We start from the raw sequence: 115,343 nt of genomic DNA on the forward strand, positions 1-115,343 counted from the left end.
CTCAGAACCGCACGCCCAGTTTTGCCAGCGTGCGCACCGGTGTCGACGCCCGCGCGCTGTTCGAGCGTGACTTCGCCGATGCACTGCCGTTGATCCCGAAGCTGGAGCACGACTTCGAGCACAATCCGACCGGCCTGCTCGCCACGCTCTACCTCGACCGCTGGCACCTGGACGACCATGCGGTGCTGCTCGGCGACGCTGCGCACGCGATGGTGCCGTTCCACGGCCAGGGCATGAACTGCGCGTTCGAGGACTGCGTGGCGCTGGCCGAACATCTCGACGCACAGCATGACCGCGCCGCCGCCTTTGCCGCATTCCAGGCCGAGCGCCTGCCCAACGCCCGCGCGATCCAGGCGATGGCACTGGAGAACTACCTGGAGATGCGCGACCGCGTCGACGATGATGATTACCTGCTGCAGCGCGCCCTCGAACACAGCTTGGCCGAGCGCCATCCCGAACGCTTCATGCCGCGTTACGCGATGGTGACCTTCCACCGCATGCCGTACGCGCTGGCGTTCGAGCGTGGCCGCATCCAGCGCGAACTGCTGGTCGAACTGACCCGCGGCCACAGCTCACTCGACTCGCTCGACTGGGATGTCGTGGACGCCACAGTGCGGCAACGATTGTCGCCCCTGCCTGCGGACGATTGAACACGATGGCTGCGAGCTTCCTGTTCTACGATCTGGAAACCTTCGGCGCCGACCCGCGCACTTCGCGCATCGCCCAGTTCGCGGCGATCCGCACCGATACCGATCTCAACCCGATCGACGATCCGATCAACATCTTCGTCAAGCCGGCCGACGACCTGCTGCCCTCGCCGATCGCCACCCTGATCACGGGCATCGCACCCCAGCAGGCGCTGCGCGATGGCATGAACGAGGCCGACGCGTTTGCCTTGATCTTCGATGAGATGGCGCGGCCGGAGACCTGCAGCCTGGGCTACAACTCGCTGCGCTTCGACGACGAGTTCGTTCGCTACGGCCTGTTCCGTAACTTCTACGACGCCTACGAGCGTGAGTGGCGTGGCGGCAACTCGCGCTGGGACCTGCTCGACGTGTTGCGCCTGGCGCATGCGCTGCGTCCGGAGGGCTTGGCCTGGCCGAAACGCGAAGACGGCGCGACCTCGTTCAAGCTCGAGCATCTGGCCGAAGCCAACGGCGTGCGCGAAGGCGATGCCCACGAAGCCCTGTCCGACGTGCGGGCCCTGATTGGCCTGGCCCGCAAGCTCAAGGCGGCACAACCGAAGCTGTGGGACTACGCACTGCGCCTGCGCGACAAGCGCTACGCCGCCAGCCTGCTCGACATCGTCGCGATGACGCCGGTGCTGCACGTCTCGCAGCGGTTCCCGGCCAGCCGGCTGTGCTCAGCGGCGGTGCTGCCGATCGCGCGCAACCCACGTATCGACAGTCGGGTGATCGTGTTCGACCTCGACCAGGATCCGGAGGCGCTGCTGCGGCTGGAGGCCGACGAGATCGCTGACCGGCTCTATACGCCGACCGCTGACCTGCCCGAGGGCGAAGCACGCATTGCGCTCAAGGAAATCCACCTCAACCGGTGTCCGGCGCTGATCGTCTGGGATCACCTGCGAGCAGCGGACTTCGAGCGACTGCGCATCGACCCAAACGAAGTCGAGCGCCGTGCCGCACGCATCCGTGATGCGGGCCCGGCCCTGGTCGAAAAAGTGCGCCGTGTCTTTTCCGGGCAACGCGAACGCACACCTTCCGATGCGGATGCCTCGCTTTACGACGGCTTCATCGCTGACGGCGACATGCGCTTGTTCACGCAGGTGCGCACGACACCGCCGCAGGCGCTGGGCGAGCGCGCCTTCGGCTTCCGGGATGCGCGCATGCCCGAGCTGCTGTTCCGCTACCGGGCGCGCAACTGGCCACAGATGCTGTCGAGCGACGAACATTCGCGCTGGAACGACTACCGTCGCCAGCGTTTGTGCAGCGAGTCCGGCCTGTCCGAATACAGTTTCGAGCACTTCCATGGCGAGATCGCAGCGTTGCGCATGGCCCATGCCGAAGCCGGCGACAAGCAGGCGCTGCTCGATCAGTTGGAAGCCTGGGGCCGTGACCTCGACGCCAGCCTGACTTAACCAGAAGATGTCAAAAACAATAAAACTGACATTCATCATTTCCGCGTAGGCGGGCTTTTGGGCCGCCGCATGGCGCACTATCCAAAGCCAATGCTTTGTGAGGCAACGCCCATAGATTCGCACCCACGCGGGAATGACGAGGCAGACAGCAGTCCGGGACTCCCATGAGCAGCTATTTCAGCGACGCCAGCTTCAAGTTCCTGCGCGGCTTGGCGCGCAACAACAACCGCGAGTGGTTCCACGCGCACAAGGCCGACTACGACACGCACGTGCGCGAGCCGTTCCAGCGCCTGCTGACCGATCTGCAACCGGTGCTGGCCGGCGTCAGCGAACACTACCGCGCCGAACCGAAGACTGTCGGCGGTTCGTTGTTCCGCATCCACCGCGACACCCGCTTCGCCAACGACAAAACGCCGTACAAGAACTGGCAGGGCGCACGGTTGTTCCACGAGCGTGGACGCCAGGTCGAGGCACCGTCGTTCTATCTGCACCTGCAACCGGGCAACTGTTTTATCGGCGCGGGGCTGTGGCACCCGCAGGCTGACACGCTGCGGCGCGTGCGCCATTTCATCATCGACAATCCCGGCAGCTGGAAGGCCGCCGCGTACGACGGCAAGTTCCGTCGTCGCTTCGATCTCGACGACAGCGAGACGCTGACGCGCATGCCGCGCGGATTTCCGGACGACTTCGCGTTCGCCGACGACCTCAAGCGCAAGAACTTCGTCGCGCTGCGTGCGATCGACGACGACACGATGACCGGACCGCGTCTGCTCAAGACACTGGAAACCGATCTGAAGGGGCTGGCACGGTTTACCGATTACCTGTGTGCGGCGCTGGACCTGGAGTTCTGACCACCTGAGCTGTACTTCGCTCACCGGCCTCATAATCGGCGCTCCTCGCCCCGGGTCGTCCCACTTGTCCCCTGCCGACTTCCGTCGCTACGCGCTGTTCTACCTCGGCTACTACGGCGCGCTCGGCGCCTACACGCCTTACATCGGCCGCTGGGTGGTCGCCAACGGCCACGGCGGTTACGCGGTCGGGGCCATGCTGGCGCTGTGGTACGGCGGGCGCATCGTCGCACCACCGACCTGGGCGCGATTCAGTGCCCGCAGTGTGCGGCCCGGGCACTGGCTGGTGGCTGGCTGCTCCTTGGCGATGCTCGGCTTCGTCGCTTTCGCCGGGTTCGACACAGGCGTGATGCTGTTCGTCACCATGGCCTGGTTCGGCGTGTTCTTCAACGCGGTGATGCCGCAGTTCGAGGCGATGACGCTGTCGGCGTTGGGCCCTCGCAATCACTACTACGGCCGCATCCGCATGTGGGGCTCGGTCGGCTTCCTGGTCGTGGCCGGCAGCTACGGTTGGCTGCTCGATCGGCTCGGCAACGACGTCTTCGTCTGGCTGACACTGCCGTGGCTGCTGCTGACGGTAGTCGCAGCCTGGCTGCATCGCGGCGATCGCCCCACCGCACTGCCCACGGCCGGCACGCCGCGCGAAGTGCTGTGGCGCCGTCCCGGCGCGCGTCGCCTGTTGCTGGTGGCCTTGCTGGTGCAACTGGGCTTCGGCCCGTTCTATGTGTTCTTTACCCTGCACCTGCAGGCACAGGGGCACGACGGCTTCGCGGTTGGCGTGCTGTGGGCGATTGGCGTGCTGTGCGAGATCGTGATGTTCTGGCAGGCGCCGAGGCTGGTGCAGCGCTTTGGCGCGCAACGGCTGATGAGCGCCTGCATCGTTGCCACCGTGCTGCGCTGGACGCTGGTCGCCCTGCTGGGCGGATCGTTTGCCTGGATGGCGCTGGCCCAGACCGGCCATGCCCTGAGCTTTGCCGCATTTCATGCCGGCTGCATGCGACGCATGGCAGAACTGTTTCCGCAGCGACGCGACATGGCTGCTGCACAAGGCCTGCTGTATGGATTCAGCGGCGGCATCGGCGGCGTGGCCGGGGCCGGGCTGGCGGCGGTGGCCTGGCAGTACGGCGGTGGTCGGCTGGCGTTCCTGTGCGGCGCCGTTGTCGGGCTGGTCGCGCTGACGGCGCACCTGCTGCCAGTGCGCGTGCTGCGCCCGCAACCTGCCGCCTGACTGTCGGCGCCGCACCTGTGCCGTCCCCGTCTGCTCAGCCGGAGCGCGCACGCGAATCGTCAGCGACATCGCATCACCGCCTATGCTGTGCCGGGACCCCGGAGAATCACCGCATGAAAAAGTGGCTCGTGCTACCACTGATCGCCCTGCTGGCCTTGCTGGGCTGGGTCGCAGCCGGCCCGTTCCTCACCGTCAACGCGATCCGCAACGCGGTCAAGGCGCAGGACACGGCCGAGTTGTCCCGGCACGTCGACTTCCCGGCCGTGCGTGCCAGCCTCAAGGCCCAGTTCGACGATTACCTGATGCACCAGGCCGGCGCGCAGATGCAGGCCGACCCGCTTGGCGCCCTCGCCTTGCGCCTTGCCAGTGGCGTGAGCGGGAGTGCAGTGGATGCGATCGCGACACCGGCCGGCCTGGGCGCGGTGCTGGAAGGCCGCAACCTGATGCACCGGATCGGCGGCGGCGGTCGCAGCGACGATACCTACGCACCCTCAACACCGCCGGCCCCCTTGCAGGGCGCGAAATACGGCTTTGAATCGCCTTCGCGCTTCGTCGCCACCGTGCGCAACGACGACGGCGAGCCAGTGGCCTTCGTGTTGCACCGCGACGGCCTGCGCTGGCGACTCGGCGAGATCCGACTGCCCCTGGACCCCGCGACCTCCACGCCTGAATAGCGCCGAGCCTCCCTCGGGAGTGGCACGTTCGGTGTGCCGGATCGCGGCTTCACTCCTCGCTAACCGGTCCGGGCGCAGCGTGCCGCTCGGACGCGTCGAGCGTCCGTTCGCATCCACAGGTGATGACATGAAATGCACCGCCATGTTGGTCATGGCCGCGCTGCTCCCGCTCACCGCGGCACAGGCCGAGAACAAGGAGTTCAGGGCCGTGCTGGTCGGGGACCAGGAAGTACCGGCCGTATCGACCGTCGCCAGCGGCGGCTTCCGCGCCCGCCTTAGCAAGGACGGCGCCGCACTGCAATACGAGTTGGCCTATGCCGATCTCGAAGGCAGCGTGACCCAGGCGCACATCCACTTCGGACAGAAAGACGCCAACGGCGGCATCGCCGTGTGGCTGTGCTCCAACCTCGCCAGCCCGCCGACACCGCCTGGCGTACAGGCCTGCCCCGCGCCGCCAGCGCAGATCAGCGGCATGATCACCGCCGCCGACGTGGTCGGACCGGGTGGCCAGGGCATCGCCGCCGGCGAGTTCGCCGAGTTCATCGAGGCGCTGCGCTCGGGCCTGGCCTACGCCAACGTGCATTCGACCAAGTTCCCGCCGGGCGAGGTGCGCAGCCAGATCGGACGCGGCCGCGACGACTGAGCGGACTGCACGGCATCCGGACTCCGTTCGGGGCGTGCGAGATGAGTCAGCGGTTGGCGACGCCGTGCGGTACGTGGCCGGCGGCGACGTGATCGCGTGCCGAGACGATGTTGTGCTCGGAGTCGTCGAAGAAGATGTCGGCGCCGAACGCTTCCAGGAACGGACCTTTCGAGCGTCCGCCGAGGAACAACGCCTCATCCAGGCGGATGCCCCATTCGCGCAGGGTGCGGATCACGCGCTCGTGCGCCGGTACCGAGCGCGCGGTGACCAGCGCGGTGCGGATCGGCGCCGCCTGCCCGGTCGGGAATGCCTGCTGCAGGCGATGCAGCGCATCGAGGAAACCGCGGAACGGGCCGCCCGACAACGGTTCGCCGGCATGGCTGCGCTCGTGTTCGGCGAAGGCGGCCAGGCCGCCCTCGCGTGAGACCCGCTCGCCTTCGTCATCGAAGATCACCGCATCGCCGTCGAAGGCGATGCGCAACTGGTCGTGGCGTTGCAGCGCCGCCTTCGACGGCAACAGCGTGGCCGCGGCGATGCCGGCCGCCAAGGCGTTGCGCACGTCCTCGGCATTGGCCGACAGGAACAGGTCGGCACCGAATGGGCGGATGTACGGAAACGGCGGCGCGCCGTTGCTGAAAGCCGCGCGCTTGATCGCCAAACCATGGTGGGCGATCGAATTGAAGATGCGCAGTCCGCTGTCGGCCGAGTTGCGCGAGATCAGGATCACCTCGACCCGCGGCGCCTCCGGCGATGCGCCTTCGTTCAAGGCCAGCAGCTTGCGCACCAGCGGAAACGCGATGCCGGGCGTCAGCAGATCGTCCTCGTGCTCGCGCTGGAACGCGGCATAGGCGTCGATGCCGTCGCGCTCGAACAGCGCGTGGCTCTCTTCCATGTCGAACAAGGTGCGCGATGAGATCGCGACGATCAGGGGGTCGGCATCACGGTCGGGCATGGCGCTATTGTGCCCGTTCCGGCGGCAGGCCGGCAGGCGTCCCGCATCGCGCATGAGACTGTCCGGGATGGCGGCAGCCCACCGTTCACAAGCAGCATGTTCGCCCGGAACATCATGCGGCGAGCCTGCGGCGCCGACGCCACCCGCAGCATCCAGGAGGAACCATGCCTGCCACCCAGTCCGTCATGACCACGCGCCGCGGCCAGTTCCGCGACATCTATCGCAAGCTCAAGCGCAAGGGTTTTCTCGAACACACGCCAGTCATCTTCTGCGAAGGTGACTCCTGGTTCTCGACGCCATTGTCCATGAACCTGCTGGACTGGCTGGTCTTTCCGACGCCCGAGGACGAGGCGCGCGGCGTTCCACTCTTGGGTGCCGGTGGTTTGTTCTTCCGCGCCGAAGAAAGCGGCGACACGGCAAAGAATATCTTCACGACCGGCAACATCCGCGACCTGCGCGACTGGTACGACGGTTTCGAGTTCGACCTGGTGCTGTTGAGCGCCGGCGGCAACGATTTCGTCGGCGACTTCCTCAAGAGGCTGTTCGCCGGCAAGGGGCCGATGTCGGTCGCGCAGGCGTTCAGGCTGGTGAGCGATTCGGGCCGTTTCGAGCAGGTCGTGGCTGGGTATCGACGGTTCATCACCGCGTTCCGCAAGGTCCGTCCGCAGGTGCCGATCCTCGGCCACACCTACGACTATTCGGTGCTGATGGGACAACCGGCCAACCTCACGTTGGCCAACATCGGCGCGGTCGCGATCTTGAAGAAGGATGTGGGGCCGTGGATCGGGCCGCATATCCAGACGGCACTGCCCAGGCGTGAGGATCAGTGTGCGTTCGCACGCTTGCTGATCGACGGTTTCGAGGCGCGCGTGCTTCGCACCTTGAAGAACGACCCGGCGCTAGGCGGCGCTTTCGATTACGTCGACCTGCGCGGCACGCTGGCGGCGATGGACCAGTGGTTCGACGAAATGCACCCGACCGGTGCCAGCTTCCACACGCTTTCGGCCAGGTTCGGCGCCGCGATCCATGAGCGCCTGCCAGCCGCAAAGCGCAGACCACCACCCGGCTAGGCTTGCACAGCCAGCCAACGCGAGGACCGCGCGCTCAGCCGCTGATGAACTGCTCGGCGAGCATCCGCTCCTCGAGGTTGTGCTCGGGATCGAACAACAACGTGACAGTGCGGTCGTGCGACTCGCGGATCGTCACCTCGACCACGTCGCGGACCTCGTGCGAATCGGCGGTGGCGCTGACCGGGCGTTTGTACGGGTCGAGCACGCGGAAGCGCACCTCGGTGTCGGCCTTGAGCACGGCGCCGCGCCAACGACGCGGGCGGAAGGCGGCGATCGGGGTCAGCGCTATGACATTCGCGCCCAGCGGCAATATCGGGCCGTGCGCGGAGAAGTTGTAGGCGGTGCTGCCAGCCGGCGTGGCCACCAGCACACCGTCGCAGATCAGTTCGTCCAGGCGGGTCTGGCCGTTGAGGTCGATGCGCAGGTGCGCCGCCTGCCGGGTCTGGCGCAGCAACGAGACCTCGTTGTACGCCAGCGAGCCGACCGTGGCGCCGGACTCGGTCTGCACGACCATTTCCAGCGGTCGTAACACCGCCGGCTCGGCCGCGTGCAGGCGCTCGTGCAGGCCGTCGCCGCCGTGGTGGTTCATCAGGAATCCGACCGTGCCCAGCTTCATGCCGTACACCGGTTTGCCCAGGCCGCCATAGCGATGCAGGGTCTGCAGCATGAAGCCGTCACCGCCCAGTGCAACCAGCACGTCGGCGGACTCGGGCTCGTGCTGGCCGTGATGCGCGGACAGCTCGGCGAGCGCGCGTTGCGCTTCGTCCGAGGGATTGGCGAGGAAGGCGATGCGTGGCGTCACGGTCATCGGCAGCTCCGGTGGGGTGCGATCAGCATAACCCGGGGACCGTGCGGTTCCGTGGTGCGCAGGGCCGGAAACGACGAGCCCGGCGCGGGGCCGGGCTCGTGCATTGCCTCAGGCGATGCGCGTCATGCGCCAGCCGACGCGACCTGCGCCAGGCGACGCACCGCCACCGACAGGGTCGGATAGTCGAGCGTCTTCTGGTTGAGCAGGTCGGCCAGCATGGCCAGGGTGAAGCGCAGCGACGAATCGTCGCGCTTCAGCCAGGCGTCGACCTTGACCTCGGCCGGCTTCTTGCCGCCTTCGGCGAGTATCTGCGAAACCAGCGTGCGGGCCTGGGTGGCCAGTTCGTCGCGCAGTGCGCCGCGTGCCAGCGCCTGCCAGCGGCCGTCGACCGGCAACTGCTCGACCTGCTCGTACAGCCACGGCAAGTGCAGCGCCGCGCCGAGCGCGAAGTAGCCACGCGCCACCTCGACCGGCGACAGCTTGCGCGCCAGCGAAATCTCGACGATGTCGCAACCGAACTCGAGCAGCGGCAACGCGGCCAGTTGTTCAGCCAGCGTCGCCGGCAGGCCCTTGCCCTTCCACTCGGCCACGCGTGCGCCATAGGCTTCACGGCGCACGCCCGAGAGCACGTCGGGAAGCGCGTTGCGAACGGCGTTGAGGCCATCGCCGTAACGCGCCATGGCCGCGGTGATCTCCGGCATCTTGCCCGGACGCGACAGCAGCCAGCGCGACATCGAACGCAGCAGGTGCCAGATGACCTGCAACGCGTCGACCTGCACCGCCTCGGGCACCTTGCCGTCGAGCGCGTCGATCTGCGCCCACAGGCTGCGCGCATCGACCGCCTCGCGGGCGATGGTGTAGGCCTCGGCGACCTCGGCCGGGGTGCGGCCGGTGTCCTCGGTCATGCGCAGGGTGAAGGTCGCACCCATGCGGTTGACCATCGAGTTGGTCACCGCGGTGGCGATGATCTCGCGCTTCAGGCGGTGGTGCTCCATCGCCTTGGCGTACTTGGCCTGCAGCGGCTGCGGGAAGTAACGCACCAGTTCCTTGGACAGGTACGGGTCTTCCGGCACGTCAGAATCGAGCAACTGCTGGAACAGCACGATCTTGGAGTACGACAGCAGCACCGCCAGTTCCGGGCGGGTCAGGCCCTGGCCGCGCGACTTGCGCTCGGCGATATCGGCATCGGACGGCAGGAACTCGATCTGGCGATCGAGCAGGCCCTGCGACTCCAGCGTGCGGATGAAGTGCTGCTTGGAGCCGAGGCGATGCACGCTCATCCGCTCCATCAGGCTGATCGCCTGATTCTGGCGGTAGTTGTCGGTAAGCACCAGCTGGCCGACTTCATCGGTCATCGCCGCCAGCAGCTTGTTGCGCTCCGGCAGCGTCAGCTTCTTCTTCTGCACCTCGCCGTTGAGCAGGATCTTGATGTTGACCTCGTGGTCCGAGGTGTCCACGCCTGCCGAGTTGTCGATAAAGTCGGTATTGAGCAGCACGCCGTGGTGCGCGGCCTCGATGCGACCGAGCTGGGTCATGCCGAGGTTGCCGCCCTCGCCCACCACCTTGCAACGCAGCTCGCGGCCGTTGACGCGCAGGGCGTTGTTGGCGCGGTCGCCGACGTCGCCGTGGGTTTCGCTGCTGGCCTTGACGTAGGTACCGATGCCGCCGTTCCACAACAGGTCAACCGGTGCCTTGAGGATCGCGCTGAGCAGCTCGACCGGGCTCATCGCCGCGATGCCGCTGTCGATGCCGAGCGCGGCCTTGATTTCCGGTGACAGCGGGATCGACTTGGCCGAGCGCGGGTAGATGCCACCGCCCTTGCTGATCAGCTTGGCGTCGTAATCGGCCCAGCTCGAGCGTGGCAGCTTGAACATGCGCTGGCGCTCCTTGAACGTCACCGCGGCATCCGGGTTCGGGTCCAGGAAGATGTGGCGGTGGTCGAACGCGGCCAGCAGGCGGATGTGCTTGCTCAACAGCATGCCGTTGCCGAACACGTCGCCGGACATGTCGCCGACGCCGACCACGGTGAAGTCCTGCTTCTGGCTGTCGCGACCCATCGCGCGGAAGTGGCGCTTGACCGATTCCCAGGCGCCGCGCGCGGTGATGCCCATGCCCTTGTGGTCGTAACCGACCGAACCACCGGAGGCGAATGCGTCGTCGAGCCAGAAGCCATGCGCGCGGGCGATGCCGTTGGCGATGTCGGAGAAGGTCGCGGTGCCCTTGTCGGCGGCCACGACCAGGTACGGGTCGTCGCCGTCGTGGCGCACCACGTTGATCGGCGGCACGATCTTGCCGTCGACGATGTTGTCGGTGATGTCGAGCAGACCGTTGATGAAGCGCTGGTAGCAGGCCACGCCCTCGTTGAACCAGGCATCGCGATCAACCGTCGGGTCGGGCAGCTGCTTGGCGAAGAAGCCGCCCTTGGAGCCGACCGGCACGATCACCGTGTTCTTCACCATCTGCGCCTTGACCAGGCCCAGCACCTCGGTGCGGAAGTCCTCACGGCGGTCCGACCAGCGCAGGCCGCCGCGGGCGACCGGGCCGAAGCGCAGGTGCACGCCTTCGACACGCGGGCCGTAGACAAAGATCTCGCGGTACGGACGCGGCTTGGGCAGGTCCGGCACCTTGCTGGAGTCGAACTTGAAGCTGATGTAGTCGGCCGGGCCGCCGTCGGCGCGTACGCCGCCCTTGCGCTGCATGAAGTAGCTGGTGCGCAAGGTGGCGTCGATCACGCCGATGAAGCTGCGCAGGATGCGGTCCTCGTCGAGGCTGGCGACGCGATCGAGCAGGCCCTTGAGCGTGCTGCGCGCTGCATCGACCTGCTGCTCGCGCTTGTCGGCACGCGCATCGATCAACGGCTTCAGCGCAGCCAGTGCAGCTTCGTCACCGTTGGCCAGCGCCTGCAGCTGCTGGCTGAAGCGCTCCATGCCAGCCTTGATCTCGGCCTTGCTTTCCTTGCCGGTGACCGGATCGAACTTGGCCTCGAACAATTCGACCAGCAGGCGCGCCAGCAACGGGTAGCGATTGAAGGTCGCTTCGACATACGCCTGCGAAAACGGCACGCCAACCTGCAGCAGGTACTTGCAGTAGGCGCGCAGCATGGCGACCTGGCGCCAGGACAGGTTGGCGGCCAGAATCAAGCGGTTGAACCCGTCGTTCTCGGCATTGCCGCGCCAGATCTGGGCGAAGGCCTCCTCGAAATTCGCATCGAGGTTGGCGATGTCCAGGTTCTCGTCGGTCGTCTCGACCTCGAAGTCCTGGATGTACAGCGGCACCTCGTTGGTCACCAGACGGTACGGGTGCTCGGTGATCACCCGCAGGCCCATGTTCTCCATCATCGGCAAGGCGTCCGACAAGGCGATGTCGTTGTACTGGCGGTAGAACTTGAAGCGCAGGCCGCCTTCGCCGCGGTGGGTGCGGTACAGACTCAGGCGCAGGTCGTCGGCGCCGGTCAGCGCGGCCAGGTGCTCGACGTCATCGGCCGCGATACCGGCACTGACCTCTTCGATGTAGCCTGCCGGCAGTGCCCGGCCATAGCCGTTGACCAGGGCCAGGCCACGCTCTTCGCCATGGCGCGCAACGAGTTGCTCGCGCAGGTCGTCGGTCCAGTTGCGGACGATGCCGGCCAGCTCCGCCTCGATCCTGGTGCTGTCGACGTCGATGGTTTCGCCCGACGTCGGCCGCACGATCATGTGCAGTTGCGCCAGCGGCGATTCGCCCAGCATCACCGAGGAGTCGATGTGCTCGCCGTGCAGCTCGCGCTTGAGCATCGCCTCGATGCGCAGGCGCACATCGGTGTTGAAGCGCTCGCGCGGGATGTAGGCCAGCACCGAGAAGAAGCGCCCGTAACGGTCACGGCGCAGGAACAGCTTGCTGCGCACGCGCTCCTGCAAACCAAGGATCGCGGCACTGGCCTGCAGCAGTTCCTGCTCGCTCGACTGGAACAGCTCATCGCGCGGCAGGCTCTCGATGATGTGGCGCAGCGCCTTGCCGCTGTGGCTGTCCGCCGCCAGCCCCGACTTCTCCATCACGTAGTTGTGGCGCTGGCGCACCAGCGGGATGTCCCAGGGGCGACGGTTGTAGGCGCTGGAGGTGTACAGGCCGAGGAAGCGCTCCTCGCGCACCGGCTTGCCCTTGTCGTCGAAGCTGAGCACGCCGATGTAATCCATGTAACCCGGACGGTGCACGGTGGCGCGCGCATTGGTCTTGGTCAGGATCAGCGCGTCGACCGAACCGGACTGCGGCATGTAGTGCGCCGCCAGCGAGGTCAGCAGGCGCGGCTTGCCGACCTCCTGGTCGCGCAGCAGGCCCAGGCCGCTGGCCTTGTTGGCGCGCAACGCATCCTCGCCGCCCTGCTTGACGACGTCGTACTCGCGGTAGCCGAGGAAGGTGAAGTGGTTGTCGGCAGCCCAGCGCAGGAACTCCTGTGCCTCGTGCTTGCCCTCTTTGTTCACCGGCAACTTGCGAGAGGCCAGGTCGTCGGCGACCTCGAGCATCTTGGCGCGCATCTGCGGCCAGTCGCGCACGCTGGCGCGCACGTCGGCCAGAACGGCCTCCAGCGCCTTCTTGATCTTCGGCATCGCCTCGAGCGGCTGGCGGTCGATCTCCAGGTGCATCAGCGATTCAGCCACGCCACCGCCGACCGCCAGCAGTTTGCCAGCCTTGTCGCGCTGGAACGTCACCACCGGATGCCCCAGCACGTGCACGCCAATGCCCTGCTCGGCCAGTGCCATGGTCACCGAGTCGACCAGGAACGGCATGTCGTCGTTGGCGATCTGCACGACGGTGTGGGTCGACTCCCAGCCTTGGCTCTTGAAGGTCGGGTTGAACAGGCGCACCAGCGCGGCGCCCGGCTTGCGCGCGCGGGCGAAATCGAGGAAGTCGGTGGCCAGCTCGGCCCAGCCCTGCGCGTTGTGCTGCGGCAGCTCGTCGCTGCTCATGCGCTTGTAGAAGGCATTGATGAAGGCCTCGGCCTCGGCGTGGCGCGCCTTCGGCAGGTGCTTGCGCATCGCGGCGACGATCGGCTCGAGGGAGACAGTGTCGTTCTGGACGGCATTCTTTTCCGGCGCAGCTTTCTTCGACGTGGCCTTGGCGACGGGTTTGGCTGCAGCGTTACGTTTGGTGCTCATGGGAACGAGGGGTCCGATGGAATGAGGCCCGCGCTTTCGCGCGGGCCAGGGAGATACGATTCAGTACGGAGAACTTGCGGACACGATTGGATGCGGCCCCGCGAGCGATTGACGCACGGCGTCAGGGACCGCTTCGCGTGCGGCGATCTTGGGTGCGCGGGAGCTGGTCTGGAAGAGACAGCTACCGCGCTCCACAGGGCAGGCTGTGGGACGTGACGATCCGAAACGTTTCATGACGTACTCGTCGCGAGCCTGTGCTAGCGCAGGCCCGTCTCGTTGCGGGCGATCACCAGACGCTGGATCTCGCTGGTGCCCTCGTAGATTTCGGTGATCTTGGCGTCGCGGAAGTAACGCTCCAGCGGCATTTCCTTGGAATAGCCCATGCCGCCGTGGATCTGCACGGCTTGGTGGGTAATCCACATCGCCGCTTCGGAGGCGGTGAGCTTGGCGATCGCGGCCTCGTTGGTGAAACGCTGGTCCTGGCCCTTGACCCAAGCCGCGCGCAAGGTCAGCAGCAGCGCCGCGTCGAGCTTGCACTTCATGTCGGCAATCTTGGCCTGGGTCATCTGGAACGCGCCGATCGGCTGGCCAAAGGCCTTGCGCTCGCGCACGTAAGCCAGCGTCGCCTCGTAGGCCGCACGGGCGATGCCGATGGCCTGGCTGGCGATGCCGATGCGGCCGGCGTCGAGCACACCCATGGCGATCTTGAAGCCGTGGCCTTCATCGCCGAGCACTTCATCGGGCTGGGCAACGTAGTCGGCGAACTCGATCTCGCAGGTCGCCGAGGCGCGGATGCCGAGCTTGGGCTCGGTCTTGCCGCGGTGGAAGCCGGCACGGTCTCCGTCAACGAGGAACGCGGTGATGCCGCGTGCGCCCTTCTCCGGTTCGGTCATTGCGAACAGCACGAAGTACTTGGCAACGGGACCGGAGGTGATCCAGCTCTTCTTGCCGTTGATCAGGAACGTGCCGTCGGCCTGCTTGATCGCCTTGCAGCGCATCGCAGTGGCATCGGAGCCGGACTGCGGCTCGGTCAGTGCAAACGCACCGATCTCGCGCCCCTCGGCAATCGCACGCACGTACAACTGTTTCTGCGCCTCGGTGCCGAACTTGAGGATGCCGTTGCAGAACAGCGAATTATTGACCGACACGATGGTCGAATGCGCGGCATCGCCGGCAGCGATCTCCACCATCGCCAGCACGTAGCTGATCGGGTCCATGCCGGCGCCGCCATACTCGGCCGGCACCTCGATGCCCATCAGGCCGTTTTCGCCGAGGGTGCGGATATTGGCGAGCGGAAACTCGCCCGTCTGGTCGTGGTGCTCGGCGCTGGGAGCAATTTTTTCCTGGGCGATGCGGCGCGCCACATCCTGGATCATCAACTGCTCTTCAGTGAAGCGAAAATCCACGTCGGCACCTCGGGCTGCAAGTATTGGGTAATTTGACCGCTACAGACAGAGAATTGTAGCTGGCTCGTGCCGGATTCGCAGGCCCGAGGTATGTTGCGCAGCGCCATACCCGCCCTTTTCCGCCTGCGGCGGAAACCGCCCCTAACTAAGGGGCTAGGGTAAAGACTCACTACTACATCCCCACTACGCACTTCGATCTTCTGCCTTGACCCTCGCGCCCTTGCGCATCAAACTTATCGCTATATCGCGATAGGTTGATGAAGCATGGATCTGGAAGGCTGGTCGTCCCGACTCAAGGTGTTTGCCGACGCCACGCGCGTGCGGTTGCTGGCGCTGCTTGAGCGCGAGGAGCTCACCGTCGCCGAGCTCTCGGCCATCACCCGCCTCGCCCAGCCGCGCGTTTCGACGCATCTGGCAAAACTGAAGGAGGCCAGCCTGGTGCGCGACCGCCGCTCCGGCGTGTCGGCCTACTACCGCTTCGACGAGGCAGCGCTGGATTCGGCGCAACGCGCCCTGTGGCAGACCCTGCGCGAGGGCAGCGATGACCCGTTGCTGCGCCAGGATGGCGAACGTGTCGGCGCCGTGCTGGCCATGCGCGCGGCCGATCAGAACTGGGCCGACTCGGTCGCCGGCGACATGGAGCGGCACTACTCGCCCGGCCGCACCTGGGAGGCACTGGCGCGCTCGGCGTTGCCGCTGCTCGAGCCGGGCGACGTGCTCGATATCGCCTCCGGCGACGGCGTGCTGGCCGAATTGCTGGCCCCGCACTCGCATCGCTACGTCTGCCTCGACTCCAGCACCAAGGTGGTTCTGGCCGCCTCGGAGCGCCTGCGCCGGCTGAAGAACGTCGAGGTGCGCGAGGGCGACATGCACGCGCTGCCGTTCGCCGACGCGCACTTCGATCTGGTCGTGTTGATGCACGCGCTGACCTATGCCGACCATCCGGGCCAGGCCGTGACCGAGGCCGCACGCGTGCTGCGTCCAGGCGGCCGCCTGCTGCTGACCAGCCTGGCCCGGCACGAGCACCGCGGCGCGGTCGAGGCGTATGGCCACGTCAATCTCGGTTTCAGCGAGAAGGATCTGACGAAGTTCGTCGGCAAGGCCGGCTTCGACATCGTCAGCTGCGAAACCGTGACCCGCGAACGCCGCCCTCCGCATTTCGAAGTGATTGCCCTGATCGCTCGCAAGCCTGTCGATGACAGCGCGCCTGCCCGCAAGCCGTCCAAGAAGGCCTGACCATGCACACCCTGCCATGGCTCCACCCAGAACGCGCAAACGCCCTGCAGCAACGCCTGCGCGAGCGCATCCTGATCATCGACGGCGCAATGGGCACGATGATCCAGCGCCACGAGCTCGACGAAGCCGCTTACCGCGGCGAACGTTTTTCGCAGGGCTACGACCGCCTGTACGCGCCGGCCGAACACGCCCACGGCGATGGTTGCGGCTGCAGTCGCGACCAACGCGGCAACAACGACCTGCTCAGCCTGACCCAACCGGCGATCATCGGCGACATCCACGCGCAGTACCTCGATGCCGGCGCCGACCTGATCGAAACCAACACCTTCAATTCGACCACGATCTCGCTGTCCGATTACGGCCTGGCGCACCTCGCCCGCGAGCTCAACGAAACCGGCGCCCGTCTCGCCCGCGCCGCCTGCGACGCCGCCGAGGCCCGCGACCCGAGCCGGCCGCGTTTCGTCATCGGCGTGCTCGGCCCGACCAGTCGCACCGCTTCACTCAGCCCGGACGTCAACCGTCCCGGCTTCCGCGCAATCAGCTTCGACGAACTGCGTGTGGCCTACCGCGAGGCCACCGACGGCCTGATCGACGGCGGCGCCGATGTGCTGATGGTCGAGACCGTGTTCGACACGCTCAATGCCAAGGCCGCGCTGTTTGCGATCGAGGAGGCGTTCGAGGCGCGCGGCGCGCGCCTGCCGGTGATGATCTCGGGCACGATCACTGACGCTTCCGGCCGCACCCTCTCGGGCCAGACTGCCGAGGCGTTCTGGTACTCGCTGCGGCACTCGCAGCCAATGGCCATTGGCCTGAACTGCGCGCTCGGTGCCAAGGACCTGCGCGTGCACGTCGACGTACTGGCGCAGGTCGCCGACGCCTATGTCAGCACTCATCCGAATGCCGGCCTGCCGAATGCATTCGGCGGTTACGACGAGACCCCGGAGGACATGGCCGCGGTGCTGGGCGAGTTCGCCGAGGCGGGCCTGCTCAACCTGGTCGGGGGCTGTTGCGGCACCACGCCGGCGCATATCGCTGCGATTGCGCAGGCCGTGCAAGCGCATCCACCGCGCACGCTCCCGGCGCTTGAGCGCGCTGACCAGGACCTGGCCGCATGAGTGCACTGCCACGTCAGACCCGGCTGAGCGGCCTGGAGCCGCTGCAGATCACTCCGCAGAGCAACTTCGTCAACGTCGGCGAGCGCACCAACGTCACCGGTTCGGCCCAGTTCAAGAAGCTGATCCTCGAAGACCGTTATGACGAGGCCGTGGTGGTCGCTCGGCAGCAGGTGGAAAGCGGCGCCCAGGTCATCGACGTCAACATGGACGAGGGCCTGCTCGATTCCGAGCAGGCGATGGTCACCTACCTCAACCTGATCGCCGCCGAGCCCGACATCGCGCGCGTGCCGGTGATGGTCGACAGCTCCAAGTGGAGCGTGATCGAGGCCGGCCTGAAGTGCCTGCAAGGCAAGGGCATCGTCAACTCGATCTCGATGAAGGAAGGCGAGACCGAGTTCCTGCGCCAGGCACGGCTGGTGCGCCGCTATGGCGCCGCCGTGGTGGTCATGGCCTTCGACGAGGTCGGCCAGGCCGACAGCATCGAGCGCAAGGTCGAGATCTGCTCGCGTGCCTACCAGCTGCTCACGCAGCAGATCGGCTTCCCGCCCGAGGACATCATCTTCGACCCCAACGTGTTCGCGATCGCCACCGGCATCGAGGAGCACAACAACTACGCGGTCGATTTCATCGAAGCCACGCGCGAGCTCAAGCGCCGCTTCCCGTACAGCCACATCTCCGGCGGCGTGTCCAACGTCAGCTTCTCGTTCCGCGGCAACGAACCGGTGCGCCAGGCGATCCACGCGGTGTTCCTGTACCACGCGATCAAGGCCGGCATGGACATGGGCATCGTCAACGCCGGTGCGCTGCCGCTGTACGACGATCTCGACGCCGACCTGCGCGAGCGCGTCGAGGACGTGGTACTCAACCGTCGCCCCGACGGCACCGAGCGACTGCTCGAGATTGCGGACAGGTTCAAGGGCAAGAAGGGCGAGAAGAAGGTCGAGGACCTGGCTTGGCGCGAGAAGCCAGTGCGCGATCGTCTCTCGCATTCGCTGGTGCACGGCATCGACCAGTACATCGAGACCGACACCGAAGAAGCGCGCGCACAATCCACGCGCCCGCTCGACGTGATCGAAGGACCGCTGATGGACGGCATGAACGTGGTCGGCGACCTGTTCGGCGCCGGCAAGATGTTCCTGCCGCAGGTGGTGAAGTCGGCACGGGTGATGAAAAAAGCCGTGGCCTACCTGCTGCCCTACATCGAGGCGGAAAAGCTGCGTACCGGCGATGTCGGCAAGTCCAATGGCAAGATCGTCATGGCCACGGTCAAGGGCGACGTGCACGACATCGGCAAGAACATCGTCGGCGTGGTACTGGCCTGCAACAACTTCGACGTCATCGACCTGGGCGTGATGGTGCCGGCACAGACCATCCTCGACCGCGCACGCGCCGAGAACGCCGACCTGATCGGCCTGTCCGGCCTGATCACGCCGTCACTGGAAGAGATGAGCCACGTCGCCAAGGAGATGCAGCGCCAGGGCTTCACGATGCCGCTGCTGATCGGTGGCGCGACCACCTCGCGCGCGCACACGGCGCTCAAGATCGACCCGCACTACAAGTCGCCGACGGTGTGGGTGAAGGACGCCTCGCGTGCGGTCGGCGTGGCGCAGTCGCTGATCAGCATCGAGCTGCGTGAGCCGTTCGTCGCTGCCAATTCCGCCGATTACGCCGAAATCCGCGAGCGCCACAAGACCCGTGGCGATGGCAAGCGCCTGGTGCCACTGGCCAAGGCGCGTGGCCAGCGCTTCAACGGCAGCTGGGCCGATTACACCCCGCCAGCGCCGAAGCAGCCGGGACTGCACGTGCTCGACGATTACTCCTTGGCCGAGCTGGTCGAGTACATCGACTGGACGCCGTTCTTCAACACCTGGGAGCTGGCCGGTCGCTATCCGGCCATCCTCAGCGACGAGATTGTCGGTGCCCAAGCCAACGAGTTGTATCGCGACGCGCGCGCGATGCTGAAGCAGATCGTCGACGAGAAGTGGCTGACCGCGAAAGCCGTGTTCGCGCTGTGGTCGGCCAATGCAATCGGTGACGATGTGGTCGTGGAGACTGCTGCCCTTCTCCCCTCGGGAGAAGGTGTCCGAAGGGCGGATGAGGGTACGGCAAAGCAATCGACGACCGAGTCACCATCATCTCCCCGAACCCTCACCCCAACCCCTCTCCCGGAGGGAGAGGGGTTTCACACCACCCTGCACTTCCTGCGCCAGCAGGCCGACAAGCCCATCGATCGCCCCGACTTCTGCCTGGCCGACTTCATCGCGCCCAAGGACTCGGGCAAACAGGACTGGATCGGCGCGTTCGCCGTCACCGCCGGCATCGGCATCGAGGCGCACGTGGCCCGCTTCGAGGCCGCGTTCGACGACTACAACGCCATCATGCTCAAGGCACTGGCCGACCGCTTCGCCGAGGCGCTGGCCGAACGCCTGCATCAACGCGTGCGCAAGGAATTCTGGGGCTACGCGGCCGACGAAGCGCTCGACAACGACGCGTTGATCGGCGAAGGCTATCGCGGCATCCGCCCGGCCCCGGGCTACCCCGCCTGCCCCGAGCACAGCGAGAAAGCCACGCTGTTCCGCTTGCTCGATGCCGAGAGCAACGCCGGTATCCGCCTGACCGAAAGCTTCGCCATGTACCCGGCCGCGGCCGTGTCCGGCTATTACTTCAGCCACCCCGACAGCCAGTACTTCGTCGTCGGCCGCGTGTCGAAGGAGCAGGTCGAGGACTATGCCCGACGCAAGGGAGTGCCTGTTTTGCAGGCCGAGCGCTGGTTGGCCTCCAATCTCGACTATGACCCCGAGTAGCGGCAACGGCGCGCGGCGGCACGGATCCGTCTTCGCCACCGTATGCGGAGGCGGCGCGGCGTCAAACCTGGATTACACGCGGAACAATTCCCCGTCCCCCAGGAGCCCTGGGGGATGTAGGAGCGGCTTCAGCCGCGAGCTTTGGCTCTAGCTGGTCGGATAACGCAAACGGCACAAGCTCGCGGCTGAAGCCGCTCCTACAAAGCCGCGGTCACCAGACCAGGTCGTCGGGTACCTGGTACTTCGGGTCGGCGTAGGGATCGCCTTCGGCCGGCGCATCGGGGTCGATCTTGAGCGCGACGCTTGGGGCGAAGACGGCTTCGGCCTGCGCCAGCAGTTCCGCGCTGACCAGCAGGTAGCGACCGTCCATCTGCAACACGCCCAATTCGCCGGCGTTGAGCGCCTTGAGCTGCGCCTGCGTGACGTAGATGCGCTTGATCTTGCCGCCGTACGGGAAGTGTCGGGCGATCTCGGCATCGGCGGCATTCAATACCTTGTCCTTGACCAGTTCGGCGAGCTTGGCGCGCGCCTCACGGCGCAGGCGCGCCTCTTCCTGCTTGGCGGCCTCGGCGGCGATGCGCTCGTCCTTCTCGCGCTGGGCGCGAATCGCATAGGCCTTGGCGAGGTCGATGTCCTCACGCGTGCGCGGCTTGCCCTGCCCCGGCCGCTGCTGCGGTCCGGGTTTGCGCGAGTCGGATTTGCGCAGGTCGTGCTTGGCACCCGGCCGGTTGGCCGGCTTGCCGGCCACGTGGCCGCGACGATCTCCGCCGGGCTTTGGGCCGGACTTGGCGGGGGGCGTGCGCTCGGGCTTGGGAGCGGGCTTGAACCCCAGGCCCAGCAATTGGTCTCGAAGAGTGTCGCTCATGGCGTCGGATCAGTAGTGCGGCGGTGGCGGTTCTTGGGTGGGGTCGGCCGAGAACGGGCTGGCCGACAGCGCGGTGCGCAATTGCCGGAGCTCTTCGAGCGCGCGGTGCAGCAGCAAGGCGGTGCGCGCCTCTTCGTTGCGGGCCGCGGCCAGCGCATCGCTGAGCTCGGCCAGCGCGTGCTCCTGGAAGGCAAGCCGCGTCTCCAGGTCGATCAGGCGCTGTGCAATATCACTGCTCATCACTTAGTCCAGCAGGTCAGTTCAACAAAATCGAGCGACCGCGGCCGATGCCGTAATAAGCCAGCCCGGCGGCCTCGACCTCGTCGGGGTGATAGAGGTTGCGTCCGTCGAAGATCACGCCGTCGGCCAGCGACTGGCGCAAGCGCTGGAAATCGGGGCTGCGGAACTGCTTCCATTCGGTCACCACGACCAGCGCATCGGCGTCGACCAGGGCAGCGCGCGCGGAGTCGCACAGCACCAGGTCCTCGCGCTCGCCGAAGATGCGCTGCGCCTCGTGGCTGGCCTCGGGGTCGTAGGCGCGCACCTTGGCGCCGGCCTGCCACAGCAGTTCCAGCAAGCGTCGGCTCGAGGCCTCACGCATGTCATCGGTATTGGGCTTGAACGCCAGGCCCCACACGGCGAAGGTCTTGCCGGCGATGTCGGTACCGTAATGACGCTGGACCAGCTCGAACAGATGGCCCTTCTGGCTGTCGTTGACCGCCTCGACCGCATCGAGCAGGCGCGCGCCGTAGCCGTGCTGCTGGGCCGTCTTCGCCAGCGCCTGCACGTCCTTGGGAAAGCACGAGCCGCCGTAACCGGCACCCGGGTAGATGAAGTGCCAGCCGATGCGCGGGTCCGAACCGATGCCCTGGCGCACCATCTCGACGTCGGCACCGACCTTCTCGGCGATGTTGGCGATCTCGTTCATGAAGCTGATCTTGGTCGCCAGCATCGCGTTGGCGGCGTACTTGGTCAGCTCGGCCGAGCGCACGTCCATCACCACGATGCGCTCGTGATTGCGGTTGAACGGCGCGTACAGGCGCTTGAGTTTCTCGACCGCCGCCGGATTGCTGGCGCCGATCACGATGCGGTCCGGGCGCATGCAGTCGTTGACCGCATCGCCTTCCTTGAGGAATTCCGGGTTGGAGGCGACGTCGAACGCGACCCCGGCCCCGCGCGCCGACAACTCGGCCGCAATGGTCGAGCGCACCTTGTCGGCGGTGCCGACGGGTACGGTCGACTTGTTGACCACCACCACCGGCCGCTCGATGTGCTGGCCGATGGTCTGGGCCACCGCCAGCACGTACTTGAGGTCGGCGCTGCCGTCCTCGTCGGGCGGCGTGCCGACGGCAATGAAGATCACGTCGCCGTGGCCGACCGCCGTGGCGGCATCGGTGGTGAAATGCAGGCGGCCGGCGGCGTGGTTGGCCTTGACCATCGGCTCCAGGCCCGGCTCGTAGATCGGGATCACGCCGCGGTTGAGGCCATCGACCTTGGCCGCATCGATGTCGACGCAGACCACGTCATGGCCGACATCGGCCAGGCAGGTGCCGGTGACCAGGCCGACATAACCGGTACCGAAGATGGTGACGCGCATGCAGAGCCCTTCACTGTGAAGCAATCACACCGGCGGCACTCCCTGCCGCCGGTGTTCGGTGCGGACGGCGCTTACTTGGCGCCGGGTTTCACGATGTCGAGCAGTTCGACCTCGAACACCAGGGTCGAGTTCGGCCCGATCGGACCGGCGCCCTTCTCGCCGTAAGCCAGATTGGCCGGAATCCAGAAGCGGTACTTGCTGCCGGCCGGCATCAGCGCGATGCCCTCCTGCCAGCCCGGCACGAGCTGGTTCAGCACGAACGTCGCCGGCTGGCCACGGTCGTAGGAGCTGTCGAAGGTCTTGCCGTCGAGCAACGCGCCCTTGTAGTGCGCGCTGACCGCATCGGTCACCTTCGGCTTGGCGCCCTTGCCTTCGGTTAGCACCTGGTATTGCAGGCCCGAGGCGGTGGTGACCACACCCGGCTTCTTGCCGTTCTCCGCCAGGAATTTCTGGCCTTCTTCCAGGTTCTTCTTGGCGTCGGCCATCATCTTGGCGATCTGCTGGGCCTGCACCTTCTGCGCGAAGGCCTCGCGGATCTCACCGGCCTGCTTCTCGTCCAGCAGCGGCTTCTCGCCGGCCAGCGAGCTCTTGAGCGCCTTGTGCAGGGTGTCGAGATCGATCTCGTCCTTGACCTGCTCCAGCGAGCGGGCCATGTCCATGCCGATCATGTAGCTGACCTGCTCCTTCTCGGTCGCCAGGCCCGGGATCGCCTTGGCGCCGTCGGTCTTGGCCGCGTCCTTGGCGGTCTCGGCGGTGGTGGCGTCCGCCTTGTCGGCGGGCTTGTTGCAGGCGGCGGCGAGCACGGCCAGCGAGGCCACGGTCAGGGCAAGCGCGGTGTGGCGCAGGCGGGGCTTCATCGACATCGAATCGAACTCCTAGGGGGACGGGACCACCGGCGTCAAGCCGGCGGTCGGGGCAGACAAACTGCCTGCGGCGAGCTGAACAGTACGCGTATCTGCGGTCAGAGGATCGCCATCAGCTCGACGTCGAACACCAGCGTCGCGTTGGGACCGATCGGGCCGCCCGGGGTGCCCTTGCCGCCATAAGCCAGATCGCCGGGGATCCAGAAGCGGAACTTGCTGCCGACCGGCATCATCGCCACGCCCTCGGTCCAGCCCGCGATCACCTGGTTCAGGGCGAATTCGGCCGGCTGGCCACGCTCGTAGGAGCTGTCGAACACGGTGCCGTCGAGCAAGGTGCCGTGGTAATTGACGCGAACGCGGTCGGTCGTCGCCGGGCGCGCGCCCGCGCCCTGGCGCAGCACCATGTACTGCAGGCCCGAGCCGGTGGTGAACACGCCCTTGACGGCCTTGTTCTCGGTCAGGAACTTGGCGCCGTCGGCCTTGTTCTTGTCGCCGACGGCGGAGGCCTGGGCCTGCATCTTGGTCTGGATCTTCTGCTGGAAAGCCTCGCGGACCGGGCCGACCTCGGCCTCGCTCAGCAACGGCTTGCCCTTGGCGAACGAGGTGCGGATCGCCTGCACCAGCACCGGCAACTCCAGCTCGTCCTTGATCGGTGCCAGTGAGCGGCCGACGTCGGCGCCGACCAGGTAGGCGACCTTGTCCTTGGCCACGTCCGGCACCTTGCCACCGGCCGGGGCCTGGCCGGAACGCGAGGCGATGCGCTGCATCAGCGCCGGGCCGACAGCCTGCGCCTCGGTCTCGCTGAGCAGCGGCTTGCCGCCGTCGAAGGCATTCTTGATGGCGCGCTCAAAGGCAGCCAGATCGATGTCCGGCGCCACCGGGGCGATGGATTGGGCGATGTCGCTACCGACCATGTAACTGGCCTTCTCGCGTTCGGTGTTCAGCACGGTCTTGTCCTGGGCAAATGCTGCCGCGCTGATCAGCGTGGCCGCGGTGGTGAGCAACACGGCGGCGCCGCGCACAAAAGCCTTCATCGAGTCCCTACTCCGTTGTTTGAGACGCCCGGACACGCAGGACCGGGCTGGCAGAAGGATCTGCCTGACGCCGCGCAGGGCGACGCAAGCCGTTCATTGTCGCGGGCCGCGCGCGCAACGGCAATCGCCGGCAATCAATGCGTCCCCGCCGCCGGGGCCTGCAATGCCTTTTCGATCGCGGCGACCACGGTGGGATCGTCCGGCGTGACCTTGCTGCCGTAGCTGGCGATGAGGCGGCCGTCGCGGCCGATCAGGTACTTGTGGAAGTTCCACTTCGGCGCCTCGCCGGCCGACTTGGCCAGATCCTTGTACAGCGGCGTGGCCTGGTCGCCGATCACATGAACCTTCTCGAACATCGGGAACTTGACGCCGTAGGTGAGCGTGCAGAACTGCTGGATCTGCGCTTCGTCCTCGAACTCCTGCGCCTTGAAATCGCCGGACGGGAAGCCGAGTACGGCAAATCCCCTGCCCTTGTACTTGGCGTGCAAGGCCTCGAGCGCTTCGAACTGTGGAGTGAAGCCGCACTTGCTGGCGGTGTTGACCACCAGCAGCACATCGCCGCCGTAAGTGGTCGTGAGGTTGACCGGTGTCTTGCCGGCCAGCGGCCGGTAACTGCGGTCGAGCAGACCGCCGGTGGCCGCGGCCAAAGTCGACACCAGCAGCAAAGACAGGACGGGAACGCCGGCGAGATGCTTGCGGAGGCTCGGGGACAGGCGCATGGCGGGCTCAGGAGTCAGGAATAAGGGGCTGGGCCGATTATGACTTTAGTTGGGTAGAACGGGCTTGACGGGACATATTTAGGTGTTATAGTTGACTACAACACCGGTTGACCAACGAGCAGGACGTTCATCATGAACCGCAAGCTCCACAACGCGTTTACCGCCCTGATGGTCTCCGGCGCCGCACTGGCGCTGGGCCTGACCTTCGCGCTTCCCGTTCCGCAACCCGTCCAGCCCGAGGCCATCGCGTTGCAACTGGGGGCACTCGATGCCAGCTTCACACCGACCGACCCGGCTTCGGATAACACCGTCCAGGGGCACGCCGCCCAGGCCGAGGCGCTGGCCCGCAGCATCGGGCGCCGCAGCGCCAAGGTCGAAACCCTGGCCGACGCCGCCGCCCTGACGGCCGAGATCGCCACCATCGTCGCCCTCGCCGGTCGCCTCGAAGCCTCCGAGCAGGCCGCCATCGAAATCGAAAAGAAGCAGGCACGGACAGCCTCCCGGCGCAGCCGGCAAACCCTCGTCATGCCTTATTTCTCATTCGCACCGCGGGGCTGAACCCATGACCGCAATCCAATGGAGCGATGGCGCTCCGATCTATCGCCAGCTGAAGGAGCGCGTCGTCGCGATGATGCTCGACGGGGTCCTCAAGCCCGGTGATGCCCTGCCCTCCGTCCGGCAGGTCGCCGCCGAGTATCAGCTCAATCCAATCACTGTCTCGCGCGCCTACCAGGAGTTGGCGGACGAGGCACTCGTCGAGAAGCGCAGGGGGCTGGGCATGTACGTGACCGAAGAGGCCGCAAAAAAACTGCTCGTCAACGAGCGCGAACGCTTCCTGCGCGAGGAGTGGCCGCTGGTGCTCGAGCGCATCCAGCGCCTGGGCCTGAGCACGCAGGAACTGCTCGCCGCCGGCACGACCGGCAAGGCAGGTACTGTATGAACGCCGCTGCCATCCGCCCCGCCACCGACAGCGTCGTCAGCGCCCATGGCCTGCGCAAGGCCTACAAGAACAAGCTGGCACTGGACGACACCGCGTTCGAGATCCCGGCCGGCCGCATCGTCGGCCTGATAGGCCCCAACGGCGCCGGCAAGACCACCGCGCTCAAGGCCATCCTCGGCCTGATCCCGTTCGAAGGCACGCTGCGCGTGCTCGGCCGCGACCCGCGCACGCAGCGCGACGAGTTGATGCGCGACGTCTGCTTCATCGCCGACGTGGCCGTGCTGCCGCGCTGGATCAAGGTCCGCGAGGCCATCGAGTTCGTCGCCGGCGTGCACCCGCGTTTCGATCGCGCCCGCTGTGAACGCTTCCTCGCCCACACCCAGCTCAAGCCGCAGATGCGCGTGCGCGAGCTGTCCAAGGGCATGATCGTGCAGTTGCACCTGGCCCTGGTGATGGCCATCGACGCCAAGCTGCTGGTGCTGGACGAGCCCACCCTGGGGCTCGACATCCTCTACCGCAAGCAGTTCTACCAGCGCCTGCTCGAAGACTATTTCGACGAGGAAAAGACCATCCTCGTCACCACCCACCAGGTCGAGGAGATCGAACACATCCTCACCGACGTGATGTTCATCCGCGACGGCAAAGTCGTGCTCGACAACGACATGGAGACGCTTGGCGAACGCTTCGTCGAAGTGCTGGTCGATGCCGGCAAGGCCGAGCAGGCCCGCAGCCTCAAGCCGCTGGACGAGCGCGCCCTGCCGTTCGGCAAGACCGTGATGCTGTTCGACGGCGTGCCGCAGGAGCGTCTGGCCGCCTTCGGCGAGACCCGCACGCCGGGCCTGGCCGACCTGTTCGTCGCCACCATGAAGGGGACCTACGCATGAACACGACCCTTGGCGCCACCGTCGCCGACAGCCGCACGCCTGTCGCCGCCCCCCACCCCACCCACACCTTCAAGATGCTGCTCAAGCGCGAGTTCTGGGAGCACCGTGGCGGCTTCCTGTGGGCGCCGCTGGTCGCCGGCGGCATCTTCCTGCTGCTGAGCGTGATGGGCATCGGCCTGGGCGAAATCACCGCGCGCCGCGCCGTCGGTGACGGCAAGATCGAGATCGACGGCGGCAGCTTCGAGATCAACGGCCTCAACCTGGGCCGCCTGACCGAGAAGATGTCACCCGAGGACATGCGCCAGCTCGGTGGCGCGATCGACCTGAGCCTGTACATGGCGGCGAGCTGGCCCTTCATCGTGCTCGCCTTCGTGGTGTTCTTCTACTGCCTGGGCAGCCTCTACGACGAGCGCAAGGATCGCAGCGTGCTGTTCTGGAAATCGCTGCCGGTGTCCGATGGCCAGACCGTGCTGTCCAAGGTCGCCAGCGCCGCGGTGATTGCGCCGGTGCTGGCCGTGGTCGCCTCGATCGTCACCATGTTCGCCTTTCTGGTCATCTCCAGCGGCGTGGTGATGCTGCACGGCGGCAACCCGTACGAACTGCTGTGGGGCCCGGGCAGTCCGCTCACGGTCGCCACGCACTTGGCCGCCAGCCTCCCGATATACGCCTTGTGGGCGCTGCCGACGATCGGCTGGCTGATGCTGTGCTCGGCCTGGGCCAGGAGCAAGCCGTTCCTGTGGGCGATCATGATCCCGCTGTTCGCCGGCATCTTCGTCAGCTGGTTCGACCTGATGAAGCTGTTCGATCTGGAGGCGCTCTGGTTCTGGAAGAACGTCGTCGCCCGCGCCCTGGTCAGCGTCGCCCCGGCCAGCTGGATGGACGCCGCCAGCATCCAGGTCGGTGACGTCGACGGCCCGGCCGCGGTCAGCCAGCTGGTGAACCTGCGCACGATGTACTCGGTGCTGCTGAGCCCGCAGCTGTGGGCTGGCGCGGTCGCAGGCGCCGCCATGATCTTCGGCGCGGTGCGCCTGCGCCGCTGGCGCGACGAGGGGTGAGCCGCGCTGCTTGCGGACCACTGGTTCGCAGCGCGGCGAACGCCCGGCCATGGATGACCGGGCCGGACCATCCGAAGCCCGCAGGGCCACGCCATGGACGGCAGCCGGCGTGCGCCCGTCAGTCGACCTGACACCAAGCAACCGCCGACGCCGCACACGTATCCAGTAGGGCCCGATCACGGAGAGATTCACCCATGCGCATCTTGCTTCCCGCTCTCGCCTTCGCTTCCCTCACCCTGTTCTCCGGACACGCACTCGCCGACGAGTGCCGGCATTCCCAACCGCACAACCTGCAGTTGGATCTCACCGGCGTGAAGGCCGTGATGTTCGAGATCGGCCCGCACGAGCTCATCGTCAACGCCGCTCGGGGTGCCAAGGCCTCCCTGCAGGGCAAGGCCTGTGCGTCCAAGCCCGAACGCCTCAAGGAACTCTCGCTGACGCAGAAGCGCGTGGGCGACAAACTCGTCGTCACCGCCGACCGCGAGGACACTATCAACTTCAGTTTCGGCAGCGCGAACTACGCCTACCTCGTGCTCAACGCGACCCTGCCGGACAACATCCTCGTGCAGCTGGATGTCGGCTCGGGTGACGCCCGCGTCACCGGCGCGGCCGCACTCAGCGCCGATGTCGGCTCCGGCGATGTCGAGGCCCGCAACATCCGTGGCCAGGTCACCGCCGATCTCAACTCCGGCGACATCGCGCTGGACACCATCGGTTCACTGCACGTGCTCTCGGTCGGCTCCGGCGACCTCAAGGCACGCCGCATCGCTGGCGGTGCCGTGATCGGCAGCATCGGCTCGGGCGACGTCGAATTGCGTGGCGTCGGCGGCGATGTCAGCGCCGACAAGATCGGCTCCGGCGATCTGGACGTGCACGACGTCCGCGGCGGACTCAGCGTGCGCCGCGTCGGCAGCGGATCGGTCGACCACAGCGGCGTGAGCGGCCGGATCGATGTCCCGCGCGAAGACTGATGCCCCGTTTTTCCAAGGACCCCGCACCATGATCGCCACCACGCGCACCCTCGCCCTCCTCGCCAGCCTGTCCGGCCTCGCGCTACTCGCGGGCTGCGGCGGACATGATTCTGCAGGCGGCACCGCCGCCAAGCAGGAGATGCCCACGATTTCGGCGACGGTGCAGAAGGCCATCGCCGAGGCGAAGCAGAAAATCGCCGAAGGCAACATCAACATCCAGGACGGCAAGAGCAGCCCGCAGGTCGAGCTGTCACCGAAGGGCGACCTGATCATCGACGGCAAGCCGGTGCCGGTCACGGCCGAGCAGCGTGCGTTGCTGGTCGACTACCGCGGCCGCATCGCCGCCGTCGCCAGCGCCGGTGTGGATATCGGTCTGCAGGGGGCCGACCTGGCGACCAGGGCCGTGACGCAGTCGCTCAAAGGCGTGTTCACCGGCAACACCGACGAGATCGATAAGCAGGTAGAGGCCGAGGCGGACAAGGTGCGCGTGGCCGCGATAAAGCTGTGCGACCTGCTGCCGGCGATGAAGGTGTCGCAGGACAAGGTCGCCGCGTCGGTACCCGAGTTCAGGCCCTACGCCAACCTCGACCAGTCCGACATCGACGAATGCCGCGATGACGTGAACGCAAACGCGAAGGGCAAGAAGAACACGGCCACGGCGGCAGCCGAGGCGGTCGAAGCCGCTGCGGCGGCGGCGGAAGCCGTGAAGCAATAACGCGATCGGCACGGGCGTTGCGGGCAACGAGCCCACGCGCCCGCACTACGCCTGGCGGAAACGACGGGCCTCAGCCGCCCCCGCCTGCCCCTTCGTGGATCCCGCCGCGCGTCAGTGCGGTCGGGTCGAGCAGGCGGCGCAGTTCTTTCTCACCCATGCCCGTCACGGCGATCGCGACCTCCAGCACCGGGCGGCTTTCCTTGTAGGCCTGCTTGGCGATCGCTGCGGCCTTCTCGTAACCGATGATCGGGTTGAGCGCGGTGACCAGGATCGGGTTGCGATCCAGCGCTTCGCGTACATGGTCGGGCCGCGCCTGGATGCCGGCGACCGCGTCATCGGCCAGCAGGCGCATCACGTTGCCGAGCAGGCCGATCGAATCGAGCAGGTCGTAGGCGATCAGCGGCAGCATCACGTTGAGCTGGAAGTTGCCGCTCTGCCCGGCCACGGTAATCGCGGTGTGGTGGCCGATCACCTGCGCGCAGACCATGCAGGTCGCTTCCGGGATCACCGGATTGACCTTGCCCGGCATGATCGAGCTGCCCGGCTGCAGCGCCGGCAGTTCGATCTCGCCCAAACCGGCTAAAGGCCCGGAGTTCATCCAGCGCAGGTCGTTGGCGATCTTCATCAGCGTCACGGCAAGCGCATTGAGCTGGCCGGACAGCTCGACCGCGTCGTCCTGCGAGGCGATGCCCTCGAACTTGTCGGCAGCCGATCCAAACCGGGTGCCGGTCAGCGCCGACAGTGACCTCGCCACGGCCTTGCCAAAACGCGGATCGGCATTGATGCCGGTGCCGATCGCGGTACCGCCGATCGGCAGCCGTCGCAACCGCTTGAGCGCATCCTCGATCCGCGCCTGCGCCGACGCGAGCTGCGCCGACCACGCGCCGAACTCCTGGGCGAAGGTCAGCGGCATCGCGTCCATCAGATGGGTGCGGCCGGTCTTGGTGAGCTTGCCCAGCGCCTTGCCACGGCGATCGATGGTCTTGCGCAGGTGCTTGAGCGCCGGCAGCAGCGTTTCGACCGTGGCCAGCTGCGCCGAGACCCGGATCGCGGTCGGGATCACGTCATTGGAGCTCTGGCCGAGGTTGACGTGGTCGTTGGGGTGCACGGCACGCTTGCCCTTGGCGCCGGTCTTGCCTGCGCGCGAAGCCAGCGTGGCGATGACCTCGTTGGCGTTCATGTTGCTGGAGGTACCCGAGCCGGTCTGGAACACATCGATCGGGAACTGCGCATCAAAGCCGCCCTCGGCCACCGCCAGCGCGGCACTGCGGATAGCCTGCGCCGCGCCCTTGCCAAGCAGGCCGAAGCCGCCGTTGACCTGAGCCGCGGCGGCCTTGATCAGGCCGAGCGCACGGATGAACTCGCGCGGCATCGGCCGGCCCGAGATCGGGAAGTTCTGCACCGCACGTTGGGTCTGCGCGCCCCACAACGCTTCAGCCGGCACCCGCAACTCGCCCATGCTGTCGCGTTCGATGCGGAAATCGGTCTGGATCGACGTGGGCGCCTTCTGCTTGCCCCGGTTTGCCACGGTGTTTGCCACGGTCCACTCCTGTGATCGCTGTGCCCGAGGATACGCCCGGCCGCCGTGCGGACCGGTGACGGCGGGCTTCACAGCGGGCTTCACGGCGGTCTTCATGATCGGGGGGTATGGCGCTGCCCTGTAGAATGTCGGGCTCGCTTCCCTGCCCCTGCGTGCCATGTCCGCCAACGTCGAATCCCAGCTGCTCGCCCTGTCCCCGCTCGATGGCCGCTATGCCGGCAAGGTCGATGCGCTGCGCCCGATCTTCTCCGAGTTCGGCCTGATCAAGGCGCGGGTCAAGGTCGAGGTCGAATGGCTGCTGGCGCTGGCCAGCGAGCCGGGCATCGTCGAGCTGAAGGCCTTTTCGGCCGACGCGACCGCGCGCCTGCGTGCGCTGGCCGACAACCTCTCGGTCGCCGACGCGGCCCGGGTCAAGGAAATCGAGCGCACCACCAACCACGACGTCAAGGCGGTCGAGTATCTGATCAAGGAACGCCTCAAGGACGATACCGAGCTCGGCCCGGCGCTGGAGTTCGTCCACTTCGCCTGTACCAGCGAGGACATCAACAACCTCAGCTACGCGTTGATGCTCAACGAAGCGCGGCAGGAAGTGTTGCTGCCCAAGCTCGACGAGCTGATCCAGAAACTGCGGGCGATGGCGCACGAGCACGCCGGCCTGCCGATGCTGTCGCGTACCCACGGCCAGACCGCTTCGCCGAGCACGGTCGGCAAGGAACTGGCCAACGTCGTCGCCCGCCTGCAGCGCCAGGGCGAGGTGCTGGCCGGCCTGCCGATGCCGGGCAAGATCAACGGCGCGGTCGGCAACTACAACGCCCACGTCGCCGCCTACCCCGACATCGACTGGACCACGTTCTCGCGCCGATTCGTCGAGTCGCTCGACCTCAACTGGCAGCCCTACACCACCCAGATCGAGCCGCACGACGGCATCGCCGAGCTGTGCGACGCGCAAAAGCGCATCGACACCATCGCCGTCGACCTGTGCCGCGACGTCTGGGGCTACATCTCGCTGGGTTACTTCAAGCAGGCGGTCAAGGCCGGCGAAGTCGGCAGCTCGACCATGCCGCACAAGGTCAACCCGATCGACTTCGAGAACGCCGAGGGCAACTTCGGCATCGCCAACGCCCTGCTCGAACACTTCGCCGCCAAGCTGCCGATCAGCCGCTGGCAGCGCGACCTCACCGACTCGACCGTGCTGCGCGCCCTGGGCACCGCCTTCGGCCATGCGCTGATCGGCTATGACGCGTTGCTGCGCGGCCTGGGCAAGCTCAGCGCCAACCCGGAGCGCCTGGCCGCCGACCTCGACGCATCGTGGGAGGTGCTGGCCGAGGCCGTGCAGACCGTGATGCGCCGCCACGGCCTGCCCAACCCGTACGAGCAACTCAAGGCCCTGACCCGCGGCCAGGGCATCAACGAGGCCTCTATGCGCGCGTTCATCGCCACGCTGGAACTGCCGGCCGACGCCAAGCAACGCCTGCTCGAGATGACGCCGGGCAGCTACACCGGCCTGGCCGAGCGCCTCGCCCGCGAGATCTGACCCGACGACGATGCAGCTGCTGGTCAACATCGATGTCGCGGACCTCGCCTCGGCGCAGGCGTTCTATACCGCGGCGTTCGGGTTGACCGCCGGCCGCCGCTTCGGCGACAGCGGCGTCGAGCTGCTCGGCGCGCAAGCTCCCATCTACCTGCTGCAGAAGCCGCAAGGCAGCACCGGTACGGCCCAGTCAGCGCGTGACTACGCGCGGCACTGGACACCGATCCATTGCGACGTCGTGGTCGACGACCTCGACGCCGCGCTCACCCAGGCCCTTGCGGCAGGCGCCGTGCAGGAAGGCGACGTGCGTACGGCGAACTGGGGCCGCATCGTCCACCTGGCCGACCCATTCGGCCACGGCTGGTGCCTGCTGCAGTTCCTCGGCCGCGGTTACGACGAGATCACCACATGAGCAAGAACAAGCCCGCCCCCGCGAAGAAGGCCGTTAAAAAGGTCGCCACGAATGCGATCACGAAGCCGGTCGACCCGGCACTGCCGATCGAAGTCGACGCCAGCACGCTGCCGCCACTGGGCATGCCTGCCGCCCAGTTCCTGCGCGACTACTGGCAAAAGCGGCCGCTGCTGATCCGCAACGCTTACCCGGGCTTTGTCTCCCCAATCCAGCCCGAGGACCTGGCCGGCCTGGCCTGCGAGGAAGCGGCGCTGTCGCGGATCGTGGTCCACGACCGCGCCAACGACCGCTGGACGCTGCGCCACGGCCCGTTCGACGAAGCCGAGTTCCCCGGCATGCCGCACCAGGACTGGACCCTGCTGGTACAGGACGTCGACAAGTGGGACGTCGACATCGCCGCATTGCTGGAACCGTTCGACTTCCTGCCGCGCTGGCGTATCGACGACGTCATGGTTTCGTTCGCCGCGCCGGGCGGTTCGGTCGGCGCGCACGTCGACCAGTACGACGTGTTCCTGCTGCAGGCGCACGGCCATCGGCGCTGGCAGATCGATGCCGGACTGAGCTTGAACGGTGTGGCTCCACCACTGGATTTCCGCAACGACGTCGAGCTCAAGCAACTGCGCGAGTTCACCCCGACCCACGACTGGGTGCTCGGCCCGGGCGACATGCTCTACCTGCCGCCGGGCGTGCCGCACAACGGCGTGGCCGAGGACGCCTGCCTGACCTTCTCGGTCGGCATGCGCGCGCCGTCGGCGGCCGAATTGCTCGGCGACTTCGTCGACACGCTCGCCAGCGATGCCGACGAGGCGCTGCGTTACCGCGACCCCGACCTGTCGCCCCCGGCCGACGCCAGCGAGATCGACACGGCCGCGATGAACCGCGCGGTCGAGGCCTTGAACATGCTGCGCATGAACGACCCCGACCGCCTCGGCGACTGGTTCGGGCGCTTCATCACGGTCTACCGCGCCGCCGGCGAGGTGCAGGCGGGCGACGACGCCCGCTCGCGCATCGAGATCGAATGGGACCTGCAGCACGGTGCGGCGCTGCATCGCCACCCGTGGTCGCGCATGGCCTGGCGCCGCGCGCACCGCAGCGGCGAGGCCGCGCGCCTGTACGTCAGCGGCCAGGATCATCCGCTACCGGCCGCCGATGCACAGCGCATCGCCAATGCCGTCGTGTTCGACGGCCCGGCCTACGCCGCGCTGTCGGAAACCGGTCGCGATTGCCTGTATGCCCTGTTGCAAGCCGGCCACTACCGGCTGGCGCTCGCCGACGAAGAAGAATGACCCCTGCCGCGCGCCCGTTCCGGGTCGAAGCCGTCGCCTTCGAGGACGGCCTGCCTGCACTGCGCGCGGTTCGCGATACCGTGTTCGTGCAGGAACAAGGCGTCCCGGTCGAACTGGAACACGACGCGCTGGACCCGCTGTGCCGGCATGTGATCGCCCGCGATGCCGACGGCCAGCCGATCGGCACCGGCCGTCTGACCCCGGAGCGCCGTATCGGCCGCATGGCGGTGCTGGCGCAGTGGCGCGGCCGTGGCGTCGGCGAAGCGATGCTGCAAGCGTTGATCGACGAGGCCCGCGGGCTCGGCTGGCGCGAACTGTCGCTGCATGCCCAGGCCTCGGCGATCGCGTTCTATGCCCGCCACGGCTTCCTGCCGTTCGGCAGCCGTTTCGTGGAGGCCGGCCTCGAGCATCAGTCGATGCGGTGCCTGCTCGATGCGGTCAATCCGGTCGAGGACCACGAAGCGGCCCTGGCCGCCCTGCTCGGCGTGATCGCCGGGGCGCGCCGCCATCTGTGGGCCTACAGCCGCGAACTCGACCCCGGCCTGCTCGACCGGCCCGAGGCAGTCGCGGCGCTGCGTCGCTTTGCCGTGGATGGGGGCGAAACCCGGTTGCTGTTGCAGGACCCGGCCGCGCCGCAGCGCGCCATTGCCCCATTGCTGGGCCTGGCGCAGCGCCTGCCGACCGCGTTTGCGTTCCGCGCGATCGAGGAACCGGTCGACCGCTCCTACCCGTCGGCCTACATCGCCAACGACCGCGGTGGCTGGTATTTCCGCGCACTGGGCCACCGTTTCGAAGGCGAAAGCCGGCTCGATGCACCAGCGCGGGCCCGGCAACTACGGGCATTGTTCGAGCCCGTCTGGGAGCGCGCCCGCCCCTGCAGCGAGTACCGCGCCCTCGGTCTTTGAGCACAGCCGCACTTGAAGCGCTCGCAACCGGCCCAACGCTAACTGACCAGTGCTTGGCCGCTGTGGGTCTTTCGACGTAAGTGTTAGCCGTTTGCCCTCGGCCTGCCGCTATAATTCCGATTCTTGAGCGCCTGAATAGCCGCCAGCGTGCGTAATTCGGGTGTCACCGACCTCTCCCATCGAGTTTCCCGATAGCCATCGTGGACAGTCTCCTGAAGCAGTTCTCCCAGTCCTCCCAGCTCGGCGCCAACGCCGCCTACATCGAGGACCTGTACGAGCAGTACCTGGTCTCCCCCGACAGCGTCGAACCCAAGTGGAAAGCCTATTTCGACGGCTTCAAGGGCCGCGAGGCCGGCGATGTGCCGCACTCGGCGGTCATCGACGCGATCGCCGTCGCCGGCAAGGCCGCCGCGCGCGGCCTGGTCAGCGTCGCCAGCGGTGCCGGTGACGAGCGCGAGCGCCAGGTCGGCAAGCTGATCACCGCCTACCGTTCGCGCGGTCACCTCGGTGCCAACATCGATCCGCTGGGCCTGCTCGACAAGCCCGACGCGCCGGACCTGCAGTTGGGCTTCCATCGCCTGTCCGAAAGCGATCTGGGCGGCGAGTTCAGCACCGGCGGCGTCGCCGGCCACGATCGAATGAAGCTGGGTGACCTGTTCGCCCTGCTCAAGGCCACCTACACCGGCCCGATCGGCGCCGAGTTCATGCACATCGCCGACGCCGAACAGCGCCGCTGGGTGTACGAGCGCCTGGAGAAGGCCGGCGGCCGCTACGGCCGCAGTGCCGATGACAAGAAGCGCATCCTCGAGCGGCTCACCGCCGCCGACGGCCTGGAGCGTTATCTCGGCACCAAGTACGTCGGCCAGAAGCGCTTCTCGCTGGAAGGCGGCGACGCGCTGATCCCGTTGATGGACACCACCATCCGCCGTGCCGGCGAGCACGGCACCAAGGACGTGGTGATCGGCATGGCTCACCGCGGCCGTCTCAACGTGCTGGTCAACACCCTCGGCAAGCCGCCGCGCAAGCTGTTCGACGAGTTCGAAGGCAAGTTCGAGCACCACGAGCTCGCCAACGCCGGCGACGTCAAGTACCACATGGGCTTCAGCGCCGACGTCGGCACCCCCGGCGGCCCGGTCCACCTGGCGCTGGCGTTCAACCCGTCGCACCTGGAGATCGTCGACCCGGTGGTCGCCGGCAGCGTGCGCTCGCGCCAGACCCGCCGCGGCGACAAGGGCCGCGAGCAGGTGCTGCCGGTGCTGATCCACGGCGACGCCGCATTCGCCGGCCAGGGCGTGGTGATGGAACTGCTGCAGATGTCGCAGGCGCGCGGTTTCGCGGTCGGCGGCACCATCCACATCGTCATCAACAACCAGGTCGGCTTCACCACCAGCGCGGTGCAGGACGCGCGTTCCACGCTGTACTGCACCGACGTGGCCAAGATGGTCGGTGCACCGGTGCTGCACGTGAACGGCGACGACCCGGAAGCGGTGGTGTTCTGCGCCGAACTCGCGCTGGACTTCCGCAACCGTTTCGGCAAGGACGTGGTCATCGACCTGGTCTGCTACCGCCGTCACGGCCACAACGAGGCCGACGAGCCGGCAGCCACGCAGCCGGTGATGTACCAGGCCATCCGCAAGCACAAGACGCCGCGCGAGCTGTACGCCGCGCGCCTGGTCGCCGAGGGCACGCTCAAGGCCGAAGACGCCCAGGCCCTGGTCGATGCCTACCGCGACAAGCTCGACGCCGGCCTGGTGACCACCGAACTGGTCGCGGTCAAACCCGACGAATTCACCATCGACTGGTCGAAGTACCTGTCGGGCAAGCTCAGCGACCCGGTCGACACCCGCTTCGACCGCAAGAAGCTCGACCAGCTCGCCAGCGCGATCAACACCATCCCGGACGCGATCAAGTTGCACGCGCGCGTCGCCAAGATCTACGACGACCGCCGCAAGATGGCCGCCGGCGAGCTCGCCGGTGACTGGGGCTTCGCCGAGAACTTGGCCTACGCCACCCTGCTCAACGAAGGCTACAAGCTGCGCCTGGTCGGCCAGGACTGCGGCCGCGGCACGTTCTTCCACCGCCACGCGATCCTGCACGAGCAGAGCAACGACGAGTACTACCTGCCGCTGCGCCAGCTGGTGAAGAACCCGGTCGATGTCACCATCATCGACTCGCTGCTCAGCGAGGAGGCGGTGATGGGCTTCGAGTACGGCTACTCCACCGCCGACCCGATGACCCTGGACATCTGGGAAGCGCAGTTCGGCGACTTCGCCAACGGCGCGCAGGTGGTGATCGACCAGTTCCTGTCGTCGGGCGAGGCCAAGTGGGGCCGCCTGTGCGGCCTGGCGTTGTTCCTGCCGCACGGCTACGAAGGCCAGGGCCCGGAGCACAGCTCCGCACGCCTGGAGCGCTTCCTGCAGCTGTGCGCGCTGGAGAACATGATCGTCTGCACGCCGACCACGCCGGCGCAGGCCTACCACATGATCCGCCGGCAGATGCGCATGACCACGCGCAAGCCGCTGGTGGTGATGACGCCCAAGTCGCTCCTGCGCCACAAGCTGGCGGTGTCGACGCTGGACGAGCTGGCCCAGGGCGAATTCCAGCACCTGATTCCGGACCCCACTGCCAACACCAAGAAGGTCAAGCGCGTGGTCGTCTGCGGTGGCAAGGTCTACTACGACCTGCTCGAGGAGCAGCAGAAGCAGGGCCTGGACAGCGTCGCCGTCCTGCGCGTGGAGCAGTTGTATCCGTTCCCGCGTCCGCAGCTGGCGGCGGAGCTCAAACGCTTCTCCGGTGCCACCGACGTGGTCTGGTGCCAGGAGGAGCCGCAGAACCAGGGTGCGTGGTACCAGATCCGCCACCACCTGGCCGCCTGCCTGCAGTCGGGCCAGACCCTGCATTACGCCGGTCGTGCACGTTCGCCGTCGCCGGCCGTGGGTCACCTCGCCGACCACATCGCCGAGCAGGCCAAGCTGGTCGCCGACGCGCTGCTCAACCCGCTGCGCGGCGAGATCACTGCCGAATAAAAGCCGCCGCCGAACTTAAGCTTGCCCCCTCACGCTTCTCACGCCACATACCGTTATCCAGGATGCCCGCCCCATGAGCACCGAGATCAAAGTTCCCGTCCTGCCCGAGTCCGTCTCCGACGCCACCATCGCCACCTGGCACAAGAAAGCCGGTGACGCGGTCAAGCGCGACGAGAACATCGTCGACCTCGAGACCGACAAGGTCGTGCTGGAAGTGCCCTCGCCGGTCGATGGCGTGATCAAGGAAATCAAGTTCGCCGAAGGCGCGACGGTCACCAGCCAGCAGCTGATCGCGATCGTCGAGGAAGGCGCCGCCGCACCGGCGTCCGAAACCAAGGCCGACAAGGCCGTCGACGCCAAGAACGATGCTGCTGCCAAGGACGTCGCCGCGCCGGTGCAGCCCAAGGCCGAGGCTGCGAAGGCCACCGCCGGCGCCGACCAGCTGCCGCCGGGCGCACGCTTCACCGCCGTTACCCAGGGCATCGACCCGTCGCAGGTCGAAGGCACCGGCCGCCGTGGCGCGGTGACCAAGGAAGACCTGGTCAACTACGCCGCGGGCAAGACCGCCGGCGTCGCCGGTGGCGCGCGTCCGGAAGAGCGCGTGCCGATGACCCGCATGCGCGCCCGCATCGCCGAGCGCCTGATGCAGTCGAAGAACTCGATCGCGATGCTGACCTCGTTCAACGAGGTCAACCTCGGCAAGGTCATGGCGATGCGCAAGGAACTGGGCGAATCGTTCGAGAAGGCCAACGGCATCAAGCTTGGCTTCATGAGCTTCTTCGCCAAGGCCGCCGCCAACGCGCTGCAGAAGTACCCGGTGGTCAACGCCTCGGTCGACGGCAACGACGTGATCTATCACGGCTACACCGACATCTCGATCGCCGTGTCCACCGACAAGGGCCTGGTCACGCCGGTGCTGCGCAACGTCGAGCGCATGGGCTTTGCCGATGTCGAGCAGCAGATCGCCGAGTACGCCAAGAAGGCGCGCGACGGCAAGCTGGCGCTGGAGGACCTGCAGGGCGGCACCTTCACCATCACCAACGGCGGCACCTTCGGCTCGCTGATGTCGACGCCGATCGTCAATCCGCCGCAGTCGGCGATCCTGGGCATGCACGCCATCAAGGAGCGCCCGATCGCCGAGGGCGGTCAAGTCGTGATTGCGCCGATGATGTACATCGCGCTGTCGTACGACCACCGCATCATCGATGGCAAGGACGCGGTGCTGTTCCTGGTCGACATCAAGAACCAGCTCGAAAACCCGCATCGCATGCTGCTGGGGATGTGATGCCTGCAAGCCCCTCTCCCTCTGGGAGAGGGGTTGGGGTGAGGGTCGGCGAAGCGACGGTTCCCTCAGTCCCCAATTTCAGCAAACAGTTCGATTTCCACGCTTCGCCGAACCCTCATCCGGCGCTACGCGCCACCTTCTCCCGAGGGGAGAAGGGAAAGGCAAAGGATCCAGATCAATGAGCGAACAGCAGAATTTCGACGTCGTCGTCATCGGTGCCGGCCCGGCCGGCTACCACGCCGCCATCCGCGCCGCCCAGCTCGGCCTGAAGACCGCGTGCATCGACGCCGCGCTCGGCAAGGACGGCAAGCCGGCCCTCGGCGGCACCTGCCTGCGCGTGGGTTGCATCCCGTCGAAGGCGCTGCTCGACAGTTCGCGCCAGTTCTACAACCTGCAGCACCTGTTCGGCGAGCACGGCATCACCACCAAGGACGCCAAGATCGATGTCGGCACGATGATTGCCCGCAAGGACAAGATCGTGAAGCAGTTCACCGGCGGCATCGCGATACTGTTCAAGGCCAACAAGGTCACGCCGTTCTACGGCTTTGGCCAGTTGCAGCCGGGCAACGTGGTCAAGGTCAAGCAGCACGACGGTTCCGAGGTCGAGCTCAAGGCCACCAACGTGATCATTGCCGCCGGCTCGGATTCGATCGAGCTGCCGTTCGCCAAGTTCGACAACGACACCATCGTCGACAACGTCGGCGCGCTCGACTTCACCGCCGTGCCCAAGCGCCTGGGCGTGATCGGCGCCGGCGTGATCGGCCTGGAGCTGGGCAGCGTGTGGAAGCGCCTCGGCGCCGAGGTCACCATCCTCGAAGCCCTGCCCGACTTCCTCGCCGCCGCCGATGCCGAGGTCGCCAAGACCGCGGCCAAGGAACTCAAGAAGCAGGGCCTGGACATCAAGCTCGGCGCGAAGGTCAGCAAGGCCGAGATCAAGACCAAGGGCAAGAACAAGGAAGTCGAGGTCACCTACGCCGATGCCGAAGGCGAGAAGACCATCGTCGTCGACAAGCTGCTGGTCTCGGTCGGTCGTCGCGCCGCCACCCGTGGCCTGCTGGCCGAAGGCACCGGCGTCAAGCTCGATGCGCGCGGCATGATCGAGGTCGACGCGCACTGCCACGCCGGCGTCGACGGCGTCTGGGCCGCGGGCGACTGCGTGCGCGGCCCGATGCTGGCGCACAAGGGCTTCGAGGAAGGCATCGCCGTGGCCGAGCTGATCGCCGGCCTGCCGGGCCACGTCAACCTCGACACCATTCCGTGGGTCATCTACACCGAGCCGGAAATCGCCTGGGTCGGCAAGACCGAGCAGCAGCTCAAGGCAGAGGGCGTACCGTACAAGACCGGCAGCTTCCCGTTCGCGGCCAACGGCCGTGCGGTGGCGATGGCCGAACCGGCCGGCTTCGTCAAGGTCATCGCGCATGCCGAAACCGACCTTGTCCTGGGCCTGCACCTGGTCGGCGTCGGTGTGTCGGAACTGGTGCACGAGGGCGTGTTGACGATGGAGTTCAAGGGCTCGGCCGACGACCTGGCCCGGATCTGCCACGCCCATCCGACCTTGTCGGAAACGATCCACGACGCCGCCATGGCGGTGGGCAAGCGCGCGATCCACAAGGCCAACTGAGTACGTGATTGGTGATTCGTGATCGGTGATTCGTGCAAAACGAACACCTACGCGCCACCATCCGCCATTACGCAACGCCGGGCATGCCCGGCGTTTGCTTTTTCAGATCACTAATCACGAATCGCCAATCACGGCTCCTATGAAAACCATCTGCGTCTACTGCGGCTCCAACTCCGGCTCCAAGCCCCTCTACACCGAACGCGCGATCGCGCTCGGCACGCGCATGGCGAAGGACGGCCTGGCCCTGGTCTACGGCGGTGGCAACGTCGGCCTGATGGGCGTGCTGGCCGATGCGGTGCTCGAGGCCGGTGGCGAAGTGATAGGCGTGATCCCGGAGCAACTGGTCAACTGGGAAGTCGCGCACAAGGGCGTGACCCGGCTGGAAGTCGTCGGTTCGATGCACGAGCGCAAGGCGCGCATGTTCGACCTGTCCGATGGTTTCATCGCTCTGCCCGGCGGCTTCGGCACGCTCGACGAGATGTTCGAGATGCTGACCTGGCGCCAGCTCGGCATCGGCGACAAGCCATGCGCGTTCCTCGACGTCGACGGCTTCTACTCGCCGCTGATCGCCATGATGGATCGCATGGTGGCCGAGCGTTTCGTCCACCCCGACCAGCGCGACGACCTGTGGCATGGCGACGACATCGACGTCATGCTGGCCTGGATGCAACGCTACCAGCCCGCTGCGGCATCGAAATGGCTGGACGAGAAGCGCCGCAAGGCGTTGCGCTGACTCGCCCGCAACATGGCCTGGACTATCCTGCCGCTTACATCGTCGTAACGGAGTTCGCCGCCCCATGAGCACGCCTGCAGCTTTCGATGCCTTCCGCATCCACAACGACGACGCCGGTTACCGCAGCGCTATCGAGCGGGTTTCGCTCGACGAGCTCGCGCCCGGTGAAGTCGTCATCAAGACGGCGTACTCGTCGGTCAATTTCAAGGATGCCCTCGCCGGCACCGGCCAGGGCAAGATCCTGCGACGTTTTCCGCTTGTCGGCGGTATCGACGCCGCCGGTCACGTGGTCGCCTCGACCGATCCCAGGTACCGCGAGGGCGACGAGGTGCTCGTCACCGGTTGCAGCCTCAGCGAGACCCGCGACGGTGGTTACAGCGAGTACGCGCGATTGCAAGCGCAGTGGGTGATCCCGCTGCCGAAAGGCCTGAGCCTGCGCGAAAGCATGATCCTCGGCACCGCCGGCTTCACCGCCGCCCTCGCGCTGCTGCGCATGGTCGAGAACCGGCAGACGCCCGAGCTCGGCCCGCTCGCCGTGACCGGCGCCAGCGGCGGTGTCGGCTCGCTCGCGGTCGACATCTTCAGCCGCGCCGGTTTCGAGGTGCATGCGATCAGCGGCAAGGCGGAACAGACCGGGTACCTCAAGGCGATCGGCGCCAGCGAAGTGCTCGGCCGTGACGCGCTTGCCACCACGCGACCAATGGAGTCGGCGCGCTTCGGCGGCGGCCTCGACAACGTTGGCGGACCGATGCTGGTCAGCCTGCTGGCGCAGACCGCGCCCTATGGCAACGTCGCCAGCGCCGGGCTTGCTGCATCACCGGAACTCGACGCCACGGTGATGCCGTTCATCATCCGCGGCGTGTCGCTGCTCGGCGTGGCCTCGGCCGGTACCGCGCGCGACATCCGCGAGACGGTCTGGCAGCACCTGGCCAGCGACTGGAAACCGCGTCACCTCGATCGCATCTGCACGCGCGAAGTCGGCCTGACGCAGCTGCCGCAGGTGTTTGCCTCGATGCTGGCCGGCGGCTCGCTGGGGCGCACGCTGGTCGCGATGCAGGCCGCGCCGTAGCCCGTGACCCAGGTCGTCTTGCGGCGCGTTCACCGCCGGCTACAATCGCGACACGTTCTGGGGGAAACATATGGCGCGTATTCTGATCGTTGACGATTCACCGTCACAGTTGATGGGCATCCGCCGCATCGTCGAGAAACTCGGCCACGAGCCCTTGACCGCCGAAGACGGCGCCGCCGGCGTCGAGGCCGCCAAGCGCGAGCTGCCGGACCTGATCCTGATGGACGTGGTGATGCCGAACCTCAACGGCTTCCAGGCGACGCGCTCGATCTGCCGCGACCCTGCAACTGCACACATCCCGATCGTGCTGGTAACCACCAAGGACCAGGACACCGATCGCGTGTGGGGCATGCGCCAGGGCGCCAAGGCCTACATCACCAAGCCGTTCACCGAGAGCGATCTGTCCGAAGTCATCGGCCAGGTGATGACGGCGTGACCTGACGCGCGGCGTGCCCGGCTTCGGACGGACGCGCGGCGCAATCACATCCAGCCCGCATCAGGCGCGACGCCAGTCGTCGCCGAACGCCTCGCGCATGCGCTCGTAGGCCTGATGCTGCTCATCGCTGTGCGGGCGCGGGGCCAGCACTTCCAGTTCGACGATCTGATCACCCGATGGATCTCCGGGCAGACCGCGTCCGCGCAGGCGCAGTTTGCGTCCGGCTTCGGAGTTGGCCGGGATCTTCAGCTCCACTGGCCCGCCCAGCGTCGGCACGCTGATCGTCGCGCCCAGCGCGGCTTCCCACGGCGCGATCGGCAGCATGTGGATCACGTTGCGGCCATCGACCTCGAACTGCGGGTGCGCGGCGTATTCGATCTCGAGCAACAGGTCACCGTGCGCGCCGGCGTGTCCATCAGGGCGGCCAAGGCCGCCCTGCCCCGCCAGACGGATCATCTGGCCGGGGCGGATGCCCTTGGGCACGCGCAGGTCGAAGGTCTTGTTGTTGACCGATATCCGCACGCTGCCACCTTCGTAGATGGTTTCCAGCGACACAGCCAGCTTGGCGCGGGTGTCGCCGCGTGGTTGCGCACGCGGTCCCTGCGCGCCGCCGAAACCGCCGCCGCGTCCGCGCCCGAACAGGCTTTCGAAGAAATCACTGAAACCGCCGCCCGCGCCGCCGCCGGCGAAGATCTCCTCGAAATCGACACCACCGGGGCCACCCCCGCCGAAACCGCCCGGTGGCGGCTGCACCTCGTCACCGGGCCGGTAACCGCGTGCTCGCAGCTGGTCGTAGGCCTGGCGCTTCTGCGGATCGCGCAGCGCCTCGTAGGCCTCGTTGACGGCCTTGAACGTCTCCTCGGCACCCGCCTCCTTGCTGACGTCGGGGTGGTACTTGCGCGCCAGCCGGCGGTAGGCCGTCTTGATCTCGGCTTCGCCGGCGCTGGGCTCGACACCCAGGGTTTCGTAATAGTCCTTGAACTGCATCGACAGCCTCCGTAAGCGTGCGCGGCGCTCACGCGGCTCCCGCGCAAGACCCGCACAGGATGGCAGCAGGCACGTCGATTTCAAGTCATCTTGACATCGCTTTTCGCAGCGCGGGACTAGACTGCCGCTTCCCACAGGAGAACCCCATGAGCATCCAGGTCGGCGACCGCCTGCCCGAAGTCCCGCTACAGCGCATCCGCGAGGGCGTCGAGACCATCGACACCAACGCATTGTTCGATGGCCGCAAGGTCGTTCTGTTCGCCGTACCGGGCGCCTTCACGCCGACCTGCTCGGAAAAGCACCTGCCCGGTTTCGTGCAGCATTTCGACGAATTTCGCCGCAAGGGCATCGAAGTCGCCTGCATGGCGGTCAACGACCCGTTCGTGATGCAGGCCTGGGGCCAAAGCCAGCACGTGCCCGACGGCCTGATGATGCTGGCCGACGGCAACGGCGACTTCACCCGTGCGCTCGGCCTGGAGCTCGATGCCAGCGCCTACGGCATGGGCACGCGCGCCAAACGTTTCGCCCTCTACGCCGAGGATGGCGTGGTCAAGCAACTCAATATCGAAGCGCCGGGCGAGTTCCGCGTGTCCTCGGCCGAACACATGCTCACCCTGGTTTGAGTACGGCGCTCTCGCCGACACCCCCATCATCCCGATTGCATGGCTGGGAACCCTTCTCCCGGCCCCTCAGCGCAACACTCGAAAGCGCAGCCGCGACCAGGCACCGCTGTCGGCGAGTACTGTCAAAGTGTGTTCGCCGGGCTCGCCAAAGTCGTGCACGAAGGGATCGCCGCCCGTTGACTCACCGATCAGGCGCCCGTCCAGCAGCCAGCGGTTGTGCTTATCCGTGCCGATCGCACGCAACGACAGTCGCACCGGATGCACGCTGCCCGGCGCCCGCGCCAGCGTGGCGTTGTCGGCCACGCCTTCGATGCGCAGCTCTTCGCTGGCATCGCGTCCATCGGCCACGCAATCGGTTGCCAACGGCGGCAGGCGCGAGGCCTGTCGTGTCTGCGCCGACAGCCACGGCGAGGCCAGCGCCGGCCAGCGGGCGATCTGCATGCGACGGCGTTCGTGCGGCAAGGTGCATTCACCGGACAGGCGCAGGCCGCTGAGCGCGTCGGCCTCGAAGCGCTCGACACCGGCGTTCCACAGGCGCGCGTCGCGTTCGGCGAACGTCGGCGGCACCGCGCCGTCGAGGGTCCAGGCCCGCAGCCGTTTCTGGCACAGCTGCGGTACCTGCGGATCCGGCGGCAATCCCAACGGCCAGCACACTTCGATCTGCTCGACATTGCGCGGCGGCGGTCGCGACGCGCCATCCCCGCGCTGCTGCGGCAGGCTGTCGATCACTTCAAACAACAACGGCAACGCAGTGACAGCGCCGTATTGGCCCGGCAGCGGTGTGCCGTCGGGACGCCCGACCCAGACGCCAACCGTGTGCCGGCGCGTGCTGCCCAACGCCCAGGCGTCGCGGAAACCGTAGCTGGTGCCGGTCTTCCAGGCCACGCGTGCATCGGCGCGTGGGTCGAAGGTATCGGCGACGCTGCCGGGCCGTGGATTGGCTTCGAGCATCTCCCGCACGATCCAGCTCGCTCCCGGTGACAGCAGGCGCCGATCCACGCGCGGCGCGTCGGCGGTGTAGCGCACGCGCCCGGCGACGCCGTTGCGATTGAGTGCGGCATAGGCGCCGACCAGATCCTCCAGCCGTGCACCGGTGCCGCCCAGGATCATGGCCAGGTTCGGTGTCGCCCCGCGCGGCCACTGCAGGCGGATGCCGGCATGGGCAAGGCGTGCCGAAAACCGTACCGGCCCGACGCGGTCGAGCAGGTCAACCGCCGGCACGTTGAGCGACAGACGCAGCGCCTCGGCGGCAGCGACCGGACCATTGAACGCGGCATCGAAATTGCCGGGGCGGTAATCACCGAAGGCTTGCGGTGCGTCGACCAGCAGGCTCTCGGAATGGATCAGGCCGTCATCCAGCGCGAGTCCGTACAGGAACGGCTTCAGTGTCGAGCCCGGCGAACGCCAGGCCTTGACCATGTCGACATGGCCGAGCCGCGCGGCATCGGCGAACGCCACCGAACCGACGTAGGCACGCGCCTCCAGCGTGGCGTTGTCGATCACCAGCAAGGCGGCCGAGGTGCGCTCCGGCAAACCGGAAAAATACGCGGCGACGCGATCCTCGAGCGTGCGTTGCAGCTCCAGGTCGATCGTCGAAACCACCCGCAGGGCATTCGGGTTCTCGAAACGCAGGCGCTGCGCCAACAACGGGGCATGCCGCGGTGGTTGCAGAGCGCGCGCCACCACCGGCTCGATGCGGGCATCATCCACCTGCGCCGATGACCACACGCCCATACTGGCCATGCGCATCAGCACTTTGTCGCGGGCAAGGCGGGCGCGTTCTGGCTCACGGTCCGGGCGCAATCGACTTGGTGATTGCGGCAACACCGCCAACAACGCCGCCTCGGCATGTGACAGGCGCGATGATGGCTTGCCCAGGTAGGCCCAGCTCGCCGCTTCGACGCCTTCGACGGTGCCTCCGAACGGCGCACGATTGAGGTAGAGCGCAAGGATCTCGCGCTTGGACAGATGCACCTCCAGTTGCACCGCGCGCAGCAGCTGCTTGAGCTTGCTCCAGGGCGTGCGGGCATGCCCGCGGGGCGGCATGTCGAGGATGCGTGCCACCTGCATGGTCAAGGTCGACCCACCCGAGACGACACGACCGCTGCGCGCCCATTGCCCGGCGGCCCGCAACAGCGCGAACGGATTGATGCCCGGATGTCGCCAGAACCAGCGGTCCTCGTAATTGAGCAGGGCCTGCAGGTACAGCGGCGAGACCTGCTCGACCTGCACGGGGTACCGCCAGATGCCGCCGCGATCGGCAAACGCGCGCAGCGGCGAACCGTCGGCGGCCACGACCACGGCGCCGGCATCGCGCGGTTTCGGCAGCGGCAGCGGGAAGGCCAGGTCGAGCAGCATCGCGACGATGGCGAGCGACAGTGTCGCCAGCAACGCTTTCAAGCCGAGCTTGGCCCTTCTCCTTCTCCCGCTTGCGGGGTGAGGCGGCACTGCACGCGCCGCTTGCGCGGGCCGGGGCGCACAGCGGGGCTGGGGAGAGGGCAACACATCTGCGGAATTCTTCATTACTTCATCCGAGATTGCCGGCAGCGGCACGCCCCATCCCAACCTTCCCCCGCAAGCGGGGGAAGGAGACACTCAACCGCCGCCCGGTTGTTTCACCGTCAACACCGCCGGCATCGCCTTGCCAACGCCGCGCAAGTCTGGACGGTACATGTCCTCGACCAGCGACGGCGGCACGGTGTAGGTGCCCGGCGTGACCGCGCGCACCAGGTAGAACACGCGCGCGGTGTCGCCGGTGTCGAGCTTGAGCGCGGCGACGTAGCGGTCGTCGCGGAACTCTTCGTGACGGACCTCGGCCGCGTCCTCGCGGTCGCTGATCTCGATGCCGTCGACGACCACCCCGGCCCATTGCTTGGCGTCGCCGAGGTTGAAGTTCTCGATCTCCAGGCCCGCCGGCAACAGGTCGGTGAGCAGCGCATCTGGCATCGCGCGGCTGGCGGTGATGCTGACCTGCACGATCAGCGCATCACCCTCCTCCAGTGTGCCGCCTTCCCACTCCTTGCCTTGCATCGTGTAGTACTTGCGCGTCACCTTGATCAGCGAGGCATCCGGCTCCGGCGCGCGGCGCGGCACGCCGGCGACTTCCAGGCTGGCGTACAGCGGCGGCTGGCCCTTGGGGTTGAAACTGACGCCACGGCTCAGTGCGGCATGGTCGAACAGGCGGCCGATGAACTTGGCCGGATCGGCGTCGGACATCGCATCGCCGACCTTCCACTGCCCCGATATCGTCTTGGCTTGATCGGCCATCAACGCCTTGCCCAACCGCGCCAGCGCGACCTGCTCCTGCGTGCTCAGCCACAGCCAGCCGCTGTTGCGGCGTGCGTCGAGTTCCTTGCCCAGCGTCACGGCACGCGCGTCGTAGTCCGGTGTCGCCAGCTTGTGCTCGTGCACCAGCGCGATCATCAGGGCATCGTCGCGCAGGCGGCTGCCGTAGTCGCCCAGGTACTCGGGGCGATCGTTGGAGTCACGGCCAAAGCCATCTGCAATCGCCTTCCTGCCACGCGCCTTGTCGCCCTGCAACGACAACGCCAGGCCCAGGTGTACCAATGGCAGGCCAGTCAGACTGTTCTTGCGCTCGTTGTCGTAGAGCGCACGCAGCGTACCCAGCGGGGCGCGGTTGACGCGTGCGAGCGCGTAACCGGCGTAGGCCTGGTAGGCGAACTTGAGGTGCTCGCGACGGTCGTAGCCGAAGAACGACGCTCCGCCCGAGAGCAGGTCCTCGTTGAGCACCTTCAGCGCCTTCTGCAACATGGCCTCAGGCACGGCGAAACCGGCCTCGCGCGCATCCAGCAGGAACTCGACCACGTACGGGGTGATCAGCGGATTGACGTAGTCGCCGTCACCCCACATCGAGAAGTGGCCGGAACCGATCTGCATCGCCGCCAACCGGCCGAACGCGCCTTCCATGCGTGCGCGCCGGGTCTTGGCATCCAGACCCTTGGCACCGAGCAACTTGGCGGTCGCCTCGTCGAGCTCGAGCGCGGCGAAGCCTTTGCTGGTGGTTTGCTCGGCACAGCCATACGGATACTCAAGCGCGCCCTGCAATGCGCTGGCGAACGGGATCGGCGGCAATGCACTGACCGACAGACGTGCATTGACCGAATCCGGCATCAGTCCATCAGCAAAATCCGCGCCTAATGTCACGGCGGCCAGCGAGTCGAGTACCTGCGTACGTGCACGCATCACCGACGGCCAAGCCGGTCGCACCAGCACTTCATAGCGACGGTCGACCTGGTAGCCGTTGCCTTCGACGCGCACGCGCACCTGCGCGGTGGTGTAGCCCTCCTTGGCGACGAGCGGGAAGGTGTAGGTGGTCTTGCCTTCGACGCCGAGTTTGGCTATACGCGCGCCGTCGCTTAGCGACAGCGGGCCTTCGCCCGTGACCTGCACCTTGAACTCGCCGGCCTTGCCGGTGAAGTTCTGCACATCCAGCGTCACGTTGCTGTGGTCGCCCGGCGCCAGCACGCGCGGCAGGCTGGCTTCGGCCAGCACCGGTGCGCGCACCACGGTTTCGCGGTCGCGGCTGCCGTACTTGTTACCGGAATAGACCAGCGCCGACACGCGCAGGCTGCCGTTGAAATCGGGCACGGTCAGCGTGACGTGCGCGTTTCCCTTGGCGTCGAGCTTCACCGGCCCGGCGAACAGGTCCACGGTCTGCACCTTCACCGTCGGCCGCCGCGCCTGCGGGAGCGCGGCCAACGCCATGTCGCCGCCGAAGCGGAGCTTGGCGATGCCGCCCTCGAAGCTCTCGATCACACGGCCGTAGACGTCGTAGGCGTCGACACCGAGGCGACGCTGGGCAAAGAAATGCGCCGCCGCGTCCGGCACCGGGAAACGGGTGATGTTTAGGATGCCGACATCGACCGCCGACACGGTGACATAGGCCTCCTGCCCGGCCAACTGCGGCGCGCTGACCGTGACCGGAAAATCACGCTCCGGTCGCATCAGCTTGGGCACGACCAGGCCAACGGCGACCTTGCGCCCGCGCCGGTCCATCGGCACGTGCGCGACGCCGACCGCGCGCGCCGGGGTGATCTTGCTCGGCGCACTGCCACCGCGGAACACCAGCGCGGTGACGTAGACGTCGTGGCGCTCCCAGTCCTTGGTCACCGGGATCTCGTAGCTGCTGCCGGCCTTGGCGTCGATCGTCTGCACGAACAGCATGCGATCGCTCTCGACCATCAGCAGCCCCTTGCCGGCATGCGGCGGGGTCAGCGTGACCTTGAGCGTGTCGCCGGCCTTGTAGGCGGTCTTGTCGAGCGCGAGCTTGACCTTGTCGGGGCGTGCGTCGAGGCCGCGGTTCTGGTCGTCCCAGCTCCAGCCGGCGGTGAACGGATAGCGCGCGGTCAGCTTGGTCGCCGGGTCGAACACGTCGACGCGGTAGTCGCCCCATTCGACCGGAAAATCGATCCGCGTCGGCGCGCTGCCGGCATCGATCACGCGCGTCTCGATGTCCTGGTAACGGCGGGTGAAGTCGTAATCCCAGCCGCCTTCGTCGTCATGGTTCCAGTGGTAATCGCGGTGCTCGCGCACCAGGGTCACGCGCAGGCCCTTGCCCGGACGCGGCTTGCCGTCGCTGCCATAGCGGCCCAGTTCGAAGCCGGCCGTCGCGTTGGCGTCGGTGCCCTCCTTGTCGTCGAACAACGGCCGCACGCCGACCAGTGCATCGGCCGGCCACAGCACGCGCTTGAGGCTGCGGTTGACGCTGCGGCCGCCGGTCTCGAAGACGCTGCCGGTGACGATCGTTGCGATCGGACTGGTTGGCTTGGCCTCACTGGGCAGCGCGATGTCCTGTTGCAGTTTGCCCTGCGCATCGAGCTTGGCATCGATGACGTCCTTGGCCTCCTTCGGCAGCGCGATGGTCGGATCACCGAAGAACCAACCGGGCAGTTGTTCCAAAGGATGCTGCTCGACCGCGACTGCGAGCTTGGCGGTGAAGCGATTGCCGGCCGCAGGTGCACCGTAAAGATAGGCACCGTCGACACTGAGCTTGAACGGCTCGCCAGGCTTGAGCACTGTCTGGGCATCGAGGTCGAGCTTGAGGCGCTCCGGCAGGAACTCCTCGATGCGCAAGGTCATGCCCTGCACCGCCTCCTTGCTGCCCGGGTCGGTGCGGAACTCGGCGCGCCAGCGCCCGGTGGCGGCATCGACCGGGATCAACTGGGCATGGCGCACATGGCCTTGCGCATCGGGTTGCAGGCGGGTTTCGAGGAACGTCTTGCCATCAGGCTGCACGTAGCGCAGGAACAACGGCTGCAGCGCCTTGCCCTTCGCAGCTCCATTTTGTGCAGTGATAGGTTGCCCATCCTGGTCGCGCAACAGCGCCGACAGGCGCACGGTCTCGCCAGGACGGTACAGGTCGCGACCGGACCAGGCGAACACGTCGAACCAGGCCTGCTCGCGGCCGCTGACGGCGAACTCCGACAGGTCCAGTGCTGGCTGGTTGAACGGCAGCATCGACACGTCGCTGCCCCGTTGTGCAATCACTACGTGCGCCGCATCGAGCTTGTAGTCGAGCAGGGCATTGCCGTTGCGATCGGTCTCGCCCTTCAGCAGCGGCTCGCCCTGGGCGTCAAGAACTTTCAGCTCGACGCCACCGACGGCACTGCCGTTCTGCAAAGACGCCGTGTGGACGAACAGCTTGTCCTTGTACGCGCGCGTGTGCAGGCCAAGGTCACTCACCGTGAAGAATGCGGTTTCGAACTCGTCCTTGAACTGCCCGGTCCGTTTCATCACCGCGAAGTACAACCCCGGCTGCTGCAGCTCCTTGATGTCCTGCAGCGGCAGGTAGGTCAGCACGCGCTCATTGGGTTTACCGCCAAGCACGAAGCGGTTGACATAGACCGGCTCGGCCAACTGCGACAGCGGCGTCTTCTCGTCGTAGTCGCTGCTCAGTTCCCAGCTGCCGCGGCGACCGCCGCGCTGGTACTCGGCGAAGAACTTCGGCAGTTCCTTTTCCTTGACGCGCAGGAACTCGACGTCGACCTCGGGCACGTTGACCGACACCACCGGCAGGCCACGGCTTTCGCGTGCCGGCAAAACACTGCCCTGCGAGGCGAAACCGACCACCGGATCAAGCGGGCCGGTGTAGACCTCCTTCCTGATCTCGCCGCCGAGACGGTCGCCTGCGGCGGCGGTCATCCCGGCCTTGATCGTGACGACGTAATCCTTGCTGGCCTCGACATGCGGAAAGCGCAGGATTCTGGCGTCGTCGGACAGCACCCAGCTGCCCTTGACCGGCGCACCGTTCTTGTCGGTGACGGCGACCAGTTCGTCGAACGCCTGCGTGCCGACCAGCGGTCGGCTGAACTCCAGAGCGATCGCCAGCTGCTCGTCGGCCTTCTGATCGGGGTAGACCGCAACCAGGGCGAAACCCTGCACGGTCTCGCGTTTGGCCTGGACCGCCTCGCCGCTGACGGCGGGCAATTGGCCGTCGCTGTCGCGCTGGCAGGCAGCCAGCAGCGCGGCGGCGGCGATGAGGGCGATGCCGACTCCGCGCCGCAGGCGGGACGGGACGGTTCCTTCCGCAAACGACACGCGCAGCATGCCTTTCTCCTCTTGAGATTGGCCGAGTATAGCCCTGCCCCTCCCGCAGTCATCACCGGATCAGCCTAAAAAAACGCCGCCCTAAGGCGGCGTTTTTCAGCGACCCAGCAGGCGCCGTCAAGGTGTCGAAGGCGCCTCTGGAGTGTCGTCGGCCAGCGACTCCACCATCGGTTCAGCCGGCGCCTCGCCCTCGTCGTCGTCATCGAGCGAGGCATCGACGCGCTCGATCGCCTGCAGGGTTTCGTCGGCGGCCAGGCGCATCAGGGTCACGCCCTGGGTGTTACGGCCGACCTGGGCAATTTCCGCCGCACGCGTGCGCACCAGGGTGCCACCGTCGGAAATCAACAGCACTTCGTGGTGGTCGCTGAGCTGGATCGCACCGACCAGGGAGCCGTTACGCTCACTGGTCTTGATCGCCAGCACGCCCTGGGTACCGCGGCCCTTGCGCGGGTACTCAGCCACGGGGGTGCGCTTGCCATAGCCGCGGGCACTGGCCGTGAGGATGTCGCCGTCGCCGTCGACCACGATCAGGCTGACCACCTCGGCCGTGCCCTCGCCCTCCTCGCTTTCGGCAAGGCGGATGCCGCGCACACCGGTGGCGGTGCGACCCATCGAGCGCACTTCGTTCTCGGCGAAACGCACGGCCTTGCCGTTGCTGGCGAACAACATCACGTCGCACTTGCCGTCGGTCAGCGCCACGCCGACCAGGGCATCGCCCTCGTCGAGGTTGATGGCGATCTTGCCGCGCGCCAGGCGGAACGCGAACTCGGTGAGCGGGGTCTTCTTGACCGTGCCGTTGCGCGTGGCGAAGAACACGTAACGGTTGTCGACGTACTCGCGCACCGGCAACACCGCCTGCACCTGCTCGCCTTCCTCCAACGGGATCCAGTTGATGATCGGACGACCGCGCGCGTTGGGGCCGGCATCGGGCAACTGGTACACGGACAACCAGAACACGCGGCCGGTGCTGGTGAAGGTCAGCAGGGTGTCGTGGGTGTTGACCAGCCACAGCTGATCAATGAAGTCCTCGTCCTTGGTCGCTGCGGCATTCCGGCCCTTGCCACCGCGCTTCTGCGCGCGGTAACTGCTGACCGGCTGGCGCTTGGCGTAGCCGGCATGCGACAGCGTGACGACCACGTCTTCCGGCGCGATCAGGTCGAGGATGTCGAGGTCTTCCTCGCTGGCACGGATCTCGCTGCGACGGTCGTCGCCGAATTCCTCGCGAAGGTTGATCAGCTCGGTGCGGATCACGTCGAGCAGCACGTTCGGGTTCTCGAGGATCTCGATCAGACCGCGGATGGTCTCCAGCAGCTGCTTGTACTCGTCGGTCAGCCTGTCCTGCTCCAGCCCGGTGAGGCGGTGCAGGCGCATTTCGAGGATCTGCTGGGCCTGCACTTCGGTGAGCTGGTAGCGCCCATCGATCAGGCCGACACCCTGCGGCAGGTCTTCCGGGCGCGAGGCTTCGCTGCCGGAGGACGCAAGCAGCGCGCCAACCAGGCCCGGCTCCCAGGTGCGGGCGAGCATGCGATCGCGCGCCTCGTTCGGGTTGGCCGAGGTCTTGATCAGCTCGATCATCTCGTCGATGTTGGCGAGCGCGACCGTCAGGCCTTCCAGGATGTGCGCGCGGGCACGCGCCTTGCGCAGGTCGAAGATAGTGCGACGGGTCACCACCTCGCGACGATGACGGACGAAAGCCTCGAGGATCTGCTTGAGATTCAGCAGTTGCGGGCGGCCGTCGACCAGCGCCACCATGTTGATGCCGAACACCGACTCCATCTGCGTCTGCTGATAGAGGTTGTTGAGCACCACCTCAGCCGAGTCGCCGCGCTTGATCTCGATGTAGATGCGCATGCCGTCCTTGTCGGACTCGTCGCGCAGCTCGCTGATACCTTCGAGCTTCTTCTCCTTGACCAGTTCGGCGATCTTTTCGATCAGCCGCGCCTTGTTGACCTGGTACGGGATCTCGGTGACGACGATCGCCTCGCGGCCGGTGCTGTCGTTGACCTCGACATCGGCACGTGCACGCATGCGCACGCGGCCGCGGCCGGTGCGGTAGGCCGCCATGATGCCGGCGGTGCCGTTGATGATGCCGGCGGTCGGGAAATCCGGGCCCGGGATGTAGGCCATCAAGCCGTCGATGTCGACCTCGGGCTGGTCGATCAGCGCGATGGTCGCGTTGATGACTTCGGTGAGGTTGTGCGGCGGAATGTTGGTCGCCATGCCCACCGCGATGCCGGCCGAACCGTTGACCAGCAACTGCGGCACCCGCGTCGGCATGACCGTGGGTTCGAGTTCCTTCTCGTCGTAGTTGGGCTGGAAATCGACAGTGTCCTTGTCGATATCGGCCATCAGCTCGTGGGTGAGCCTGGCCATGCGCGACTCGGTGTAACGCATCGCAGCGGCCGAGTCGCCATCGACCGAGCCGAAGTTACCCTGGCCATCGACCAGCAGGTAGCGCAGCGAGAACGGCTGCGCCATGCGCACCAGCGTGTCGTACACCGACTGGTCGCCGTGCGGGTGGTACTTACCGATCACGTCACCGACGATACGCGCCGACTTGAAGTGCGGCTTGTTGCTGTGCGCGCCCAACTCGCTCATCGCGTAAAGCACGCGACGGTGGACTGGCTTCAAACCGTCTCGAACGTCCGGGAGGGCGCGGCCAACGATCACGCTCATGGCGTAATCGAGGTAGCTGCGACGCATCTCGTCTTCGAGATTGATCTGGATGATTTCCTTGGCGAGTTCGGCCATCGAGATTCCGTGCTGGTTGAACATCCGCGCCCGCAGCAGCGGGCTGCCGCGAGGGACTCGCGACTAGCCTTCCGGCACCGGCTTCGAGCTGCCAAAAACCGCCCGTGCGGGCCTGTTTTTCAGCTCGCGCGGAGCGGCATCAAAAGGACAGGAAATGATACCACGTCGAGGCACCTCACGGCACCCCGATTCCTACGCAGAAACAAGTACTTGCGGCGAATTTACGCAGCATTTGCGCGCACTTTCGCCTCAGTCGCCGAACGCCGCCCGCATCGCCGTCGCGTCGGGCCGCTCGATCACGCCGCGCTCGGTCACGATCGCATCGATCAGCTCGTGCGGGGTGACGTCGAACACCGGGTTCCACGCGCCCACGTCCTGCGCCGCCGTGCGCACACCACCGACACCGAACAGCTCGCCGGGGTCGCGCTCCTCGATGTGGATCTGGTCACCGGAGGCGGTCGCCATGTCGACCGTCGACGACGGCGCGGCGACCATGAACTTGACGCCGTGGTGGCGCGCCGCGATCGCCAGCTGGTAGGTGCCGATCTTGTTGGCGACATCGCCATTGGCGCAGATGCGGTCGGCGCCCACCACCACCCACTGCACCTTGCCGGTCTTCATCAGGTGCGAGGCGGCCGCGTCGGCAATCAGGGTCGGGGCGATACCGTCCTGCTGCAGCTCCCACACGGTCAGGCGCGCCCCCTGCAACCACGGCCGGGTCTCACCGGCGAAAACCTGGTCGATGCGCCCCTCGGCGACGCCGGCACGGATCACGCCGAGCGCAGTGCCGAACCCGGCGGTGGCCAGCGAACCGGTGTTGCAGTGGGTCAGCACGCCGCTACCGGGCACGATCAAAGCCGCGCCGAGCGCCCCCATGCGGCGGTTGGCCGCGAGGTCTTCGTCGGCAATGGCCTGCGCCTCGCGCTCGAGCACATTGCGCCAGTCGTGGCCGGCGACGGCCAGCACGCGACGCATGCGCGCCAGCGCCCAGGCCAGGTTGACCGCGGTCGGACGTGCCGCATTGAGGCGCTGCATGGCTGGATCAAGACGCGCCGCGGCCTCGGCGCCGTCAGCGGCTTCGATCGCCCGTGCCGCCAGCACTACGCCCCAGGCCGCGGCGATGCCGATCGCCGGCGCGCCGCGCACGGTCAAGGCGTGGATGGCGGCGGCGACGGCATCGCTGTCGTCGCAGCGCACGTACTCGACGGTGAATGGCAACTTGCGCTGGTCGAGCAGCTCCAGGGCTTCGCCGGTCCAGCGGATCGGGCGGACGCGGTCGTAGCGGTCGAAATCGATCGAAGTCGTCATGCCATCCAGTTTAACGAGATGACCGCATCCGCGCGTGTCCCCGGCACCGGCGTCAGGTCGGGCAAGCCCGGCTCAATTGACTCGGAAATCGCCGCGGCAACCGTTGACCACCCAGATGCCGTTGCGGTCCCAGCCCCAACTCTGGCCTTCGATGCAGGGCGCCTTCGATGCCTGGCGGATCAGGCGTGCGTCGCGGCGGATGGAAACGTTACAGCGGCGCTGGCGGCGATCTTCGGAACCGCAGTACAGGGTCTGCGCCTGGTCCCAGCCGCCGCCCTGGCCGTGGTCCCAGCCACCACCACCGCCGCTGTTGCGGCTGCTGAACTGCGCACGACAGCCGCCGGAGACCCAGACAAAACCACGCTGGTATCCCCAGGTGCGGCCTTCGATGCAGGGCGACTTCGAGTACTGGCGTTGCAGGTACACGCGCCGGCCATCGATCGGGCATTGCCGGTAGCGGTTGTCATTGGAGTCGCAGCGCACGCTGTCGCCACCGGAACCCTCGCCGTTCCAACCGCCGCCTCCACCGCCACGGCCGACAGCGAATTCGGCGCGACAGCCGCCGCTGACCCAGACTGCGCCGCGTTGACTGCCCCAGGTGCGCCCTTCGATGCAGGGCGACTTCGAATACTGCCGGATCAGGCTCACGCCGTAGCGCGTATCGGCCTGGCATTCGCGGTAGCGGCTGTCGTTGGAATCGCAACGCACCGTCTGGCCGTCACCGCCATGTCCATAGTCGCTGTACTGCGCCGCAGCCGGCGCGGCGAACGCGGCCAGAAACACGGCCGCCAGCAGTCCGGCGCCGGAGAAAACATAAGCAATCATGAGAAGAATCCCGAGTCCTTGTCGCGCATAACTGTAACCAAGCAGGCTTAATGCGGGCCGGACACAGGCGCCCCAGCCATCGCGTGATTCAGCCGTCGCTCGGCTTGTCCCGGCGGAGGATCTCGAACTCGGCACGGCAACCGCCTTCCACCCAGATCCCTTCGCGGTCAACACCCCAGTTGCGGCCTTCGACGCAGGCCGCGCGCGACAGCTGACGGAACAGGCGCACGCCGCCGCTGGTATCGGCCGGACAATGGCGGGGGCGCTTGCTGTTGGAGTCGCAGCGCACGATCTGTGCGCGCGCCTGGTCGGTCTGGACATCGGCCATCATCCGGAACTCCGCCCGGCAGCCGCCGGAGACCCAGACGCCACGGCTGTCCGCACCCCAGCTTTGCCCCTTGATGCAGGCGTTCCTGGACAGCTGGCGCACCAGCTCCACGCCACCGCGGCTCTCGGCATCGCAATGCTGCCAGCGGCTGCCGCGCGACTCGCAACGGAACACGCGACTGCCGTAGCCGCTGCCGACGCTGCCGCCGTAGCCAAGGACGAATTCGGCGCGGCAGCCATGCCTGACCCAGATGCCGGAATCGCTCACGCCCCAGCTGCGCCCTTCATCGCAGTCGGTACGCGACAAGGTGCGCAGCAGACGCACGCCGCCGCGGACATCGGCCGGGCACAAATGGGCCTGGCTGCCCTTGGCTTCGCAACGCACGACGCGATCGCCATGGAAGCGTTCGCCGGATTGTGCAGCCACCTCGGGCACGGCAGCCAGGGCAGCAAGTCCCAACAAGAAGGTCGAAGTGGTCCAACCGCGCATCAGCTGCCCCTGAATTCCACGTGACCACTCTACCCTGTCTATCGGCCCCATGAATCAAGAATTCGCAAAGAATCCAGTGTCACGCCCGTGCAAAATCGAACGCCAGCACATCGGCGATACGGGCAGTGCCCAGCATCGCCATCAGCAGACGATCGACGCCCAGCGCGACGCCGGCACAGTGCGGAAAGCCCGACGCCAGGCCGGCCAGCAGACGTTCGTCGCGCGGTGGTGCGATGTCGCCGCGCTGCGCGCGGATCTCGCGGTCACGCGCGAAACGCTGGCCCTGTTCGGTTGCGTCGGCCAGCTCGTGGTAGCCGTTGGCCAGTTCCAGCGGACCGAGGTACAGCTCGAAACGCTCGGCCACCGGTGGGTCGTCATCGCGCAATCGCGCCAAGGCGCACTGCGACGCCGGATAGTCATAGACGGCGAGCAGTTGGTCGGCCGCGAACGAAGGCTGCAGACGGTGGGTCATCAGCAGGTCGAGCCAGTCGTCGCGCGTGAGTCCGGTCGGGTCGATCACGACATCGCCCAAGGCAGCCCGCAGACTGGCCTGGCTGGCGGTGTGCGGGTCGATGCCGAGCCGCTGCCGGTACAGCGCGTGATAACTGATTTCGGACAGCTGCGCCGTGCGCCCGACCAGGGTCAGCGCCGCCTGCACCAATGCCGCCGTTTCACCGATCAGGCGACGGTGGTCCCAACCGAGTCGATACCACTCGAGCATGGTGAACTCGGGGTTGTGGCGGCCGCCGGCTTCGCCGTCACGGAACACGCGCCCCAGCTCGTAGCAATCGCCAAAGCCGGCCGCGAGCAGGCGCTTGAGCGGGTACTCGGGCGAAGTCCGCAGCCAGCGTGTCCGCGACGCGCCGTCGGTGCGGCCACTGAACTGCAGCGAAAACGAGGCGATATTGGGGTCGGTGTTGCCCGCCAGCGACATCACCGGCGTCTCGACCTCGATGACCTCGCGCTCAGCGAAGAAAGCACGCACCAACGTGTTCAGACGCGCTCGCAATCGCAGCGTGTCGAACGTAGCAGAGGGCTGCCAATCACTCATGCTGTGCTGCAGTCCACGTAGGAGCGGCTTCAGCCGCAAGCTGTTGCCGCACCTGCGGTTGTCGAGAAAGGTTCGCGACTGAAGCCGCTCCTACGGAAAAGTCATTCATGGCTCGTGCTCGGCCAGGAACGCGAGCAGTTGTGCTTCGTCCCACACTGGAATGCCCAGTTCCTGCGCCTTGTCGAGTTTGGAGCCGGCTGACTCGCCGGCCACGACAAAGCTGGTCTTTTTTGACACGCTTCCGGCAACCTTGGCGCCGAGTGCTTCCAGTCGCACTTTCGCGTCGTCGCGACTCAGCGCCGCCAAGGTGCCGGTAAGCACCGCGGTCTGCCCGTCCAGCGGCATTTGCGCGGCGGCGCTGCCGGCCGGGGTGATCGCATCGAGTCGCGCCAGGGCTTCGCCGCTCTCGGTCAGCAAACGTGCGTTGTCCCCGTCATCGAGCCAGGCCGCCAAAGCGCGCGCCGTGTCGGCCGGCAATCCAGCGGTGACGTGGTTGTGCTCGGGGGCATCGCGCACGGTTGCCGCAGTGCGGAATGCCGTCGCCAGCTGATCGGCACGGATGCGGGTGATCTTGGGGATCTCGAGGTCGACCAGCAGCGTCGCCAGGTTCAGATCCTGGCGCAATTTCGGCGAAGGCGCGTGCGTATCGGTGACGGTGACGCCGCGCGCGAGCAGGTCGTCGATGACCTGCTGGTTGCCGGGCTGGTCGAGAAAGTGGCCGAGCGCGCGCGCGACCTCGCCGCCGACGTCCGGCACACGCTTGAACAATGGCCACGGCAAGCGACGGATCAGTTCGAGGTCGCCGAACCAGCTCGCCAATGCCTTGGCCGTGCTCTCGCCGACGTGCTGGATGCCGAGCGCGTAGAGAAAACGCTCCAGTGTGGTGCTGCGGCTGCGGTCGATCGACTCGATCAGGTTCTCGGCCCAGCGCGTGGCGACCTTGCCGCCCTTCACGGTCTCAGGCGTGGTGCCGTCACGTTCGTCCGCACGCCGTTTCATCTCCAGCAGGTCATCGAGGCTAAGCTTGTAAAGGTCGGCCACCGAGGTCACATAACCCAGGTCGCTGAGCACTTCGATGTAGCGCTCGCCCAGGCCTTCGATGTCCATCGCCCGGCGCGAAGCGAAGTGGCCGATGGCTTCCTTGCGCTGCGCGGCGCAGGTCAATTCGCCGGAGCAGCGCCAGACCGCCTCGCCTTCCTCGCGCACCAGTTCCGAACCGCACACCGGGCAGTGACTCGGCATCGACCACGGCTTCGCGCCCGGCGGCCGGTGTTCGGGCACCACGCGCACCACTTCCGGAATCACGTCTCCTGCGCGGCGTACGATCACGGTGTCGCCGTTGCGCACGTCCAGGCGCGCGACCTGGTCGGCGTTGTGCAGCGTCGCCCGGGTCACGGTGACGCCGCCGACCTGCACCGGCTGCATCAACACCCACGGTGTGACCGCACCGGTGCGGCCGACGTTGACCTCGATCGACTCGACCACGGTCATCTGTTCCTGTGCCGGAAACTTGTGCGCGATCGCCCAGCGCGGCGCGCGCGAGACGAAGCCCATCTCGACCTGGCCCTCGTAGTCGTCGAGCTTGTAGACGACGCCGTCGATGTCGAACGGCAGGCGCTCGCGCTTGGCGCCGATCGTGCGGTAGTAACCCAGCAGCCCGTCCAGGCCTTCGACCACGTCGCTCTCGCCGCTGACCGGGAAGCCCCAGTCGCGCAGGCGCTTGAGGGTCTGCGAATGTGTGTCCGGCAATTCGCCACCTTCGATGGCGCCGACGCCGTAGGCGTAGAACGCCAACGGACGCTGTGCTGTCATGCGCGGGTCGAGCTGGCGCAGCGAACCGGCGGCGCCGTTGCGCGGATTGGCCAGCACCTTGCCGCCCTCCACCAGCGCGCGCTCGTTGTAGGCCTTGAAGGCGGCCAGCGGCATGTAGACCTCGCCGCGCACTTCCAGCACCTGTGGCCAGCCCTTGCCACGCAACTGCAACGGAATGGCCTTGATCGTGCGCAGGTTGGCGGTGACGTCCTCACCGGTGGCGCCGTCGCCGCGGGTGGCGCCCTGGACGAAGCGCCCGCCCTCGTAACGCAGGCTGATGGCGAGGCCGTCGAGCTTGGGCTCGACCGAGAACGTGGGCTGGTCGCCTCCGAGCTTCTCCTCGATCTTGCGCACGAACACCGCGACTTCCTCGTCGCTGAAGGCGTTGCCCAGCGACAGCATCGGGATGACGTGGCGCACCGGCGCAAAGCTGCCCGTGGGCACGGCGCCGACGCGCTGGCTCGGCGAGTCGGGCGTGATGAGCTCGGGATTCGCGGCCTCGAGCTCGTCGAGCTCGCGCAGCAGGCGGTCGTAGTCGGCGTCCGGGATCGCCGGGTCGTCGAGCACGTGATAGCGGTAGTTGGCATCCTCGAGTTGCTGGCGCAGCTCGGCGATGCGGGTGGCGATGTTGGTCTTCGGCATGATGGCTGGTTCGAAGGCAGTCCTTCGACTTCGGGCCTGCGGCCCTACGCTCAGGACGAACGGCTCACGTCACGACCCACAACCGTTCGTCCTGAGCGTAGCGCAGCCGGAGTCGAAGGAAGCGTAGCGCGGCGAAGCAGGTGAAACGCTGGCCCTACCCGGCTCGCCTCACCACCGCGCCGGCTTGGTCAGCGGCGGCGCTTCGCGCTGGCGGTCGTAGGCACGCAGCTCGTCGCGCAAGTGGGCGATGCGCTGGCGGCCGAGCGCGTTGCGCTGGTCGTCCAGCACCACGGCGTCGAGCAGCTCGGCCATGCGCTGCGCGGTCGGCAGCATGGTTTCCCAGGCATCGAGCGCGTTGACTGGCGCCGGCAGGGTCAGGAAGAACGCGATCGCTGGCGTTTCCAGCGCCTGGATCTGCGCCATGTCGAAACTGCCCGGCTTCATGATGTTGGCGACACTGAACACCGGGCCGCGCTCGGGGTGGTTCTCTACCAGGCGATGGAACACGCCCATGTGGCCGTAGGCCAGGCCGGCCTTCTCGGCCGCAACCACGATATCGGGGCCGAGCAGCTTGGTGCCGGCGCGCGCGGCCAGGTACAGCGTGACGATCTTGTCGAACTCCTCGCTGGTACGGCGCCCCAGCTCGCTGCTGGCGCCGCCGTCGAGGGTGCGATCGAACAGGTCGAGTTCGGCTTGCGTGGTCGTCCCCGCCAGTCCGGCATCGCCACGCAGCTCGCCCTCCAACTGTTCGCCCAGCGTCGGCTCGACGCGGCCGCTATCGGATTGCCCCTCGCGCGGCACGCGCTTGCCCTGCCCGGGCTTGCGTGGGCGGCCGATGAATACGATCGCCGCAATCAGGATCAAACCGGCAATCAGGATTCCGATCCGCAGCAGGGTCACGTCCGACATCGATAGATCTCCTTGCTCAGGCGAGAGGGAAGCTTACGCTGCACCGGCCAGTCGCGTGGCCTCGGCCAGGTCGACCGACACCAGGCGGCTGACGCCCGGTTCGCGCATGGTCACGCCGGACAGCTGCTGCGCGACTTCCATCGTCGCCTTGTTGTGTGTGACAAACAGGAACTGTACCTGTTCACTCATCTCGCTGACCATCGACGCCAGGCGACCGACGTTGGCCTCGTCGAGCGGCGCGTCGACCTCGTCGAGCAGGCAGAACGGCGCCGGGTTGAGCTGGAAGATCGCGAACACCAGCGCCACCGCGGTCATCGCCTTCTCGCCGCCGGACAGCAGCGAGATGTTCGACACGCGCTTGCCCGGCGGGCGCGCCATGATCGCCACACCGGTGTCGAGCAGGTCCTCGCCAGTGAGTTCGAGGTAGGCGTGGCCGCCGCCGAACAGGCGCGGGTACAGCTCCTGCACGCCGGAATTGACGCGGTCGAAGGTGTCCTTGAAGCGGCCGCGGGTCTCGCGGTCGATCTTGCGGATCGCGTCTTCCAACGTCTCCAGCGCGGTGGTGAGGTCGGTGTTCTGGGCGTCGAGGTAGTCCTTGCGCTGCTCGGCCTCGGCGTGCTCGGCGATGGCGGCGAGGTTGACCGGCTCGAGCCGGCGCAGCTTGCCGTCCAGTTCGCTGACGGTGCGTTCCCAGACCTGCGGCTCCATGTCGTCGGCCAGGGTATTGACCACGTCCTCGAGCACGAAGCCGGCCTCGGTGACGGCCGCGGCGAGCTGCTCGGCCTTGAGCACTACTGCCTGCTGTTCGAGGCGGCGTTGGCCGATGGCCTCGCGCTGCTGGATCGCCTGCTCGTCGCGCTGGTGGCGGACCTGCTCGAAACGGCGCAGGTCGTTGTCGATGCCATCGAGCGCGGTGCGTGCGGCGGTGAGGTTCTGTTCGGTGAGCACGCGCTGCTCGAGCGCGACCTGGCGCTGCTCTTCCAGTGTGTTGACCGGCTCATCGCCGTCGGCGAGCTGCGTGGCAAGCTCGCCCAGGCGCGAATCAAGTTGGCCACGCTGGCCGCCCATGCGATCGAGTGCCTGCGCCAGCGCGGTGATCTGGGTGCGCTGCGACTCCAGCGTCAGCGCCAGCGCATGCGCGGTGTCGCGCGATTCGCGGGCCATGGTGCGGGACTGGTCGCGGGCCTCGCCGAGGGCGCGGCGTTCGGCGTCGAGCACCTGGCGCGTGTCCTCGAGCTCGGTCATGCGCATGACCGCCTCTTCCTGGCGCGTGCGGGCCTCGCGTGCCTGCTCGCGACTGCCGTCCAGGGTGGTGGCGAGCTGGGCGAGTTCGGCGTCGATCTTCTCGATGCGACTTCGCGCTGAATCCAGACGACCCTGCTGGCTCTGCAGCTGGCCGGCCAGTTCGGAGACGCTGCGATGCGCCATGTACAAGGCGCGCTGTGCGTCTTCCCGTTGCTGCTCGGCGGCAAGCAGACGGTCGCGCAACTGCACCAGGGTCGAGTCGAGCTCGCGCTCGCGCGCCTGCAGCGTCTCGATCTCGCCACGCAGCGACTGGATCTCGCGCTCGCGCAGCAAGGCGCCCTGCTTGGCCGCACCGGAACGCAGCACGCGCACCCAGCCGGCGCCGAGGCGTTCGCCATTGCGGGTGATGATCGACTCGCCGTCGCCGAGCAGCGGCAGCATCGTGCGCGCATCGGCCAGGGTTTCGGCGGCGTGCAGCTTGGACAGGATGCGGCGGATCGCGATCGGGCCGCGCACCTTGGCCGCCAGCGAGGTCGCTGCGAACTCGACCGCGTCATTGTGCGGGTCGACCAGGGTCAGGCGGCCTTCGCCGAGTTCGCCGATCGCGTCGACCAGCGCTTCCGGCGATTCAACCAGCACGCCTTCGATCAGCTGGCCGAGCGCACCTTCGACCGCGTTCTCCCAGCCCGATTCGACCACCAGCGTCTCACCGACACGCGCCGCCGAATCGAGCCCGCGCGCCTGCAACCAGCTCAGCGCGGCGCCCTGCTCCTGGCCTAGCGCGGCGTGCTGCAGGGTTTCCAGCGACGACAGGCGACCGCGTGCGGTCTGCGCCTGCTTGCGAACCTCGGCCAAATGCGTCTGGCTGGCGCGTTGCTGCTCCTGCAGTTCGCCGAGCGCGGTCTTGCGGGTTTCGAGCTCGTCACCGAGGTTGTCGATCGAGAATTTCTGGGTCTCGTGCTGCTCCTGCAACGCCTCGAACGCTTCGGCCAGCGCCATCAGGTCGAGACCGGTGCGCTCGCCGCCGAGCGCTTCGCGACGCCGGTCGGCGTCGAGCGTCTGCCGGTCGAGGTGCTCGATGCGGGTGCGTTCGACGTCGGCCGCACGCGCGGCTTCGGCCTGGGCACGGCTGTGCTCGTCCCAGCGCTGCTGCCAGTCGTTGAGCCGTGTTTCGGCGTCGCGCAGCGCCTCCTGGCGTGCGCCGTCTTCGTCGCGCAGCGACTCCAGACGCGGCTCGGCCTCGGCCACCGAGGTGCGCAGCACGTCCAAGCGCGACTGGTCGCTGCCGATGTGCTCGCCGAGTTCGGCCAGTGCCGCCAGGGCTTCGTCGCGCGCCTTGTTCAGGCGCGTGGACATCTCACGCTGGTGCTGGATCTGCTGTTCGATGCGTGCCAGCGTGCCACCGACTTCGTAGCTGGCGGCCTGGGCCTTGTTGAGGTGCTCGGCGGCTTCCTCACGACTGACGCGGCCGGTCTCGATCTCGCGCTCGGCTTCGCGCTGCTCGGCGATCAACTGCTGCAGGCGGGTTTCCTGCTGCGCCAGCTTCTCGCGCTGACCTTGCAGTTTCTGGTCCAGCGCCCGGTGTTCCAGCGTCTTCCACTGCGCGTCCTTGACCTTGCGTTCTGCCTGGATCGCCTGGTACTGCTCGGCCTGGCGCGCCTGGCGCTTGAGGTGCTCGAGCTGCTTGCCGACCTCCTCGCGCAGGTCGTTGAGGCGGTCCAGGTTCTCGCGGGTGTGGCGGATGCGGGTCTCGGTTTCCTTGCGGCGCTCCTTGTACTTGGAGATGCCGGCGGCCTCTTCCAGGTAGACGCGCAGGTCTTCGGGCCGCGCCTCGATGATCTGGCTGATCATGCCCTGCTCGATGATCGAGTAGCTGCGCGGGCCCAGGCCGGTGCCGAGGAACAGGTCGGTGATGTCGCGGCGGCGGCACTTGGCGCCGTTGAGGTAGTACTGGCTGGCGCCGTCGCGGCTGACGATGCGCTTGACCGAGATCTCGTTGAACGCGGCGAATTCGCCGGTGATGGTGTGGTCGGAGTTGTCGAAGATCAGTTCGACCATCGCCTGCGACACCGGCTTGCGGGCGGAGGAGCCGGCGAAGATCACGTCGGTCAGCGAGTCGCCGCGCAGGCGGCTGGCCGAACTCTCGCCCATCACCCAGCGCACGGCGTCGATGATGTTGGACTTGCCGCAGCCGTTCGGGCCGACCACGCCGGTCATGTTGGTCGGCAGATGCAGCGTGGTCGGATCGACGAAGGATTTGAAACCGGACAGCTTGATCGTGGACAGACGCATGCGGCGGGGTTGCCTCTGGCGGCGTCATGGGACGCGACCGTCAATACCAACAAGGATTAAGTACATCTCCCAAGTTATTGACTCACTTGGGAGGCGCGCGGCCATGCGGCGGCGTTTCCACGCGAGTATAGCGGCCATGCGGCCCGGCATCAGGCCGATCACTGGTCCGCCCGGTGCTCCACACCCGCAATCGAGGCCACACTCACCGCTGTGTCACGCACGCCGACGTGCGGGCCGCAGCTCAGGTGTCGCCGACAGCGCGTCGCTCGACGGCGTGCGCTCCGGCCGGGGCGGTGCCGTGTTCCCGATTCCGGGCGTCGCCCGCGCCATCCAGGCGCAGTTCGCTGGCCGGATCGAAAAAATGCATCCGCTCCGGCACGTACCCCAGATGGACCGTGTCGCCCACGGCCGGCAGACCGTAGGGCGGCAGGCGGATCACCAGGTCGCAACCGCCGCAGCCCAGGTTGAGGAAGGCCTCGTTACCGACCGGCTCGACCATCTCGACCCGGGCCGGCAACCGGTCCGGGCCGGCGGGAGCCAGGTGCATGTCTTCCGGGCGCAGGCCGACCGTCAACTGACGGCCGACATAACCCTGCACGACGGCACGCAGCGCCGGATCGGGCTGCAGCGGCAGTTCCACGCCCTCGGCAATCTTCAGCCGCAGGCCGTCACGCTCGATCACCTCGCCCCACAGCAGGTTCATCTTCGGGCTGCCCAGGAAGGTAGCGACGAACAGGTTGGCCGGCCGGTTGTACAGCGCCATCGGCGTGTCGATCTGCTGGATGCGGCCCTTGTCGAGCACGACGATGCGCTGGCCCAGCGTCATCGCCTCGATCTGGTCATGGGTGACGTAGACCATGGTCGTACCGAGCTGGCGGTGCAGTCGCGCGATCTCCACGCGCATGCCGGCACGCAGCTTGGCATCGAGGTTGGACAGCGGCTCGTCGAGCAGGAATACCTGCGGCTGCCGCACCAGCGACCGCCCCAGGGCGACGCGCTGGCGCTGGCCGCCGGACAGCGCGGCCGGCTTGCGGTCGAGCAAGGCGTCCAGCTCCAGCATCGCCGCGGCCTCGCGCACGCGCCGGTCGACCTCGACCTTGCCTGCGCCGCGCAGCTTGAGGCCAAAGCCGAGGTTCTCGGCCACGCTCATGTGCGGGTATAGCGCATAGCTCTGGAACACCATGGCGATATCGCGGTCTTTCGGCGGTACCTCGTTGACCAGGCGCTCGCCGATGCGCAGCTCGCCGCTGCTGATCGTCTCCAGGCCGGCGATCATGCGCAGCAGGGTCGATTTGCCGCAGCCCGACGGCCCCACCAGCACCAGCAGCTCGCCATCGGCGATGTCGAACGTAGCGTCGGCGACACCGACGAAACCGTTCGGGTAAACCTTGCGCAACCGATCCAGCGTGACCTTCGCCATGAAATCTCCCGCAAGCCCCTGTGCCAATGATGCCGCCAACGATGCAATTGTCGCTGTCCTCGGCTATCCTGCCATGTAACCGTTTTCATGCCTATCACCACCACCGCATCTGGCACCGGAGGCCACGTCGCGATGAGCCCAGTTCCCATGAGCCCCGCCCCCGTTTTTCCCGAAGGCTTCCTCTGGGGAGCGGCCACCGCCGCGCACCAGATCGAGGGCTCGCCGCTGGCCGACGGCGCCGGCCCCAGCATCTGGACCCGCTTCGCCCACACCCCCGGGATGATGCTCAACGGCGACACCGGCGATGTCGCCTGCGATCACTACCACCGCTGGAAGGACGACGTGAAACTGATGCGCGAGCTGGGCCTGAAGGCCTACCGCTTCAGCGTGTCGTGGTCGCGCATCCTGCCCGAGGGCACCGGCCGGGTGAACCAGGCCGGCCTCGACTTCTACTCGAACCTGGTCGACGAACTGTTGGCCAATGGCATCGAACCGCTGCTGACGCTGTACCACTGGGACCTGCCGGCGGCGCTGGACGACCGCGGTGGCTGGCTCAACCCCGACATCGCCGACTGGTTCGCCGAGTACGCCCGCGTGCTGTACCGCGCGCTCGACGGCCGGGTGAAGAAGTGGGTCACGCTCAACGAGCCGTGGGTGGTCACCGACGGCGGCTACCTGCACGGCGCGCTGGCGCCGGGGCATCGCAGCAAGTTCGAGGCACCGATCGCCTCGCACAACCTGATGCGCGCGCACGGCGCGGCGGTGAAGGCCTACCGCGAAATCGGCCAGCACGAGATCGGCCTGGTGGTGAACATCGAGCCCAAGTACCCGGCCAGCGATTCGGCGCAGGACGCGGCCGCCGTGCGTCGCGCCCACGCCTACATGAACGAGCAGTACCTGCACCCGGCCCTGCTCGGCCATTACCCGCCGGAGCTGAAGGAGATCTTCGGCGAGGCCTGGCCGGAATGGCCGGCCGAGGACTACGACCTCATCCAGCAGAAGCTCGACTTCGTCGGCATCAACTACTACACGCGCAGTGTGACCAAGGCCGCCGAGAGCTACCCGCTCAACACCGGCGTCGTGCGCCAGCCGCTGGGCACGTATACCGAAACCGGCTGGGAAGTATTCCCGCAGGGCCTGACCGACCTGCTGCTGTGGTTCAAGCAGACCTACGGCGACCTGCCGGTCTACATCACCGAGAACGGCGCGGCGTTCTTCGATCCGCCTACCGCCGACGTCGACGAAACCGGCCAGCGCCGCGTGCGCGACCCGCTGCGCATCGACTACCTGCGCAAACACCTGGGCGCGATCCATGACGCGATCCAGGCCGGCGTCGACATCCGCGGCTACATGCTGTGGTCGTTCCTCGACAACCTGGAGTGGTCGCTGGGCTATTCCAAGCGCTTCGGCATGGTCCACGTGAACTACGGCACCCAGGAACGCACGCCCAAGGACAGTGCGCGCTGGTATTCGCAGGTCATCCAGAGCCACGGCCGCAAGCTCGCCGAGCCGCTGCCGTACTGACGGGGCTCCACAGAGGGGATTCGCTGCCATCTCCCTCCCTCGGCAGCGGGTCCTCTCTGTTCTTCCACCCGGAGCACTATTGCGGCGGTTTGGTTTCGTATTCATCGCCGGCTCCGCACACCGGGACGCGATGATGGGCGGACAGATGCGCCCGGCTCGATTACCCTGCCGGCTCCCCGGGCACAACCAGGTCGATCCTGCCGCCCGCAACCCAGCAACGATCGTGCGGTGGAAATCTTGAGCAGTCACCCAAGTCCCGACTCCCCGGCTTCTACTTCCGCCGACGCCCTGCTGGCCGATATCGGCGGCACCAATGCCCGCTTCGCCCTCGCCCGCCACGACGCCGCCTCGCCGCTGTTGATGGACAGCGTGCGCGAGTTTGCCGTCGCTGATTTCCCGTCGCTGGCGCACGCCGCCGCGCATTACCTCGACAACACCGGCGCCAGCGCCCCGCGCAGTGGCGTGTTCGCCGTCGCCGGCCGCGTCGACGGTGACGAGGCGCGCATCACCAACCACCCGTGGGTGATCTCCGCCGCACGCACCGGCGAGGCACTCGGCCTGGAGTCGCTGCATCTGGTCAACGACTTCACCGCGCAATCGATGGCGGTGTCGCTGTACGGCCCGCAGGACGTGGTGCCGATCGGCAGTGCGACCTGGTCGCCCGACGACGGCGACAAGACCTACGCGATCATCGGCGCCGGCACCGGCCTGGGCGTCGGCGGTCTACTGCGCCGCGACGGCCGCTACTACCCGCTGCAGACCGAGGGCGGTCATGTCAGCTTCGCGCCGAACACACCGGAGGAGATCGAGATCCTGCAGCAGTTGTCGGGCGAGTTCGGCCGCGTCTCCAACGAGCGCCTGGTCAGCGGCATGGGCCTGGTCAACCTGCACCGCGCGCTCAGCACGATCGCCGGCGAAGATCCCGGCCCGCTGAAGCCCGCGGACGTCACCGCCCGTGCACGCGAGGGCGACGAGCGCAGCCTGCGCACGATCGACGTGTTCTGCGCGGTGTTCGGCGCCGCCGCCGGCGACCTGGTGCTGACACTGGGTGCCTGGGACGGTGTTTTCCTGGCAGGCGGCCTGGTGCCGAAGCTGTTGCCGGCGCTCGCCCATTCGGGCTTCCGAGCGCGTTTCGAGCACAAGGGCCGCTTTGCGCCGACGATGGCGCGCATTCCCACGCTCGCCATCGTCCACCCGCAGCCCGGCCTGCTCGGCGCCGCGGCACTGGCGCAGCAAACATCGCGTTAAAGCCGCCTGTGCGAGGATCGGAGCATGGCCGACGATCATTCGCCAACTCCATCGTCCGCAGGGCACCTCTCGTCGCGTTACGTGCTGCATGCGCATCCCAATGCCGACGCCTGGGTCTGGGCGGCGGCAGTGGCGATCGCTGCGGAACTTCGCCGTGATCTGGTGCTGCGTCCGCGCGTGCGCCTGCTGCTGTCCGGCGGCACCACGCCGGCGCCGGTGTACGCGGCATTGGCCAAAGCGCCCCTGGAGTGGGATCGTGTCGATGTCGCCCTGGTCGATGAGCGCTGGCTGCTGCCGGACGACCCCGACAGCAATGCGCGACTGGTGCGCACCCATCTGCTGCAGGACCATGCCGGCGCCGCGCGCTTCGAACCATTGACGTCGTCGGGACGTCGCATCGAGGACGCCGTCGCCATCGCCAATGCACACGCGCACCAAGCGGCCAGCGTCGCCGTGCTCGGCATGGGCGAGGACGGTCACACCGCCTCGCTGTTTCCCGGCATGGCCGACCTCGACCGCGCGTTGGGCAGCCGTCAGTCCTATATCGCTGTCGATGCCAACGGCTGTTCCGGCGCGCGGCAATGGCACAAGCGCATCAGCCTCACCCCGGCCGGCCTGGCACGCACACGGGCGCGGCTGTTGTTGCTGCAGGGCGCACGCAAACGCGCGGTGTTCGAGCAGGCACTGGCCAGTGGCGACGTACACCGCTGGCCGGTACTGGCTGCACTGGGCACCTCCGACTCGCCACTGCACGTGCACTGGTACGCCTGAGCACGTCCGCTTGCCGAACGCGACGCATTGCGCCTAGGCCACACTCATTCCTGACCAAGCTCGATCTCGACCCGGGTCGCGGTGCCTTCGATGCGCAACTCCCCGTTCTGCCAAGTTGCAGGACGGCCATCGACACGCGTCGCACCCGGTCGTTGCGAGTAGGGCCAGCGCAGCACCACCCCGCCGGCGGGCGCTCGCAATCCCGGTGACAGCATCAGCAAGACGCGCTCGCGGTCCTGCTTCAGCGCATAACCCAGCGGGCCGTACGGCGTGCGCAGGTTGGCCACGCGGACGCCCTCGCCGGCCAACCAGTCCGCCGGAATACCCGCCGCGATCACCAGCGCGTCATCGTCGTCGCGCGTATAGGCGAACAGGTCGAGCGCCGAGCGCACGTAATCCGACTCGACCCATGCGTGCGGCAGGTCGCCGACGAAGAACGGCTTGCGTGGCGTGCGCGACACTACCTCGGCCCACTGGTTCCAGGCACGCGGCTGTTGATCCTTGAAGAAGAAGTCCAGCGCCTCGTGCGCGCGTTCGCGCCAGCCCAGGCGCACGAAGCTGCCGATCGTGCGCAGCTCGTAAGGCGTGTAATCCTTCCATTCGCGGGTGCCGTCGCGGCGCGCCACGAACTCGCGCCAGTAACGCTCGAAGGTGCCGTCGAGCAGGCGTTGCGGCAGCTGCCCCTGTTCGCCACCCGGCGCCAGTGCGATCGTGGTCGAGGTCGCGTCGAAGTCGCCCAACTCGGCCGCACCGGGCAGGTAATCGATGCCGTGCTGCTTCACCGCCGCCTCGATCGAGGCGTAGAGATCGCCGCGGAACTGGTCGCGCGCGGCCGCAAAGCGGCGCGCCTCCTCGTTGCGACCCAGCCACTGCGCGATCTCGACCGCGTCCTTGTATCCGCGCAGCGCCCAGAAGTTGTCCCAGTACGAGTGCATCGGCTTGGCCGAATAACCCTCGTGACTGATCGAAGCCGGCATCATCCCGTAGAAGGCCGGATGCTGCGTCCGATTGGTCTGAGTACGTTCGCTCAGGCGCAGCTCGTCCATGTACTTCACCGCACCGACCACATGCGGCCACATCGCTTCGAGCAAGGCCTCGTCGCGCGTGTAGCGGTAGACCTCGGCGATGGTGAACACCAGTTCGCCGTGGCTGTCGTTCTCCGGCACCGGGTCGCTGCCGCGGTCATCGACGCAGCACGGCACCTTGCCGTTGTCGAACTGGTACGGCGCGTACCAGCGCAGGAATTCTTCGGCCACGTCCTCGCGACCCATGCGCAGCAAGCCTTCGCCGATCATCGCGCCGTCGCGGATCCAGGCGCGCGAGTACGAGCGCGTGCCGGGCTGCAGGCGCGGCCCGATACGGCTGATCAGCATGTGCGCCAGGCCGGTGCGCAGGGTGTCGACCACGTGTTGGCCTTGCGGCGGCACTCGCAGCTGCACGCGATCGAGCTTGTCGCGCCACTGCGCAGCGACTTCATCCTGCAATTCGCCCGCCGAACGCGGCGGTGCCGACGGCTCGGACGGCGCACCGGCGAGTAACGTGCGCCAGTCGAACTCGCGACTTTCTCCCGGCTGCAATCGCATCCCGTAGAGCAGCGCGCCGGAGCCGAGACCGGTCGTGTCTTCCGTCTCGCTACGTGCACCAGCCATCGCGGCGAATCTTTCGCCGGTATCGGTGCAGGTCGTGCAGAACTTGGTCCAGTCGGCACGCCGCAGCCGCTCGACCACTTCGCCTTCATCGAAGCTGGTGGCAAAGCTGGCCAGCGATTTCTGCCCGACCGACACGCGCTGTTTGCCGTTGACGACAAACTGCCTTTCCGTCGCGGCGATGCGCTCGATCGTGCTGACGCCACCGACCGTGCTGAGGAATTGCGTCGGCGGATTCACCTGGAAAGGCCGCGCCGCCAATACGAACACGTAGTCGCGCGGGCGATCGCCGGTGTTTCTCAGGCGATAGCGTGCATGCAGCTGTGAGCGTTCCGCCGTGCCGCGCGCGAAGGCGGTCACGTCCAGGGCAAAATCCGCGTGCTGCCAGTGGACACTCGGAATCGGCAGGTAACCGTCCTGCAGCGACTGCGAGGTCTGGACATCGGCCCAGGTCACCAGCTTGCCGTCGCTGACCACCAGCGGCTCGATGCTGAAGCCGCCCCGGCCGACCTCGACCGCGCCGTCCTCGCCGATCAACCCCTGATTGTGTCCGCCGTCGATGCCGACGACCGTCCAATACGGTTGCTCGCCATGGAAGCCGCGCGGGTACGTGCCGCGTGCGGCGTCAGCAGCGACCGAAGCGACAAAGTCGTTGGGCGTGTCCGCGAAGGCCAGCGGCTCGATGTCGATGCCGGCCAAGCCGAAGGTATCGCCCTGCCCGCCCTCGAGCTGCAGGCGCATGTAACGCGCTTCCGACTCCGGCAACGCGATCGGATCGACCCCGCCGTTGCCTGTGGTGACGACCCGCGCGTCGCTCCAGGCCTGGCCGTCGCGCGACAGCGAAATCCGGTAGCGCGTCGCCGCTTCCGCGGAGTTCCAATGCAGGCGCAGGCCGCCGAATTCGCGCAGACGGCCCAGGTCGAGTTGCAGGCTCGGCGACGATGCAGCCGGGGCACGCCAGGTGGTTGCAGGATCACCATCGACCGCATGATCGGCCACGTCGTTGGCGGTCGTCGCACTGGCCGTGGCCCGCGGCCGCGGCGGTGGCGTGGTCTCGACGCGACGCTCGCGCAGGGTCAACGAATCGAAGCAGACCGTGCCCTTGCCGCCGACGCTGTTGTAGATCGTGAATTCAAGCTTCTGGCTGTGGCGCAGGGCCGGGTCCGGTGCGGGCCCCCAGGCACGGCTGATGTGGCGCTGCTTGTAGATCACCGGCGTCCACTGCGGCGGGAAGGCGTACCCAGGCCGATTGACCCACCAGACGTTGTCGCCGCTGGCATCGACCAGCTTGAACTGCAGGTCGTTGGCCGGCGAGTCACCACGCAACTGGAAGGCGAATTCGTAGTCCGCGGGATAATCCAGCGGCAACTCGCGCTGCAGGCCGGCGTAGCCGGACACACCGTTGAAGTCGTAATCCAGGCACAGCGCCTTGCCGTCGACGCCGTCGACCGCACGCAGGCGGCCGCTGACCTGGTCCGATGTCACCACTTTCCATGCACCGGCTGATTCGAAATCATCGAGTACGCGTGGCGTCTCCGGCCCACTGGTGCACGCCGGCAGGGCCATGGCGGTCAGGACCAACCCAGCAAGAATCCGGATACGACTTTCGAGGATCACCCTTTCACACTCCCCACCAGTAGGCCTTGCAGGTAGTAACGCTGCAGCACCAGGAACAGCAGCAGCACCGGCAACACCGTCACCACCGATCCGGCCATCATCATCTCGTTGTCCTGCACGTGCTCACGCGACAACGAGGCCAGCGCCACCGGCAGCGTCTGCAGGCTGCTGTCGCTGAGCACGATCAGCGGCCACATGAAGTCGTTCCAGGCGGCGAGGAAGCTGAAGATCGCCAGCGTCACCAGGATCGGCTTGAGCGCCGGCAGTACGATCTGGAAGAAGATGCGCCACTCGCCGGCGCCGTCGATGCGTGCAGCCTCCAGCAACTCGTCGGGAATCGAGCGCGCGTACTGGCGCACCAGGAAGATGCCGAAGATGCCGGCCATGCCCGGCACGATCGCGCCGGCGTAGCTGTTGACCAGCCCCATCTGCTTGAGCATCAGGAACAGCGGCATCATCGTCACCTGCGCCGGGATCACCAGCGCGGCCAGCAGCACGCGGAACACTCGCTCGCGTCCGGGGAATTGCAGCTTGGCGAAGGCATAACCGGCCAGGGTATTGAGCAGCAGCGCGATCAGCGTGGTCAGCGACGCGATCAGGAAGCTGTTGAGCAGATAACGGCCCATGCCGGCCTTGGCGAACAGCTCGTGATAGTTGTGCAGCGTCGGCCTGGACGGCAGCAACGGCGGCGGGAAGTGACTGGCTTCGCCGGGCTGCATGAACGACACCGCCAGCATCCACAGCAGCGGCGCCAGGCTCAGCACCGCCAGGCCGACCAGCAGGCCATTGACGATCGCCTTGGCCAGACGCGGGTTCATCCCTCCGCTCCTTTGCGCCGTGCAAACCACAGCAAGCTGCTGGTCACGCCGGTCATCAGCACGAACAGGATGAAGGCCACCGCCGAGGCATTGCCCAGATTCCACCACTTGAAGCCTTCTTCGTACATCAGGTACAGCACGCTGACCGTGCTCTGCAACGGGCCGCCCTGGGTGATCACATACGGCTCGGCAAACAGCTGGAAGTAACCGGCCAGCGTGAGGATGCCGACCATCAGCAGCACCGGCCCGAGCATCGGCAAGGTGACATGCAGGAACTGCCGCCACCGCGATGCACCGTCGATGCGCGCGGCCTCGTACAGGTCCTCTGGGATCGCCTGCAGGCCGGCCAGGAAGATGATCATGTTGTAGCCGAAGTTCTTCCACACCGCGAACACGATGATGGTCGGCATGGCCCACACCGGATCACCGAGCCAGTCGATAGGATCGATGCCGAGCCACGACAGCCCCCAGTTCACCAGCCCGTAACGGGTGTGGAACAGGTAACGCCAGATCACCGCCACCGCGACCACCGTGGTCACCACCGGCGCAAAATAGGCAGTGCGGAAGAACGGCTTGAACGTGCCCAGTCTGGAATGCAGCAGCAGCGCCGCCCCCAGCGACACCACGATCGACAGCGGCACGCCGACCACGACGAAGTACAAGGTGTTGCCGAGCGCCTTCCAGAACAGCGGGTTCTGCAGCAGGCCGAGGTAATTACCGAAGCCGACGAAGCGCAGGTTGTCGCTGTCGGCCAGGGCGTAGATGTCGAAATCGGTCAGGCTCAGCGCAAACGCGGCCAGTACCGGCAACCCGAAGAACACCCCGATCACGGTCAACGCGGGCGCAGCGAACACCCAGCCGGCAGTGGACGGCTTCATTACCTGCCCGCCTTTGCATCGACGCGCGTCATGGCGCTCCTGCCGGGATGGTGTGGTGGTCGAGCATCCAGCGGCGTTTCTCCAGGATCTTGTCGGCGCGGCGGTCGAGTTCGGCCGCGGCCTCGTCGACTGTCAGGTGACCGTTGGCCAACTGTTCGCCGACCAGTTTGATCTCGTTGGCGATGCGCTCCCACTCCGGTACCTTGGGCACCGGCCGTGCGCGCTCGAGCTGGTCGCGAAACGCACGTGCGTACTCGTCGCCGGCCAGCGCAGGCACATTCCAGGTGCTGCGTCGCGGCGGCAGGTTGCCGGTCAGGCCGTGGAAGCGCGCCTGCACCTGCGGCTCGGACAGGTAGGCGATCAACTTCCACGCCGCATCCTGGCGCTGCGAGCTGCGGAACAGAACGAAACTGGCGCCACCGGCCACCGAAGCACCTGGCCCGTGTTCGCCCGGCAGCGGCATCGTCATCCACGAGGACTGCAAGGCCGGAGGCAGGCGCTTGCGGAATTCGGCGATGTTCCACGGGCCGTTGAGGTAGAAGCTGAAATAGCCACGACCGAATTCATTCCAGACATTGGCGATCTGGGTGTTGCTTGCCAGCGGCGCCCACTTCCGATCGAAGATCTCACGGTAGAAAGCCAGCGAGCGCTTGAAACCCGGGCTGCGGAAGTTGCCGTAACGGCCGGCGTCGCGCAACAGCGGTTCGGGTGCCTGGATGCCCAGGTTCAATAGAGGCTCGGCTTCGTTGAGCGGCAGCAACGCGGCGTAGCGGTCCGGGCCGACCTCGCGCTTGATCGCCGCCATCGCCACTTTCCATTCCTCCCAGTTGACCGGTGGTCGTTCGATGCCGGCTTGCGCGAGCAGATCACGGCGATAGAACGGCAAGCGGGTCTCGACATACCACGGCACGGCATACACCTGGCCGCCGATCACGCCGGTGTCCCAGGCGCCGGTAAAGTAATCGTGCGCTTGCAACGCCGGCGTCTGCGTGAGCCGCGCATCGAGCGGCACCAGGGCATCGAGCAGCGCGAACTCGGATACCCAGGTGTTGCCGATCGCGCAGACATCGGGCAACGAGTCGCCAGCGAAGGCGGTCAGCAGCTTCTCGTGCGAAGAGATCAGCGGCATCTGCTGCACGACGACGCGGATGTCCGGATGACGGCGCTCGAATTCCGGAATCAACTGGGTGACGACCTCGCCCTCGAAGCCCATCGCCCAGAAGCGCACCACCTCGCGGTCGTCGGCCTGCCGTGCGCACGCAGCCAGCAGCACGGCGGCCAGCAGCACCAGCAAGCGACAGGGCCAGTCGCGCATCAACTGCATGTCACTCCGGCTGCGGCGGCTTGGGTGTTTGCGTGCTGGCACGCGGAACCCGCGACTCCGCCTCGCCCAGGGCCCGCGCCGTCGCCGCATCCTTCTCGGCCTGGGTCTGCGGCTGCTGTGGCTTGGCTTCGCCCTTCGGTTCCAGCCAGCCGCCCGTGAACCCCGCCTTCTCGAGTCCGGCGCGGATGTAGGGATTGCGCTTCATCACGTTCCAGACAAAGTCGCTGCGGTAGTTGCTGATCATCGCCAGGATCGGGCCCTGGTCGATGCCGATGTAATCACTGGCCACCCAGCCCGCGCCCGGCACCAGGCGACCGGTCTTGAGCGGGATGTCGTAGTTGAAACTCGGGTTGAACGAGTCGAGAAAACCGTAGCTGGAGTACAGGTACTCGCCATAGCGCTTGTGCAGCTCGACGGTGGTCGGGATGACGATCTCCGGTGCGAACGGCAGCGAGGCGATCGCCGCGGTCGGCGCGATCGTGCCGTCGTCGAAGGTGTCGCTCAGGCCGGCGCCGCGCGCGGAGTAATGGCGGAACTGGCGCTGCTCGCCGCGGTACGGCTGCAAGGTCTGCTGCGGCCCGTCGCTGGCGGTCAGGCCCCAGACTTCCGGGCCATAGTCCTCCCATTTCATCGGGTTGGCGATCGCGTAGGCGCGCTGGGCGTAAGCCGCGCGGCGGCTGTTGACGAAGTAGTCGATGCCGCGCTCGCGCATGTAGGCGTCCTGGATGCCGCGGAAATCGATCCAGACATGGCTGTACTGATGGCCGAACAGCGGGCCGAAGGCCAGGAACTCCTCGCCCTGGTACACGCCCCAGGACTCGTTGTAGGTGCGCGCCCATACCGTCCAGGTGTCGGCACTGACCGGGTGCGTCGGCGAGGCCAGCGCCAGCACGTACAGCATCATCGCCTCGTTGTAGCCCATCCAGTCGTGCTGGATGAAGCCACTCTCCGGGAACCAGCCCATCGAGATCAACGGCTTGTTCTTCTGCAACCAGGTCCAGTCGACGCGCCGGTACAGCTCGTCGGCCAGCGCACGGATCTGCTTCTCGCGCGGCTCGTCGCGATCGTAATAGGACTGCGTGAACAGCACGCCCATCATCAGCAACGCGGTGTCCACACTCGACAGCTCGACCCAGCTGTCGTAGCGGTGGCCGTTCTGCATGTCGAGGAAGTGGTAGTAGAAGCCCTGGTACGCACCCTTGCCGGTGGCCTGCGGCCCGGACGGCAGGTCGCGGAAGAACTTCAGCGTGGTCAGGGTGCGGTCGACCGCCTGGTTGCGGCTGACCCAGCCGTTCTCGATGCCGATCGGGTACGCAGTCAGCGCGAAGCCGACCGAGGCGATGCTGGCGAACGGACGCGAGGGGAACCGGTCCGGCGTCAGGCCGTTCTGTTCATTCGTGGTGTCCCAGAAAAACTGGAACGTGCGCTTCTCGATATCACGGAACAGCGGCGGCAGCTCCGGCTTGGTCGCCTTCAGCGGCTCGATCTGCACCGGCGACGAGTCCGCCACCGGATACGTCATCGATTCCGGCTCGCTCTGCCGGCAACCCGCAACCACCACGAGCACCGCCACCAGCGATGCAGTCCCCAAACTGCGTCGGAATGAATCGAACATCACCACGCCATGAAGTGTATGGAAAGGAAGCACCGACGGGGGACCGCCGGCCGCCCGACGAGGTGGGCGGCCGGCGATCGCACGTCAGAAGTTGAAGCCCAGCGACAGCTTGAAGGTACGGGTCGGCAGCATCTGCGTGTTGGGTGTGCCAAAGTTGCTGTTGGCGACGATGGCTTGCTGTTGATCATCCCAGCCACCGTACCAATCGTCGTAACCGCTGTAGTTGGCCCAGTCGAACACGTTCAGCACGTCGCCACGCACCCACATCTTGAAGCCGGTGCCGGTATCGAAATCCTTCATCACCGCCAGATCGAACTGCTTGAAGCCCAGCGTGCCGTCGGGCTTGTACTGGTCGATGAAGCAGTTGTCCCGCTGGTCGACATTGAAGCAGTTGGTGCCATAACGCGGCGCCTGCGAAGCCAGCGTGAGCTTGCCCGAGAACGTCATGCCCCACGGGCCGTCGTAGATGCCGGTGCCGACCAGACGGTGCTCGGGCACCGCGGCATCGTGCCAGCCGTAGTCGGCCAGGGTCGGGTAATCCAGCGAGAACACCTCCGGCGATTGACGCATTTCGCGGGCGTCGGCGTAGGTATAGGCGAAGGTCACGCCCCAGCCCGACTCGGCCGTGTACGGCTTCTCGGCCTTCAGGTACAGCGAGGTGGTCTTGGTCTCCAGGCCGTTGGTGCCCAGGATCAGGTTGCCGAAGGGAGCGAAGCCCTGGCCCCAGGGCTGGCCCCAGTTGAAACCGGGACGGAAAAACGTGCCGTCAGGGAGGCGATTGCCCAGCAGGAAAGCGAAACCGTCGTGGCTCTCGACGTACGAGACGGTCACGTCGGTCAGCCATTCGCCGACCGCATTGCGCATGCCCAGGCTGAACTGGTCGGAGTACGGCGTCTTGATGTTGTTGTCGAGCACGAACACTTCGCGACCGGCACCGGTCTGCGAGGCCAGCGTGGCCAGCACCGCCGGATCAAAATACGCCGGGTTCCAGTCGATGCAGGTGGTATCGACACGCGGGCAGCTGCCGTCGGCACGGCGGAAATCGAAATCCGAGGCCGGGAACGTCGCCTTGGTGACCTCCAGCTGCAGCCAGTCGAACAGGTTGCGGTCGTAGGCGCGGCCGGCACCGCCGTAGATCACGTGCTGCTGGTCGGCGTTGAGGTCGTAGGAAAAGCCCACGCGCGGCTGCCAGCCGTCCTTGAAGGATTTACGGTTGTTGCCGGTGCTGATGTAGTTCTCGACGTTGACGCCCGAGCCCGGGTTGTTGAGCGCGGTCGAGGAGCGCAACGCCGCCGCCACGTCAGCCGGCGTGGTGTAGTCGAGGTAAGTCGGGCTTTCCTCGTAGTCGTAGCGCAGGCCGAGGTTGACGATCAGCCTGTCGTTGACCTCCCAGTCATCCTGCACGTAGAAGCCGTACTGCTTGTTGGCCGACTCGGCGCTGCCGTCGCCGACGCCCGGCAGCGCGGTGCCGAACTTGACGTGGATCGGCTGGGTCAGGCTGCCGTTGATGTTGTAGGTGAACTGCGGGTAGTACGGCTGCCGCTCGGCCGCACTGACCTTCACGTCCTTGTACTTCATGCCCATCTTGAGCGTGTGGCCCTGCCAGCCGGTGAAAGTCAGGTCGTCCTGGAAGCCCCAGCCCTCCTGCCCCTTGTCCTGGAAGTCGGAGCCGGCACCGCGGCGGATGATGACGTCGTTGAAATTGGTGCCGTCGCTGAGGATGTAGGCGATGCCTCCGTTCAACGGGCTCGGGTTGTACGAGGCGTCCTCGTAGGTGATGTGCGCATCGTTGAGCCAGGCACCGTTGCTGTACTGGTAGCGCAGGTCGGCGCGGGTTTCCTCGTTGAGCTTGGCGGTGGCGTAGCTGGGCAGGTTCTGTCCGCCGATGCCGGTCAACTCGCTCTCGTCGCGGTACTTGCCGGTCAGTTCGAAGTAGTGGTTCTCGCCGATCAGCCAGTCGACCTTGCCGAAGTACAGGTCCTCCTTGAACGGCGCCGTGTACAGGCCGGTGCCCGCCTCCTGCTGCACGATCGACGGCAGGCGGTCGATGGTGTAGCCGCGCCCCGGCGTCAACGTGCGCGGCGATTCGTACTCCTTGGCCTCGTAGGACAGGAAGAAATGCGCCTGGTCACGCAGGATCGGGCCGCCGAAGGTCGCGCCGTACTGCGTCTCCTTGGTTTCGACCTTGTCGTCATTGCGCTCCTCGAACACCGTCGGCGTGCGCCAGTCGGTCGCGGTGTGGTCCCAGAAGAAGCTGCCTTCGAAATTGTTGGTGCCCGATCGCGTGGTGGCGACGATCGCGGCACTGCTGAGCTGGTCGTACTCGGCCTTGTAGTTCTGGGTGATGACCTTGTACTCGCCGATGGCCGACTGCGGGAACGGGTTGCCGCGGCTGGAGTCCTGGCCGCTGATGCCGCCACGCAACACGTAGTCCTTCTGGCCGACACCGTCGATGTAGACGTTGATGCCGTTGGCGTTCTGCGCGCCGGACTTGATCCTCGTCGAGCCTTCGCTGCCGGTCTCGAACGCCACACCCGGCGCCAGGTCGGCAAAGGCGAGGAAGTTGCGCGTGCCCTGCGGCAGCGACTCGATCTGCTTGTGGGTGACGTAGGTGGCGATTTCCGAGGTCTTGACCTCCGCCAGCACCTCACTGGTCACGGTGACGGCATCGACCGTGGTCGCGTCCGCAACCGGGCCGGTCTCGGCGACGCCGCCGGTGGCCAGGTTCAAGGTGGCGGTCTGGCCGACCTGGACAGTCACGGTCTTGCTCGTGGTCTGGCCATCGGCCTGCACGTCGATGCGGTAGGTGCCCGGCGGCAGGCCGCCGACGTTGTAGTTGCCGCCGACCGCCTGCACCTTGCGGCTCAGGCCGGTGGCGACGTTGGTGGCCGTCACCGACGCCTCACCGGCTGGCGCGGAATCGACCGTGACCTGGCCGCGGATGGTGGCCGCGGTGCTTTGCGCGAAGGCCATCGGCGCGGTCATCGCCAGGCAACTGGCGAGCGCGCAGGCCAACAGTTTGGGGGTGGGCCGTTGACGGGGGAATTTGCGGGGCTGCATATGCTTTCCTCTCTCCAAGAAGCACTCGAGCTGACTGGAATCGTTTACATCAGGGAACAAAGAGAAACCCAGGAAGCGGTTTCTCAGAACCGGGGATCGGGTCGGGGCATGACGGACGCGGCGCCACTGGACTCGCGCACGCTCAGTTCGGGGACCAGCGCCAGCGCGCCGGTGGCCGGCAACGCTTCCCCTGCGATCTGCACGATCAACTGGCGGGCGGCGCGCGCGCCGAGTTCAGCGATGTTGACCCGCATCGTGGTCAGGCTGGGATGGACGTAGCGGGCCAGCGGGATGTCATCGAACCCGGCCAGGGCGATGTCGCCCGGGACGCGCGCACCGGCTTGCGCGAAGGCGAACAAACAGCCCAGCGCCATCATGTCGTTGGCTGCGAACACCGCATCGGGCCGCTCCGCCGCCGCCAGCACCTCACGACCGGCACGGTGGCCGGAGGCTTCATCGAAATCGCCCGGCAGCACCCACGGTTCGGCATCAGGAACCAGCCGTGCCAGTGCATCGCGGTAGCCACGCAGGCGCTCGTGCGCATCGAAGTTGTCCGCCGGCCCGCCGATGAAGGCGATGCGGCGGTGGCCGCAGGCGACCAGGTGCTCGACCATCGCCACCGCGCCGCCGTAGTTGTCGACACCCAGCGCGGTGATGTCGGGGCTCGCGTTCTGGCTGTTGATCACCACTCGCGGCAGCGACGCTTCCAGATGGTCGCCCAGCACCGTGGGTGCCGCCACGTAAGGCGACATCACCAGCAGGCCGTCGACGCGGCCGCGCATCGCTCGCAGGGCCGCGCCCTGCTCGTCCGGGTTGCCGTGGTAGCTGGAGACCAGCAGGTGCAGCCGGTGCTGGCGCGCGACCTGGTCGATGCCGCGCATCAGCTCGGAGAAGAATTCGCCGTGCAGGTCCGGCAGCACCACGCCCAGGGTCTGGGTGCGGCGGCTGCTGAGGCTGCGGGCAGCGGCATGCGGGGTGTAGCGCAGGTCGTTGGCGGCGGCCAGGACCCGGTTGCGCACTTCCTCGGCCACGTTACCGTGCCCATTCAGGGCCCGCGACACCGTGGCAACCGACACCTGCGCCACGCGTGCGACATCTTTGATGGTTACGCTCGCCACGTCGTCACTGCCCTCCGCGGTTTGAAGCGGGGCCGACTGTAAACGTTTTCAAACACAAGTGTAAAGCGCACGTTATCGAACTGTGCGATCGCTCGGAAAAGCCCGTACAACGGGCTTTTGAGACGACAGGAAAATGCTGCGCCGCGACAAAGACCGGCTCAGGCCACTTCTTCCGGCGTGCGTGCCCGGATCGCCAGCGCGTGGATGTCCGTGTCCATCAACCCGCCGACCGCCGCATACACCGCCCGGTGCCGGGCGATCGGGCTGAGGCTGGCGAAGGCGGCACTGACGATGTCGACGCGGAAATGCCCGCGGCCATCGGCGGCGCCGGCATGGCCGGCATGGCGGTGGCTCTCGTCCTCGACCACCAGCAACTGCGGTGCCAGCGCGGCCTGCAGCGCCGCCTCGATCGCGGCGACGCGCTGCTCGCGCGGTAGCGCGGCGGTCACGGCAACACCTTGCGGAAAGGCCGCACCTCGACCCGCTGGTAGACGCCGGCCGCCACATACGGGTCGGCGTCGGCCCAGACGCGCGCGGCCTGCAGCGATTCGAATTCGGCGATGACCACGCTGCCGCTGAATCCAGCCGGGCCCGGGTCTTCGGCGTCGATCGCCGGGCACGGCCCGGCCAGCAGCAGGCGCCCTTCGTCGCGCAGCGCGGTCAGGCGTGCCAGATGCGCCGGCCGGGCCTGGGTGCGCTGGGGCAGCACGTCGTTGCCGTCATAGCCTTCGATCACATACCACATGCGGTTTCGTTTCCTGTCGCCCCGGCGGGGCCCACATGAATTGTAGCCAGTGCCCGCGCGCCACCCGCTGGACACGCCCCCGGCAAGTCCGTACCCTAGCCTGCAATTGCCCGAGGCTGGACGCAGCGGCCCGTCGCGACAGGTTCCCCCACACCGTCGCCACGCACGCACCTCTCTAGTGCGTCGCTGCATTGCACGGCCCGCGCCCGCACCCCATCGATCTTCGCCGTCACGCCCCCGCGTGACGCGCAGGCCGGAGCCGTTCGGGCTTAGCACCGACTTCTAGCACCGACTCAAAGCAGGTCCGTTGCACCCGAATGGCGACCGCGCAAAGGCCGCCAGCACCGAAGCGATAGCAGTGCCGACGGCCCGGAGGGGCCGCTTCCGAATGACCGAAGAACGCGCACCCGACGCGACCGAGCACCCACCGAGCCCCGCGCATCCGCAGCCCCATGCTCCGCAACAGCATGAGATGCCGCTGGCGATGGTGCACGGCCAGCCGGTGCTGCAGATCCCGCAGGACCTGTACATCCCGCCGGACGCGCTGGAAGTCATCCTGGAGGCGTTCGAGGGCCCGCTCGACCTGTTGCTGTACCTGATCCGCCGGCAGAACCTCGAGATACTGGACATCCCGGTCGCCGAGATCACCCGCCAGTACGTCGACTACATCCAGGCCATGCACGAGATGCGCTTCGAGCTGGCCGCCGATTACCTGGTGATGGCCGCGATGCTGGCCGAGATCAAGTCGCGGATGCTGCTGCCGCGCGCGGTCAGCGAGGAAGGCCTGGAGGACGATCCGCGCGCCGAACTGGTGCGTCGTCTGCAGGAGTACGAGCGCTTCAAGAAGGCTGCCGAGGACATCGACACCCTGCCCCGGCAGGACCGCGACACCGCGCCGGCGCAGGCGTTCGTGCCGGACCGGGCTTCGGTCAAGCTGCCGCCGCCGGTGGACCTGAAGGAAATGCTGCTGGCCCTGCACGACGTGCTCAAGCGCGCCGAGCTGTTCACCCAGCACGCGATCAAGCGCGACGCGCTCAGCGTCCGCCAGCGCATGGGCGAGCTGCTCACGCGCATGGCCGACGGTGCGTTCCACCGCTTTGAATCGCTGTTCACCGCCGAGGAAGGCAAGCTCGGCGTGGTCGTGACCTTCCTCGGCCTGCTCACCCTGGCCAAGGAACAACTGGTCGAGATCGTGCAGGAGCAGCCACAAGGTGAACGTCAGCCGCTGGCTCCGATCTACGTCAAGTCGCTGGCGCTGATGAAGGACGCCGACGAGATCGAGCTGAGCAGCGAGTTCGATGAGCCGGCGGCGAATGATGATTCGCAGAGGTAAGTACACCCGCGCCGTCATTCCCGTCAAGGCGGAATGACGAGCAAAAAGCAACGACCCAAGAGCATCGAAGAGCTCATCCAATTCATGGACCAACAATTCATCACCCGCATCGTCGAGGCCGCCCTGCTCGCCGCCAACCAGCCGCTGACGCTGGCGCAACTGCACGCGCTGTTCCCCGAGGACCAGCCGGCACCGGCCGACAGCGTCGAGCAGGCGCTGGAGACCCTGCGCGAAGGCTGCAAGGAGCGCGGCGTCGAACTGGTCGAACTGGCCTCCGGCTTCCGCTACCAGGTCCAGGCCGACGTGCATCCCTGGGTCGCGCGGCTGTGGACCGAGCGCCAGACCAAGTACACCCGCGCCACCCTGGAAACGCTGGCGCTGATCGCCTACCGCCAGCCGATCACGCGCGGTGAGATCGAGCAGGTCCGCGGTGTCGCGGTCAACAGCAACATCATCAAGGCACTGGAAGAGCGCGAGTGGATCCGTGTCGTCGGCCACCGCGACGTGCCCGGCAAGCCGGCCCTGTTCGGCACCACCAAGGTGTTCCTCGACTACTTCGGCCTCAAGCGCCTGGACGAGCTGCCGCCGCTGTCGGAGCTCAAGGACATCGGCGAGCTGGAGCCGCAGTTGCAGTTTGACGGTGCCACGCCGCTTGAAGGCCGCATCGCCGCCGGCGGCATCGCCAGCGGCGCCGACACCGAGGCCTCGAATACGGACGATGCCGGTGCCGGTGCCGGTGCCGGTGCCGGTGCCGCCAACGAAGCCGACATCGAGCCCATCGAAGCAACCAACGAAGCCGTCTCTGACGAAGACAGCGACGATTACAGTCACATCGAAATCCCCGAATCCGCCCTGCTGGGCGACCCCGATGCCGCGCCGGGCGAGCGCGCGGCGGACGTGAACGATCCCGAGCAAGACACCCACGCCGTCGAGACGACGACCGTTCCGGAAGACACAGACGAGGCCGAACTGGCCGAGTCGGAGCAACAGAAAAATGACTGAAGAAAAGAGCCGCAAGCTCACCCTCAAGCGCGGCGCCGACGCCGTTGCCGAAGCCCCGCGCCTGGAAGAGCGCCTGCACAAGGTCCTCGCGCAGGCCGGCCTCGGCTCGCGCCGCGCGCTCGAGCAGCGCATCGCCGATGGCCTGGTCAAGGTCAACGGCGAGATCGCGCAGATCGGCATGAGCATCAAGGGCGGCGACAAGATCGAGCTCGACGGGCGCCAGTTCATCGCCACCGCGCTGACCGAACCGGCGCGCGTGCTGATGTACAACAAACCCGAAGGCGAAGTGACCACGCGCGAAGACCCCGAGGGGCGCCCGACCATCTTCGAGGCCCTGCCCGCTCTCAAGGGTGCGCGCTGGATCGCGATCGGCCGTCTCGACATCAACACCACCGGCCTGCTGCTGCTGACCACCGACGGCGAGCTCGCCAATGCGCTGATGCATCCGTCGTTCGAGGTCGAGCGCGAGTACGTCTGCCGCGTGCGTGCACCGGAAGGCCAGGAGAACGTCGCCGACAACATCGTCGACCGCCTCGCCCGCGGCGTCGCCCTCGAGGACGGCCCAGCCAAGTTCGACGAGATCGAGCGCATCGGCGGCAGCGACTCGCACGACTGGTTCCGCGTCGTGGTGAAGGAAGGCCGCAACCGCGAAGTGCGCCGCCTGTGGGAGTCGCAGGGCTGCCAGGTCAGCCGCCTCAAGCGCGTCCGCTACGGCACCGTCGCGCTGCCGCGCGAGCTGCTGCGCGGCCAGTCGCAGGAACTGGTCTCGGACAAGGTCGAAGCGTTGCGCACCGATCTGGGTCTGGAGGACGGCACGCCGTCGGCACTGACGCTGCAGCCGGTGATCGGCCAGCGCAAGGCGGCCAAGGCCACCTTGCACTTCGGCAACGGCGAGCGCACGCACGGTTACGTCGGCGGCCACAACACTGCCGACGAAGGCCGCGAACTGCGCCGCTTCGACCATGTGCGCGAAGACCGTGGCGGCCGCGGCCGTGGCGGTCCGCGCAAGCACGGCGGCCTCACCGTCAGCGGCGAAGCCGCGGCCAAGCAGTCGCACAAGCCGTTCAAGCAGCGCAAGGACAAGGGCCCGAAGCCCCTGCCCGAGGGCAACCCGGCCGCGTTCCGCACCTGGTACGTGCCCGAAGGCGTCGACACCGGCCCCAGCGGCCACCGCAATCCCGATGGTGCACGCGGTCTGCGCAAGCCCTACGGCAACAAGCCCGGTGGCGGCGCTGGACGCCCCGGTGGTGCCGGCAGCCGTCCGGGTGGCGGTGGCCATGGCGAGCGTGGCCCACGCCGTGAAGGCGGTTTCGGCGGCGAACGCACCGGCGGCAGCCCGTATGGCGAGCGCAGCGGTGGTGGTGGTGAGCGCCGCGGCCCCGGCGGCGGCCAGGGTCAGGGCCAGCGCAGCCCGCGTCCGTACGGCCATCCTGGCAATGCACCGAGCTTCCCCTCCGACCACGCCAATCCGGGCGGTTTCAATCCTTACGGCGACAAGCCGCGTGGCCCGCGTCCGGGCGGCAAGCCCGGCGGGCGTCCCGCCGGTGGTCCGCGCCCCGGCGGTGCTCGTCCGGGCGGCGCCCCCCGTCCGGGCGGTCCGCGTGGCGGTGGCCGTCCCGGCGGCGGCCGGGGTCCGCGCGGCGCGGCGTGATCCGACGTAACAGGCAACACCACAAAGGGCGCTTCGGCGCCCTTTGTGTTTTCGTTGCACCTGATGTGGGTGCGGCGATGTCGGGTTACCCGCTACCCGGCTTCTCAGCCTTGGACCGCATCATCGACTCGATCAGGTCGATCGGCAGCGGGAAGACAATCGTCGAGCTCTTCTCCCCGGCGATTTCGGTCAGCGTCTGCAGGTAACGCAGTTGGATCGCACGCGGGTCGCCGCCGAGCAGTTTGGCGGCCTCGACCAGCCTCGAAGCGGCCTGCTGTTCGCCTTCGGCATGGATCACCTTGGCGCGGCGCACGCGCTCGGCCTCGGCCTGCTTGGCGATGGCGCGGACCATGGTCTCGTTGAGATCGACGCGCTTGATCTCGACATTGGCGACCTTGATGCCCCAGGCGTCGGTCTGCGCGTCGAGGATGGCGCGGATGTCCTTGTTGAGCCGTTCGCGCTCGGCCAGCATCTCGTCGAGGTCGTGCTGGCCCAGCACCGAGCGCAGCGTGGTCTGGGCGAGCTGGCTGGTCGCCTCGTAGAAGTGCTCAACGTTGATGATCGCCTTCTGCGGGTCGATCACGCGGAAGTACACCACCGCGTTGACCTGCACCGACACGTTGTCGCGCGAGATCACGTCCTGCGGCGGCACGTCCATCACCACCGTGCGCAAGTCCACGCGCACCATCTGCTGCACGATCGGGATCAGCAGGATCAAGCCCGGCCCTTTCACTTTCCAGAAGCGACCGAGCTGGAACACGACGCCGCGTTCGTATTCACGCAGCACCTTGATCGCGGTGATCAGCAGCAGCGCCACCAGCACGATCAACGGGAAATACAGGGGCAGGTACATGATTGGACTCCTTCAGGTCAGATGACCTCATTCGCCGACCGGCGCAACACGCAGGACCAGGCCGTCCATCGCCAGCACGCGTACCGCCTGGCCACTGCGCACCGGCACGCTCGACTCGGCTTGCCACACTTCGCCGCGGATGCGCACCTGGCCGCGACCGTGAAAATCGTGCAGTGCCACCGCCAGACTGCCGACCAGTTCCTCGATGCCGGTGACCACCGGTTGACGCCGCGCCCGCGCCGCCAGCCACAGCATGGCCATGAACGCCAGCGCGCTGGCCGTGCCGATGCCGGCGATCAGCCGCCCCGGCACGCCGAAACCGGGGATGTCGGTGTCGAACAGGATCAGCGAGCCGGCCACCAGCGCGACCACGCCGCCAATGCCGAGCGCGCCGAAACTGGGCATCGCGAATTCGACCGCGATCAGCACCACCCCCAGCGCGATCAAGGCCACGCCGGCGTAATTGACCGGCAACACCTGTAACCCATACGCCGCCAGCAACAAGCAGATGATGCCGACCATGCCCGGCACCACCGCACCTGGGCTGTAGCCCTCGAAAACCAGTCCGTACAGCCCGACCAGCAGCAACAGGTAAGCCACCGTGGGCTCGGTGATGACCGCCAGCAGGCGCGCGCGCCAATCCGGCTCCAGCTTTGTCACCGGTTGGCCAGCCAATGCGAGCGTGACATCGCGGTGCCCCAACCGGATCGTGCGGCCATCGGCCTGGCGCAGCACGGCTTCGATGTCCTCGGCGACGAACTCGATCACCCGTTGTGACAGCGCCTGGCTTGCCGTGAGCGTGGCGGCCTCGCGCACCGCGGCCTCGGCGAAATCGGCGTTGCGATGGCGCAACTCGGCGAGGCTGCGCAGGTAGCCGACCGCATCGTTGACGGCCTTGCGCGACATGGCGTCACCGGCATCACGGCGCGCCGGGGCGGGTTTTGCCTTCGGCTCCGGCTGGGGTGTGGCGTCGTCGGGAGGCTCCTCCGCCGGCGCAGGCATCGGCTGCGGCCCGCCCATCGCGACCGGCGTGGCGGCGCCGAGTGAAGTCGCCGGCGCCATCGCCGCCAGGTGACAGGCGTACAGGATGTAAGTACCGGCGCTGGCGGCGCGCGCGCCCTCCGGCGCGACCCAGCCGATCACCGGCACCTCGGAGGCCAGAATGGCCTGGTTGATGTCGCGGGTCGCGGCATCGAGCCCGCCCGGCGTGTCGATGCGCAGCACCAGCGCACGGGCTCCGTCGGTGCCGGCACGTCGGAGGCCACGCACCAGGTGGTCGCGCGTCGCCGGGCCGATGCCGCCCTTGATGTCGAGCAACAACACGCCGCCGGGCTTCACCGTTTCGGGCGACGGCGGCTGGGGCACGGCGACCAGCACCGGTGCAAACACCAGTGCCAAGGCCAGGCACCCTATTCGGCCGATCGCTCTCATGGCGGCACCAGCGGCCGCGGCAAAGCGGACCGCCGACAGCAGCAGTTAACACCCAGGCCCGTTAAGGAAACGGCAGTGCGGGCAAACCCCTCGAAAGACTCGAGTCATCGCCACGCGCGGCCGTCTTCAACGTCTGCGCGCCTAGCGCAGCAGGTTCGGCTGCGCGTCGTACCACTGCTGGGCGTGAACCAGATGGAAATCGCGCTGGCCGTTGTTCACCTGCACAGCACAGCTCAGCACGCCCCAGTGCGCGTACAGGCTGCCGACACGGCTCTGGCCGTGCAGCTTCAGCCGCGCCTTCAGGTCGTAGCGCTGGTTCTTGGCCTCCATGCGGTCGAGTACCAGCGTGTCGCCCTGCCATTGCACGTTGCCACTGACCTGGGCCTGGCCGGCATCGACCAGCTTGTAGATCCACTTCGGGTATTCGCGCTGGCGCGAGAACAGCGACAGCAAAAAGCCGACATCCTTCATGCTGATGTGGGCGCTGCCGTTGACGCTCATCGGCTTGTCCCAGTCCATGCGCGCGCGATCAAGGTTGATCCGTGCCCACCAGCCGCTGCGCGACTCGCCACCGGCCTCGGTGAAGCTGACGTTCTTGAGATCGACGCTGCTGCCGTCGATGTTGAAATTGTGGCCGTCGAGATTGGCGCGACGCAGTTGCGTGTTGACGTCGATGTCGCCGCGCAGGGCCATCCCCGCCGCATGCAACTGCGTGGCCCGGCCGTTGACGCGCAGCCAGCCGTGACCGATGTCGCCGGCGCCGTCGAGGGTGAGATCGCCACTGAGCAGACCGGAGCCGCCGTCGAAACGCAGATGCGTCTTGGGCAGGTAGTGGTTGTAGACACGCAGGTCGGGGACGTGCGCATCGTTGAAGGTCAGATGCGCCCGCAGCGACTGGCGCGCCTGCTTGAGGGCACCGGGCTGGCGGAGCTTGCCCTGGGCGAAGCCACTGAGGGTTTCCAGGCTCAGCCGCAGGTTCTGCCCTTCGACATAAGGCCGGCTGCGCGCGGTATCGGCGGCGATGTTGAAACGCTCCATCACCAGATCGAGCTTGGGCAGCAGTTCGCCGTTCGGCCCGGCATCGAGACGGCCATCGGCGCGCGCCTGGCCCTGGATGCGGTTGCCCATCACGTCGGCGATCGCGGTCACTTCCGGTACACCGACGCGGCTGCCGGCGGCGATCTTGCCGTCGCGCACCTGCACATCGGCATCGACACTGCCGGCCCCGTCCAGGGACAGCCACGGCGCATTGGTGAAGAAGTTGCCCAGCCAGCGCAGCGAGGCGAACTGCCACTTGCCGACCACATGCCCCGAGGTGCGTGGCAGCAGGGTCTTGAAGTCGTGCAGCGGCACCTCGTTGCCGCGAACGCGCAGGTCGGCATCGAGTGCGAGCATGCCGCCCTGCTGCGGCGGCACCTTGGCCTTCAACACCACGTCCTGGCCGACGTCGAGATTGACGTCGAGCGAATCTGCGCGTGCGCTTCCGGTGCTGTCGGTGCCGGTCACCGGCATGTGCCAGCGCAACTGGCTGCCGGGCTTGAGTACCCCGCGTGCGAACGTCAGCTGCGCGTGCGCGCTGCCCTGCCCGGGCACGGTCTTGAGGGCGATCTTGCCGTTTGGGTCGACATTGACCTGCAGCGCCGCCGTGCTGCCATCGAGCGTGAGCTGCGCATCGGTCATCAGCAGCTTGCGGATGCCGGAGGCCTGCGCGCGCGTATGCCGGGCGATCGTGAAGCGTGCATCGATGCCGGCATCGCGCAACAGCTCGTCGCCATCAAGGCTCAGACGGGCCTTGTCGAAATGCGCCTTCGAGGGCATCAGCTCGAGCGCACCGCCGCGCAACTGCTTGTAGAAACCGACCTGCGCGCTGCCGGTACCCTCCAGGGTCAACCCGGCGAAACGGCCGTGGCGGATGCTGTCGGTGGCGATGCGGTCGAACTGCAGCACCCAGCCACCCGGCCGGACCGGCGGCGGCGGCTTGCGCGCGCCGGTCATGTCGACCTCGCCGGCGACCTCGCTCACCCACACTTCCGGTACCCGCACCGTCTTGCGCAGCAACGGCAGGATCGCGACGCGGCCGCTGGCCTTGGCCGCCTGCACCGCCCACAACGTGCGGCCGGCGTGGCCTTTCATCTTCACGTCCCAGACCGCGACGCGGCCGGGCCACCAGGTCACGCCCGGCCCCCACTCGATCTGGAATTTGTCCGGCTTGCGATTGGCCGCCCACGGCCCGAGCGGCGTGTTGAGAAACACGTTGCCCAGCAGCAGGTAAGCGGCATAGACGATCAGCAGCGCGAGCGCGACCCGCTTCAGCCATGGCCGCAGCCCTGACGGAATCCGGTTCCACAACGGCTGCAGGTTCTGGCGTAGCGCGGATGGGCTATTCATGTCCGCAGCATAGCCATGAAATCGCTACGGATTAAAGCTCCCCGCGGACGCGGGCAGACCCTCAGCCCGCCCGGGTCGGAGGCGCGCCGCATTCAATGCCGCGTCAGGTCACCGACGCACGGATGCACCAGACGCTCAAAATCGCGCCAGCCCATCCGCATCAATTCGCGGTGGCTGCCGGCGTTGAAGGCGATCTGCTCGTCCGCGGCCAGGCTGTCGGCGGCGTACACGTCCATGCCGTACAGGTTGCCGAACGGCGGCATCGCGCCGACCTCGCATTCCGGGAAGCGGTCCTTGAATTCGGACTCGCTGGCCAGTGCGACATCGCGTGCGCCGGTGATCTCGCGCAGATGCGCCAGATCCAGCCATTCATTGGCCGGCACCACCGCCATCGCCAGCTTGCCATCGAGCTTGACCATCACGGTCTTGGCCATTTCCTTGCCGCTGATGTTGGCGCTGGCCGCGGTGGCCTGGGCGGTGAACGCATGCGGGTGCGTCATCGTGTTGAAGGCGACCTGGTTGGACTGCAGGAACTGTTCGAGTCTGGGTAGCGACATGACCTGGCTCCTCTGCGATGGAGCCGGCGCGGTGAATGTCCGGGATTGGCGGGCGCTGCGCGCCGGCGTCCGTGTCGATCGGCCGTGCGGGACTGCACGGCGGGTCCAGTGTAATCGCGCTGGCCGCAGCGGGTGCGGCCGCGTGTCGGCACATTCATGCACTGCAAGCAACGCCGCTGCATGCAGGGGCGACACGGGCCGCCCCTGTTGCAGCCCATCAGCGGCGGCTGATCACATCGACGCTGTCGCCGGGGCGGCAGAAACGCCTGCGTAATCGACCACCAGCGAAACACGGCGATTGTCGTGCCCGGCATCACCGGTCGCGCCCGCGCGCACCAGGCGGTTCTTGTCTTCGCCGTAGCTCACCGCGCGCACCTGGTTGGCGGCGAGACCACCGCTGCTGACCAGGTAGTCGCGCACGGCCTCGGCACGGTGCAGACCCAGTCGACGGTTGTTGGCGGTCGAGCCGGACGGGTCGGCGAAGCCTTCGACCGTGATCAAGGCATCGGAGCGATTGCTGCTGACGGCCTTGGCAAAGTCGTCGAGCAGCGGCTTGTCTTCCTCGCTCAGGGTGGCGTCGCCGGTGGCGAAATGCGCGCCGGTTTCCACACGCACGCGGCCAGCCAGCTGCGTGACCAGGGCATCGTGCTTCTGCGAGAGCGTGTCGATCTGCGACTGCAGCCGCTGATCGGTGGCGCGCAGATCGGCGATGGTGCTGTCGAACTCGTCGCGTTTGATGTAACTGCTGCAGCCGGCCAGGGTGACGGCACTCAGGGCAACGGCCAGTCCCGCATTGCGGAGGGTTGGGATAACGATGGCATGTCTCCTTCAAACGACCGCGCGCAACGCACGCGCGGTAACGGACGCAGGGCCGGGGGAAGCCGCTGGCGCCGAATGGATGTGATTTGAATTGTTGTGCGCGGGGCGCGCGGGGGACAACGGCTGCGAGTCAGCCTGTGAAAGGAGCCATATCGATGTCACAGCCAACGTTAACTTCGCGTTGGCTGAACAAGCGATGTTGCGTTAGCCGTATCGCTGCTGTTCATGCTGGCAGGCACGCATTTCAGCCGGCTTTATCCGCGATCTGCTCTTTCAACTCGAACGCATCGCCGTCGAGCATCGCCGGGAAGCGCGCGCGGTGCGCGGCCAGTTCGGCCGATTGCAAGGTGGTGGTGACGACGACTTCCTCGTCGGTGCATTCGCTGACCGGATGGCCAAGAAAATCGATCACCGCGCTGTCGCCGGCGTAATGCAGGCCGTTGCCGTCGGTGCCGACGCGGTTGACCGCAGCCACGTAGCACAGGTTCTCGATCGCGCGCGCACGCAGCAGCGTCTTCCACGGGTAGTTGCGGGCCGAGGGCCAGTTGGCCACGTACAGCGCGAGGTCGTAGTCGAGCTGCTGCGGACGCTCGACATCAAAGCGGTTGCGCGAGAACACCGGGAAGCGCAGGTCGTAGCAGACCAGTGGGCAGATCCGCCAGCCCTTCCATTCCACGGTCAGGCGTTCGCGGCCGGCGGCATAGCGCTCGTGTTCCCTGGCGTAACGGAACAGGTGGCGCTTGTCGTAGCTGTGCAGCGTGCCGTCGGGCTGGGCGAACAGCAGCCGGTTGAACACGCCCTTCTGGGTGCGCAATTGCACGCTGCCGGTCACCGCGGCGCCGAGCTTGACCGCCTGCTCGCGGATCCAGGTCACGGTCGGCCCGTCCATGGTTTCGGCGTCGCCGATCGCTTCGTTGCTGAAACCGCTGGTGAAGGTCTCCGGCAGGATCACCAGGTCGGTGGTGCCGTGCAGCGGCGCGATGAGGCGGCCGTAGTACTCGCGGTTGCCGGCCGGGTCGTGCCAGCGGGTGTCGCCTTGGATCAGGGAGACGCGCAGATTGTCCATATCAAAGTCCGGTATCTGCCTTTGTAGGAGCGGCTTCAGCCGCGAACTTATTGCGGTTGTTTCTGCAGGGCGGTGCGGGTCGAAAGGACGGCCTCATCGTGACCTGGTTGGAACGGTCGCGGCTGAAGCCGATCCTACGGTGCGAGGATCACAACTTCTGCAGGCGTTCGATTGCCGCGTCCAGCGTCGCCGCGTTCTTGGCAAAACACAACCGCGCCAGGCGCTGCCCCTGCGGCGGCGTCTCGTAGAACGGCGATAGCGGGATCGCGGCCACGCCCTTCTCGACGGTCAGCCAGCGACAGAACGCGGCATCGTCAAGATCGCTCACCGCCGAATAGTCGACCAGCTGGAAATAGCCGCCCGGCACCGGCAATGGCTTGAGCCTGGTCGTCAGCAGCTGCTCGCGGAAGCGGTTGCGCTTGCCCTGGTAGAACGCGCCGAGCTGCTCGTAGTGCGCGGGCTCGGCCTCGATCATCTCGGCAAACGCCCACTGCGCCGGGGCGAAGGTGCAGAAGGTGTTGTACTGGTGGACCTTGCGCAGCTCGACCGACAACGCCGGCGGAGCGATGCAGTAACCCAGCTTCCAGCCGGTGCAGTGGTAGGTCTTGCCGAAGCTCGACACCACGAAGGCGCGCTCGCGTAGTTGCGGATACCGCAATACCGACTCGTGGACGCGGCCGTCGAAGACGATGTGCTCGTACACCTCGTCCGACAACAGATAGATGCCGGTATCGCGCAGCAGTGCGGTCAGCTGGGCGATGTCATCGGCCGTGAACATCGCGCCGGACGGGTTGTGCGGCGAGTTGATCATCAGCAACCGCGTGCGGGGCGTGACCGCGGCGCGGATCAGGGCCCAGTCCGGCGCGAAGGTCTGCGGGTCGAGCGGCACGTGCACGGTGCGGCCGCCGGCCAGGTCGATCGCCGGCTCGTAGCAGTCGTAGCACGGGTCGAGCACGATCACCTCGTCGCCCGGACACACCACCGCCAGCACCGCGTCGAAGATCGCCTCGCTGGCGCCGGAGGTCACGGTGATCTCGGCGTCGGCGTCGGGGCGATAGCCGTAGCAGCGCTGCGTCTTGGCGGCGATCGCCTGGCGCAGCGCCGGGATGCCGGTCATCGGCGCGTACTGGTTCTTGCCCTCGCGCATGGCACGGCCGAGCGCCTCGATCAGGCGCGCGGGCACGTCGAAATCGGGAAAACCCTGGCCGAGGTTGACCGCGCCGTGCTCGACGGCCAGCTGCGACATCACGGTGAAGATGGTGGTGCCGACCTTCGGCAGTTTGGTTTCCGGGGTCATTGCGAGCGTGGCAGCCAGGTGGAAACCCGGGAGTTTACGGAGGAGCACGGCACCGCGTCATGACGATCGGTCATCCCCTCCGCCCTATCCGGTCCGTCCGGCCCCGAACCAACGGCACGGCCTGTCGGGATTGCGTTGACGCCGCCGGGGCCGGACACTGCCAGCATGCGCGAGTTGCAGGTCGTCAATGCCGCCGAGCTGGCCATCGCCTACGCCGCCGCCGAATACGCGGTGCTGCTGGACGGTGAGCCGCTGCCCCTGCGCGTCGGCCAGCCGGCCGCCGACCTGGAAGCGTACTGGCCGGCCACGCGCTACCTGTTCATCACCGCCTGGAACCCCGCCTCGGAGCCGCGTTCGGAAAGCGCCAACCAGGCCGCCGACCGCCTGCTCGTCACCCAGCTCGACGAGGCCCGCTTTGCGCGTCACCCCGCCTGGGCCGAGGACCCGGCCGGCGACTGGCGCGAACACGGCTGGCTGCTGGCCGACATCGAGGACACCGCGGCCGAGCGGCTCGCGCGCGAATTTGGCCAGGCCGCGGTGCTGGCGTGGCAACGCGGCGAGCCGGTGCGGCTGCGCATGCTGATGCCCCGGCCGCCGGCCACCGACGCGGCCGGCGCCTACACCGACTGGAGCAGCGGGTAAGCCGCCGCGAACGGCACGGGGCTTTTGCGGGTGACTCGCATAACATGGCGGCTTCGCGGCCGCCTCGGCCGCTGCCGCCCGACCGAATGACGCCACTCGACCGACCTGCCCCGCCGCTGCTCGCCGCCCGCGGCCTGTGTTTCGCGCGCAACGACGAGCCCGTGTTCGGGCCGCTCGATTTCTCGGTCGATGCCGGCGAGGCGCTGCTGGTGCAGGGCGACAACGGCGCCGGCAAGACCACCCTGCTACGGGTGCTGGCCGGGCTGCTGCGCGCCGACGTCGGCGAGATCGACATCGACGGCGAACGCGCCCGCGCCGCCCGCCGCGCCCGCGCGATCGCCTACCTCGGCCACCTGCCGGGGCTGAAGGCCGATCTCAGCGCGCTGGAAAACCTCGACTTCCTGTGTGGCCTGCAGGGCCGCCGCCGGGCCCAGCTGCCGGAAAATGCCCTGGCCATCGTCGGCCTGGCCGGCTACGAGGACACGCTCGCCCGCCAGCTCTCGGCCGGCCAGAAGAAACGCCTGTCGCTGGCGCGGCTGTGGCTGTCGCCGGCGCCGCTGTGGTTGCTCGACGAGCCTTACGCAAACCTCGACCTCGACGGCATCGAGCTGGTCAACCGCATGGTCCACGCGCACCTGCGCGAAGGCGGCGCCGCCCTGGTCACCACCCACGGCGCTTACGCCGCGCCGCCGGTGCGCACCCGCATGCTGGAGCTGCGCAAGCCGGCGCTGGAGCAGGCCGCATGAACGGCGCCGCGATGCCCGGCCTGATCGGCGCGGCCAAGGCCCTGCTCGCGCGCGACCTGCGCCTGCACTGGCGCCGCCGCGGCGACGCGCTGCAGCCGGCCTTGTTCGCCTTGCTGGTGGTGATGCTGTTCGCACTGGCGCTAGGCGGCGAAAAGGATGCCCTGGCCCCGGTCGCCGGGGCGGTGCTGTGGCTGGCAGTGCTGCTTGCCGGCCTGCTCGCGCTCGACACCCTGTTCCGTGGCGATGCCGAGGACGGCTCGCTGGAGCAGTGGATGCTGGCACCGGTGCCGCTGGCCTGGCTGGTCGCGGTGCGCACCTTCATGCACTGGGCGACCAGCGCGCTGCCGCTGCTGGTCGCAACCCCGTTCCTCGGCGAGCTGCTGCACCTGCCGCGGGCGCAGTTGCCGGTGCTGCTGGCCTCGCTGGCGCTGGGCACGCCGCTGCTGAGCCTGCTCGGCGCCGTGGTCGCGGCGCTGACGGTCGGGATGCGGCGCTCCGGTATACTCGTGGCCTTGTTGGCGCTGCCGTTGTATGTGCCCGTGCTGGTGTTTGGTGCCGGCAGTGTCGCCGCCGCCGCCCAGGGACTGGACCCGATCGGCGCCTTGTTGCTGCTCGGCGCGGGGCTGGTCGTGGCACTGGTGCTGGCGCCATTGGCGGCCGCGGCCGCGATCCGCATCGCATTGAGCTGAAGCCGCTGCCGATGAGGCCTGTCCAATTGAGTCCGATCATTGAATCCGATCAAAGCTGCGGCGCGCTGCGTCCGCGACAATCCTGCCGCCGGTCCGGGCTCGACCGCCCGGGAGCAGGCTGAGAAACGATGAACCCGATCCTGCGCTGGTTCCACAAACTCGGTTCGCCGCCCTACTTCGACCGCTTCGCCGCGCGCTGGGCGCCGTGGGGCTACGGCCTGGGCCTGCTGGTGATGGCCTGGGGCCTGTACGGCGCGCTGTTCCAGGTGCCGGCCGACTACCAGCAGGGCGACAGCTTCCGCATCCTCTATATCCACGTGCCCAGTGCCTGGATGAGCATGGCCGTGTTCGGCCTGATGGCGGTCTATGCCGCGATCACCCTGATCTGGCGGATCAAGCTGTGCGAGATCCTGGCGATGGCCTGCGCGCCGATCGGCGCCGCCTTCACCCTGATCACCCTGGCCACCGGCTCGATCTGGGGCAAGCCGATGTGGGGCACCTGGTGGGACTGGGACCCGCGCCTGACCACCGAGTTGATCCTGCTGTTCCTGTACCTGGGCGTGATCGGCCTGTACCACGCCATCGACGACCGCCGCGCCGCCGCGCGCGCCGCCGGCCTGCTGGCCATCGTCGGCGTGGTGCTGCTGCCGGTGATCCGTTACTCGGTGGTGTGGTGGAACTCGCTGCACCAGGGCCAGACCATCCGCCTGCTCGGCGAGTCGAGCATGGACGCGAGCATGATCCCGCCGCTGGTATGGATGATCGTCGGCACCAAGCTGTGGTTCATCGGCGCACTACTTGCACGTGCGCGCGCCGACAATCTGCGTCGCGAGAGCGGCAAGGCCTGGGTGGGCGAACTGGCCCGGGGGAAGCGGTCATGAACTACCTGAACTACGTGATCGCCGCCTACGCGGTATTCGCGATCGTGCTCGGCTGGGATTTCGTCAGCACCCAGTTGCAGATCCGCCGTGAACTGCGCGGTGCCCGCCTGCGTGCCGCCCGCGAGGCCGCACGCCCCGGCAAGCATGTCGGCAAAGACGCTGCAAACGAACTGACTCGATGAGTCGCGCCTTGATGAGTATGTCCCGATGAATCCTGTACGTCGCCGCCGCCTGCTGTGGGTAATCGCGCTGGTCATTGCCGCCGGCATCGCCGCCGCACTGGTGGCGATGGCCCTGCAACGCAACATCGCCTACCTGTACACGCCCAGCGAAGTGCTGCGTGGCGAAGCCGGTGGGCACGCGCGCTTCCGCCTCGGCGGCATGGTCGCGGAGAACTCGTTCCAGCGCGCACCCGGTTCGCTCGAAGTGCAGTTCAAGGTCAGCGACGGCGACGCGCAGATGTCCGTGGTCTACACCGGCATCCTGCCCGACCTGTTCCGCGAGAAGCAGGCGGTGGTCGCCACCGGCCGCATGCAGGGCGACCGCTTTGTCGCCGAGGAAATCCTCGCCAAGCACGACGAGAGCTACATGCCCAAGGAAGTCGCCGACAAGATGGGCATGGCACACAAGAAGCACGATGTCCCGGCCGCGGCGCCGGCCACGCAGGGCACGCCCTAAGTGCTGCCCGAACTCGGTCAAATCGCGCTGCTGCTGGCACTGCTGGTGTCGCTGCTGCAGGCGGCGCTGCCGTTGGTCGGCGCGCAACGTGGCGTCAAACCGTGGATGGCGGTGGCGCGCCCGGCGGCCTATGCGCAACTGGCGCTGATCGCCGTCGCGTTCGCGATCCTCACCTACGGCTTTGTCGCCCAGGACTTCTCGCTGCGCTACGTCGCCGAAAACAGCAATTCGTTGCTGCCGCTGATGTACCGCTACACCGCCGTGTGGGGTGCGCACGAAGGCTCGCTGCTGCTGTGGGCGCTGATCCTGGCGCTGTGGACCGCGGCGGTGGCGCGCTTCTCGCGTGCGCTGCCGGACGAGGTGATCGCGCGCGTGCTCGGCGTGATGGGCGTGGTCAGCATCGGCTTCCTCGCCTTCCTGATCTTCACCAGCAACCCGTTCGGGCGCCTGCTGCCGGCGGTGGCCGAAGGCCGCGATCTCAACCCGCTGCTGCAGGACCCGGGCATGATCATCCACCCGCCGATGCTGTACATCGGCTACGTGGGTTTCGCGGTGCCGTTCGCGTTCGCGATCGCCGCCCTGCTCGACGGCAAGATCGACGCGCGCTGGCTGCGCTGGACGCGGCCGTGGACCAACGTCGCCTGGGCCTTTTTGACATTGGGCATCGCGCTGGGTTCGTGGTGGGCGTACTACGAGTTGGGCTGGGGCGGCTGGTGGTTCTGGGATCCGGTCGAGAACGCCAGCTTCATGCCGTGGCTGGCCGGCGCGGCGCTGCTGCACTCGCAGGCTGTCACCGAAAAGCGCGGCAGCTTCCGAGGCTGGACCTTGCTGTTGGCGATCGCCACGTTCTCGCTGTCGCTGCTGGGCACCTTCCTGGTGCGTTCGGGCGTGCTGACCAGCGTGCACGCGTTTGCCGCCGATCCCACGCGCGGACTGTTCATCCTGATCTTCCTCGGCATCGTCATCGGCGGTTCACTGCTGCTGTACGCATTGCGCGCCCCGTCCAGCGAGGACGCCGGCAAGCCATTCGAGGCCAACTCGCGCGAGACCCTGCTGCTGGCCAACAACCTGCTGCTGTCGACCGCCTGCGCGATGGTCCTGCTCGGCACGCTGTACCCGCTGCTGGCCGACGCGCTGGAGCTGGGCAAGATCTCGGTCGGCCCGCCCTACTTCGCGTTGATGTTCGCGCTGCTGATGGCACCGCTGGTGGCGCTGCTGCCGTTCGGCCCGGTCACGCGCTGGCAACGCGAGCAGGTCTCCAGACCGCTGGCGATGCTGCTGCCGTGGGCCGGGCTCGCCTTTGCCGCTGCCGTCGCCGCATTCTTCCTCGCCCCGCAGGGCGCGTGGAAAGTCGCTGCCGGCGTGTTCGGCGCGGCCTGGGTGCTGCTGGGCACGCTGCGCTTCATCGTCACGCGCCTACGCAGCCAGAACAGCGGACAACGCTTCACCGCCGAGATGCTCGGCATGACCCTGGCCCACTTCGGCATCGCCGTGTTCCTGGTCGGTGCCCTGCTGGTCGAAGGCCTCAGCCAGCAGCGCGAACTTGCCGTCGTGCCCGGCCAGACCGTCGAGCTCGGCCGCTACGCGTTCCGCTTTGACGGTGTCGTCCATTCGCAGGGCCCCAATTACGAGGCCGACCGCGGCACCGTCACGGTGTATGCAAACGACCAACCACTGACCGTGATGCACCCGGAAAAACGCACCTACGTCAGCGGCGGCCAGGTCATGACCGAGGCGGCGATCGAGCGTGGCGTCACCCGCGATCTCTATGTCGCGCTGGGCGAGCCGCTCGGCGGCAGCTCCTGGGCGTTGCGCGTGCACATCAAGCCGTTCGTGCGCTGGATCTGGGCCGGCGCGCTGCTGATGATGCTGGGCGGCCTGGTCGCGGCGACGGACAAACGTTTCCGACGCACCAACTCCACGCCTGTCCCATCCCCGACTCCGGAGCCCGTCCGATGAGCGACCCCTCGCCGTCCGCCCGCAACTCGTCGATGCGCTGGGTGCCGTTGATCGTCGTCGTCGTGCTGGGCGTGCTGCTGTTCGCCGGGGTGATGCTCAGCCGCAATCCCAACCGCGAAGCCTTGCCCTCGCCGCTGATCGGCAAGCCGGCGCCCGCGTTCCAGCTGCCGGCGCTGCACGAATCCGGCCGGCTGGTGTCTTCCAACGAACTGCGCGGTGCACCCTACCTGCTCAACGTCTGGGGCAGCTGGTGCCCGGCCTGCCGCGACGAGCACCCGGTGCTGACCCGCTTCGCCGAAACCAAGCGTCTGCGCGTGATCGGCTTCAACTGGAAGGACGAGCACGCCGACGCACTGCGCTGGCTCGAGCAGTTCGGCAACCCGTACTGGCTGGTGCTGGCCGACTACGAAGGCAAGGTCGCCATCGACTGGGGCATCTACGGCGCGCCCGAGACTTTCCTGGTCGATGCCGACGGGATCATCCGCTGGAAATACGTCGGTCCGTTGACCGACGCGGTGATCGAGAAGGACCTGCTGCCGAAGCTGGCGCAGATCGAGCAAGCGCGATGAGCCTGATGGGCGACAACGTGCTCACTCCCGTCATTCCCGCCCAGGCGGGGATTCATGAACGTTGCCCTTCGCGCGGACGAAAGACGATGGCTTCCCACCTGCGCGGGAATGACGGACTCCTTGGGTTCGCACTGCTCCTCGCCGCCGCAATACTGCTGTCTTCCTGGTCGCTCGCCGCCTTCGCCCAGGTCGCCACTGACCCGGCCCCGTTGCAGTTCCAGACGCCGGCCGAAGAGCAGCGCTTCCACGCACTGGTCAGCGAGCTGCGCTGCGTGATGTGCCAGAACCAGTCACTGGCCGATTCCAATGCCCAGATCGCCGTCGACCTGCGCCACGAGGTGCTGGAGCTGATGCGCCAGCGCAAGAGCAATCGCGAGATCAAGGATTTCCTGGTCGCCCGCTACGGCGAGTTCGTGCTGTACCGCCCCCAGGTCGAATCCAAGACCTGGCTGCTGTGGTTCGGCCCGGCGCTGGTGCTGCTGGCCGGTGGTTTCGTCGTTGCCGGCGCGGTGCGCAAGCGCGCCGCCCGTGCTTTGACGCCGGCCGACGACAAGAACGAAGAGCAGGAGTGGTGATGACCGGGTTCGTGATCGCCAGCGCAGCGCTGGCCCTGCTCGTGCTCGCCTACGTGCTGCGCCCGCTGTGGCGCACGCGGCCGCTGGCCGGTTTTGGCGCGGTCGCTGGCCTTGTTCTCGCCACCGGGCTGTTGTACCTGGTGGTCGGCACGCCCAATGCGCTTGATCCGGCCCAGCGCCAGGCACCGCAAACCCTGGACGACGCGATCAGCCAGCTCGAGGCCGAGCTGAAGCGCGACCCCAACCAGGTCGAAGGCTGGCGCCTGCTCGGCCGCGCCTACCTCGCCGAAGGCCGCACGGGCGAGGCGCGCGACGCCTTGGCCAAAGCGATCAAGCTGACCCCCGATGACCCCGACCTGCTGGCCGAGGCCGCCGAGACCCGCGCACTGGCCGCCGACGCTCGCCAGTTCGACAGCGAGGCGGTGGCGATGCTGCGCCATGCCCTGCAGCAACAGCCCCTGCACCAGCGCGCACGCTGGTTCCTCGGCATTGCCCAGCGCCAGGCCCAGCAACCGGCCGAAGCCGCCAAGACCTGGGAACCGTTGCTGGCCGTGGTGAACGGCAAGACCGCCACCAGCCTGCGCGAGCAGATCAATTCGGCACGCAGAGAAGCCGGCCTGCCGCCGCTGCCTCCGGCGGCACCGAGCGCATCGTCGGCGAGCACGACGGCCACCGCCGGCATCAAGGTCAAGGTGTCGCTGGCGCCGGCGTTGGCCGCCCAACTGCCGGCCAACGCCAGCCTGTTCGTGATCGCCCGCCAGCCCGACGGCCCACCGATGCCGGTCGCCGTCGAGAAACTGCCGGCCCGAGGTTTCCCGCTCGAGGTCACGCTCGACGACGGCGACAGCCCGATGCCGACGATGAAGCTGTCGCAGCTCGACCGCGTCGAAGTGCTGGCACGCGTGTCCGCCAGCGGCAATGCGATGCCGCAGGCGGGGGATTTGGAAACGGTGGCGAAGCCGGCCGGCAAGGATTCGGGCGTGATCGAACTGGTGATTGATCGGGTCCGGCCATGAGCGGCGGCTGACGCTGCTTCGCCGATTCCTACCAATGTCATCCCCGCGAAGGCGGGGATCCAGGGACTTTGGCTCTTGCCTTAGCTTTAAGGGCTTCAGCTTTAAGGGCTTCAGCTTTAAGGGCTTCAGCTTTAAGGGCTTCAGCTTTAAGGGCTTCAGCTTTAAGGGCTTCAGCTTTAAGGGCTTCCGCCCGCTGCGCGGCCGGGTCACTTTCTCTTGCTAAGCCCAAGAGAAAGTAACCAAAGAGAAGGGCTTCCTCGACAAATCAGCCCCACGACCGGAAAGATCAAGATCAAAGCTTCCCTTCCCCGTTCCCCGTCCGCCCTGAACGTAGACGCGCAGCGCCGAAGTCGAAGGGCACACAAACGTGGGTCGCATGCCTCTCCCATGCACACACGCTTGCTCCTCATGCCTGAGGATCATGGACATGCCTTCGACAACGGAGTGCTCCACCCGCGCGCCGCCGTTAAGCTTTACCCATGACCGAATTCATCCCCCCCGGCACCCGCTTCTTCGATCTGCCCTCGCCGTTCCCGATGAAGCGTGGCGGTGCCCTGCACGGTGCACGTGTCGCCTTCGAGACCTGGGGCACACTCAACGCCGCACGCGACAACGCGATCCTGATCGTCACCGGCCTCTCGCCCGACGCGCATGCCGCCAGCAACCACGGCAACCCGGAACCGGGCTGGTGGGAGCCGATGCTCGGTCCCGGCAAGCCGATCGACAGCGACCGCTGGTTCGTGATCTGCGTGAACTCGCTGGGCAGCTGCAAGGGCTCGACCGGGCCGGCCTCGCTCAATCCCGACACCGGCGCGCTGTACCGGCTCGACTTCCCCGACCTGTCGGTCGAGGACGGCGCCGATGCCGCCGCCCACGTCGTGCGCGGGCTCGGCATCGCCCAGCTCGCCTGCATGATCGGCAACTCGATGGGCGGGATGACGGCCCTTGCGCTGCTGGCCCGGCACCCGGGGCTGGCGCGCACGCACATCAACATTTCCGGCGCCGCGCGTGCACTGCCGTTCTCGATCGCGATCCGTTCACTGCAGCGCGAGGCGATCCGGCTCGACCCTGACTGGAACCACGGCCGCTACGACGACGAGCGCTACCCCGAGTCCGGCATGCGCATGGCGCGCAAGCTTGGCGTCATCACCTACCGCTCGGCGCTGGAATGGGACGGCCGCTTCGGCCGCGTGCGGCTGGAGTCCGACCGCCGCGACGACGAGGACCCGTTCGGCCTCGAGTTCGAGGTCGAAAGCTACCTGGAAGGCCATGCGCGCCGCTTCGTGCGCCGCTTCGACCCCAACTGCTATCTGTACCTGAGCCGTTCGATGGACTGGTTCGATATCGGCGACTACTGCACCGCGCGGTCCGGCGACAGCGAAGGCAATACCCGCGCCGGCCTGGCCAGCATCCGCGTCGACAAGGCCCTGGCGATCGGCGTGCACACCGACATCCTGTTCCCGCCACAGCAGCAGGAGGAGATCGCCGACGGCCTGCGCGCCAGCGGCGCCGATGCGCAGTTCCTGCCGCTGCCCTCGCCGCAGGGACACGACGCCTTCCTGGTCGACATCGGCCGCTTTGGACCGGCCGTGGCCGCTTTCCTGGCCGGGCTGTAATCCTGGCTCCGTATCGCCTGGCCCGCTGTTTTATCCTGGTCAGGATCCGCCCTTGGTGCGGCGGGTTAGAATCCACCGCATGAACACCCACGACGCGCTGCCCGACCTGGATTTCCCCGGCCACGACAAGCTGGTCGCCGCCATCGACGCCGCGGTCAACGCCGGTGACGAGCACGCGGTCACCGCGGCCCTGCGCACCACGCTGTGCGGCATGATCCGCGACCGCGAGGTGCAACTGCCGCAGTGCGTGCACGACCCGATCGACGACCACTACGCGCGGCGCGAGCTCTACCGCAGCCCTGGACTCGGCTACAGCGTGGTCGCGATGACCTGGGGCCCAGGCCAGGGCACGCCGGTGCATGACCACTGCGGGCTGTGGTGCGTCGAAGGCGTCTGGGACGGCGAGTTGGAGATCACCCAGTACGAGCTGCTCGAGCGCAACGGCGACCACTTCCGCTTTCGTGCCGCCGGCGGCATGCACGCTGGTCCCGGCAGTGCCGGCAGCCTGATCCCGCCGCACGAGTACCACACCATCCGCAATGCCAGTAACGACGCCGTCGCGGTGTCGCTGCACATCTACAAGGCGCCGATGGAGGCCTGCTCGATGTTCGTGCCGCACGAGGGCGAGTGGTTCGCCCGCGTCGCCAAGGCCTTGCAGACCGACCAGGCGGCCTGAGTCACGACCGCAACTTCTGACCTCTGGCACCTGGTCCCGTCATCGGCAACGGTTTAGGGTTGCGGCTTTCCACCCGGAACCCATGCCGATGATGACCGACTTCCTGCTGGCCAGCGTGCACCACCTGCTGGTGTATGCCCTGATCGCAATGCTGGTCGCCGAATCAGTGCTGCTGCGCGGCACCGTCGACCGCATCACCCTGCAGCGCCTGGCCGGCGTCGACCTTGGCTACGGCCTGTGCGCGATGGCGCTGATCGTGGCCGGCATCGCGCGCGTGGTGTTCGGCGTGAAAGGTTACGACTTCTACCTGCACAACCCCTGGTTCCACGCCAAGCTCGGCGCCTTCGTGCTGGTTGGCCTGCTGTCGATCCTGCCAACCGTGCGCTTCCTGCGCTGGCGCAAGGCCCTGGCCGCCAACCCGGCCCATCTCCCCGACGCCACCGAAGTCGCCAAGCTGCGCGGCATCGTCCGCTTCGAGCTGATCCTGATCGCCGCGATCTTCGTCTTCGCCGCCGCGATGGCCCGCCACGGCGGCCTGTAAGGTCTACAGCGCGGCCGCCCACTCGGCTATACTGCGCGACCGCGCCGGAGTGGCGGAATCGGTAGACGCAGCGGACTCAAAATCCGCCGCCCTTAAAAGCGTGTGGGTTCGAGTCCCACCTCCGGCACCAGATTGAGACGAAGGGCCAAGCGAAAGCTTGGCCCTTCGTCTTTTTCAGGATCGATCACGGGAGCATCAGGCACGACGCGCTTGGCTTGCTGCCATGAACGCGCCCGGCACCCCGAACATCGACCAACAAGGCGATCCGCGCCCTCGGTGGTCATCACGCCAACCGGTGCATGACATCGGCTGCGCCGCGCGGCGGTATTTTCAGCAGGTCAAGCGTGCACCCGTGCATACCGCACCTCCACCGCCTTGGCCGCTTCGCCCTGCGGCGTGATGTTGGTCATGGTGATGACCAGGTGGTCGGCGTCGGGTTGTTCGATCTCGGTGCGCCAGTCCCAGCGCGGGCCGCCTTGGCCGTCGCCGTAGCTGCCCAGTACGTTGAAATGCTCAGCACCGGCAGAGCCAGCGGAGAACATGATGCTGGTGCCGGTGCCGAAGCTCTCGACCCAGGCCGATTCGAAGGCGTCGTCGTCCAGGTGCACGCCGTAGAGGGCGACGCCGTCGATCAGGTCGTCACCAAAGCGGGTCTGGTACTCGTGCAACAGGAAGCGTCCGCCGAGGATGCTGCGAATGCTGCCGCGCTGCGGCGACTCGCAGGCGAGCTGATCGGGCTGGAACCACAGGCGGAACGTGCCCGCCCACTCACCCGCCATCTGTGCCAGGCGGTGATGGGCGCCGCCTTCGGCGAGCGATGCCTCGAACTCCTTCTTGCCCATGATGGACTCCAGCCGGAATCGATGGGATGGCTCTCAGCGCTACGAACCGGGCAGCGTCACGGTAGCAGCGTACCGAACACGACGCGCGAGCGCTCATCGTAAATCCGCAACCACAGCGCCTGCCGCAGCGCTTCGGCATGGCGTTTGGCATGTGGTAATACCGCCGCCAGTGCCGCCTCGGCGCTGCCGTAATCCAACGCGGCCTCCGCGATCTGTTGGGCAAGCAGACCACCGTCCTGACGCGACACTTCGACGCGATACATTGGCTGGCACCTCGTGGCTGGTGGCGCAGGCGTGCCGGTACGATGCAACCGGACCACGCCAGCACTCCGGTTCCTGACTATGGCAATAGCGTGCCGGGTTTATGAATGCGAGGCTGTCAGCCAAGATCGCAAGCCGCTGTAGGACTTTCCCTACCCTTCATCCAACGAGGCTCATCGGCATGGCCCTTCCCTTCCCGCGGCAATTGCCCCGATGTGCTTGATCGCAGTGGCCTGGCGCGCCCACCCGCGCTACCGCCTGGCCCTGATCGCCAATCGTGACGAGGCGCACGACCGGCCCGCGGCCGCGGCGGGCTTCGACCCGGATGCGCCGGCCCTGTACGGCGGACGCGACCTGCGCGCCGGTGGCGGTTGGCTGATGGCCTCGACGCGCGGGCGGCTCGCCGCGGTGACAAACGTGCGGGCCGGTGTGCCCGAAGGGGCCATGCCGCGTTCGCGTGGGGCGCTGGTGCACGACTTCGTGAGCGGCAGCAACGACAACAACGGCTTTCTGTCGGTGCTCGGCCCCGACGCGGCGCAGTACGGGCGATTCAACCTGCTGGCCTGGGATGGCGAGCAACTCGGCTTTGCCAGCAACTACCCGGGCTTCGTGCAGCACGAAGTAGCCCCCGGGCTGCACGCGATGTCGAACGGCGCCTTCGATGCGCCCTGGCCGAAGAGTGGCCACGCCGTGGCGGCACTGAGCGCCTGGCTGGCGGCCGTGCCTGCCGGTGGCAGCCCAGCCGATGATGCGGCCCTCGCGTCGTTGTTCGGCGCATTGGCCGACACCACGCCGGCCCCCGACGCCGCCCTGCCCGACACCGGCGTCGGCCTGGAACTGGAACGCCACCTGTCGTCGGCGTTCGTGCTCGGCACGCGTTACGGCACGCGCTGCAGCAGCGTGGTGCTGGTCGAAGAGCAGCACATCACGTTCGTCGAGCAGAGCTTCGGGCCCGACGGTGTGCGGCTGGGACGCACGCGCTCCCGGTTTGCGGTCGGCTAGCTGCGGCGCCCGTTGCCGCTGCGGTCACGGCGCCACCATGCACGCGCGAACAACCACAGCAGTCCGGCGAATACGAGCCACGACACGGCGTCGAACACGCCATCTCCGACAAGTGCGCTGACCAGCCCGACCAGACTGGCCAGCCCGATCCACGCGGGTGCGACGAACGGACTGCGCGGACGCGCCCCGTTCGCGCTCATGTCGCCGCGTCCTGGCCATTGGCCGCAAGGCCCGCGCGTTCGATCTCGGTCACGCGCGCTTCGGTGCTACCGCGCTTGGCCCACAGGTACAGGCCACTGACCAGCACCGCGATCGTCAACAGGTCCAGCAGCGCCCACAGGATCTTCAGCGGCATGCCACCGTAGTCGCCGAAGTGCAGCGGCTGCGACAACAGCAGCGCGGTCATGTAGCCGGGCAGCTGCGGGCGCGCGGTGAGTTCGCCGGTCTCGGCGTCGATCAGCACCGGCCGGTACAGGCGCTCGGTCAGCGGCGTGTTGCCGTGCATGAAGACGCCGTAGTGGTGGTCACCGCTGTAGCCGGTGCCGGGGTAACTGACAAACGCAGGCGTCATGCCCGGCTCCGCTGTCCGCGCGGTCGCGATCGCGGCGTCCAGCGAGGTGAAGCGCGTGGGGCGCGGACGGCCTTCGTACTGTTTGGCGAAATCGCCCAATTGTTCGGTCTGCCAGGCCTGTTCCAACGGCTGTGCGAGCGTGTTGATCGCACCGGTGATGCCGACCACGAACGCCCACCCGAGCGTGACAATGCCTAGCACGTTGTGCAGGTCCAGCCATGCCAATCGCCGGCTGCGCCCGGTGCGCCATGTGCCGAACGGCAGCTTGCGCATGAACGGGGCGTACAGCACCAGGCCAGAGACGATGGCCACCGCGAACAGCAGCGCCATCGCACCGAGGAACAGCATGCCGGGCAGGCCGACGAACACGTCGGTATGCAGGCGATAGATGAAATACATCACGCCTTCATTGAATGGCGCCACCGGCAGCAGCTCGCCGGTGTATTCGTGCAGCACGGCCGTGTGCATCTCCGGTGGCGGCGTATCGGGCCGCGCACCGGTGTTGACGTAGACGCTGGGCGAATGGTCGTCCCAGCCGAAGAACAGCGGAACGTCGCCGGGATATTGCTGCAGCGCGCGCGCGACGAGTTCGTCGACGTTGGCGCGTTGCGCGCCCGCAGCCGCCGGAGCCACCTCCGGGTCGGCCCCGGTTAGGTGGCTGATCTCTTCCCAGAACACCAGCGGCAAGCCGGTCAAGCAAAGCAGCAGCAGGAACACCGTGCACACCAGGCTGGTCCACTTGTGGACCAGGAACCAGGCTTTCAGTGTTGCACGCTGCATGGCGGCCTCAGAAGCGGTAGGTGACGGTGCCGACGACGGTGCGCGTGTTGCCGGTGAAGCAGTCGCCGAAGTAGCGGCACGGCGCGAAGTATTCCTTGTCGAACAGGTTGGTCACGTTCAGTGCGACGGTCCACTGCGGCATCTGCAGTTCCAGCAGCGCGTCGGCCAGCGTGTAGCTGGGCGTACGGATCGACGTGGTGGCGCCGGCAGACACCGTCGAGCCGACGTAGCGACCGCCCAGGCCCGCGCGCAGCGTCATGTCGTCACCCACCTGGAAGCCCTTGGCCAGCCACACGGACGCCAGGTCCTGCGGCGTGTCGTTGAGGCGGCGGTCCACTTCCCAGGCGATGTTGCTCTTCGTCACTTCCGCCTCGTTGTGGCTGTAGCTGGCGGTGACAGTGAAGTCGTTGTCGAAGACATACGCGCCTTCCAGCTCGATGCCCTTGGACTCGATCTCGCCGGTCTGGACCACGTTGAGCACGTTGTCCGGGTCATTGGTCTGGCGGTTGGTCTCGGTGATCTTGTAGATCGCCGCGGTGAACATGGCGTTGCGCGTGGGCTGCCATTTCACGCCGGTCTCGACCTGGTGGCCGCGCATCGGATCGAACGAATTGCCGAAGAGGTCCTGGCCCAGCACCGGCACGAACGATTCGGTGTAGGTGACGTACGGCGAGACGTTGGCGCCGACGTCACCGATCAGGCCGACGCGGTAGGTGGTGGCGTTGTCGGTCTGGTCGGCAATGCCCTGCGTTTCGGTACGCACGTGGTCGCGGCGCGCGCCCAGCACCACCGACAGGCGGTCGGCCCAGCGGATCTGGTCCTGTACGTACACGCCGGTCTGCGTGCTGCGCTGGTCCGGCAACGGCAGGTACTCGGGGATGGTCACGCCGGTCGACACCGGGTTGTAGATGTCGATGGGCGTGGTCGCGCCCGAGAACGTCGAGGACTCCTCGCGGAAATCGGTGTAGTCCACACCGGCCAGCAACAGGTGCTGGAATGCACCGGTGGCGAAGTCGAACTGCAGCGAGTTGTCGCTGGTCAGGATGCGATCCTCGGGCTTCACGCCGTAAGTCAGGCGGTTGACCACGCGGCCGTCGGCATCGATGAACGGGTATTCCGGATTGCTGTAGGTATCCGGGAAGATTTCGCGGAACTCGGTCTTCGAGTCGATGTAGCGCAGGTTCGAGCGCCAGGTCACCACGTCGTTGAAGGCATGGTCAAACAGCACCGTGGCGCTGGCGACGCGCGCGTCGAGCTTGTCGAAGTCCTTGTCACCCAGGAAGGTCGACGGGTCCAGCTTGCGGCCCGGCGGCGCCTTGAGCGTGGCCACGACCGGCAGGAACTGCTGGCTCGACGCCGTCTTGTCGTGCTGATAGCTGGCCAGCACGGTGAGGTTGGTGCGCTCGCCGCGCCAGGTGATGGACGGTGCGATGTAGATGCGGTCGTCGTCGATCTCGTCGGTCTGCATGCCCGAATCGCGGACCACGCCGACCAGGCGGCCGGCCAGGTTGCCCGAATCGCCCAACTGGCCGGTGATGTCGCCCTGCAGCTGCTTGCGGTCGAAGTTGCCAAGCTGCAGACCGATCTCGCCAGCATCCTGGAAGTTCGGTCGCTTGCTGATGGCGTTGATGATGCCGCCCGTGCTACCGGCGCCGTACAGCATCGAGGACGGGCCGCGCAGCACTTCCACGCGCTCCAGGCCGTAGACCTCCGGACGCGCCATCGGGCTGAAGTTGAAGAGCTTGCGCATGCCGTCGACGTACTGCGTCGGGTCCAGGCCGCGGACGGTGCTGGCGTCGGCGCGGGTGTCCAGGCCCCAGGCGTCGGCGGTGACACCGGCGCTGTAGCGCAGCGTCTCCTGCAGGTTGCGGGCGCCGCGGTCGGTGAACAGCGCGGAGGTGACCACGCTGATTGCCTGCGGTGTTTCCATCAGCGGCGTGTCGGTCTTGGTCGCGGTGGTGGCGCGCTCGGCGACCACGACCACGCTGTCCAGCGACTTGGCGTCATCGACGCTCTGCGCTTGCGCAATGGCCGAAGCCAGCGCGGTGGGCGCGATCATCGACAGCAGAAGGAGGTGACGACGTGTGTGACCGGACATGAGCGCTCCCGCGAATTCAGGCGGCGGATTATCTAGGCGCTCAGCCAATAATGCAAATCATTCTCATGTAAGTGCGGCGCTCGACGTCCGGATGGAACACCCCCGATGTTGCGCATGGCCCGCATCACCCCAGCGGAACTGCGCCGGCTGATCGGGGAAGGCGGATCGCTGGTCATATTCCGGATGTCCGTCCGCAGGCGCACTGCGCCGTGACCGGTAGGCTACCGGGCGCGGTATTCGTCTCAGGCGTGGCCGAGGCCGAGCTGATGCCGCAGGACGGGTGATCGTGTATTGCGATTGCCCCAGCGAGGTGTCGGCGGCGGTGCTGGCGCGCGAGCTGACTCGTCGCGCCTTCAAACGCGTGCGTCTTCTGGCCGGCGGCTTCGAGGCCTGGCGCAGCTCCGGCAATGCGGGGGCCAACAACTGGGCGCGTATTCGCCACTGCGTACTCACCATCGCGCTCAAAGAGAAGGCCCAGTCTACGAGGATGAACCTCGCGTGGCCGGGCCTTCCGTATCGGAGCTGTTGCAGTGGGCTCTCGCCCATTACTTTTTCTCCGACGCGGCAAGACTAGCGAGGCCTGCGTTAGCCCACGGTCAAATTTCCGTAGCATTCCACGACCGTTTGTCGGACCTCAGCGCAGCCTCGCACCTCAGGCATCGGCACCAAACGGCCACCAACCGCGTCCGCTCAAGGCATAGCGATCGGCGGCACGTTCGAAACGGTTACGCGCGCTGATGCCGCCACACAACAGGTACAGCGGCAGGAACAAGGGACCGAGCACGAGGTACTGATACACATGGGCGCGCTCATGGTCGGCCAGCATGATCGTCGGCTGCTCGCCGTGACCGGCGCGGTGGGCATAGGTGACGCAGGGCGAATCGAGGTTGTCGCCCGTGTGGAGAATCACGTTGCCGAACGTGATCGCCCCACCCGGCCCCCACGGCCAGCGATGGAACACGATCGCCAGATCACGCCGACGCCAGTGCATGTGCGCGCCGAAGACGAGCCCAGCCGCCCCCAGCAACAGGCCGATCAGGGTATTCGGCAGCGTCCACAACGCGCCCAGGCCAAGCAGTGCGCGAAACAGGTACACAGGCATGCGCGAAGCCGGGCGCAACCGCCGCTGTGGCGGCCTCTCAATCGCCATCGGGCATCAGCAACCACAGGATCAGGTAGACGATGATGCCGGGGAATGCCGCCGAGGCGATCGAAACGATCACGTAGATCACCCGCAGCAGGGTCGAGTTCCAGCCGTAACGGCGGGCGATGCCGCCGATGACGCCGGCGATCATCCTGTCGTGGCGGGAGCGGGCAAACGGGCGCGGGGTGTTCATGCAACTCGGTCCTTGCGGGCAGACGGCCGCAGTCTAGCGCCCTGATGTCAAGGCGATGTGCGGCGCAGTTCGGCCAGTTTCGCCGTCAACCAGCTTGACGAGACCACCGCCGGCCGGCCGGGGCAGCGGACCTGGTAGGGTTTTCCGCTCATGCTGCTTTCGCTGCCGGCGCGCTCGATGAACTGTTCGCTGCTCGCGACCATGTCGCGCTTGCGCAGCCAGGCGTACTTCTTGCGCAGATGCGCCTGCGCTTCGCCCGCGTCGTACCAGCGACCGTTGCGCTGGAACTGGCAGCCGGACGCCCCCAGCGCCGCGATCAGCCGGTCGATCTCGCGCGCGATCTGCGCTGGCGTAGCGGCCTCGGCCGCGTTCGCCGTCGGGGCGGCCAACAGCACGCCCACAAGTGCGATCAAAACCGTTGCAAGCGACCGAGTCATGCCGGCATTACAACCCATCCAGCCATGGCCCGACCACTTGCGCCCATAGCGCATAACCGTTGGCGTTCATATGCAGCCGATCGGCGAGGAACAGGTCGGCGCGCGGGGCGCCGTGGGCGTCCAGCATCGGCGTGAACACGTCGAGGTAGTCGATGCCGGATGCCTGCGTCGCGTAGTCCCTGATCAGTTGGTTGGCCGTCCGTGCCTGCGGCAGCAGCGACTGCCGCGACGGGCTGGGCTTGATCGCGATATAGGCGATGCGGGCCTGTGGCAGCGACTGCCGCACCTTGGCGACAAAGGCGACAAAATCGTCGCGCACCTGCTGCGGCGTGCGGCCTTCGGCCAGGTCGTTGTCGCCGGCATACAGCACCACCGCGCGCGGCTGGTACGGCGTGATGATGCGCTGTGCATGGAACGTCGAATCACGCACGCGCGAGCCGCCAAAGCCGCGGTTGAGGATGGCAACCCCGGGAAAATCCCCGGCCAGCGAGTCCCACAGCCGGATCGATGAGCTGCCGACGAACACCACCCCACCCGGCCGGCGCCGCACCACGCTGTCGGCCTGCTCGAAGGCGGCGATATCGGCTTCCCAGCGGGTTGAGTCGCCAGCAATGGCTTCGGCCGGTTTCGGCATGGATGATGCGTCCGATGCCGTTGTTGGCGTCGAAGCGCAGGCAAGGAGAACTGCGAACTGAGCAGCAAAAAAAAAGTGGCGCATCGCGGTTCGCAGCATCGGTAGAACGCTCCTATTGATCCGTTCCGAATTTTGTTTTCACGTAGGAGTGGCCGTCAGCGCGAGCGCGGCGCCAACCAGTCGTGGATCGCACCCGGCACTTCGCGTTGCGCGCGGCTCGATACGTAGATGCCGATGTGCCCGCCCTTGAACGACAGCTCGCTGTAGTCGTCGCTGCCGACCAGGT

At 67.1% G+C, this 115,343-nt stretch carries 98 protein-coding genes and 1 tRNA gene (2 of these 99 cut by a window edge); 50 read left to right on the top strand and 49 right to left on the bottom strand.

The window, feature by feature from the left end; all coding sequences use genetic code 11:
• From ACFOLC_RS01090 to ACFOLC_RS01115, 6 genes are all read left to right on the top strand, one after another.
• Positions 1–650, top strand: partial view of an FAD-dependent oxidoreductase gene (locus tag ACFOLC_RS01090; protein WP_386756858.1) — the end only. The gene continues 751 nt to the left of window position 1, outside the view; 650 of the gene's 1,401 nt are visible here — the last part of the coding sequence; its start codon lies off the left edge, out of view; it ends in the stop codon at positions 648–650.
• A gap of 5 nt (positions 651–655) precedes the next feature.
• A complete protein-coding gene (gene sbcB / locus ACFOLC_RS01095; protein WP_386756859.1) occupies positions 656–2,098 on the top strand; it encodes an exodeoxyribonuclease I in 1,443 nt (480 codons plus the stop codon).
• Between the two features lie 164 nt (positions 2,099–2,262).
• Complete coding sequence (locus ACFOLC_RS01100; RefSeq protein WP_386756860.1) at positions 2,263–2,949, top strand: DUF2461 domain-containing protein; 687 nt, start codon at positions 2,263–2,265, stop codon at positions 2,947–2,949.
• A gap of 64 nt (positions 2,950–3,013) precedes the next feature.
• A complete protein-coding gene (locus ACFOLC_RS01105) occupies positions 3,014–4,174 on the top strand; it encodes an MFS transporter (protein ID WP_386756861.1) in 1,161 nt (386 codons plus the stop codon).
• 113 nt (positions 4,175–4,287) lie between these two features.
• On the top strand, positions 4,288–4,848 hold the full coding sequence (locus tag ACFOLC_RS01110; RefSeq protein WP_386756862.1) for a DUF2939 domain-containing protein: 561 nt from the start codon (positions 4,288–4,290) through the stop codon (positions 4,846–4,848).
• A gap of 127 nt (positions 4,849–4,975) precedes the next feature.
• Positions 4,976–5,491: a CHRD domain-containing protein gene (locus ACFOLC_RS01115; RefSeq protein ID WP_386756863.1), complete on the top strand. Its 516-nt coding sequence runs from the start codon at positions 4,976–4,978 to the stop codon at positions 5,489–5,491.
• Positions 5,492–5,537: 46 nt separating this feature from the next.
• On the opposite strand, the gene ACFOLC_RS01120 is transcribed toward ACFOLC_RS01115, so the two are convergent.
• Entirely contained in the window at positions 5,538–6,443 is a 906-nt protein-coding gene (locus ACFOLC_RS01120; RefSeq protein WP_386756864.1) for a 5'-nucleotidase, read from the bottom strand.
• 164 nt (positions 6,444–6,607) lie between these two features.
• Between ACFOLC_RS01120 and ACFOLC_RS01125 the strand changes: the two genes are divergently transcribed.
• Positions 6,608–7,513 (top strand): hypothetical protein, encoded by a 906-nt coding sequence (locus ACFOLC_RS01125; RefSeq protein ID WP_386756865.1) that lies wholly within the window; start codon positions 6,608–6,610, stop codon positions 7,511–7,513.
• A 34-nt stretch (positions 7,514–7,547) separates the two neighbouring features.
• On the opposite strand, the gene ACFOLC_RS01130 is transcribed toward ACFOLC_RS01125, so the two are convergent.
• The 3 genes from ACFOLC_RS01130 to ACFOLC_RS01140 form a co-directional block, all read right to left on the bottom strand.
• Positions 7,548–8,321: an NAD kinase gene (locus tag ACFOLC_RS01130; RefSeq protein WP_386756866.1), complete on the bottom strand. Its 774-nt coding sequence runs from the start codon at positions 8,319–8,321 to the stop codon at positions 7,548–7,550.
• A gap of 122 nt (positions 8,322–8,443) precedes the next feature.
• Positions 8,444–13,450: an NAD-glutamate dehydrogenase gene (locus ACFOLC_RS01135; RefSeq protein WP_386756867.1), complete on the bottom strand. Its 5,007-nt coding sequence runs from the start codon at positions 13,448–13,450 to the stop codon at positions 8,444–8,446.
• Between the two features lie 257 nt (positions 13,451–13,707).
• Positions 13,708–14,880 (bottom strand): acyl-CoA dehydrogenase family protein, encoded by a 1,173-nt coding sequence (locus ACFOLC_RS01140; protein ID WP_386757913.1) that lies wholly within the window; start codon positions 14,878–14,880, stop codon positions 13,708–13,710.
• Positions 14,881–15,120: 240 nt separating this feature from the next.
• Between ACFOLC_RS01140 and ACFOLC_RS01145 the strand changes: the two genes are divergently transcribed.
• The 3 genes from ACFOLC_RS01145 to metH are packed head-to-tail and all read left to right on the top strand — an operon-like array spanning position 15,121 to position 20,011.
• Entirely contained in the window at positions 15,121–16,092 is a 972-nt protein-coding gene (locus ACFOLC_RS01145; RefSeq protein WP_386756868.1) for an ArsR/SmtB family transcription factor, read from the top strand.
• 2 nt (positions 16,093–16,094) lie between these two features.
• Positions 16,095–17,207, top strand: a complete 1,113-nt coding sequence (locus tag ACFOLC_RS01150; protein ID WP_386756869.1) for a homocysteine S-methyltransferase family protein — start codon at positions 16,095–16,097, stop codon at positions 17,205–17,207.
• Positions 17,204–20,011 carry a methionine synthase gene (gene metH, locus ACFOLC_RS01155; RefSeq protein WP_386756870.1) on the top strand — a complete coding sequence of 936 codons (2,808 nt, stop codon included), beginning with the start codon at positions 17,204–17,206 and terminating at the stop codon, positions 20,009–20,011. The genes ACFOLC_RS01150 and metH overlap by 4 nt, the downstream gene beginning before the upstream one ends.
• A 211-nt stretch (positions 20,012–20,222) precedes the next feature.
• Here metH and ACFOLC_RS01160 read toward each other — a convergent pair whose 3' ends face one another.
• From ACFOLC_RS01160 to ACFOLC_RS01185, 6 genes are all read right to left on the bottom strand, one after another.
• Complete coding sequence (locus tag ACFOLC_RS01160; RefSeq protein ID WP_386756871.1) at positions 20,223–20,876, bottom strand: DUF2058 domain-containing protein; 654 nt, start codon at positions 20,874–20,876, stop codon at positions 20,223–20,225.
• A gap of 9 nt (positions 20,877–20,885) precedes the next feature.
• On the bottom strand, positions 20,886–21,116 hold the full coding sequence (locus ACFOLC_RS01165) for a SlyX family protein (protein ID WP_386756873.1): 231 nt from the start codon (positions 21,114–21,116) through the stop codon (positions 20,886–20,888).
• Between the two features lie 16 nt (positions 21,117–21,132).
• Positions 21,133–22,473 (bottom strand): UDP-glucose dehydrogenase family protein, encoded by a 1,341-nt coding sequence (locus ACFOLC_RS01170; RefSeq protein ID WP_386756874.1) that lies wholly within the window; start codon positions 22,471–22,473, stop codon positions 21,133–21,135.
• 71 nt (positions 22,474–22,544) lie between these two features.
• A complete protein-coding gene (locus tag ACFOLC_RS01175) occupies positions 22,545–23,336 on the bottom strand; it encodes an FKBP-type peptidyl-prolyl cis-trans isomerase (protein ID WP_386756875.1) in 792 nt (263 codons plus the stop codon).
• A gap of 98 nt (positions 23,337–23,434) precedes the next feature.
• The gene (locus tag ACFOLC_RS01180) at positions 23,435–24,370 is read right to left on the bottom strand and encodes an FKBP-type peptidyl-prolyl cis-trans isomerase N-terminal domain-containing protein (protein WP_386756877.1); all 936 of its coding nucleotides are present in this window, start codon (positions 24,368–24,370) and stop codon (positions 23,435–23,437) included.
• Positions 24,371–24,504: 134 nt separating this feature from the next.
• Positions 24,505–25,089: a glutathione peroxidase gene (locus ACFOLC_RS01185; protein ID WP_386756878.1), complete on the bottom strand. Its 585-nt coding sequence runs from the start codon at positions 25,087–25,089 to the stop codon at positions 24,505–24,507.
• 132 nt (positions 25,090–25,221) lie between these two features.
• On the opposite strand from ACFOLC_RS01185, the gene ACFOLC_RS01190 reads away from it, so the two are divergent.
• From ACFOLC_RS01190 to ACFOLC_RS01215, 6 genes are all read left to right on the top strand, one after another.
• Positions 25,222–25,647, top strand: coding sequence for a hypothetical protein (locus ACFOLC_RS01190; protein WP_386756879.1), 426 nt, complete (start codon positions 25,222–25,224; stop codon positions 25,645–25,647).
• A 4-nt stretch (positions 25,648–25,651) separates the two neighbouring features.
• Positions 25,652–26,029: a GntR family transcriptional regulator gene (locus ACFOLC_RS01195; protein ID WP_386756881.1), complete on the top strand. Its 378-nt coding sequence runs from the start codon at positions 25,652–25,654 to the stop codon at positions 26,027–26,029.
• Positions 26,026–26,913 (top strand): ABC transporter ATP-binding protein, encoded by an 888-nt coding sequence (locus ACFOLC_RS01200; RefSeq protein WP_386756882.1) that lies wholly within the window; start codon positions 26,026–26,028, stop codon positions 26,911–26,913. The genes ACFOLC_RS01195 and ACFOLC_RS01200 overlap by 4 nt, the downstream gene beginning before the upstream one ends.
• Complete coding sequence (locus tag ACFOLC_RS01205) at positions 26,910–27,968, top strand: hypothetical protein (protein WP_386756883.1); 1,059 nt, start codon at positions 26,910–26,912, stop codon at positions 27,966–27,968. Before ACFOLC_RS01200 ends, ACFOLC_RS01205 begins: the two co-directional genes overlap by 4 nt.
• A gap of 194 nt (positions 27,969–28,162) precedes the next feature.
• Positions 28,163–28,939 carry a hypothetical protein gene (locus ACFOLC_RS01210; protein ID WP_386756884.1) on the top strand — a complete coding sequence of 259 codons (777 nt, stop codon included), beginning with the start codon at positions 28,163–28,165 and terminating at the stop codon, positions 28,937–28,939.
• Between the two features lie 28 nt (positions 28,940–28,967).
• The gene (locus ACFOLC_RS01215; RefSeq protein ID WP_386756886.1) at positions 28,968–29,654 is read left to right on the top strand and encodes a hypothetical protein; all 687 of its coding nucleotides are present in this window, start codon (positions 28,968–28,970) and stop codon (positions 29,652–29,654) included.
• Between the two features lie 70 nt (positions 29,655–29,724).
• On the opposite strand, the gene ACFOLC_RS01220 is transcribed toward ACFOLC_RS01215, so the two are convergent.
• On the bottom strand, positions 29,725–31,146 hold the full coding sequence (locus tag ACFOLC_RS01220) for a class II fumarate hydratase (protein ID WP_386757915.1): 1,422 nt from the start codon (positions 31,144–31,146) through the stop codon (positions 29,725–29,727).
• A 205-nt stretch (positions 31,147–31,351) separates the two neighbouring features.
• On the opposite strand from ACFOLC_RS01220, the gene purB reads away from it, so the two are divergent.
• The 10 genes from purB to pilH all read left to right on the top strand — a co-directional run bounded on the left by purB (position 31,352) and on the right by pilH (position 43,498).
• Positions 31,352–32,728, top strand: a complete 1,377-nt coding sequence (purB, locus tag ACFOLC_RS01225) for an adenylosuccinate lyase (RefSeq protein WP_386756888.1) — start codon at positions 31,352–31,354, stop codon at positions 32,726–32,728.
• A 10-nt stretch (positions 32,729–32,738) separates the two neighbouring features.
• Entirely contained in the window at positions 32,739–33,137 is a 399-nt protein-coding gene (locus tag ACFOLC_RS01230) for a VOC family protein (protein ID WP_386756889.1), read from the top strand.
• Between the two features lie 122 nt (positions 33,138–33,259).
• Positions 33,260–34,423 (top strand): JmjC domain-containing protein, encoded by a 1,164-nt coding sequence (locus tag ACFOLC_RS01235; RefSeq protein WP_386757917.1) that lies wholly within the window; start codon positions 33,260–33,262, stop codon positions 34,421–34,423.
• Entirely contained in the window at positions 34,420–35,328 is a 909-nt protein-coding gene (locus tag ACFOLC_RS01240) for a GNAT family N-acetyltransferase (protein WP_386756891.1), read from the top strand. The genes ACFOLC_RS01235 and ACFOLC_RS01240 overlap by 4 nt, the downstream gene beginning before the upstream one ends.
• 200 nt (positions 35,329–35,528) lie before the next feature.
• Positions 35,529–38,354: a 2-oxoglutarate dehydrogenase E1 component gene (locus tag ACFOLC_RS01245; protein WP_386756892.1), complete on the top strand. Its 2,826-nt coding sequence runs from the start codon at positions 35,529–35,531 to the stop codon at positions 38,352–38,354.
• Positions 38,355–38,427: 73 nt separating this feature from the next.
• A complete protein-coding gene (gene sucB / locus ACFOLC_RS01250) occupies positions 38,428–39,639 on the top strand; it encodes a dihydrolipoyllysine-residue succinyltransferase (RefSeq protein WP_386756894.1) in 1,212 nt (403 codons plus the stop codon).
• Between the two features lie 178 nt (positions 39,640–39,817).
• Positions 39,818–41,260, top strand: coding sequence for a dihydrolipoyl dehydrogenase (lpdA, locus tag ACFOLC_RS01255; RefSeq protein WP_386756895.1), 1,443 nt, complete (start codon positions 39,818–39,820; stop codon positions 41,258–41,260).
• 139 nt (positions 41,261–41,399) lie between these two features.
• Positions 41,400–41,993 carry an LOG family protein gene (locus ACFOLC_RS01260; protein WP_386756897.1) on the top strand — a complete coding sequence of 198 codons (594 nt, stop codon included), beginning with the start codon at positions 41,400–41,402 and terminating at the stop codon, positions 41,991–41,993.
• A gap of 64 nt (positions 41,994–42,057) precedes the next feature.
• Entirely contained in the window at positions 42,058–43,062 is a 1,005-nt protein-coding gene (locus ACFOLC_RS01265) for a YhdH/YhfP family quinone oxidoreductase (RefSeq protein WP_386756898.1), read from the top strand.
• A 70-nt stretch (positions 43,063–43,132) separates the two neighbouring features.
• Positions 43,133–43,498: a twitching motility response regulator PilH gene (gene pilH / locus ACFOLC_RS01270; protein ID WP_386756899.1), complete on the top strand. Its 366-nt coding sequence runs from the start codon at positions 43,133–43,135 to the stop codon at positions 43,496–43,498.
• 60 nt (positions 43,499–43,558) lie between these two features.
• On the opposite strand, the gene ACFOLC_RS01275 is transcribed toward pilH, so the two are convergent.
• Positions 43,559–44,485 (bottom strand): DnaJ C-terminal domain-containing protein, encoded by a 927-nt coding sequence (locus ACFOLC_RS01275; RefSeq protein ID WP_386756900.1) that lies wholly within the window; start codon positions 44,483–44,485, stop codon positions 43,559–43,561.
• A gap of 146 nt (positions 44,486–44,631) precedes the next feature.
• Here ACFOLC_RS01275 and ACFOLC_RS01280 point away from each other — a divergent pair, with 146 nt between their 5' ends.
• Positions 44,632–45,108 (top strand): peroxiredoxin, encoded by a 477-nt coding sequence (locus tag ACFOLC_RS01280; protein ID WP_386756901.1) that lies wholly within the window; start codon positions 44,632–44,634, stop codon positions 45,106–45,108.
• 66 nt (positions 45,109–45,174) lie between these two features.
• On the opposite strand, the gene pbpC is transcribed toward ACFOLC_RS01280, so the two are convergent.
• The 11 genes from pbpC to ACFOLC_RS01335 all read right to left on the bottom strand — a co-directional run bounded on the left by pbpC (position 45,175) and on the right by ACFOLC_RS01335 (position 67,746).
• Positions 45,175–47,631 carry a penicillin-binding protein 1C gene (gene pbpC / locus ACFOLC_RS01285; protein ID WP_386756902.1) on the bottom strand — a complete coding sequence of 819 codons (2,457 nt, stop codon included), beginning with the start codon at positions 47,629–47,631 and terminating at the stop codon, positions 45,175–45,177.
• 72 nt (positions 47,632–47,703) lie between these two features.
• The gene (locus ACFOLC_RS01290) at positions 47,704–52,674 is read right to left on the bottom strand and encodes an alpha-2-macroglobulin family protein (RefSeq protein WP_386756904.1); all 4,971 of its coding nucleotides are present in this window, start codon (positions 52,672–52,674) and stop codon (positions 47,704–47,706) included.
• Between the two features lie 117 nt (positions 52,675–52,791).
• A complete protein-coding gene (gyrA, locus tag ACFOLC_RS01295; RefSeq protein ID WP_386756905.1) occupies positions 52,792–55,425 on the bottom strand; it encodes a DNA gyrase subunit A in 2,634 nt (877 codons plus the stop codon).
• Between the two features lie 249 nt (positions 55,426–55,674).
• The gene (gene mtnA / locus ACFOLC_RS01300) at positions 55,675–56,733 is read right to left on the bottom strand and encodes an S-methyl-5-thioribose-1-phosphate isomerase (protein WP_386756906.1); all 1,059 of its coding nucleotides are present in this window, start codon (positions 56,731–56,733) and stop codon (positions 55,675–55,677) included.
• A 72-nt stretch (positions 56,734–56,805) separates the two neighbouring features.
• On the bottom strand, positions 56,806–57,558 hold the full coding sequence (locus ACFOLC_RS01305; RefSeq protein ID WP_386756907.1) for a DUF3011 domain-containing protein: 753 nt from the start codon (positions 57,556–57,558) through the stop codon (positions 56,806–56,808).
• An 88-nt stretch (positions 57,559–57,646) separates the two neighbouring features.
• Positions 57,647–58,375 (bottom strand): DUF3011 domain-containing protein, encoded by a 729-nt coding sequence (locus ACFOLC_RS01310; protein ID WP_386756908.1) that lies wholly within the window; start codon positions 58,373–58,375, stop codon positions 57,647–57,649.
• Positions 58,376–58,454: 79 nt separating this feature from the next.
• Positions 58,455–59,426 (bottom strand): EF-P lysine aminoacylase EpmA, encoded by a 972-nt coding sequence (gene epmA / locus ACFOLC_RS01315; RefSeq protein ID WP_386756909.1) that lies wholly within the window; start codon positions 59,424–59,426, stop codon positions 58,455–58,457.
• Positions 59,427–59,531: 105 nt separating this feature from the next.
• A complete protein-coding gene (gene ligA / locus ACFOLC_RS01320) occupies positions 59,532–61,880 on the bottom strand; it encodes an NAD-dependent DNA ligase LigA (RefSeq protein WP_386756910.1) in 2,349 nt (782 codons plus the stop codon).
• A 168-nt stretch (positions 61,881–62,048) separates the two neighbouring features.
• Positions 62,049–62,789 (bottom strand): cell division protein ZipA, encoded by a 741-nt coding sequence (gene zipA, locus ACFOLC_RS01325; RefSeq protein ID WP_386756911.1) that lies wholly within the window; start codon positions 62,787–62,789, stop codon positions 62,049–62,051.
• Between the two features lie 33 nt (positions 62,790–62,822).
• On the bottom strand, positions 62,823–66,326 hold the full coding sequence (smc, locus tag ACFOLC_RS01330) for a chromosome segregation protein SMC (protein WP_386756913.1): 3,504 nt from the start codon (positions 66,324–66,326) through the stop codon (positions 62,823–62,825).
• Between the two features lie 241 nt (positions 66,327–66,567).
• Complete coding sequence (locus ACFOLC_RS01335; RefSeq protein WP_386756914.1) at positions 66,568–67,746, bottom strand: ABC transporter ATP-binding protein; 1,179 nt, start codon at positions 67,744–67,746, stop codon at positions 66,568–66,570.
• A gap of 147 nt (positions 67,747–67,893) precedes the next feature.
• Between ACFOLC_RS01335 and ACFOLC_RS01340 the strand changes: the two genes are divergently transcribed.
• The 3 genes from ACFOLC_RS01340 to pgl all read left to right on the top strand — a co-directional run bounded on the left by ACFOLC_RS01340 (position 67,894) and on the right by pgl (position 71,289).
• Positions 67,894–69,270 (top strand): GH1 family beta-glucosidase, encoded by a 1,377-nt coding sequence (locus ACFOLC_RS01340; protein ID WP_386756916.1) that lies wholly within the window; start codon positions 67,894–67,896, stop codon positions 69,268–69,270.
• Between the two features lie 237 nt (positions 69,271–69,507).
• Positions 69,508–70,518, top strand: a complete 1,011-nt coding sequence (gene glk, locus ACFOLC_RS01345) for a glucokinase (RefSeq protein WP_386756917.1) — start codon at positions 69,508–69,510, stop codon at positions 70,516–70,518.
• 24 nt (positions 70,519–70,542) lie between these two features.
• The gene (gene pgl, locus ACFOLC_RS01350; protein ID WP_386756918.1) at positions 70,543–71,289 is read left to right on the top strand and encodes a 6-phosphogluconolactonase; all 747 of its coding nucleotides are present in this window, start codon (positions 70,543–70,545) and stop codon (positions 71,287–71,289) included.
• Between the two features lie 44 nt (positions 71,290–71,333).
• On the opposite strand, the gene ACFOLC_RS01355 is transcribed toward pgl, so the two are convergent.
• From ACFOLC_RS01355 to ACFOLC_RS01395, 9 genes are all read right to left on the bottom strand, one after another.
• Complete coding sequence (locus ACFOLC_RS01355; protein ID WP_386757919.1) at positions 71,334–74,510, bottom strand: discoidin domain-containing protein; 3,177 nt, start codon at positions 74,508–74,510, stop codon at positions 71,334–71,336.
• Positions 74,511–74,548: 38 nt separating this feature from the next.
• On the bottom strand, positions 74,549–75,370 hold the full coding sequence (locus ACFOLC_RS01360; RefSeq protein WP_386756919.1) for a carbohydrate ABC transporter permease: 822 nt from the start codon (positions 75,368–75,370) through the stop codon (positions 74,549–74,551).
• On the bottom strand, positions 75,367–76,248 hold the full coding sequence (locus ACFOLC_RS01365; protein WP_386756920.1) for a carbohydrate ABC transporter permease: 882 nt from the start codon (positions 76,246–76,248) through the stop codon (positions 75,367–75,369). Before ACFOLC_RS01365 ends, ACFOLC_RS01360 begins: the two co-directional genes overlap by 4 nt.
• Before the next feature lie 28 nt (positions 76,249–76,276).
• Positions 76,277–77,563: a sugar ABC transporter substrate-binding protein gene (locus ACFOLC_RS01370; protein WP_386757921.1), complete on the bottom strand. Its 1,287-nt coding sequence runs from the start codon at positions 77,561–77,563 to the stop codon at positions 76,277–76,279.
• 10 nt (positions 77,564–77,573) lie between these two features.
• On the bottom strand, positions 77,574–79,094 hold the full coding sequence (locus ACFOLC_RS01375; RefSeq protein ID WP_386757923.1) for a glucoamylase family protein: 1,521 nt from the start codon (positions 79,092–79,094) through the stop codon (positions 77,574–77,576).
• Between the two features lie 177 nt (positions 79,095–79,271).
• Positions 79,272–82,247, bottom strand: a complete 2,976-nt coding sequence (locus ACFOLC_RS01380; RefSeq protein ID WP_386756921.1) for a TonB-dependent receptor — start codon at positions 82,245–82,247, stop codon at positions 79,272–79,274.
• An 83-nt stretch (positions 82,248–82,330) separates the two neighbouring features.
• Positions 82,331–83,365 carry a LacI family DNA-binding transcriptional regulator gene (locus ACFOLC_RS01385; RefSeq protein WP_386756922.1) on the bottom strand — a complete coding sequence of 345 codons (1,035 nt, stop codon included), beginning with the start codon at positions 83,363–83,365 and terminating at the stop codon, positions 82,331–82,333.
• Between the two features lie 158 nt (positions 83,366–83,523).
• A complete protein-coding gene (locus ACFOLC_RS01390; protein ID WP_386756924.1) occupies positions 83,524–83,814 on the bottom strand; it encodes a BolA family protein in 291 nt (96 codons plus the stop codon).
• Positions 83,811–84,110 (bottom strand): YciI family protein, encoded by a 300-nt coding sequence (locus ACFOLC_RS01395; protein WP_386756926.1) that lies wholly within the window; start codon positions 84,108–84,110, stop codon positions 83,811–83,813. Before ACFOLC_RS01395 ends, ACFOLC_RS01390 begins: the two co-directional genes overlap by 4 nt.
• Before the next feature lie 388 nt (positions 84,111–84,498).
• Here ACFOLC_RS01395 and ACFOLC_RS01400 point away from each other — a divergent pair, with 388 nt between their 5' ends.
• The 3 genes from ACFOLC_RS01400 to ACFOLC_RS01410 all read left to right on the top strand — a co-directional run bounded on the left by ACFOLC_RS01400 (position 84,499) and on the right by ACFOLC_RS01410 (position 88,096).
• Entirely contained in the window at positions 84,499–85,443 is a 945-nt protein-coding gene (locus ACFOLC_RS01400; RefSeq protein ID WP_386756927.1) for a segregation and condensation protein A, read from the top strand.
• A gap of 84 nt (positions 85,444–85,527) precedes the next feature.
• Entirely contained in the window at positions 85,528–86,445 is a 918-nt protein-coding gene (gene scpB, locus ACFOLC_RS01405; protein WP_386756928.1) for an SMC-Scp complex subunit ScpB, read from the top strand.
• Positions 86,438–88,096, top strand: a complete 1,659-nt coding sequence (locus ACFOLC_RS01410; protein ID WP_386756929.1) for a pseudouridine synthase — start codon at positions 86,438–86,440, stop codon at positions 88,094–88,096. The genes scpB and ACFOLC_RS01410 overlap by 8 nt, the downstream gene beginning before the upstream one ends.
• A gap of 85 nt (positions 88,097–88,181) precedes the next feature.
• On the opposite strand, the gene ACFOLC_RS01415 is transcribed toward ACFOLC_RS01410, so the two are convergent.
• The 5 genes from ACFOLC_RS01415 to ACFOLC_RS01435 all read right to left on the bottom strand — a co-directional run bounded on the left by ACFOLC_RS01415 (position 88,182) and on the right by ACFOLC_RS01435 (position 93,940).
• Positions 88,182–88,949: a slipin family protein gene (locus ACFOLC_RS01415; protein ID WP_386756930.1), complete on the bottom strand. Its 768-nt coding sequence runs from the start codon at positions 88,947–88,949 to the stop codon at positions 88,182–88,184.
• 27 nt (positions 88,950–88,976) lie between these two features.
• Positions 88,977–90,338 carry an NfeD family protein gene (locus tag ACFOLC_RS01420; RefSeq protein WP_386757925.1) on the bottom strand — a complete coding sequence of 454 codons (1,362 nt, stop codon included), beginning with the start codon at positions 90,336–90,338 and terminating at the stop codon, positions 88,977–88,979.
• Between the two features lie 183 nt (positions 90,339–90,521).
• Complete coding sequence (locus ACFOLC_RS01425; RefSeq protein ID WP_386756932.1) at positions 90,522–92,768, bottom strand: hypothetical protein; 2,247 nt, start codon at positions 92,766–92,768, stop codon at positions 90,522–90,524.
• A gap of 92 nt (positions 92,769–92,860) precedes the next feature.
• Positions 92,861–93,325: an aminoacyl-tRNA deacylase gene (locus tag ACFOLC_RS01430; protein WP_386756933.1), complete on the bottom strand. Its 465-nt coding sequence runs from the start codon at positions 93,323–93,325 to the stop codon at positions 92,861–92,863.
• Between the two features lie 231 nt (positions 93,326–93,556).
• Positions 93,557–93,940 carry an OmpA family protein gene (locus tag ACFOLC_RS01435; RefSeq protein ID WP_386756934.1) on the bottom strand — a complete coding sequence of 128 codons (384 nt, stop codon included), beginning with the start codon at positions 93,938–93,940 and terminating at the stop codon, positions 93,557–93,559.
• Between ACFOLC_RS01435 and ACFOLC_RS01440 the strand changes: the two genes are divergently transcribed.
• Positions 93,917–94,234 (top strand): hypothetical protein, encoded by a 318-nt coding sequence (locus ACFOLC_RS01440; protein WP_386756936.1) that lies wholly within the window; start codon positions 93,917–93,919, stop codon positions 94,232–94,234. The genes ACFOLC_RS01435 and ACFOLC_RS01440 overlap by 24 nt on opposite strands.
• A 154-nt stretch (positions 94,235–94,388) precedes the next feature.
• Here ACFOLC_RS01440 and ACFOLC_RS01445 read toward each other — a convergent pair whose 3' ends face one another.
• Positions 94,389–95,210: an amidohydrolase gene (locus ACFOLC_RS01445; protein WP_386756938.1), complete on the bottom strand. Its 822-nt coding sequence runs from the start codon at positions 95,208–95,210 to the stop codon at positions 94,389–94,391.
• A 148-nt stretch (positions 95,211–95,358) separates the two neighbouring features.
• Positions 95,359–96,507 (bottom strand): pyridoxal phosphate-dependent aminotransferase, encoded by a 1,149-nt coding sequence (locus ACFOLC_RS01450; RefSeq protein ID WP_386756939.1) that lies wholly within the window; start codon positions 96,505–96,507, stop codon positions 95,359–95,361.
• Between the two features lie 165 nt (positions 96,508–96,672).
• Here ACFOLC_RS01450 and ACFOLC_RS01455 point away from each other — a divergent pair, with 165 nt between their 5' ends.
• From ACFOLC_RS01455 to ACFOLC_RS01520, 14 genes are all read left to right on the top strand, one after another.
• Positions 96,673–97,149, top strand: a complete 477-nt coding sequence (locus ACFOLC_RS01455; protein ID WP_386756940.1) for a DUF3293 domain-containing protein — start codon at positions 96,673–96,675, stop codon at positions 97,147–97,149.
• Between the two features lie 86 nt (positions 97,150–97,235).
• Entirely contained in the window at positions 97,236–97,895 is a 660-nt protein-coding gene (gene ccmA / locus ACFOLC_RS01460) for a heme ABC exporter ATP-binding protein CcmA (protein WP_386756941.1), read from the top strand.
• On the top strand, positions 97,892–98,584 hold the full coding sequence (gene ccmB / locus ACFOLC_RS01465; RefSeq protein ID WP_386756943.1) for a heme exporter protein CcmB: 693 nt from the start codon (positions 97,892–97,894) through the stop codon (positions 98,582–98,584). The genes ccmA and ccmB overlap by 4 nt, the downstream gene beginning before the upstream one ends.
• Before the next feature lie 128 nt (positions 98,585–98,712).
• Complete coding sequence (ccmC, locus tag ACFOLC_RS01470; protein ID WP_386756944.1) at positions 98,713–99,465, top strand: heme ABC transporter permease CcmC; 753 nt, start codon at positions 98,713–98,715, stop codon at positions 99,463–99,465.
• On the top strand, positions 99,462–99,647 hold the full coding sequence (locus ACFOLC_RS01475) for a heme exporter protein CcmD (RefSeq protein ID WP_386756945.1): 186 nt from the start codon (positions 99,462–99,464) through the stop codon (positions 99,645–99,647). The genes ccmC and ACFOLC_RS01475 overlap by 4 nt, the downstream gene beginning before the upstream one ends.
• Before the next feature lie 25 nt (positions 99,648–99,672).
• A complete protein-coding gene (ccmE, locus tag ACFOLC_RS01480) occupies positions 99,673–100,143 on the top strand; it encodes a cytochrome c maturation protein CcmE (RefSeq protein ID WP_386756946.1) in 471 nt (156 codons plus the stop codon).
• Complete coding sequence (locus ACFOLC_RS01485) at positions 100,144–102,102, top strand: heme lyase CcmF/NrfE family subunit (protein ID WP_386756947.1); 1,959 nt, start codon at positions 100,144–100,146, stop codon at positions 102,100–102,102.
• Positions 102,099–102,671 carry a DsbE family thiol:disulfide interchange protein gene (locus ACFOLC_RS01490; RefSeq protein WP_386756948.1) on the top strand — a complete coding sequence of 191 codons (573 nt, stop codon included), beginning with the start codon at positions 102,099–102,101 and terminating at the stop codon, positions 102,669–102,671. The genes ACFOLC_RS01485 and ACFOLC_RS01490 overlap by 4 nt, the downstream gene beginning before the upstream one ends.
• A gap of 86 nt (positions 102,672–102,757) precedes the next feature.
• Positions 102,758–103,246 (top strand): cytochrome c-type biogenesis protein, encoded by a 489-nt coding sequence (locus ACFOLC_RS01495; protein ID WP_386756949.1) that lies wholly within the window; start codon positions 102,758–102,760, stop codon positions 103,244–103,246.
• Entirely contained in the window at positions 103,246–104,262 is a 1,017-nt protein-coding gene (locus ACFOLC_RS01500; RefSeq protein WP_449284284.1) for a tetratricopeptide repeat protein, read from the top strand. The genes ACFOLC_RS01495 and ACFOLC_RS01500 overlap by 1 nt, the downstream gene beginning before the upstream one ends.
• A 479-nt stretch (positions 104,263–104,741) precedes the next feature.
• Positions 104,742–105,878, top strand: coding sequence for a homoserine O-acetyltransferase MetX (gene metX / locus ACFOLC_RS01505; protein ID WP_386756952.1), 1,137 nt, complete (start codon positions 104,742–104,744; stop codon positions 105,876–105,878).
• Between the two features lie 79 nt (positions 105,879–105,957).
• Positions 105,958–106,554 (top strand): cysteine dioxygenase family protein, encoded by a 597-nt coding sequence (locus ACFOLC_RS01510; RefSeq protein WP_386756954.1) that lies wholly within the window; start codon positions 105,958–105,960, stop codon positions 106,552–106,554.
• A gap of 82 nt (positions 106,555–106,636) precedes the next feature.
• Positions 106,637–107,095 (top strand): DUF2214 family protein, encoded by a 459-nt coding sequence (locus tag ACFOLC_RS01515; protein WP_386756955.1) that lies wholly within the window; start codon positions 106,637–106,639, stop codon positions 107,093–107,095.
• A gap of 43 nt (positions 107,096–107,138) precedes the next feature.
• Positions 107,139–107,225, top strand: a tRNA-Leu gene (locus tag ACFOLC_RS01520).
• A gap of 208 nt (positions 107,226–107,433) precedes the next feature.
• On the opposite strand, the gene ACFOLC_RS01525 is transcribed toward ACFOLC_RS01520, so the two are convergent.
• Positions 107,434–107,937 (bottom strand): DUF1579 domain-containing protein, encoded by a 504-nt coding sequence (locus ACFOLC_RS01525; protein ID WP_386756956.1) that lies wholly within the window; start codon positions 107,935–107,937, stop codon positions 107,434–107,436.
• A 56-nt stretch (positions 107,938–107,993) separates the two neighbouring features.
• Positions 107,994–108,200, bottom strand: a complete 207-nt coding sequence (locus ACFOLC_RS01530; protein ID WP_386756957.1) for a hypothetical protein — start codon at positions 108,198–108,200, stop codon at positions 107,994–107,996.
• Positions 108,201–108,411: 211 nt separating this feature from the next.
• Between ACFOLC_RS01530 and ACFOLC_RS01535 the strand changes: the two genes are divergently transcribed.
• Complete coding sequence (locus tag ACFOLC_RS01535; RefSeq protein ID WP_386756958.1) at positions 108,412–109,200, top strand: NRDE family protein; 789 nt, start codon at positions 108,412–108,414, stop codon at positions 109,198–109,200.
• On the opposite strand, the gene ACFOLC_RS01540 is transcribed toward ACFOLC_RS01535, so the two are convergent.
• From ACFOLC_RS01540 to ACFOLC_RS01550, 3 genes are read right to left on the bottom strand one after another with little or no spacing between them, the layout of a single operon-like run.
• Positions 109,197–109,400, bottom strand: coding sequence for a hypothetical protein (locus tag ACFOLC_RS01540; protein WP_386756959.1), 204 nt, complete (start codon positions 109,398–109,400; stop codon positions 109,197–109,199). The genes ACFOLC_RS01535 and ACFOLC_RS01540 overlap by 4 nt on opposite strands.
• Positions 109,397–110,551, bottom strand: coding sequence for a PepSY-associated TM helix domain-containing protein (locus ACFOLC_RS01545; RefSeq protein ID WP_386756961.1), 1,155 nt, complete (start codon positions 110,549–110,551; stop codon positions 109,397–109,399). The genes ACFOLC_RS01540 and ACFOLC_RS01545 overlap by 4 nt, the downstream gene beginning before the upstream one ends.
• 7 nt (positions 110,552–110,558) lie before the next feature.
• A complete protein-coding gene (locus ACFOLC_RS01550; protein WP_386756962.1) occupies positions 110,559–112,649 on the bottom strand; it encodes a TonB-dependent siderophore receptor in 2,091 nt (696 codons plus the stop codon).
• Positions 112,650–112,929: 280 nt separating this feature from the next.
• Here ACFOLC_RS01550 and ACFOLC_RS01555 point away from each other — a divergent pair, with 280 nt between their 5' ends.
• A complete protein-coding gene (locus ACFOLC_RS01555) occupies positions 112,930–113,223 on the top strand; it encodes a hypothetical protein (protein WP_386756964.1) in 294 nt (97 codons plus the stop codon).
• Positions 113,224–113,301: 78 nt separating this feature from the next.
• Here ACFOLC_RS01555 and ACFOLC_RS01560 read toward each other — a convergent pair whose 3' ends face one another.
• The 5 genes in view from ACFOLC_RS01560 to ACFOLC_RS01580 are tightly spaced (at most 56 nt apart) and all read right to left on the bottom strand, a layout consistent with a single transcriptional unit that may run on beyond the window.
• The gene (locus ACFOLC_RS01560; RefSeq protein WP_386756966.1) at positions 113,302–113,751 is read right to left on the bottom strand and encodes a hypothetical protein; all 450 of its coding nucleotides are present in this window, start codon (positions 113,749–113,751) and stop codon (positions 113,302–113,304) included.
• 37 nt (positions 113,752–113,788) lie between these two features.
• On the bottom strand, positions 113,789–113,986 hold the full coding sequence (locus ACFOLC_RS01565; RefSeq protein ID WP_386756967.1) for a PspC domain-containing protein: 198 nt from the start codon (positions 113,984–113,986) through the stop codon (positions 113,789–113,791).
• A 47-nt stretch (positions 113,987–114,033) separates the two neighbouring features.
• Positions 114,034–114,387: a YfeK family protein gene (locus ACFOLC_RS01570; RefSeq protein ID WP_386756968.1), complete on the bottom strand. Its 354-nt coding sequence runs from the start codon at positions 114,385–114,387 to the stop codon at positions 114,034–114,036.
• Positions 114,388–114,430: 43 nt separating this feature from the next.
• A complete protein-coding gene (locus tag ACFOLC_RS01575; RefSeq protein WP_386756970.1) occupies positions 114,431–115,156 on the bottom strand; it encodes an SGNH/GDSL hydrolase family protein in 726 nt (241 codons plus the stop codon).
• Positions 115,157–115,212: 56 nt separating this feature from the next.
• On the bottom strand, positions 115,213–115,343 hold the end of the coding sequence (locus ACFOLC_RS01580) for a class III poly(R)-hydroxyalkanoic acid synthase subunit PhaC (RefSeq protein ID WP_386756971.1). Its footprint extends 955 nt past the window's final position; only the last 131 of its 1,086 coding nucleotides appear in the window; its start codon lies beyond the right edge, outside the window; it ends in the stop codon at positions 115,213–115,215.

Source organism: Lysobacter cavernae, assembly GCF_042648505.1.
In the GTDB taxonomy this organism is placed as follows: domain Bacteria; phylum Pseudomonadota; class Gammaproteobacteria; order Xanthomonadales; family Xanthomonadaceae; genus Lysobacter_L; species Lysobacter_L cavernae.

Coding starts and splice junctions, on each gene's coding strand:
- ACFOLC_RS01560 (WP_386756966.1), bottom strand. CDS start 113,751: ATGCCTGTGTACCTGTTTCGCGCACTGCTTGGCCTGGGCGCGTTGTGG.
- ACFOLC_RS01195 (WP_386756881.1), top strand. CDS start 25,652: ATGACCGCAATCCAATGGAGCGATGGCGCTCCGATCTATCGCCAGCTG.
- ACFOLC_RS01275 (WP_386756900.1), bottom strand. CDS start 44,485: ATGCAGTTCAAGGACTATTACGAAACCCTGGGTGTCGAGCCCAGCGCC.
- purB (WP_386756888.1), top strand. CDS start 31,352: ATGTCCGCCAACGTCGAATCCCAGCTGCTCGCCCTGTCCCCGCTCGAT.
- ACFOLC_RS01265 (WP_386756898.1), top strand. CDS start 42,058: ATGAGCACGCCTGCAGCTTTCGATGCCTTCCGCATCCACAACGACGAC.
- ACFOLC_RS01545 (WP_386756961.1), bottom strand. CDS start 110,551: ATGCAGCGTGCAACACTGAAAGCCTGGTTCCTGGTCCACAAGTGGACC.
- ACFOLC_RS01230 (WP_386756889.1), top strand. CDS start 32,739: ATGCAGCTGCTGGTCAACATCGATGTCGCGGACCTCGCCTCGGCGCAG.
- ACFOLC_RS01125 (WP_386756865.1), top strand. CDS start 6,608: ATGCCTGCCACCCAGTCCGTCATGACCACGCGCCGCGGCCAGTTCCGC.
- ACFOLC_RS01150 (WP_386756869.1), top strand. CDS start 16,095: ATGCACACCCTGCCATGGCTCCACCCAGAACGCGCAAACGCCCTGCAG.
- ACFOLC_RS01305 (WP_386756907.1), bottom strand. CDS start 57,558: ATGATTGCTTATGTTTTCTCCGGCGCCGGACTGCTGGCGGCCGTGTTT.
- ACFOLC_RS01100 (WP_386756860.1), top strand. CDS start 2,263: ATGAGCAGCTATTTCAGCGACGCCAGCTTCAAGTTCCTGCGCGGCTTG.
- ACFOLC_RS01310 (WP_386756908.1), bottom strand. CDS start 58,375: ATGCGCGGTTGGACCACTTCGACCTTCTTGTTGGGACTTGCTGCCCTG.
- ACFOLC_RS01260 (WP_386756897.1), top strand. CDS start 41,400: ATGAAAACCATCTGCGTCTACTGCGGCTCCAACTCCGGCTCCAAGCCC.
- ACFOLC_RS01130 (WP_386756866.1), bottom strand. CDS start 8,321: ATGACCGTGACGCCACGCATCGCCTTCCTCGCCAATCCCTCGGACGAA.
- ACFOLC_RS01205 (WP_386756883.1), top strand. CDS start 26,910: ATGAACACGACCCTTGGCGCCACCGTCGCCGACAGCCGCACGCCTGTC.
- ACFOLC_RS01490 (WP_386756948.1), top strand. CDS start 102,099: ATGAGCGACCCCTCGCCGTCCGCCCGCAACTCGTCGATGCGCTGGGTG.
- ACFOLC_RS01415 (WP_386756930.1), bottom strand. CDS start 88,949: ATGTACCTGCCCCTGTATTTCCCGTTGATCGTGCTGGTGGCGCTGCTG.
- metX (WP_386756952.1), top strand. CDS start 104,742: ATGACCGAATTCATCCCCCCCGGCACCCGCTTCTTCGATCTGCCCTCG.
- ACFOLC_RS01445 (WP_386756938.1), bottom strand. CDS start 95,210: ATGGACAATCTGCGCGTCTCCCTGATCCAAGGCGACACCCGCTGGCAC.
- ACFOLC_RS01200 (WP_386756882.1), top strand. CDS start 26,026: ATGAACGCCGCTGCCATCCGCCCCGCCACCGACAGCGTCGTCAGCGCC.
- ACFOLC_RS01425 (WP_386756932.1), bottom strand. CDS start 92,768: ATGAATAGCCCATCCGCGCTACGCCAGAACCTGCAGCCGTTGTGGAAC.
- ACFOLC_RS01340 (WP_386756916.1), top strand. CDS start 67,894: ATGAGCCCCGCCCCCGTTTTTCCCGAAGGCTTCCTCTGGGGAGCGGCC.
- ACFOLC_RS01190 (WP_386756879.1), top strand. CDS start 25,222: ATGAACCGCAAGCTCCACAACGCGTTTACCGCCCTGATGGTCTCCGGC.
- ACFOLC_RS01165 (WP_386756873.1), bottom strand. CDS start 21,116: ATGAGCAGTGATATTGCACAGCGCCTGATCGACCTGGAGACGCGGCTT.
- metH (WP_386756870.1), top strand. CDS start 17,204: ATGAGTGCACTGCCACGTCAGACCCGGCTGAGCGGCCTGGAGCCGCTG.
- sbcB (WP_386756859.1), top strand. CDS start 656: ATGGCTGCGAGCTTCCTGTTCTACGATCTGGAAACCTTCGGCGCCGAC.
- ACFOLC_RS01210 (WP_386756884.1), top strand. CDS start 28,163: ATGCGCATCTTGCTTCCCGCTCTCGCCTTCGCTTCCCTCACCCTGTTC.
- ACFOLC_RS01280 (WP_386756901.1), top strand. CDS start 44,632: ATGAGCATCCAGGTCGGCGACCGCCTGCCCGAAGTCCCGCTACAGCGC.
- ACFOLC_RS01115 (WP_386756863.1), top strand. CDS start 4,976: ATGAAATGCACCGCCATGTTGGTCATGGCCGCGCTGCTCCCGCTCACC.
- smc (WP_386756913.1), bottom strand. CDS start 66,326: ATGCGTCTGTCCACGATCAAGCTGTCCGGTTTCAAATCCTTCGTCGAT.
- ccmE (WP_386756946.1), top strand. CDS start 99,673: ATGAATCCTGTACGTCGCCGCCGCCTGCTGTGGGTAATCGCGCTGGTC.
- ACFOLC_RS01475 (WP_386756945.1), top strand. CDS start 99,462: ATGAACTACCTGAACTACGTGATCGCCGCCTACGCGGTATTCGCGATC.
- ACFOLC_RS01145 (WP_386756868.1), top strand. CDS start 15,121: ATGGATCTGGAAGGCTGGTCGTCCCGACTCAAGGTGTTTGCCGACGCC.
- pilH (WP_386756899.1), top strand. CDS start 43,133: ATGGCGCGTATTCTGATCGTTGACGATTCACCGTCACAGTTGATGGGC.
- ACFOLC_RS01120 (WP_386756864.1), bottom strand. CDS start 6,443: ATGCCCGACCGTGATGCCGACCCCCTGATCGTCGCGATCTCATCGCGC.
- epmA (WP_386756909.1), bottom strand. CDS start 59,426: ATGAGTGATTGGCAGCCCTCTGCTACGTTCGACACGCTGCGATTGCGA.
- ACFOLC_RS01175 (WP_386756875.1), bottom strand. CDS start 23,336: ATGTCGATGAAGCCCCGCCTGCGCCACACCGCGCTTGCCCTGACCGTG.
- ACFOLC_RS01455 (WP_386756940.1), top strand. CDS start 96,673: ATGCGCGAGTTGCAGGTCGTCAATGCCGCCGAGCTGGCCATCGCCTAC.
- ACFOLC_RS01500 (WP_449284284.1), top strand. CDS start 103,246: ATGACCGGGTTCGTGATCGCCAGCGCAGCGCTGGCCCTGCTCGTGCTC.
- ACFOLC_RS01365 (WP_386756920.1), bottom strand. CDS start 76,248: ATGAAGCCGTCCACTGCCGGCTGGGTGTTCGCTGCGCCCGCGTTGACC.
- ACFOLC_RS01185 (WP_386756878.1), bottom strand. CDS start 25,089: ATGCGCCTGTCCCCGAGCCTCCGCAAGCATCTCGCCGGCGTTCCCGTC.
- ACFOLC_RS01410 (WP_386756929.1), top strand. CDS start 86,438: ATGACTGAAGAAAAGAGCCGCAAGCTCACCCTCAAGCGCGGCGCCGAC.
- ACFOLC_RS01575 (WP_386756970.1), bottom strand. CDS start 115,156: ATGCTGCGAACCGCGATGCGCCACTTTTTTTTTGCTGCTCAGTTCGCA.
- ACFOLC_RS01335 (WP_386756914.1), bottom strand. CDS start 67,746: ATGGCGAAGGTCACGCTGGATCGGTTGCGCAAGGTTTACCCGAACGGT.
- ACFOLC_RS01400 (WP_386756927.1), top strand. CDS start 84,499: ATGACCGAAGAACGCGCACCCGACGCGACCGAGCACCCACCGAGCCCC.
- ACFOLC_RS01370 (WP_386757921.1), bottom strand. CDS start 77,563: ATGCGCGACTGGCCCTGTCGCTTGCTGGTGCTGCTGGCCGCCGTGCTG.
- ACFOLC_RS01565 (WP_386756967.1), bottom strand. CDS start 113,986: ATGAACACCCCGCGCCCGTTTGCCCGCTCCCGCCACGACAGGATGATC.
- ACFOLC_RS01215 (WP_386756886.1), top strand. CDS start 28,968: ATGATCGCCACCACGCGCACCCTCGCCCTCCTCGCCAGCCTGTCCGGC.
- ACFOLC_RS01535 (WP_386756958.1), top strand. CDS start 108,412: ATGTGCTTGATCGCAGTGGCCTGGCGCGCCCACCCGCGCTACCGCCTG.
- ACFOLC_RS01395 (WP_386756926.1), bottom strand. CDS start 84,110: ATGTGGTATGTGATCGAAGGCTATGACGGCAACGACGTGCTGCCCCAG.
- ACFOLC_RS01180 (WP_386756877.1), bottom strand. CDS start 24,370: ATGAAGGCTTTTGTGCGCGGCGCCGCCGTGTTGCTCACCACCGCGGCC.
- ligA (WP_386756910.1), bottom strand. CDS start 61,880: ATGCCGAAGACCAACATCGCCACCCGCATCGCCGAGCTGCGCCAGCAA.
- ACFOLC_RS01525 (WP_386756956.1), bottom strand. CDS start 107,937: ATGGGCAAGAAGGAGTTCGAGGCATCGCTCGCCGAAGGCGGCGCCCAT.
- ACFOLC_RS01235 (WP_386757917.1), top strand. CDS start 33,260: ATGCCTGCCGCCCAGTTCCTGCGCGACTACTGGCAAAAGCGGCCGCTG.
- ccmC (WP_386756944.1), top strand. CDS start 98,713: ATGAACCCGATCCTGCGCTGGTTCCACAAACTCGGTTCGCCGCCCTAC.
- ACFOLC_RS01360 (WP_386756919.1), bottom strand. CDS start 75,370: ATGAACCCGCGTCTGGCCAAGGCGATCGTCAATGGCCTGCTGGTCGGC.
- sucB (WP_386756894.1), top strand. CDS start 38,428: ATGAGCACCGAGATCAAAGTTCCCGTCCTGCCCGAGTCCGTCTCCGAC.
- ACFOLC_RS01160 (WP_386756871.1), bottom strand. CDS start 20,876: ATGAGCGACACTCTTCGAGACCAATTGCTGGGCCTGGGGTTCAAGCCC.
- ACFOLC_RS01110 (WP_386756862.1), top strand. CDS start 4,288: ATGAAAAAGTGGCTCGTGCTACCACTGATCGCCCTGCTGGCCTTGCTG.
- ACFOLC_RS01530 (WP_386756957.1), bottom strand. CDS start 108,200: ATGTATCGCGTCGAAGTGTCGCGTCAGGACGGTGGTCTGCTTGCCCAA.
- ccmA (WP_386756941.1), top strand. CDS start 97,236: ATGACGCCACTCGACCGACCTGCCCCGCCGCTGCTCGCCGCCCGCGGC.
- pbpC (WP_386756902.1), bottom strand. CDS start 47,631: ATGAAGAATTCCGCAGATGTGTTGCCCTCTCCCCAGCCCCGCTGTGCG.
- ACFOLC_RS01550 (WP_386756962.1), bottom strand. CDS start 112,649: ATGTCCGGTCACACACGTCGTCACCTCCTTCTGCTGTCGATGATCGCG.
- ACFOLC_RS01495 (WP_386756949.1), top strand. CDS start 102,758: ATGGCTTCCCACCTGCGCGGGAATGACGGACTCCTTGGGTTCGCACTG.
- ACFOLC_RS01240 (WP_386756891.1), top strand. CDS start 34,420: ATGACCCCTGCCGCGCGCCCGTTCCGGGTCGAAGCCGTCGCCTTCGAG.
- ACFOLC_RS01510 (WP_386756954.1), top strand. CDS start 105,958: ATGAACACCCACGACGCGCTGCCCGACCTGGATTTCCCCGGCCACGAC.
- ACFOLC_RS01450 (WP_386756939.1), bottom strand. CDS start 96,507: ATGACCCCGGAAACCAAACTGCCGAAGGTCGGCACCACCATCTTCACC.
- ACFOLC_RS01380 (WP_386756921.1), bottom strand. CDS start 82,247: ATGCAGCCCCGCAAATTCCCCCGTCAACGGCCCACCCCCAAACTGTTG.
- ACFOLC_RS01290 (WP_386756904.1), bottom strand. CDS start 52,674: ATGCTGCGCGTGTCGTTTGCGGAAGGAACCGTCCCGTCCCGCCTGCGG.
- ACFOLC_RS01540 (WP_386756959.1), bottom strand. CDS start 109,400: ATGAGCGCGAACGGGGCGCGTCCGCGCAGTCCGTTCGTCGCACCCGCG.
- zipA (WP_386756911.1), bottom strand. CDS start 62,789: ATGTCGGACGTGACCCTGCTGCGGATCGGAATCCTGATTGCCGGTTTG.
- ACFOLC_RS01430 (WP_386756933.1), bottom strand. CDS start 93,325: ATGTCGCTACCCAGACTCGAACAGTTCCTGCAGTCCAACCAGGTCGCC.
- ACFOLC_RS01440 (WP_386756936.1), top strand. CDS start 93,917: ATGCGCGCCGGTTTCCACACGCACGCGGCCAGCCAGCTGCGTGACCAG.
- mtnA (WP_386756906.1), bottom strand. CDS start 56,733: ATGACGACTTCGATCGATTTCGACCGCTACGACCGCGTCCGCCCGATC.
- gyrA (WP_386756905.1), bottom strand. CDS start 55,425: ATGGCCGAACTCGCCAAGGAAATCATCCAGATCAATCTCGAAGACGAG.
- pgl (WP_386756918.1), top strand. CDS start 70,543: ATGGCCGACGATCATTCGCCAACTCCATCGTCCGCAGGGCACCTCTCG.
- ACFOLC_RS01135 (WP_386756867.1), bottom strand. CDS start 13,450: ATGAGCACCAAACGTAACGCTGCAGCCAAACCCGTCGCCAAGGCCACG.
- ccmB (WP_386756943.1), top strand. CDS start 97,892: ATGAACGGCGCCGCGATGCCCGGCCTGATCGGCGCGGCCAAGGCCCTG.
- ACFOLC_RS01375 (WP_386757923.1), bottom strand. CDS start 79,094: ATGACGTATCCGGTGGCGGACTCGTCGCCGGTGCAGATCGAGCCGCTG.
- ACFOLC_RS01515 (WP_386756955.1), top strand. CDS start 106,637: ATGCCGATGATGACCGACTTCCTGCTGGCCAGCGTGCACCACCTGCTG.
- scpB (WP_386756928.1), top strand. CDS start 85,528: ATGGACCAACAATTCATCACCCGCATCGTCGAGGCCGCCCTGCTCGCC.
- lpdA (WP_386756895.1), top strand. CDS start 39,818: ATGAGCGAACAGCAGAATTTCGACGTCGTCGTCATCGGTGCCGGCCCG.
- ACFOLC_RS01170 (WP_386756874.1), bottom strand. CDS start 22,473: ATGCGCGTCACCATCTTCGGTACCGGTTATGTCGGCCTGGTCACCGGC.